Source organism: Pseudoalteromonas sp. L1, assembly GCF_021728095.1.
Taxonomy (GTDB): domain Bacteria; phylum Pseudomonadota; class Gammaproteobacteria; order Enterobacterales; family Alteromonadaceae; genus Pseudoalteromonas.
Genome location: NZ_JAKKCT010000004.1, coordinates 1 through 115,343, shown reverse-complemented (window position 1 = coordinate 115,343; position 115,343 = coordinate 1). Strand labels below are relative to the sequence as shown.

Annotated in this window: 106 protein-coding genes, 1 tRNA gene and 1 riboswitch (1 of these 108 running past the window's edge); of the genes, 58 read left to right on the top strand and 49 right to left on the bottom strand. The window is 41.0% G+C overall.

Going from position 1 to position 115,343, the window contains the following annotated elements; all coding sequences use genetic code 11:
• The 4 genes from L3V38_RS13460 to alr form a co-directional block, all read left to right on the top strand.
• Positions 1 to 61: the end of a hypothetical protein gene (locus L3V38_RS13460; protein ID WP_205989574.1), read on the top strand. It extends 428 nt beyond the left edge of the window; the window shows 61 of its 489 coding nt (coding positions 429–489); its start codon lies off the left edge, out of view; its stop codon occupies positions 59 to 61.
• A gap of 11 nt (positions 62 to 72) precedes the next feature.
• Positions 73 to 1,014, top strand: coding sequence for a DUF4097 family beta strand repeat-containing protein (locus tag L3V38_RS13455; protein WP_237119744.1), 942 nt, complete (start codon positions 73 to 75; stop codon positions 1,012 to 1,014).
• Positions 1,015 to 1,143: 129 nt separating this feature from the next.
• Positions 1,144 to 2,523, top strand: a complete 1,380-nt coding sequence (dnaB, locus tag L3V38_RS13450; protein ID WP_062567352.1) for a replicative DNA helicase — start codon at positions 1,144 to 1,146, stop codon at positions 2,521 to 2,523.
• Positions 2,523 to 3,602 carry an alanine racemase gene (gene alr, locus L3V38_RS13445; RefSeq protein WP_130151709.1) on the top strand — a complete coding sequence of 360 codons (1,080 nt, stop codon included), beginning with the start codon at positions 2,523 to 2,525 and terminating at the stop codon, positions 3,600 to 3,602. The genes dnaB and alr overlap by 1 nt, the downstream gene beginning before the upstream one ends.
• An 8-nt stretch (positions 3,603 to 3,610) precedes the next feature.
• Here the strand turns inward: alr and L3V38_RS13440 are convergent, their stop codons facing one another.
• Positions 3,611 to 3,850, bottom strand: a complete 240-nt coding sequence (locus tag L3V38_RS13440; protein ID WP_130151710.1) for a DUF2960 domain-containing protein — start codon at positions 3,848 to 3,850, stop codon at positions 3,611 to 3,613.
• 115 nt (positions 3,851 to 3,965) lie between these two features.
• Between L3V38_RS13440 and L3V38_RS13435 the strand changes: the two genes are divergently transcribed.
• From L3V38_RS13435 to L3V38_RS13425, 3 genes are read left to right on the top strand one after another with little or no spacing between them, the layout of a single operon-like run.
• Positions 3,966 to 4,223, top strand: coding sequence for a YkoF family thiamine/hydroxymethylpyrimidine-binding protein (locus L3V38_RS13435; RefSeq protein ID WP_130151711.1), 258 nt, complete (start codon positions 3,966 to 3,968; stop codon positions 4,221 to 4,223).
• A 22-nt stretch (positions 4,224 to 4,245) separates the two neighbouring features.
• Entirely contained in the window at positions 4,246 to 4,869 is a 624-nt protein-coding gene (pnuC, locus tag L3V38_RS13430) for a nicotinamide riboside transporter PnuC (protein WP_130151712.1), read from the top strand.
• The gene (locus tag L3V38_RS13425) at positions 4,869 to 5,675 is read left to right on the top strand and encodes a phosphotransferase (protein ID WP_237119743.1); all 807 of its coding nucleotides are present in this window, start codon (positions 4,869 to 4,871) and stop codon (positions 5,673 to 5,675) included. Before pnuC ends, L3V38_RS13425 begins: the two co-directional genes overlap by 1 nt.
• Here L3V38_RS13425 and L3V38_RS13420 read toward each other — a convergent pair.
• The gene (locus tag L3V38_RS13420) at positions 5,672 to 5,854 is read right to left on the bottom strand and encodes a hypothetical protein (protein WP_062567358.1); all 183 of its coding nucleotides are present in this window, start codon (positions 5,852 to 5,854) and stop codon (positions 5,672 to 5,674) included. The genes L3V38_RS13425 and L3V38_RS13420 overlap by 4 nt on opposite strands.
• Positions 5,855 to 6,073: 219 nt before the next feature.
• Here L3V38_RS13420 and L3V38_RS13415 point away from each other — a divergent pair.
• The 3 genes from L3V38_RS13415 (at position 6,074) to L3V38_RS13405 (ending at position 7,518) form a co-directional block, all read left to right on the top strand.
• Positions 6,074 to 6,148: transfer RNA gene (locus L3V38_RS13415), tRNA-Arg, on the top strand.
• Between the two features lie 330 nt (positions 6,149 to 6,478).
• Positions 6,479 to 7,138 carry a DUF4198 domain-containing protein gene (locus tag L3V38_RS13410; RefSeq protein ID WP_237119742.1) on the top strand — a complete coding sequence of 220 codons (660 nt, stop codon included), beginning with the start codon at positions 6,479 to 6,481 and terminating at the stop codon, positions 7,136 to 7,138.
• 158 nt (positions 7,139 to 7,296) lie between these two features.
• The gene (locus tag L3V38_RS13405) at positions 7,297 to 7,518 is read left to right on the top strand and encodes a Rho-binding antiterminator (RefSeq protein ID WP_237119741.1); all 222 of its coding nucleotides are present in this window, start codon (positions 7,297 to 7,299) and stop codon (positions 7,516 to 7,518) included.
• A 6-nt stretch (positions 7,519 to 7,524) separates the two neighbouring features.
• Here L3V38_RS13405 and zntB read toward each other — a convergent pair whose 3' ends face one another.
• Positions 7,525 to 8,496, bottom strand: a complete 972-nt coding sequence (gene zntB, locus L3V38_RS13400) for a zinc transporter ZntB (RefSeq protein WP_062567361.1) — start codon at positions 8,494 to 8,496, stop codon at positions 7,525 to 7,527.
• 148 nt (positions 8,497 to 8,644) lie between these two features.
• Here zntB and L3V38_RS13395 point away from each other — a divergent pair, with 148 nt between their 5' ends.
• From L3V38_RS13395 to L3V38_RS13370, 6 genes are all read left to right on the top strand, one after another.
• Complete coding sequence (locus L3V38_RS13395) at positions 8,645 to 9,067, top strand: ATP-dependent zinc protease (protein WP_062567362.1); 423 nt, start codon at positions 8,645 to 8,647, stop codon at positions 9,065 to 9,067.
• A gap of 57 nt (positions 9,068 to 9,124) precedes the next feature.
• On the top strand, positions 9,125 to 10,030 hold the full coding sequence (gene rimK, locus L3V38_RS13390; RefSeq protein WP_062567363.1) for a 30S ribosomal protein S6--L-glutamate ligase: 906 nt from the start codon (positions 9,125 to 9,127) through the stop codon (positions 10,028 to 10,030).
• A gap of 47 nt (positions 10,031 to 10,077) precedes the next feature.
• Positions 10,078 to 11,136: a succinylglutamate desuccinylase/aspartoacylase family protein gene (locus L3V38_RS13385; protein WP_062567364.1), complete on the top strand. Its 1,059-nt coding sequence runs from the start codon at positions 10,078 to 10,080 to the stop codon at positions 11,134 to 11,136.
• A 174-nt stretch (positions 11,137 to 11,310) separates the two neighbouring features.
• Positions 11,311 to 12,252 carry a hypothetical protein gene (locus L3V38_RS13380; protein ID WP_237119740.1) on the top strand — a complete coding sequence of 314 codons (942 nt, stop codon included), beginning with the start codon at positions 11,311 to 11,313 and terminating at the stop codon, positions 12,250 to 12,252.
• A gap of 2 nt (positions 12,253 to 12,254) precedes the next feature.
• Positions 12,255 to 12,845: a DUF1240 domain-containing protein gene (locus L3V38_RS13375; RefSeq protein ID WP_237119739.1), complete on the top strand. Its 591-nt coding sequence runs from the start codon at positions 12,255 to 12,257 to the stop codon at positions 12,843 to 12,845.
• Positions 12,846 to 12,881: 36 nt separating this feature from the next.
• Complete coding sequence (locus L3V38_RS13370) at positions 12,882 to 13,472, top strand: DUF1240 domain-containing protein (protein WP_237119738.1); 591 nt, start codon at positions 12,882 to 12,884, stop codon at positions 13,470 to 13,472.
• A gap of 62 nt (positions 13,473 to 13,534) precedes the next feature.
• Here the strand turns inward: L3V38_RS13370 and L3V38_RS13365 are convergent, their stop codons facing one another.
• From L3V38_RS13365 to recQ, 4 genes are all read right to left on the bottom strand, one after another.
• Complete coding sequence (locus L3V38_RS13365; RefSeq protein ID WP_062567371.1) at positions 13,535 to 14,095, bottom strand: mechanosensitive ion channel domain-containing protein; 561 nt, start codon at positions 14,093 to 14,095, stop codon at positions 13,535 to 13,537.
• A gap of 64 nt (positions 14,096 to 14,159) precedes the next feature.
• On the bottom strand, positions 14,160 to 15,818 hold the full coding sequence (locus tag L3V38_RS13360; protein WP_130151752.1) for a BamA/TamA family outer membrane protein: 1,659 nt from the start codon (positions 15,816 to 15,818) through the stop codon (positions 14,160 to 14,162).
• Between the two features lie 124 nt (positions 15,819 to 15,942).
• Positions 15,943 to 16,239, bottom strand: coding sequence for a DUF3630 family protein (locus tag L3V38_RS13355; protein ID WP_130151720.1), 297 nt, complete (start codon positions 16,237 to 16,239; stop codon positions 15,943 to 15,945).
• A gap of 7 nt (positions 16,240 to 16,246) precedes the next feature.
• Positions 16,247 to 18,070, bottom strand: a complete 1,824-nt coding sequence (gene recQ, locus L3V38_RS13350; protein ID WP_130151721.1) for a DNA helicase RecQ — start codon at positions 18,068 to 18,070, stop codon at positions 16,247 to 16,249.
• A 251-nt stretch (positions 18,071 to 18,321) separates the two neighbouring features.
• On the opposite strand from recQ, the gene rarD reads away from it, so the two are divergent.
• Positions 18,322 to 19,245, top strand: coding sequence for an EamA family transporter RarD (rarD, locus tag L3V38_RS13345; protein ID WP_130151722.1), 924 nt, complete (start codon positions 18,322 to 18,324; stop codon positions 19,243 to 19,245).
• 3 nt (positions 19,246 to 19,248) lie between these two features.
• On the opposite strand, the gene L3V38_RS13340 is transcribed toward rarD, so the two are convergent.
• Positions 19,249 to 20,484 carry a diguanylate cyclase gene (locus L3V38_RS13340; protein WP_130151723.1) on the bottom strand — a complete coding sequence of 412 codons (1,236 nt, stop codon included), beginning with the start codon at positions 20,482 to 20,484 and terminating at the stop codon, positions 19,249 to 19,251.
• A gap of 78 nt (positions 20,485 to 20,562) precedes the next feature.
• Positions 20,563 to 20,937, bottom strand: coding sequence for a DUF413 domain-containing protein (locus L3V38_RS13335; RefSeq protein ID WP_130151724.1), 375 nt, complete (start codon positions 20,935 to 20,937; stop codon positions 20,563 to 20,565).
• Positions 20,938 to 21,027: 90 nt separating this feature from the next.
• Between L3V38_RS13335 and L3V38_RS13330 the strand changes: the two genes are divergently transcribed.
• Positions 21,028 to 21,885 (top strand): LysR family transcriptional regulator, encoded by an 858-nt coding sequence (locus L3V38_RS13330; RefSeq protein ID WP_130151725.1) that lies wholly within the window; start codon positions 21,028 to 21,030, stop codon positions 21,883 to 21,885.
• Positions 21,886 to 21,928: 43 nt separating this feature from the next.
• Positions 21,929 to 22,837: a DUF1015 family protein gene (locus L3V38_RS13325; RefSeq protein ID WP_267136386.1), complete on the top strand. Its 909-nt coding sequence runs from the start codon at positions 21,929 to 21,931 to the stop codon at positions 22,835 to 22,837.
• Between the two features lie 21 nt (positions 22,838 to 22,858).
• Here the strand turns inward: L3V38_RS13325 and hisC are convergent, their stop codons facing one another.
• Genes hisC through L3V38_RS13280 form a run of 9 tightly spaced genes read right to left on the bottom strand, consistent with a single transcriptional unit; the run spans position 22,859 to position 34,449 of the window.
• Positions 22,859 to 23,971, bottom strand: a complete 1,113-nt coding sequence (gene hisC / locus L3V38_RS13320) for a histidinol-phosphate transaminase (protein WP_237119736.1) — start codon at positions 23,969 to 23,971, stop codon at positions 22,859 to 22,861.
• The gene (locus L3V38_RS13315) at positions 23,968 to 25,344 is read right to left on the bottom strand and encodes an MATE family efflux transporter (protein ID WP_237119735.1); all 1,377 of its coding nucleotides are present in this window, start codon (positions 25,342 to 25,344) and stop codon (positions 23,968 to 23,970) included. Before L3V38_RS13315 ends, hisC begins: the two co-directional genes overlap by 4 nt.
• Complete coding sequence (locus tag L3V38_RS13310; protein WP_237119734.1) at positions 25,338 to 26,321, bottom strand: ornithine cyclodeaminase; 984 nt, start codon at positions 26,319 to 26,321, stop codon at positions 25,338 to 25,340. Before L3V38_RS13310 ends, L3V38_RS13315 begins: the two co-directional genes overlap by 7 nt.
• 2 nt (positions 26,322 to 26,323) lie before the next feature.
• Positions 26,324 to 27,382, bottom strand: coding sequence for a cysteine synthase family protein (locus tag L3V38_RS13305; protein WP_237119733.1), 1,059 nt, complete (start codon positions 27,380 to 27,382; stop codon positions 26,324 to 26,326).
• A gap of 35 nt (positions 27,383 to 27,417) precedes the next feature.
• Positions 27,418 to 28,752 carry an alanine racemase gene (locus tag L3V38_RS13300; RefSeq protein WP_237119732.1) on the bottom strand — a complete coding sequence of 445 codons (1,335 nt, stop codon included), beginning with the start codon at positions 28,750 to 28,752 and terminating at the stop codon, positions 27,418 to 27,420.
• On the bottom strand, positions 28,749 to 30,218 hold the full coding sequence (locus L3V38_RS13295) for a DUF3526 domain-containing protein (RefSeq protein WP_237119731.1): 1,470 nt from the start codon (positions 30,216 to 30,218) through the stop codon (positions 28,749 to 28,751). The genes L3V38_RS13300 and L3V38_RS13295 overlap by 4 nt, the downstream gene beginning before the upstream one ends.
• On the bottom strand, positions 30,215 to 31,615 hold the full coding sequence (locus L3V38_RS13290; RefSeq protein ID WP_237119730.1) for a DUF3526 domain-containing protein: 1,401 nt from the start codon (positions 31,613 to 31,615) through the stop codon (positions 30,215 to 30,217). Before L3V38_RS13290 ends, L3V38_RS13295 begins: the two co-directional genes overlap by 4 nt.
• Positions 31,615 to 32,334, bottom strand: coding sequence for an ABC transporter ATP-binding protein (locus tag L3V38_RS13285; RefSeq protein WP_237119729.1), 720 nt, complete (start codon positions 32,332 to 32,334; stop codon positions 31,615 to 31,617). The genes L3V38_RS13290 and L3V38_RS13285 overlap by 1 nt, the downstream gene beginning before the upstream one ends.
• A 9-nt stretch (positions 32,335 to 32,343) precedes the next feature.
• Positions 32,344 to 34,449 (bottom strand): TonB-dependent siderophore receptor, encoded by a 2,106-nt coding sequence (locus tag L3V38_RS13280; protein ID WP_130151735.1) that lies wholly within the window; start codon positions 34,447 to 34,449, stop codon positions 32,344 to 32,346.
• A gap of 607 nt (positions 34,450 to 35,056) precedes the next feature.
• Here L3V38_RS13280 and L3V38_RS13275 point away from each other — a divergent pair.
• Positions 35,057 to 35,989 (top strand): porin, encoded by a 933-nt coding sequence (locus tag L3V38_RS13275; protein ID WP_237119728.1) that lies wholly within the window; start codon positions 35,057 to 35,059, stop codon positions 35,987 to 35,989.
• Between the two features lie 67 nt (positions 35,990 to 36,056).
• Here L3V38_RS13275 and recG read toward each other — a convergent pair whose 3' ends face one another.
• From recG to asnC, 3 genes are read right to left on the bottom strand one after another with little or no spacing between them, the layout of a single operon-like run.
• Positions 36,057 to 38,138 carry an ATP-dependent DNA helicase RecG gene (gene recG, locus L3V38_RS13270; RefSeq protein ID WP_237119727.1) on the bottom strand — a complete coding sequence of 694 codons (2,082 nt, stop codon included), beginning with the start codon at positions 38,136 to 38,138 and terminating at the stop codon, positions 36,057 to 36,059.
• A gap of 38 nt (positions 38,139 to 38,176) precedes the next feature.
• The gene (gene trmH, locus L3V38_RS13265) at positions 38,177 to 38,893 is read right to left on the bottom strand and encodes a tRNA (guanosine(18)-2'-O)-methyltransferase TrmH (protein ID WP_237119726.1); all 717 of its coding nucleotides are present in this window, start codon (positions 38,891 to 38,893) and stop codon (positions 38,177 to 38,179) included.
• A 54-nt stretch (positions 38,894 to 38,947) separates the two neighbouring features.
• Entirely contained in the window at positions 38,948 to 39,406 is a 459-nt protein-coding gene (gene asnC, locus L3V38_RS13260; protein WP_062567385.1) for a transcriptional regulator AsnC, read from the bottom strand.
• A 188-nt stretch (positions 39,407 to 39,594) separates the two neighbouring features.
• On the opposite strand from asnC, the gene asnA reads away from it, so the two are divergent.
• Positions 39,595 to 40,590 (top strand): aspartate--ammonia ligase, encoded by a 996-nt coding sequence (gene asnA / locus L3V38_RS13255; RefSeq protein ID WP_130151739.1) that lies wholly within the window; start codon positions 39,595 to 39,597, stop codon positions 40,588 to 40,590.
• A 39-nt stretch (positions 40,591 to 40,629) separates the two neighbouring features.
• Here the strand turns inward: asnA and L3V38_RS13250 are convergent, their stop codons facing one another.
• The 11 genes from L3V38_RS13250 to L3V38_RS13200 form a co-directional block, all read right to left on the bottom strand.
• The gene (locus L3V38_RS13250) at positions 40,630 to 42,234 is read right to left on the bottom strand and encodes a FapA family protein (protein WP_130151740.1); all 1,605 of its coding nucleotides are present in this window, start codon (positions 42,232 to 42,234) and stop codon (positions 40,630 to 40,632) included.
• A 180-nt stretch (positions 42,235 to 42,414) separates the two neighbouring features.
• On the bottom strand, positions 42,415 to 42,807 hold the full coding sequence (locus L3V38_RS13245) for a RidA family protein (protein ID WP_130151741.1): 393 nt from the start codon (positions 42,805 to 42,807) through the stop codon (positions 42,415 to 42,417).
• An 11-nt stretch (positions 42,808 to 42,818) separates the two neighbouring features.
• Positions 42,819 to 44,924: a bifunctional GTP diphosphokinase/guanosine-3',5'-bis pyrophosphate 3'-pyrophosphohydrolase gene (spoT, locus tag L3V38_RS13240; protein ID WP_062567389.1), complete on the bottom strand. Its 2,106-nt coding sequence runs from the start codon at positions 44,922 to 44,924 to the stop codon at positions 42,819 to 42,821.
• A gap of 130 nt (positions 44,925 to 45,054) precedes the next feature.
• Positions 45,055 to 45,330, bottom strand: a complete 276-nt coding sequence (gene rpoZ, locus L3V38_RS13235) for a DNA-directed RNA polymerase subunit omega (RefSeq protein ID WP_054554225.1) — start codon at positions 45,328 to 45,330, stop codon at positions 45,055 to 45,057.
• A gap of 105 nt (positions 45,331 to 45,435) precedes the next feature.
• Positions 45,436 to 46,056: a guanylate kinase gene (gene gmk / locus L3V38_RS13230; protein ID WP_130151742.1), complete on the bottom strand. Its 621-nt coding sequence runs from the start codon at positions 46,054 to 46,056 to the stop codon at positions 45,436 to 45,438.
• Between the two features lie 103 nt (positions 46,057 to 46,159).
• Positions 46,160 to 46,300, bottom strand: a complete 141-nt coding sequence (locus L3V38_RS13225; RefSeq protein ID WP_237119725.1) for a hypothetical protein — start codon at positions 46,298 to 46,300, stop codon at positions 46,160 to 46,162.
• A gap of 16 nt (positions 46,301 to 46,316) precedes the next feature.
• Positions 46,317 to 47,093 (bottom strand): peptidylprolyl isomerase, encoded by a 777-nt coding sequence (locus L3V38_RS13220; protein ID WP_237119724.1) that lies wholly within the window; start codon positions 47,091 to 47,093, stop codon positions 46,317 to 46,319.
• Between the two features lie 45 nt (positions 47,094 to 47,138).
• The gene (gene narI / locus L3V38_RS13215) at positions 47,139 to 47,822 is read right to left on the bottom strand and encodes a respiratory nitrate reductase subunit gamma (RefSeq protein WP_237119723.1); all 684 of its coding nucleotides are present in this window, start codon (positions 47,820 to 47,822) and stop codon (positions 47,139 to 47,141) included.
• Between the two features lie 10 nt (positions 47,823 to 47,832).
• Positions 47,833 to 48,546: a nitrate reductase molybdenum cofactor assembly chaperone gene (gene narJ / locus L3V38_RS13210; RefSeq protein WP_237119722.1), complete on the bottom strand. Its 714-nt coding sequence runs from the start codon at positions 48,544 to 48,546 to the stop codon at positions 47,833 to 47,835.
• Positions 48,547 to 48,549: 3 nt separating this feature from the next.
• Complete coding sequence (narH, locus tag L3V38_RS13205) at positions 48,550 to 50,085, bottom strand: nitrate reductase subunit beta (RefSeq protein WP_237119721.1); 1,536 nt, start codon at positions 50,083 to 50,085, stop codon at positions 48,550 to 48,552.
• A 14-nt stretch (positions 50,086 to 50,099) separates the two neighbouring features.
• A complete protein-coding gene (locus L3V38_RS13200) occupies positions 50,100 to 53,825 on the bottom strand; it encodes a nitrate reductase subunit alpha (RefSeq protein ID WP_237119720.1) in 3,726 nt (1,241 codons plus the stop codon).
• A gap of 210 nt (positions 53,826 to 54,035) precedes the next feature.
• Between L3V38_RS13200 and L3V38_RS13195 the strand changes: the two genes are divergently transcribed.
• The 10 genes from L3V38_RS13195 (at position 54,036) to L3V38_RS13150 (ending at position 62,068) form a co-directional block, all read left to right on the top strand.
• The gene (locus tag L3V38_RS13195) at positions 54,036 to 55,916 is read left to right on the top strand and encodes an ATP-binding protein (RefSeq protein WP_237119719.1); all 1,881 of its coding nucleotides are present in this window, start codon (positions 54,036 to 54,038) and stop codon (positions 55,914 to 55,916) included.
• 118 nt (positions 55,917 to 56,034) lie between these two features.
• Positions 56,035 to 56,166: riboswitch (molybdenum cofactor riboswitch) on the top strand.
• On the top strand, positions 56,154 to 57,125 hold the full coding sequence (gene moaA / locus L3V38_RS13190; RefSeq protein ID WP_237119718.1) for a GTP 3',8-cyclase MoaA: 972 nt from the start codon (positions 56,154 to 56,156) through the stop codon (positions 57,123 to 57,125). (Overlaps the previous riboswitch by 13 nt.)
• Before the next feature lies 1 nt (position 57,126).
• On the top strand, positions 57,127 to 57,699 hold the full coding sequence (locus L3V38_RS13185; protein WP_237119717.1) for a molybdenum cofactor guanylyltransferase: 573 nt from the start codon (positions 57,127 to 57,129) through the stop codon (positions 57,697 to 57,699).
• Positions 57,687 to 58,238: a molybdenum cofactor synthesis domain-containing protein gene (locus tag L3V38_RS13180; protein WP_237119716.1), complete on the top strand. Its 552-nt coding sequence runs from the start codon at positions 57,687 to 57,689 to the stop codon at positions 58,236 to 58,238. Before L3V38_RS13185 ends, L3V38_RS13180 begins: the two co-directional genes overlap by 13 nt.
• Positions 58,238 to 58,708: a cyclic pyranopterin monophosphate synthase MoaC gene (moaC, locus tag L3V38_RS13175; protein ID WP_237119715.1), complete on the top strand. Its 471-nt coding sequence runs from the start codon at positions 58,238 to 58,240 to the stop codon at positions 58,706 to 58,708. The genes L3V38_RS13180 and moaC overlap by 1 nt, the downstream gene beginning before the upstream one ends.
• 15 nt (positions 58,709 to 58,723) lie before the next feature.
• Positions 58,724 to 58,969, top strand: a complete 246-nt coding sequence (gene moaD / locus L3V38_RS13170; protein ID WP_237119714.1) for a molybdopterin synthase sulfur carrier subunit — start codon at positions 58,724 to 58,726, stop codon at positions 58,967 to 58,969.
• A 2-nt stretch (positions 58,970 to 58,971) separates the two neighbouring features.
• Positions 58,972 to 59,421: a molybdenum cofactor biosynthesis protein MoaE gene (locus L3V38_RS13165; protein ID WP_237119713.1), complete on the top strand. Its 450-nt coding sequence runs from the start codon at positions 58,972 to 58,974 to the stop codon at positions 59,419 to 59,421.
• 10 nt (positions 59,422 to 59,431) lie between these two features.
• Complete coding sequence (gene modA / locus L3V38_RS13160; RefSeq protein WP_237119712.1) at positions 59,432 to 60,184, top strand: molybdate ABC transporter substrate-binding protein; 753 nt, start codon at positions 59,432 to 59,434, stop codon at positions 60,182 to 60,184.
• A gap of 4 nt (positions 60,185 to 60,188) precedes the next feature.
• Entirely contained in the window at positions 60,189 to 60,881 is a 693-nt protein-coding gene (gene modB, locus L3V38_RS13155; RefSeq protein WP_237119711.1) for a molybdate ABC transporter permease subunit, read from the top strand.
• A 14-nt stretch (positions 60,882 to 60,895) separates the two neighbouring features.
• Positions 60,896 to 62,068 (top strand): ATP-binding cassette domain-containing protein, encoded by a 1,173-nt coding sequence (locus L3V38_RS13150; RefSeq protein WP_237119710.1) that lies wholly within the window; start codon positions 60,896 to 60,898, stop codon positions 62,066 to 62,068.
• On the opposite strand, the gene L3V38_RS13145 is transcribed toward L3V38_RS13150, so the two are convergent.
• Genes L3V38_RS13145 through narL form a run of 3 tightly spaced genes read right to left on the bottom strand, consistent with a single transcriptional unit; the run spans position 62,065 to position 64,259 of the window.
• The gene (locus tag L3V38_RS13145; RefSeq protein WP_237119709.1) at positions 62,065 to 62,349 is read right to left on the bottom strand and encodes a hypothetical protein; all 285 of its coding nucleotides are present in this window, start codon (positions 62,347 to 62,349) and stop codon (positions 62,065 to 62,067) included. The genes L3V38_RS13150 and L3V38_RS13145 overlap by 4 nt on opposite strands.
• Positions 62,350 to 62,364: 15 nt before the next feature.
• On the bottom strand, positions 62,365 to 63,606 hold the full coding sequence (gene glp, locus L3V38_RS13140; protein ID WP_237119708.1) for a gephyrin-like molybdotransferase Glp: 1,242 nt from the start codon (positions 63,604 to 63,606) through the stop codon (positions 62,365 to 62,367).
• Positions 63,606 to 64,259 carry a two-component system response regulator NarL gene (gene narL / locus L3V38_RS13135; protein WP_237119707.1) on the bottom strand — a complete coding sequence of 218 codons (654 nt, stop codon included), beginning with the start codon at positions 64,257 to 64,259 and terminating at the stop codon, positions 63,606 to 63,608. Before narL ends, glp begins: the two co-directional genes overlap by 1 nt.
• A 273-nt stretch (positions 64,260 to 64,532) precedes the next feature.
• Here narL and L3V38_RS13130 point away from each other — a divergent pair, with 273 nt between their 5' ends.
• Both L3V38_RS13130 and L3V38_RS13125 read left to right on the top strand, forming a co-directional pair.
• On the top strand, positions 64,533 to 66,146 hold the full coding sequence (locus L3V38_RS13130; RefSeq protein WP_237119706.1) for an MFS transporter: 1,614 nt from the start codon (positions 64,533 to 64,535) through the stop codon (positions 66,144 to 66,146).
• A gap of 71 nt (positions 66,147 to 66,217) precedes the next feature.
• Positions 66,218 to 66,589, top strand: coding sequence for a ribonucleotide reductase subunit alpha (locus L3V38_RS13125; protein WP_237119705.1), 372 nt, complete (start codon positions 66,218 to 66,220; stop codon positions 66,587 to 66,589).
• A gap of 39 nt (positions 66,590 to 66,628) precedes the next feature.
• On the opposite strand, the gene L3V38_RS13120 is transcribed toward L3V38_RS13125, so the two are convergent.
• The gene (locus L3V38_RS13120) at positions 66,629 to 67,147 is read right to left on the bottom strand and encodes an SCP2 sterol-binding domain-containing protein (protein WP_237119704.1); all 519 of its coding nucleotides are present in this window, start codon (positions 67,145 to 67,147) and stop codon (positions 66,629 to 66,631) included.
• An 80-nt stretch (positions 67,148 to 67,227) separates the two neighbouring features.
• On the opposite strand from L3V38_RS13120, the gene L3V38_RS13115 reads away from it, so the two are divergent.
• Both L3V38_RS13115 and L3V38_RS13110 read left to right on the top strand, forming a co-directional pair.
• Entirely contained in the window at positions 67,228 to 68,220 is a 993-nt protein-coding gene (locus tag L3V38_RS13115) for a peptidase U32 family protein (RefSeq protein ID WP_237119703.1), read from the top strand.
• 8 nt (positions 68,221 to 68,228) lie between these two features.
• Positions 68,229 to 69,098 (top strand): U32 family peptidase, encoded by an 870-nt coding sequence (locus tag L3V38_RS13110; protein WP_237119702.1) that lies wholly within the window; start codon positions 68,229 to 68,231, stop codon positions 69,096 to 69,098.
• Here the strand turns inward: L3V38_RS13110 and L3V38_RS13105 are convergent.
• A complete protein-coding gene (locus tag L3V38_RS13105) occupies positions 69,095 to 70,813 on the bottom strand; it encodes a bifunctional protein-serine/threonine kinase/phosphatase (RefSeq protein WP_237119701.1) in 1,719 nt (572 codons plus the stop codon). The two genes, L3V38_RS13110 and L3V38_RS13105, sit on opposite strands and share 4 nt — an antisense overlap.
• A gap of 324 nt (positions 70,814 to 71,137) precedes the next feature.
• Between L3V38_RS13105 and L3V38_RS13100 the strand changes: the two genes are divergently transcribed.
• The 3 genes from L3V38_RS13100 (at position 71,138) to L3V38_RS13090 (ending at position 74,199) form a co-directional block, all read left to right on the top strand.
• A complete protein-coding gene (locus tag L3V38_RS13100; protein WP_237119700.1) occupies positions 71,138 to 72,406 on the top strand; it encodes a nitrate/nitrite transporter in 1,269 nt (422 codons plus the stop codon).
• Positions 72,403 to 73,605 (top strand): NnrS family protein, encoded by a 1,203-nt coding sequence (locus L3V38_RS13095; RefSeq protein WP_237119699.1) that lies wholly within the window; start codon positions 72,403 to 72,405, stop codon positions 73,603 to 73,605. Before L3V38_RS13100 ends, L3V38_RS13095 begins: the two co-directional genes overlap by 4 nt.
• Positions 73,606 to 73,758: 153 nt before the next feature.
• Positions 73,759 to 74,199, top strand: coding sequence for a putative zinc-binding protein (locus L3V38_RS13090; protein WP_237119698.1), 441 nt, complete (start codon positions 73,759 to 73,761; stop codon positions 74,197 to 74,199).
• A 16-nt stretch (positions 74,200 to 74,215) separates the two neighbouring features.
• Here the strand turns inward: L3V38_RS13090 and moeB are convergent, their stop codons facing one another.
• Positions 74,216 to 74,959, bottom strand: coding sequence for a molybdopterin-synthase adenylyltransferase MoeB (gene moeB / locus L3V38_RS13085; RefSeq protein ID WP_237119697.1), 744 nt, complete (start codon positions 74,957 to 74,959; stop codon positions 74,216 to 74,218).
• Between the two features lie 183 nt (positions 74,960 to 75,142).
• Between moeB and L3V38_RS13080 the strand changes: the two genes are divergently transcribed.
• Complete coding sequence (locus L3V38_RS13080; RefSeq protein ID WP_237119696.1) at positions 75,143 to 76,333, top strand: alginate export family protein; 1,191 nt, start codon at positions 75,143 to 75,145, stop codon at positions 76,331 to 76,333.
• A 298-nt stretch (positions 76,334 to 76,631) separates the two neighbouring features.
• Positions 76,632 to 78,104: a NarK family nitrate/nitrite MFS transporter gene (locus tag L3V38_RS13075; RefSeq protein ID WP_237119695.1), complete on the top strand. Its 1,473-nt coding sequence runs from the start codon at positions 76,632 to 76,634 to the stop codon at positions 78,102 to 78,104.
• Between the two features lie 62 nt (positions 78,105 to 78,166).
• Here the strand turns inward: L3V38_RS13075 and mog are convergent, their stop codons facing one another.
• Positions 78,167 to 78,694, bottom strand: a complete 528-nt coding sequence (gene mog / locus L3V38_RS13070) for a molybdopterin adenylyltransferase (RefSeq protein WP_237119694.1) — start codon at positions 78,692 to 78,694, stop codon at positions 78,167 to 78,169.
• 244 nt (positions 78,695 to 78,938) lie between these two features.
• Between mog and nrdG the strand changes: the two genes are divergently transcribed.
• Positions 78,939 to 79,391, top strand: coding sequence for an anaerobic ribonucleoside-triphosphate reductase activating protein (nrdG, locus tag L3V38_RS13065; protein WP_237119693.1), 453 nt, complete (start codon positions 78,939 to 78,941; stop codon positions 79,389 to 79,391).
• Between the two features lie 4 nt (positions 79,392 to 79,395).
• Positions 79,396 to 81,201: an anaerobic ribonucleoside-triphosphate reductase gene (gene nrdD, locus L3V38_RS13060; RefSeq protein WP_237119692.1), complete on the top strand. Its 1,806-nt coding sequence runs from the start codon at positions 79,396 to 79,398 to the stop codon at positions 81,199 to 81,201.
• 40 nt (positions 81,202 to 81,241) lie between these two features.
• On the opposite strand, the gene L3V38_RS13055 is transcribed toward nrdD, so the two are convergent.
• From L3V38_RS13055 to L3V38_RS13040, 4 genes are all read right to left on the bottom strand, one after another.
• Complete coding sequence (locus L3V38_RS13055; protein WP_237119691.1) at positions 81,242 to 81,895, bottom strand: DUF542 domain-containing protein; 654 nt, start codon at positions 81,893 to 81,895, stop codon at positions 81,242 to 81,244.
• A gap of 181 nt (positions 81,896 to 82,076) precedes the next feature.
• Complete coding sequence (locus tag L3V38_RS13050) at positions 82,077 to 82,424, bottom strand: DUF3024 domain-containing protein (protein ID WP_237119690.1); 348 nt, start codon at positions 82,422 to 82,424, stop codon at positions 82,077 to 82,079.
• A gap of 234 nt (positions 82,425 to 82,658) precedes the next feature.
• Positions 82,659 to 83,738: a Fic family protein gene (locus L3V38_RS13045; protein WP_237119689.1), complete on the bottom strand. Its 1,080-nt coding sequence runs from the start codon at positions 83,736 to 83,738 to the stop codon at positions 82,659 to 82,661.
• A 555-nt stretch (positions 83,739 to 84,293) separates the two neighbouring features.
• Entirely contained in the window at positions 84,294 to 84,878 is a 585-nt protein-coding gene (locus L3V38_RS13040; RefSeq protein ID WP_237119688.1) for a hypothetical protein, read from the bottom strand.
• A 111-nt stretch (positions 84,879 to 84,989) separates the two neighbouring features.
• Between L3V38_RS13040 and L3V38_RS13035 the strand changes: the two genes are divergently transcribed.
• A complete protein-coding gene (locus L3V38_RS13035) occupies positions 84,990 to 86,309 on the top strand; it encodes a hypothetical protein (RefSeq protein WP_237119687.1) in 1,320 nt (439 codons plus the stop codon).
• Between the two features lie 98 nt (positions 86,310 to 86,407).
• Here L3V38_RS13035 and L3V38_RS13030 read toward each other — a convergent pair whose 3' ends face one another.
• From L3V38_RS13030 to radC, 4 genes are all read right to left on the bottom strand, one after another.
• A complete protein-coding gene (locus L3V38_RS13030; protein ID WP_237119686.1) occupies positions 86,408 to 87,778 on the bottom strand; it encodes a HEPN domain-containing protein in 1,371 nt (456 codons plus the stop codon).
• Positions 87,779 to 88,789: 1,011 nt separating this feature from the next.
• Positions 88,790 to 89,350 (bottom strand): tyrosine-type recombinase/integrase, encoded by a 561-nt coding sequence (locus L3V38_RS13025; protein ID WP_237119685.1) that lies wholly within the window; start codon positions 89,348 to 89,350, stop codon positions 88,790 to 88,792.
• Positions 89,351 to 89,401: 51 nt separating this feature from the next.
• On the bottom strand, positions 89,402 to 89,821 hold the full coding sequence (locus L3V38_RS13020) for a DUF2787 domain-containing protein (protein WP_237119684.1): 420 nt from the start codon (positions 89,819 to 89,821) through the stop codon (positions 89,402 to 89,404).
• A gap of 71 nt (positions 89,822 to 89,892) precedes the next feature.
• The gene (radC, locus tag L3V38_RS13015) at positions 89,893 to 90,369 is read right to left on the bottom strand and encodes a DNA repair protein RadC (RefSeq protein WP_237119683.1); all 477 of its coding nucleotides are present in this window, start codon (positions 90,367 to 90,369) and stop codon (positions 89,893 to 89,895) included.
• 186 nt (positions 90,370 to 90,555) lie between these two features.
• Here radC and L3V38_RS13010 point away from each other — a divergent pair, with 186 nt between their 5' ends.
• The 13 genes from L3V38_RS13010 to L3V38_RS12950 all read left to right on the top strand — a co-directional run bounded on the left by L3V38_RS13010 (position 90,556) and on the right by L3V38_RS12950 (position 110,862).
• Positions 90,556 to 90,777 carry an AlpA family transcriptional regulator gene (locus L3V38_RS13010; RefSeq protein WP_237119682.1) on the top strand — a complete coding sequence of 74 codons (222 nt, stop codon included), beginning with the start codon at positions 90,556 to 90,558 and terminating at the stop codon, positions 90,775 to 90,777.
• Positions 90,774 to 91,397, top strand: a complete 624-nt coding sequence (locus tag L3V38_RS13005) for a hypothetical protein (RefSeq protein ID WP_237119681.1) — start codon at positions 90,774 to 90,776, stop codon at positions 91,395 to 91,397. The genes L3V38_RS13010 and L3V38_RS13005 overlap by 4 nt, the downstream gene beginning before the upstream one ends.
• Before the next feature lie 76 nt (positions 91,398 to 91,473).
• Positions 91,474 to 91,689, top strand: coding sequence for an AlpA family phage regulatory protein (locus L3V38_RS13000; protein WP_237119680.1), 216 nt, complete (start codon positions 91,474 to 91,476; stop codon positions 91,687 to 91,689).
• Positions 91,690 to 91,706: 17 nt separating this feature from the next.
• Positions 91,707 to 92,192 carry a phage N-6-adenine-methyltransferase gene (locus L3V38_RS12995; protein ID WP_237119679.1) on the top strand — a complete coding sequence of 162 codons (486 nt, stop codon included), beginning with the start codon at positions 91,707 to 91,709 and terminating at the stop codon, positions 92,190 to 92,192.
• A gap of 163 nt (positions 92,193 to 92,355) precedes the next feature.
• Positions 92,356 to 92,529 carry a helix-turn-helix domain-containing protein gene (locus tag L3V38_RS12990; protein WP_237119678.1) on the top strand — a complete coding sequence of 58 codons (174 nt, stop codon included), beginning with the start codon at positions 92,356 to 92,358 and terminating at the stop codon, positions 92,527 to 92,529.
• Positions 92,529 to 94,193 (top strand): DUF262 domain-containing protein, encoded by a 1,665-nt coding sequence (locus tag L3V38_RS12985; protein ID WP_237119677.1) that lies wholly within the window; start codon positions 92,529 to 92,531, stop codon positions 94,191 to 94,193. Before L3V38_RS12990 ends, L3V38_RS12985 begins: the two co-directional genes overlap by 1 nt.
• Before the next feature lie 21 nt (positions 94,194 to 94,214).
• Positions 94,215 to 96,263, top strand: a complete 2,049-nt coding sequence (locus tag L3V38_RS12980; protein WP_237119676.1) for an N-6 DNA methylase — start codon at positions 94,215 to 94,217, stop codon at positions 96,261 to 96,263.
• Complete coding sequence (locus L3V38_RS12975; RefSeq protein WP_237119675.1) at positions 96,260 to 97,555, top strand: ATP-binding protein; 1,296 nt, start codon at positions 96,260 to 96,262, stop codon at positions 97,553 to 97,555. The genes L3V38_RS12980 and L3V38_RS12975 overlap by 4 nt, the downstream gene beginning before the upstream one ends.
• A 2-nt stretch (positions 97,556 to 97,557) precedes the next feature.
• Positions 97,558 to 98,220 (top strand): hypothetical protein, encoded by a 663-nt coding sequence (locus L3V38_RS12970; protein WP_237119674.1) that lies wholly within the window; start codon positions 97,558 to 97,560, stop codon positions 98,218 to 98,220.
• The gene (locus tag L3V38_RS12965; RefSeq protein WP_237119673.1) at positions 98,217 to 99,626 is read left to right on the top strand and encodes a restriction endonuclease subunit S; all 1,410 of its coding nucleotides are present in this window, start codon (positions 98,217 to 98,219) and stop codon (positions 99,624 to 99,626) included. Before L3V38_RS12970 ends, L3V38_RS12965 begins: the two co-directional genes overlap by 4 nt.
• Before the next feature lie 9 nt (positions 99,627 to 99,635).
• On the top strand, positions 99,636 to 103,775 hold the full coding sequence (locus tag L3V38_RS12960; RefSeq protein ID WP_237119672.1) for a protein kinase: 4,140 nt from the start codon (positions 99,636 to 99,638) through the stop codon (positions 103,773 to 103,775).
• Complete coding sequence (locus L3V38_RS12955) at positions 103,772 to 105,418, top strand: hypothetical protein (protein ID WP_237119671.1); 1,647 nt, start codon at positions 103,772 to 103,774, stop codon at positions 105,416 to 105,418. The genes L3V38_RS12960 and L3V38_RS12955 overlap by 4 nt, the downstream gene beginning before the upstream one ends.
• Positions 105,415 to 110,862, top strand: coding sequence for an ATP-binding protein (locus L3V38_RS12950; RefSeq protein WP_237119670.1), 5,448 nt, complete (start codon positions 105,415 to 105,417; stop codon positions 110,860 to 110,862). Before L3V38_RS12955 ends, L3V38_RS12950 begins: the two co-directional genes overlap by 4 nt.
• A 152-nt stretch (positions 110,863 to 111,014) precedes the next feature.
• Here L3V38_RS12950 and L3V38_RS12945 read toward each other — a convergent pair whose 3' ends face one another.
• Together L3V38_RS12945 and L3V38_RS12940 are read right to left on the bottom strand one after the other, a co-directional pair.
• Positions 111,015 to 112,118, bottom strand: coding sequence for an integrase arm-type DNA-binding domain-containing protein (locus tag L3V38_RS12945; protein ID WP_346729906.1), 1,104 nt, complete (start codon positions 112,116 to 112,118; stop codon positions 111,015 to 111,017).
• Between the two features lie 195 nt (positions 112,119 to 112,313).
• Entirely contained in the window at positions 112,314 to 113,174 is an 861-nt protein-coding gene (locus L3V38_RS12940; protein ID WP_062567428.1) for a YicC/YloC family endoribonuclease, read from the bottom strand.
• A 180-nt stretch (positions 113,175 to 113,354) separates the two neighbouring features.
• On the opposite strand from L3V38_RS12940, the gene rph reads away from it, so the two are divergent.
• Both rph and pyrE read left to right on the top strand, forming a co-directional pair.
• Entirely contained in the window at positions 113,355 to 114,068 is a 714-nt protein-coding gene (rph, locus tag L3V38_RS12935; protein WP_062567429.1) for a ribonuclease PH, read from the top strand.
• 22 nt (positions 114,069 to 114,090) lie between these two features.
• On the top strand, positions 114,091 to 114,735 hold the full coding sequence (gene pyrE, locus L3V38_RS12930) for an orotate phosphoribosyltransferase (RefSeq protein WP_237119669.1): 645 nt from the start codon (positions 114,091 to 114,093) through the stop codon (positions 114,733 to 114,735).
• Positions 114,736 to 115,343: the final 608 nt, after the last annotated feature.

The following is a 115,343-nucleotide window of genomic DNA, read 5'->3' as shown; positions in this document are numbered from 1 at the left end:
TTATCAGCAACAATTAGATTTAATTAACAAGGTGCATGCACCTAAGTGGCAAACGATTTAGGAGTAACAATTATGAAATTACTAGTCTTAACATTAGGATTACTGCCACTGATGGCAATGGCAGGACAAACCATTAATGAACAAATTGATGTCCCTGTAAATAAGCGTATTTTTATTGAAAACCAACGTGGTGATGTGCGCATTGAAGGGTGGGATAAACCACAACTTAAAATCGAAGGTGAGCTTGACGATAAAGCACAAGGTTATCGTTTAGAGGTTGAAGGCAGCCGTGTTGAATTTATCGTAAAAATGCCGCGTAACTTAGGTGGTTGGAATAATGGTGATGGTTCTCGTTTAACTATTTACATGCCAAAAAGCAGTGAGCTTGAGTTTGCTGGGGTGAATGTAACGGTCAGTGCCAAAGAGCTTGAAGCGGGCGCTGAGATCGATACCGTCAATGGCGATATTACAGTGCACAATATAAGTGGCAACATGAGCTTTGAAACGGTCAATGGGGATGTAAATGCTCATGACCTGAACGGAGATATTCGCTTTGAAACCGTCAATGGCGAAATTAACGATAAAAACTCGCAAGGTGCGTTACGCTTTACCGCGGTGAATGGCGATATTAAGTCAAAGACCAAAGCGCAAGATGTGCGTCTTGAAAACGTAAACGGTGATATCGACTTTGCTTTTGATGCAATTAAAAAGCTGCGTATCAATACCGTAAACGGTGAAGCAGAAGTTCACATCAATAAGCTGCTTGAAGATGCCAATATTCGTTTTGAATCAGTTAGTGGTGATGCGGAGTTTTACTTCCCAACTGATGTATCGGCAAAGTTTGAAATTGAAGCGCATGCTAACGGTAAAATTGTAAATGAGCTCAGTAGTGACAAAGCGACTAAAGCGAAATACGGCCCATCTAGCGACTTAGAATTTAGTATTAACGGTGGGGATGCTGATATCGAAATGGATACCATTAGCGGGCGTATTGAACTTCGTAAACAGAAATAACGATTACAGTTCACTCAATTACAATATTTCACTCAATTACAATAAAGCGGGAAGTTTTCCCGCTTTACTATTTGCACAGCCTTTGCAAGTCGATAGAATAGAGCCATTCAATTTTAGTTTTGTGATGTTATGGCCAAACCAGATAAGCAAGTCGATACCTTAAAAGTCCCTCCCCATTCAATAGAAGCTGAGCAATCTGTTTTAGGTGGTTTAATGCTTGATAATCAAGCGTTTGACCGTGTTGCTGAGTTAGTGGTTGCACAGGATTTTTATACCCGCACCCATAAGCTGATTTTTGAAGCTATGGTGAGCCTTGCTGAAGGTGGTGATCCAATTGACTTAATCACTATTTCTGAAAATTTAGAAAAAAACAATCAGTTAAGCAGTATAGGTGGTTTCGCCTACCTTGCTGAAATAGCGAAGAACACACCAAGTGCGGCAAACATTGATGCCTACGCGAATATCGTGCGTGAACGTGCTGTTATCCGTGAGATGATTGGTGTTGCAAACGAAATTGCCGAAGCCGGTTTTAGCCCTGAAGGGCGTACCAGCCATGACTTACTCGACTTCGCTGAAAGTAAAGTATTCAAAATTGCCGAGCAGCGTACAAAAAGCACTGAAGGCCCACAAAGCTTACACAGTATTCTAGAAAAAACTGTTGATAAGATTGAAGAACTTTACCAGTCGCCGCAAGATGGTGTAACAGGTGTTAGTACGGGGTATGCCGATCTAGATAAAATGACGGCGGGTATGCAGCCTTCAGACCTTATTATCGTGGCGGCACGTCCATCGATGGGTAAAACCACCTTTGCGATGAACTTAGCGGAACACGCTGCAATGACACAAGATAAGCCAGTACTTATTTACTCACTAGAGATGCCGTCAGAGCAAATCATGATGAGGATGCTGGCATCACTAGGCCGTATTAACCAAACTAAGGTTCGTACCGGTCAGCTTGATGACGACGACTGGGCGCGCCTGTCGTCAACCATGGGCTTGTTGATGGAAAAAGGTAAGATGTATGTTGATGATGCATCGGGTCTAACACCAACGGATGTGCGCTCGCGTGCGCGCCGTATTGCTCGTGACCATGGCGGTATTAGTATGATCATGGTCGATTACTTGCAGTTAATGCGTGTGCCAAGCTTGTCGGATAACCGTACCTTAGAGATTGCTGAAATCTCACGTTCACTAAAAGCACTGGCAAAAGAACTGCAATGTCCGGTTATTGCACTATCGCAGCTTAACCGTACCCTAGAGCAACGTGCCGATAAACGCCCAATCAACTCCGACTTACGTGAATCGGGCTCAATCGAGCAGGATGCCGACTTAATCATGTTTATTTACCGTGATGAAGTATATAACGAAGACAGTACAGAAAAAGGCGTGGCCGAAATCATCATAGGTAAGCAACGTAACGGCCCGATCGGTAAAGTACGTTTAACCTTCCAAGGTCAATTCTCGCGTTTTGATAACTACGCGGGTCCTGCAATGGATGATGAATATTAATGCGTTTAGCCATTGCTGAAATTAACCTAAAAGCGCTTGCTCACAATTTAGCACAGGTGAAGCGCTTTGCTCCTGATTGCAAAGTAATGGCTGTATTAAAAGCGAATGCTTATGGTCATGGCTTAGTTAAAATCGCCCAATACTTAAATGATGCGGATGCATTTGCGGTTGCACGTATTGACGAAGCGCTAGCGCTTCGTGCCGGTGGATTGACAAAACCTATAGTGTTGCTTGAAGGCTTTTTTCATAAAGATGATTTACCCATTCTTTTAGCGAATAACTTTCAAACCATTATTCATGATGAAAATCAGCTAAAAGTGCTTGAAGAAGCACAGTTAGATGCGCCTATTGCATGTTGGTTAAAAGTGAATACCGGCATGCATCGTTTAGGTATTTCACCGTCACAGTTTGAAGGGTTTTATAGCCGCCTAAAAGCCAGTAAAAATGCGCACAATAACATTAAGTTGATGACTCATTTTTCATGTGCTGATGATATTAACGATGATAAAACTGCGCAGCAGATTGCTTTGTTTGATGGCTTGGTTGCAGGAAAAGGTCAGCGTCATTGCTTGGCAAACTCCGCAGGCATTATCGCATGGCCTAACGGACATGGTGACTGGGTTCGACCAGGGCTGATGCTGTATGGGGTGTCGCCTATGCTAAATAGTATTGGTCAACAACATGGCTTAGAACCTGTGATGCGTTTAAAAACCCGTGTTATTGCGATTCGTGATGTTGACGCGAATCAGTGTGTTGGTTATGGCGGTCGTTGGCACAGCGATAAACCAACCAAGCTTGCTGTGGTCGCGATGGGGTATGGTGATGGTTATCCACGACACGCAGAGCAGGGCACACCGGTCGTTATTAAATCACAACGCTACGGCATTGTTGGCAGTGTGGCGATGGATATGATCACGGTTGATATTGGTGATAACCTCGACAACATCAAAGTGGGTGATGAAGTGATCATGTGGGGGCCTGAGCTTCCCGTTGAAGAAGTTGCCCAATGCGCGACAACCATTCCTTATGAGTTACTGTGTAATATTACCCCACGCGTAAGCTACGAGTATCAAGAGTAACCTTGTAGTTACTCTTTAATGAAATACACGTCGCTAAATCCCATTCGTGCAAACTCTTGATCACGAAAGTTACGCACTGCTGAGGAGCCTTTTGAAGTCATTTCGACTTGCTGCTCCATTTTTAAATAACTCGTTAAATCAATACCTTCAGCCGCTGCAATCGCATGGTACATATCGCGGTATTTATCTTTAGCAAAATTGATTTCGCGAGGTTGGTTTTTAAATTTGTAAGTGATGCGGCGTGCCATAATGAATCCTCAAAGTTTATCGGGGCTGATTTTACACTAAAAACTAGCCATAGCCATGACTTGTTAGTATAAGCGGGTTACAATGCCATACTTTTCAAAGACTCGGTAAATCATAATGAAACTTTCAGTAGAGATCAGTAAGTACCCACTACATCAAGACTACATTCCATTTATCAAAGGTTTTATTGACCGTGTAAACAGTTATGAAGGGCTTAAAGTAATCACCAATACCTTGTCTACTCAGATTTTTGGTGATTATGATTTAGTGATGTCTGTATTGAATACTGAAATCAAACGTTCTTATGAAGAGTTTGGCAAAGCGATTTTTGTGTGTAAGTTTTTACATGGCGATTTATCGCCTAGCGATGATTAATACCACAAGGTTACAGTAAAGCATGGATTTTTTGACAGACACGTTTGCAGGATTTACTGCGATGTCTCTTTGGGAATATATTGCAGTTGCACTGTCAATGGCGTATTTACTACTTGCGATTAAAGAAAGCCTATGGTGCTGGCCAGCCGCCTTTATAAGTACCTTTATTTATACCGTAATGTATTGGAATGGCGCACTTTTGATGGAGTCGCTACTTAATTTTTATTATATGTATATGGCGGTATATGGGTGGATGGTCTGGCGTCGAGGGATGAATAATAAAGATCATCTACCGATTATTTCATGGTCGTTAAAAAGACATGCTGTTATCTTGCTTTTAACCTCATTAATTTCTGTGATTATTGGCTTTGTAATGGCTAATTATACCCATGCTGATTTTGCCTACCTTGATAGTTTTACAACCTGTTTTGCTGTTGTTACGACTTATTTGGTTGCTAAAAAGGTGCTCGAAAATTGGTTATACTGGATTGTGATTGATGCTGCATCAATGTACCTGTACTTTGAAAAAGGGTATTACCCAACACTCGTTTTATTTGTTTTTTATACGGTTATGGCGGCGTGGGGCTTTAAAACTTGGTATGAAGAATACGAGCAACATCAAGCTAAGCCACTTGCACAGTTATAATGAAAACAGAGCAACAAATTCATGCGCTATTTACGCGCTTTAACTCTAGCTTAACGATTACCTCAATTAGCCCGTTGGTCGAGGGATTAAGCAATGATAACTACCTAGTAAAAACATCAACCAAGGCTTTCTTAGTTAAGCATTATCGCGACCACTGGCCGGCGATAGGGCTAGCTGCGCAAGCGCATTTTGCTAAACAAAGTTGCTGCCCAGCACCGCTTTGGTTAGAGCAGGCAACTGATACTGCCATTTTTGACTACGTGGCGGGTAGCATAGCAAGCGGTGAGTTTTGTAGCAGTTTATTACCTGATTTAGTTAATTTGCATCGCTACCCAGTGCTAACCGAGCCCATGGATATTGCCTATGAAATTAACTACTACCGGCAAACAGCACGGTATCAGCAGCATGCGAGTTTAATTGGACAATCGCTCGCGTACATTGCTGCTGCGCCAAAAGATATGGGCTTTTGCCATAACGATTTGGTAAAAGAAAATATCATAGTGAACGAATCGGGCATGTTTTTAATCGACTTTGAATATGCCAAAAGTAATGATGTTTATTTTGACTTGGCTGCGCTGGTGGTGAGTTTTGGACTCAATGATTCGCAGCAACTGCAGTTACTTAGAAACTACCAATCACTTGTGTGCGAACACCGTGAATTCAACTTATCGCTTGAAAAGCTCGCTGCGTTTCATGCTGTATTTTTACTATTGTGTATTTGTTGGTATGAACAACGCGGTGCAATGGATAAAGTGGCGCCACTGCTTACACAGCTTAACCACTTTATTAAGGAAGTAAAAAATTAAAGGCCGCCAATTCGTTCGGCGAGTTCTTTATACTTTTTTACATCTTCTGGTTCAAATAAAGGCTCACCTTTGTCATCTTGTGATTTCGAGATTAGTAAATGCTCGCGAGCAAGTCGTTTAACACGTTCGACTTTTACACCTAAAAATTCTGCAACTTGCTCTGTAGACATTAAACTCATATTCAAATTCCCCTTACACGGCAATGAGTGCCATTTGTTATTTAATTTATTAAGTATACGTTAATACCGTGGTTCTGCCCGAATGTGAAGTGTTTTAATGCAATTTGCTGAATTTATAAGCATATAGGGCTTTAGATGCTAGCATTTAAGGCAAGATGCCATTATCATTGCCGAGTTGTCATGCTGATATCGCGAGTCAGTATTGATGACGACAAATGTGCTCTCGTGGTGAAATGGATATCACGTGGCCCTCCGGAGGCTAAGTTGCAGGTTCGATCCCTGCCGAGAGCGCCATTTGCTCTGCTATTTATTTCCTTTTTAAACTTATCATTCCTCCATCAAACTACTTACTTACGATAGTAAAGCTGCATATTTAAGCCTGTTCAAACATCATCCCTTATAAGTAATTCATTAAACTTATTTGTATTTTATGTTCCTGCGTTTAAGTCTGTTACTTAAAATACTTTAAATTTCCTTTTTAATTGCAAATTTAATTGATAATCATTACTGTTAACTTTGTTTCGGCATAGCTATACGCAAGTGTACTTAGTTTCTCTTGTACTGTTGATTTCAAACTGCGTTTTATGTTGATAGACACACCATTAAAGCTTAAAAGGAAACTTAATGAACAGCTTAAAGAATTTACTTTTTATTACTGCACTTATCGGCAGTAGTTTTGCAAATGCACATGAAGTTTGGTTGGTAAAGTCTGCAAAAGGCGATGATATAAAACTGTATTTAGGAGAGCCTGGTGAACCTGAATCTGGCGATAGTATTGCAGGGCTAGAAAATGCACAGGTATTTGTTAATGATAGTCAGTCGACTTTAGCGCTTACTCAACACCAAAACTATTGGTTAGCTGAGGTAAAAGAGCAAGGTGATGTAAGAGCTTTTATAGATGATTTATGGGAACCTTGGAAAATGGAGAAAACCTCAGAACAAGAGGCGGATAAGCTCCAAGCGGCTAAGCTTTTTGCTAAGGCTGGCCGTCAAGATACCAAAGCTAAACAAGAGCTTGAGTTCGTGCCAAGCCAAGCAAACGGGAACACCTTTACACTTGTTTATAAAAATAACCCTGTTGTTGATCATGCTGTATTAGTGCAAACGCCTAGCCAGCAATTAAAAATAACAACCGATAAAAAAGGGCAATTAACTGTTACCAATAAAGAGAAAGGAACCTACATTATTTCCAGTGATTACCCTGTTGAAGGAAAGGCTGTCGTTGCCGGTAATCAGGTTGATAGCACGTATAATATTGTAACGATTAGTTTTCGAGTTGATTAACTTTAAAATGTGATACGCATTTTAAACTTACTAGTTAGCTCTTTAATTTTGGCTACCTAAGTCAAATAGTCGGCTAGCTTGTGAGTGAGAATGTGGTTTGCTGATACTGTTATTATTTTCTACACTAGTCGAACTTGTGTTCTTTTAAAGATAAAAATATGACTTATAGTCCAATACCTTGTACTGACTACGATCAATATGAGCTTTGGTGTATGCAAAACGCTGAGTTGTTGATCACATTACATTCTGGTGAGCAGCTTCAGGGCAAAGCAGTAAATTTGAAAATAATATACCCCGATGGTGAACACTTAATTATTACAACTGCAAAAGGCGAACATAACGTTCGCCTTGATTTAATTACTTCAGTAGTTGTTGTTTAACCTTAGTTAGAGCCACTTTTTATTTTTAAAGTAAATGCCAATACCGACAGTAAGCACGACTAAAAATATTAAAAATACGCTGAATGCATAGGGGTTTTCAGTACCTGGTATACCGCCAACATTCACACCTAATAAGCCTGTTAAAAAGCCCAGTGGCAAGAAAAGTGCCGCGACAACCGACATCACATACATACGTTGATTAAGTTGCTCAGACACTTGATTAGCAATAGTTTGTTGAATGATTTGCGCGCGCTCAATTGAGCTGTCTAGCTCTTCTAAAAAGCGAATTAACATGTTGGTTGTTTCGTTTAAACGTGCTTTATCATCTTCATCTAACCACTTGTACTTATTGTTTAATAAAGTGATAAGGGCTTCTTTTTGTGGCCTTAAATAGCGTTTTAGAGCAATGGTTTGGCGACGCATTTGCGCTAACGCTTGGTTATCAAAGCCTTTATTTGGTTCGTCAATTTCATCTTCAAAAATATCTAACGTGTCATCAAGACTATCAATCACACCTTGCATGCGTGATGTTAAATTTTGTGCCAAATCACACACTAATTCAGAGATTGAACAGGGGCCGTTACTATCATTAAATGACGCAACAACATCTTGTACAGAGAGCAAACGACGTTTGCGAGTTGTCACTATGATGTTTTCATTAATGAATAAACGTAAAGACACCATGTCTTCAGGGCTTTGCGCAGGATTTAGATTAACGCCACGCAAAAACAGCATAGTGCCATTGGTTACTTTAGTCAGGCGCGGGCGTGTCTCATCTGCTGTCAATGATGCTAATTCGTAATCAGTTAATAGATTACTGCTTTCAAGCCACTGAATCGCCTCAGGCTGACTATAATCCATATGAACCCAAAGTTTTCCGTGTTCGGGTTGCCAATTTTGCAGCTCAGTACTATTGTCAATAGCACGCGCACCGCCTTGCTCGTCTAAAATTAAGACATGAAGTAACCCATTGATCATATTGAACTCTCGTTTTACAAATAGTGCGATATAGTTGATTATAGTTTAGCCTACGTCAATTAAATCGATTTATCGAGGGGATAAATATATTTCGTTGGTGTTTCTAGCTCTGTAGCGTATAAGACACTTTTTTATAGAGGGCACATTAATGACTGCAAAAATTATTGTTGGCTGGCGCGAATGGTTGAGCTTACCTGAACTGGGAATTGATAAGATCAAAGCGAAAGTGGACACTGGTGCGCGTACTTCGTGTATTCATGCTTTTGATGTTGAAGAGTTTTCAGAAAATGGTGAGAACTGGGTGAAATTTTCAACCCACCCTTTACAAGACGATGAAGAAACAATAGTAGAGTGCCGCGCAAAAGTTGTTGAGCGTAAGTATGTGACCAGCTCAAGTGGTCAGCGCGAACTTCGCTACTTTATCGAAACAAAATTAGTCGCAGGAAACCAAAGCTGGCCTGTAAGGGTGACTTTAAGTAACCGTTCAACAATGAAGTTTAGAATGTTGTTAGGGCGTACAGCAATGGAAAACCGCATAGTCGTTGATCCGGCTTTATCTCATTTATTATAGAAAAGGACTTATCACACGTTTTTACGTGTATGAGTTTATCAGTTAAGGTTTTTAACTATGAAACTTGGTATTTTATCACGCAACCAAAATTTATATTCAACACGTCGCTTGATTGAAGCTGCTGAGCAGCGTGGTCATGAAGTAAAAGTGATTGATGCACTACGTTGTTATATGAACATCAATTCAGAGCAACCTGAAATACATTACCGCGGTGAAAATTTAAAAGATTTTGATGCAATTGTACCGCGCATTGGTTCATCAGTGACTTTTTATGGCTGCGCAGTATTACGCCAATTTGAAATGATGGGTGTATTCCCTGTGAACGAATCAGTCGCAATTACTCGCTCACGAGATAAGTTACGTTCATTACAACTATTGTCACGTAAAGGCGTAGGCATGCCAGTAACAGGGTTTGCGAGTAAACCTGATGATGTAAAAGACTTACTAAGCATGGTAGGTGGTACGCCTGTTGTAATCAAGTTACTTGAAGGTACACAAGGTATCGGCGTGGTATTAGCTGAAACACGTAAAGCGGCAGAAAGTGTAATCGAAGCGTTTATGGGTTTAAAAGCCAATATCATGGTGCAAGAGTACATCAAAGAAGCGGGCGGTGCGGATATTCGCTGTTTTGTATTAGGTGATAAAGTGATTGCGGCGATGAAACGTCAGGCGCAAGAAGGTGAATTCCGTTCTAACTTACACCGTGGTGGTAGCGCGACTTTGGTGCGTATTACCCCAGAAGAAAGAAAAACCGCTGTTGCAGCAGCTAAAGCAATGGGCTTGAATGTAGCGGGCGTTGATTTACTTCGCTCTGCACGTGGTCCATTGGTGATGGAAGTAAACTCGTCACCAGGCCTTGAAGGCATTGAAGTTGCAACAGGTAAAGACATTGCTGGCATGATTGTCGAGTTTATTGAAAAAACAGCGGCATCAAAAAGAACAGCAACGCGTGGTAAAGGCTAGGCCTTTACCCATAAATCATGTAAGCGCTCTATTAAAAGGAACAGTGCGTGGCAAAGGTTAAGAAAAATACACCGTTTTCAATTTTGGGTGATACTGTTGGGGTTGGAGAACGCAAAGCGTTTTCGATTGAGGCTGCAAAGCTTTATACCCACTCACCGTTGAATATTCCGATTGAAGTTGTAAATGGAGTGCAGCAAGGGCCTGTGCTAATGGTGTGTGCTGCAATTCATGGTGACGAGTTAAACGGGGTTGAAGTTGTAAGACAGTTACTTGCTAAAATCGACCCAGAGCAATTGCGTGGAACCATTATTGCTGTACCGATTGTGAATGTATTTGGCTTTATCCATAAGTCGCGTTACTTACCTGACCGCCGTGATATGAATCGTAGTTTTCCTGGTTCAACACGAGGCTCGTTAGCAGGGCGTATGGCGAATGCGTTTTTTACTCAAGTAGCAGTGCATTGTACGCATATCATTGATTTACATACTGGCGCAATCCATCGTACTAACTTGCCACAGATCAGAGCCAACTTAAGTGACCCCGAGACTGCAGCTATGGCTAAAGCATTTGGTACGCCGGCAGTGATTGACGCCTCACTGCGTAATGGCTCATTGCGTAGTGAAGCGGCCAATTTAGGCATTCCTGTTATCACTTATGAAGCGGGAGAGGCACTGCGCTTTGACCCAATTGCCATTGCCGCAGGCGTGCAAGGGGTTGATTATGTTATGCGCCATTTAAAAATGGTGCGTGGCAAGCGTGCTAAAAAGCTTCCTGAGCCAGTGATTGCAAGCTCGACGAGCTGGATACGTGCCGAAGTGGATGGTATTGTCCGTGCGCAAGTATCCCTTGGTGAGCGAGTGATGAAAGGGCAAGTGCTCGCTTATATCAGTAGTCCATTAGGTGATGCTGAGCTTGAGCTACTGGCCCCCCGCAGTGGTATTGTTATTGGCCAGCAAACGATGCCACTTGTAAACGAAGGGGATGCAGTGTTTCATTTAGCTTACTTTGCCCATGCTAATAGCCTTGTAGAGCAACAGCTCGAAACCTTTATTGATGAAATAAGCGATATTGAAGACGAGCTAAAAACGGCTGAACTCAATAACTAATAGCTGTTAATCTTTTACTTTAAAAGCCGCAATTTGCGGCTTTTATTATTTGAGATAAGCGTTAATTACAGACATTTCTGATTAATCAGGCATTGAATTAACTTCTTTAGTGTTTAAAATAGAGACCAATGGAATAGAGACCAATGGAATTAGTCAATTTATAAGGAAATTACGATGTCTGCACATGCTCGTCGCGCAATTGCTCAAAGGCAGCGCCAACAACAAATTCAAAACATACTCGCCAGTAATAATCATACAATGTTAATCATGAACTCAGCGGAGTTTGTTGACTACATTATTTCTGTAAAAATGAAACAAGGGTATTCTCGTGCACAAGCTGTTGATTGGATTGATGCGCAGTTAAAAGAATATAACTCTGTATCTAATAAATGGGAAAGAATTAAAGGTGATTTAAAGTTCGGTGTAGGCTTATATCCTTTGTTTGATGATGTAAGATCGCTTACTGTACTAGCTGCAGCACTTAAACAGCAGGGAAATGTGTTCGGCAAGTTTAAAATCAAAGTGTATAACGGCTCGCCAGCCATAATTATAGACTCATACCCACGTATTCGTGAACACTTAACAGGGACCCGATACTTAGCAAGTAATCCAAAGTTATTTACAGTTGGTGTGGGCAGGTTAGAAGCGGCAAAGTCAATGAAGGGCGGGTTTATTGTTACTTTGATTATATCAGTTACTTTTCATGCCTTAGATCAGGTTCTTAGGGACGAAAAAACATGGCATGATTTTGTTGCCGGTGTTGCTGTCGATATGGCAATTGTTGCGGCAACTATAGCTGTTACTGGGTTAGCATTGATGGGATTGCAAACATTAGGAGCTGTTGTTGCAGGGGTCACTGCGGCACCTTTAATAGTGGTAGTAATCGTTGGGGGTGGGGCTACTCTTTTGTCAATTGCTTTTAAAAGTGAAATAGATCAATTAGTAAATATTTTAACTCTTAGCTTGAGAGACATGGAAGAAAAGGTAATTGCAGGTTTAATTAAAATTAATCCTCAAAAGGTCAATTTTGATCGCAATAATAATAATAACTTATTTAAATATTTACATCAGTTATTCGGTGTACCTTTTATAGATATTAATTTGGATAGAGGATGAGAATGCTAATTTTAAAGTGGGAAAAATCAGATGAAAAGTTTCAAGAACTTACTTTAAAAGCTAAGTTTTTACATTTGTTTAGTTTCTTACTCTTTTCAATATTTACAGCCACTTTATTGTATTTATCATACATAGGTGTTTTTAAGCATTTACTTCTGGACTCAAGACGTTTTTATATTAGCGAGACTGGCCTGCTAGCACCCGCGATATTCTTTTTACCTTTTCCATTTTTTATGGTTGTCGCAATTATTCAGAAAGTTTTTAATTATAAAATCGATCAAACATTTAAATTTATGATAAAAACTTCAACTATTGGTATAGCCTTGTTTTTTGTTTCTATATTTGTTTGTAGTTTTTACATAGAAGCAAACTTAAAAAAGCATGGTTATACTTACTGCTCTTGGTATAAATTTTCCCCGACGCGCTCACCTGATGTGTGGTTAAAAGATAGCCGTTTTTGTTTGAAAGAGGGTGCAATTGTTGCTTTAGACGTTGAGAAATGGTTTGAATATCATGACAATAAAGGTATTGAACCTCAACTTGATGAACTTAAAGTATTCATTACTAAAGCGCGTAAAGAGCAAGGTCGTTAAAATATAAGAATATAATTCTATCTAAAAAGGAACTTCATGCTGTTTTTTAGGGGAAAAGAATCTGAAGGAAATTTTTCAGATTTTGAATTCAATAAAAAAGTAATTATATGTTTGACATTTATATTATTGCTGCTTTTGGCTTATGGATACATGTATGGTACTTACGTAGGTGTGAAAAATCATTTAATTATTAATGATGAGCTATATTACATTAGTGAGGTTGGTTACCTAGCTCCAGCTGTTTTTTTAGTACCATTTCCTATTATTGCTATTATAGGCGGTGTTCAAAAGTTGTTAGGGAAAGAAAATAATAAAACTGCTAAACATCTAATAAAGTCATTGCTTTATGGTGTTCCCTTGTATGTGGCTTTTTCAATTATTTGTAGCTTTTATATCGAAGCAAACTTAAAAAACCATGGTTACACTTACTGCTCTTGGTATAAGTATTCGCCAACACGCTCACCTGATGTATGGCTAAAGAATAGTGAACTTTGTTTGAAAGTGCATCATTATGTTGTGTCTGATGTTGAAGAGTGGTTTGAGTGGCATAATGAGCAAGGTATTGAACCGCAACTTGATGAACTAAAAGCCTTTATTGCTAAAGTAAATAAAGAGCAAGGTCGCTAAGTTAAATCGTGGCTGTTTGAAATTAGACAGTTTTAGTGTGATTCAAAGCCGCAGATGCGGCTTTATTTTTTGGGGCCTAGAATACGTTTTGTCGATGCTGTTTTCGTTGGGGCAGGGGCTTTGTTGAGCACCATCACAGGGCGGGTAACAAAGATGTTATTAGGGTAAATAACTTTATGCCCATCAACGTGTTCAAGCACAACATTCATTAATCCCATTTCAGTAATGCGACCTTCAAGAAAGTTTGCGCCATCAATCACTCTTACCCAATAGCCAACACGGCAGTCGTTTTGAATGAACATGAGTAAAAAGGCTGTTAAGTTACTAAGAAGTGACCATGCAGCAAACAGTGCAACGCCGAGCATGGCAAAAATTGAGGAGCCAAGCACTAACAAACCACGCAACTCGATCCCCCAAAAAACTAATACTAAGCACAGCATAACAATGGCTAGAATAATATTTAGTAGGAGCTCTGCGCGGTATTCACGATGAGGATCGGCTTTTCCTTTGATTGCTTTAAGCAACAGCTTTTTCGTGGTTTTACGAAGCAACGGGTAAAGCAAAATCGCGATGATTGTGACGATTAAATGGTATTGCTCATTAAAAAGTTCGACGAAGTCCAAACGGGTTCCTAAGTTAAAGATTTACGCACCAATTTTAGCGTTTTAGGCTGTGAAAAACAGTACTTTAAAAAGTATTTTTAACGGTGACGAGCCACTGCACTGAGTCAATATCATCATCTTGTTTGTTAATTGGCGCAGCAATATCGAGGTGAATAACCGTGCCTGCATTTGCGCGACTTGGGGCTAAGCGAAGCCCAACTCCGACGTTTTGTAATACGTTGCCGTTGGAGCCATTGTCTTTATCGTTATACCAAGCACGGCCTATATCGTAAAAGGCTGCACCGCCGACTTTAAATAATTGTAGTAAGTCATATTCCCAATAATAGCGTTTTTCTAATGTTACTAGAAAGCTGCGATCACCTACTTGGTAATCCAAAGGGTAACCGCGTAAACCATTCTCGCCCCCTAAGGTTAGTTGCTTATCTGCGGTCAGGTTTTTTGCATATTGCAGACGCACTTTTGCATACCAAGTTTGTTGTATGCTGGTGTTTAAGTAGTACTGAACTTGTGAACTGGTTATTAAGTTTTCAACATCGTCTTGCTCTTCATTCCAATAGCCATCAATGTCTGCTTTGAAACGCCATAGTTGATTATCACCAGTGTAATGCGCTTTAGATAAAGAGAGCGAGTAAATGGTGCGGCTGGCATCATCACTTATATCTTTACTTGAATAGCCCAGTAAGGCACTAATATTCCAGCCTAAATTAAGATCCTCGGTGCGGTAGATACTGTCAAAATTTCTCACTTTAACAAAATGGTCTTCAAACCACTGGCCACGAATATAGGGGTAACTTACGTTACGATCATTGGCGATCGGTAAATGTGTTTCAGGAATGGCTGCAAAGGTATCTTCCCGGTTTTCAAACCCGATGCTAAGGCGCTGAGTCCAATTATTTGCAAAATGACGTGAGTGGCCAAAGTAGGCCCTATTTAAAATCGTTTTTTGTTCAAATTCGCTAACAACATCACCGCGGTAATATAGCGACTCACGACGCTGGTCAGAGTAACTCGTAAAACCATAGCTGTAAGGAGTATCTATTGAGAAAAAGGGATAACTTAAATCTATGTAGTGGCGTTTACCATCATCGTTGTCTGAGTATTCAATACGCCCTCGATAACGGCTAGATAGAATATTAGGATCATCATATACGAATAAATAACCGGTACGATCAGCATCACGCGTGCGCGAGAAAGAAACGCGTTTACCCCATCCTAAAAAGTTAGATTCACGAAAACCAATACTCGATTCGTTTTCACCGCCACTGCGGCTAAAGCTTATTTCAGGAAGCAAAGTCCATAAATCACGCGTCACGACCTTCACACGAACATTACCATCGCAATCAAGGTTAGCGTGAATGCGTGCGTCATATAGGTAGCCTTGCTTACGTAGGAGCCGCTCTGATTCTAGTAGCTTACGAGGGTTATAAGTATCGCCTTCACTGAACAGTAAAACGCTATGAATAACCTCAGGCTCCGTTGTCATGTGCGCGCGGTTTGCAAAGCGAAATAAAAAGTTATCTTCTTCTTCAAGTTCAGTGTTGAAGACATTAAGTTGCTCAAGCTCAACAGCAACAATTTTACGATTTTCGGCGGCTTCAGGGAGTGGGTTGTCGGTATCAAGTTGGCGACGTAGGTTGTTATCTTGTGATTTAAGCGTACGTTGGTTTTGACAATAATTGTTATCATCACTAGGTAGCTGCTGCGCATATGCACTTGCTGCCATGCTTACTGTCAGTAATGTCGTTAACCGAGCAACAAAGTGCGACTGCTTAAATCCCATTTACACCCTTAGTTGTTTATGTCTTATACAGATACTACATACTAAGCGCAGAAAAAAGTCTAGCTTATTATTGTAACTGCATAACTAAATACTGATAAAGGTCAGCTAATAAGGCTGCTGCTTCAACGCCTTCGGCGTTAATCCAAATACTTTCACTGTAATGTTCAAAGTTTAGATTAAAACTATGATCTGTAAAGTGAAACCTTACTCTATGTCGATCAGCTCCTGCATCAAAGTCAGCGGTTTGAATAGCTGGAGCGTGCAGGAAAAGTGTAGCCCATAACGCAAAGTCTTCATCGGTGGGATGTTCGCTTGGCGTGATGATAATAACTTGATGTTCAGCATCGTATAAAAGTTCAGTCATACTTACCCTAGTTGGCTGCGAGGTAATCGCGAATGGTATTTAAAAACGGTGCCCCGTACTTGTTAAGCTTTGTAAAACCAACACCCGATACTTTCAAAAACTCACTGTCATTGGTTGGCATTAGCTGCGCCATTTCAGCAAGGGTTTTATCATTGAAAACTACATAAGGCGGCACATCGTCTGCATCTGCAAGCTCCTTACGTAGAGCACGCAGCCGCGCAAACAGCTTTTTATCGTAATTGAATTGAGCGAGTTTATCTTGGTATACGTGTTTCGCTTGAAGGCGGGGTTCTGCCAGCTGTAGGGCATATTCACTTTTAAGCACTGCGCGTGCAGCTTCGGTTAAACGAAGCGAAGAACCTTGCGTGATGTCTTGGCTCAATAAACCCTGATGAATAAGCTGCCTTAAAATACTCAGCCAAAACTCCACACTGTGATCTTTACCTATCCCATAGGTGCTTAGCTGGTGGTGATTATTATCACGGATACGACTGGTGTTAGCGCCGCGCAACAGCTCAACAATATAACCAATACCAAAGCGTTGCTCAGCACGGTAAACACAGGATAGTGCTTGCTGGGCAACCAGTGTACCGTCAAAGCTTTTTGGTGGATTTAGGCAGATATCGCAGTTGCCACACGTTTCGCGTTTGTATTCACTAAAGTAATTGAGCAAGATTTGTCTGCGACAGGTTTGTGCTTCGGCAAAGCTGGCCATAGCGTTAAAGCGCTGCTCTTCAACACGGCGACGTTGCTCGTCCTCAATATCTTCAAAAAAGCGGCGTACGCGGCCGATATCAGCCGGATCAAAATACATAATCGCTTCTGCTGCAAGGCCATCACGACCAGCACGGCCTGTTTCTTGGTAATAGGCTTCAATGCTTTTTGGAATATCGTAATGCACTACAAATCGCACGTTTGGTTTGTTGATACCCATTCCAAACGCAACGGTGGCGACCACAATTTGAATATCGTCACGAGCAAAGCCCGATTGTACAAATTGGCGTTGCTCGTTACTCATACCTGCATGATAAGCCGCGGCATTAAATCCTGCGTCAGCGAGCTTTTCAGCCACATCATCAACCCGTTTTCGGCTGGTGCAGTAAATTATACCGCTCTGATTTTGCTGTTCTTTTAAATAACGAAGTAGTTGCACCATCGGTTTGAACTTTTCTTCAATGGTGTAACGAATATTGGGTCTATCGAAACTGCCTGTATGCACGTATGGGTGATTAAGCTGGAGCTGTTCAATAATATCGTAGCGCGTTGCTTTGTCTGCTGTGGCAGTTAAGGCCATCATGGGCACATGCATAAAACGCTGTTTTAATTCATTGAGCCTACAGTAATGTGGCCTAAAATCGTGCCCCCAATGCGATACACAATGGGCTTCATCAATCGCAAATAAGGCTAGCTTGAGATGGCTCAAACGCTCTAAAAAATCAGGCTGTAAGACTTTTTCTGGTGCAACATATAAAAGCTTAATTTGACCATAATGCAGTTGCTGATACACCGCTTGTTGCTCTTCAAATGGCAAGCTGTTGTTAATATAAGCGGCTTGAACACCAAGGGCACGAAGTTGTGCAACCTGATCTTGCATGAGGGAAATTAGTGGCGAAATGACCACTGTGACGCCATCAAGGATCAAAGCAGGTACTTGATAGCACAATGACTTACCACCGCCAGTAGGAAGCAGCACGAGCGAATCTTGTCCGTCTAGCGCGGCGGCTATAATAGCGTGTTGGCCATCACGAAACTCACTGTAACCAAATACTTGTTTGAGTACGGCTTGTGGTGAGCGAATGGGTGTGTTGGTTGTTGCGGTATTGGTATTCATCGCGAGCATTTTAGTGTTTTTTTATAGCGATGTCTTTAGCAATATACCCAAACGACCTCAAGATGCAGAATTCAATGTTTCACAGGGGCTTAATATCAAGGCGTTACTTTGCAACAATTAGTCCCTTTTAAGAAGTAACAACGATGAGAGTAAGTGCCTGTGGAGCGCCCAAAAGGTTTATTTAACCCGTTTTAGTTGCGCAGTTAGAAAGGGGGCGTAAAATAGTGTTTTTAATCAATAAAGCCTAACTTATGCCTACCAATACCGAACAGCGAAAAGGGGTCATTTTTGCATGTTTAGCCTTTTTTATGTGGGGCTTAGCACCCATTTATTTTAAGCTTCTACAAGATATTTCTGCTTTTGAAATATTGATGCACCGTGTTATTTGGTCGGTGTTATTTTTACTTCTTATTATTGCTGTTCGTCATCAGTGGCAGCGAATTCGAGTTGCTTTAAGTCAGCCTAAACTGCTGTTTATGCTGGTGGTTACCGCTACCTTGTTGGGCTTTAATTGGGGGTTGTTTATTTGGGCGGTGAATAATAACCACATGCTGGATGCAAGCTTAGGTTATTACATAAACCCGCTTTTAAATGTATTACTAGGGATGCTTTTTTTAGGGGAGCGTTTACGTAAGTGGCAAGGTGTTGCAGTAGGTTTAGCCTTGTGCGGGGTACTGTTACAGTTAGTAAGTTTTGGCTCTTTCCCTGTGGTTGCGTTCTCATTGGCGGGCTCGTTTGCTATTTATGGTTTACTACGTAAAAAGCTGCCTATTGAGTCATTACCAGGTTTGTTGCTCGAAGCGCTAATTTTACTGCCTGTTGCATTGATTTACTGGTGGTTAATGGTGCCGACTACAAGTTCAGATTTTACGGCTAATGATTGGCATATTAACTTATTGCTGATCAGTGCTGGTGTTGTGACAACTTTACCTCTTTTATGCTTTACAGGTGCAGCTAAGCGCTTGCAATACAGTACCTTAGGTTTTTTCCAGTATATAGGTCCGAGTTTAATGTTTGTGCTTGCTGTGGCGTTTTATGGCGAAGTATTTGATGCTGAGCGGGTGGTCACATTTGCGTGTATTTGGAGTGCGTTGGCATTATTTAGTTGGGACTCTTATCGCCAAAGCCGTAAGCAGCGAAAAGCACAGCTAGCCGCCGTAACTAAGCCAGTATAAAGCTTAACTCACTAGTTTGTTACGGCCACTTTCTTTGGCTTGATAAAGTTTTAAGTCGGCCTGTTTTATAAGTTCATCAAGGCTATAAACAGGCCCATTATGAAAGCCTATCGATAAGGTGAAGGCGATTTTATCTTTACTAAATTCAGTACTGTGCTTTTGGACAAAGAGACGAAATTTTTCTAATCGTTGGTATGCTTTTTCAGCGTCTTGATCTGCAAAGTACACCGCAAACTCTTCACCACCAAAACGACCAACAAGGTTATCTTTGAAGTAGGTTTGCATACATTGCGCTAGCCCTTTTAAAACTTCATCCCCTGCATCGTGGCCGTATTTATCGTTAATTGCTTTAAAATGATCTATATCGATCATTCCTAAAGAGACTTGATTGTTGGCAAGTTTAGCGGCTTTTAAGTGGCTATTTGCTTCACCAAAAAAGTAGCGGCGGTTAGGGAGTTTTGTAAGATAGTCAGTGTTTGCCTGTAAACGAATCGTTTTAATATTCTCAAGCATGTCGACGTTCTGGCTAAGCCGACAATAAAACTCTTCGCTATTAAATGGTTTACGCAGGTAGTCATCTGCACCTGATTTTAAAAAGCGTGTTGAAAGATGCAATGTATCAAGTGCTGATATACCAATAATTGCTTTTTCATCGTTTGAGTATAAACGGCGAATCTCGACACAGAGCTCATCACCGTTCATATTCGGCATTTCGTTGTCGGTGATAATAACGGAAATGGTTGGATTCTCAGCGAGGACTTTTAATGCTTGCACACCATCTTCAGCCTCTAATACTTGGTATTTATGCCGTGTGAGCAGGTTACAAATATGGTGGCGAGTGGATGCAGAATCATCAACCACGAGTACTTGAATTTGCTCATTACGAGGTAGGCGAGCAAGTTGCTTTTCTAGGTATTGATATGCCTGTTTATTTTCTTTAGTGATGTAATCAATAATAGGGTGTTTTTCAACAATATTGCGTGTGGTTTCATCAAGGTTACCAGTCATCACAATGGTAGGAATGTCGGCTGCAATGGTACAAGGTACGGCTTCGCCAGTTGGCGCATCAGGAAGAATAAAATCAACAACAGCGCAAAAGTAACTGTGTTGGCTAATGAGCTCTTTTGCCTCTGCTAAAGAACTGGCAATATCCGCTTCATAGCCAACTTTTTGCGCGATATGCTTTTGCACTCGCGCAATGGTTGGCGTATCTTCAATTATTAATAGTCTTCGAGTCACAACTTGCCTTGTAATAACTTATTGGCGAAACAAAAGTTATTACAAGTTTTAACCCTAAAAGGGTAAAAAAGCAAATCGTTATAAGCTGTCTGACTCAGAATAATATTCAACACTCTGCGATGTTGGACTTGCAATTCGAGAACGACCAAATAAAGTGTGAAACTTAGTTTTGCAGGTTGTTTGTTTAAGGTATTTTATCCAAGCGCGCTCAATCGGATTAGTGGCTTCTAAATTACCTGTAACAACTTGTACAAATTGAGTTTGAAATTCATTTTGTGGTTCTAGGGTTTTGTTGTATAAACCCTTTAATATAACACCATGCTGTTCGAGAATGTCGGCTTCTAGCAAAGTGAAGTGACCACTACGACCAAAACCGCGTGGGAAATTTTGATCATCATAAAATTGACGTTGGCTTGCAAATGCCTGACGAAGTGATGAAATGTCAATGCTCATGGCTTTATCCTCATGCCCTAATTTCTTGCAGGAGTATGGATCAAGTTGTCGATTTTATTAAACAAGTTATTTTTATCGTAAGGGTAAAAAATGGATATCGATTTATTGAAGACTTTTGTTGAAGTCGTGCGCACGCGCCATTTCGGCAAAGCAGCTGAGAATTTATATATTACGCAGTCTGCGGTGAGTTTTCGGATCCGACAATTAGAGCAAGGTCTAGGTGTTAACTTATTTATTCGTCAGCGTAATAATATTCAATTAACAGCACCAGGCGAGCGATTATTGCCTCATGCACAAATGATCATAACTGGCATGCAAAGGGCAAAAGTCGACGTAGCTCTGGCGGATAATATGCACAAGCAAATTAGCCTAGCAGGCACCCCAAATGTTTGGGATGCATTTTTGCAGTTCGGTATTACTAATATAGTCTCTGCAATGCCTGGTGTGTCACTTGTAGCTGAAGTTAAGGCTCAGCAAGAAAGCACTCGTTTATTACTAGAACGTACATTAGATCTTGCTGTGCTGTTCGATCCTCCGAAGGTGGATGAACTTGTTGTTAAGCGAATATGTGAACTACCAATCATTCCTGTTAGTGCCTTTGAAGCTGCAAATAGTGAAAACTTTTTCGATAAGCAGTATGTGTATGTTGATTGGGGAACGTCCTTTTCGTTATGGCATGCACGTGAGTTTAATGGCCACGCACCTCCATACTTTAGAACCAGTACAGGACGTATAGCACTCGATTTAATTTTAAAATGCGGCGGCAGTGCATTTATTCCTCAACTACTGGTTGAGGAGCAATTAAAGGCGGGTGAACTTTATCATGTTGAAGATGTGGCCCACACGTCCCGTGATGTGTTTGTTGCGTATCATAAAGACAATGAACAAACCCCACTACTGGAAAAATTGGTCAACCTCTTGATGGAGTTAAAAATAAGTTATAAGTAGTTCCTGTTAGGCTAAATTTCTAATATGATATATTATATCAATATTGCTTAGGGATGAATGTCTAATGGGATTCGATAAACGGACGTTTTGTATTTATGAGGTGTCTCAAAAAAACTCTCTGCTTGCGGGTGTGTTGACTGAATTTGACTTGTCAGACTTGAATAGCCATGTGTTATTACCTCATGAGTCTGTTAGTGTTTCACATGCGATGAAACTAAAAAAATACGTTACCCAAAAGCAGTTTGTTTTGCCTCCTAGTCTCTTAATTGGCCCGCTTGATATAAATTTATTTGCTTGGCGCACTGCGAGTGAAAAAGTAGCTAGCTGGGAAAATGAGAGCGATAAAAGCGAACACAGTATTTATTTAATTAAATGTGATTCCATAAACCAGCAACTTTATAAATTATTATCTAACAAGCAAGATTGGTTGATTGCAGATGGCCATCATCGGGTATTTGCAGCCAAACAGTTACACTCATCTCAAAGAAAGTTAATGGTTTGGCTTACAGCAAAAGAAGATGTTGTCGTGAAAAGTTTTACGCTTCAAGTCAAAATTTCAACCCCTCTGCACATGCAAACCCTTGTAAAGCATCTAGCGCAATTTGGTATTGTTGAATGTGATAAAAAGCTAGCAGATTACGCGCTTGTGAATAAAGACAAGACGAGGTACTTTTCTTTACACGGAAATAATGCTGACTCTTATCGTATTCAAACTCAGCTGCGTCAGGCTTTGTGCAAGCTACCGCAGTTTGTGAGCCTTGTTCCGTCATCTATTAGTACGACTAGCGAGGACGCATTAACGATCACTGTGTCATGCCGAGATCCATACATTGAAGATATATTTGCTGCCGCCAAAGCGGGCAAATACTTTCCTGAAAAGTCGACCTTATTTACGCATAAGGCCGACAGTCGAGTGCTTGATTATTTAAATCAACAGGCAGTTTGTGCTTAAAGCCCTCGCAGAGGGCGATACTTATAATTGTTTAAATGCTTCAAGCACTCTAAGGTTTTGCTCTGGAAGCCCGATAGTTACTCTGACAAAATGATCAAAACCAGATTCTAGCCAAGGTTTTATCATTATTCCTTGTTGCAGAAACAAAGATGCAACATGCGCAGACGGCTGCTTTACATCAATAAATAAAAAGTTGGCTAGACTTGGCGCGACAAAATACCCAAGCTCAGTGAGTGCGGTGCTGAGTTTTTCTCTTTCGCGGTTTGTTTGCGTGACTGTGTCTGCCAAATAAGCGGGATCTTGCAGTACAGCAATCGCCGCCAGTTGTGCCAGTCGATTTACATTGTAAGGTGTACGTATGCGATGTAGATAATCTGCTAATTGTGCATTTGCTATTACGCCGTAACCCACTCTAAGTCCTGCAAGACCATAAGCTTTAGAAAAAGTCCGTAATACCGCATAGGGACGAGGTTGTAGTTGAAGTAGTGCTAAACTGTCGACAAACTCTTTATGGCCTTGGGCATATTCGCAATATGCTTCATCGATGACGATAACCGTATTGAGTGGACAGGCATCGATTATACGCTGTAGGTTTTTGGCATCAAACGTACAACCAACCGGGTTGGACGGATTGGCAAGCATCAGCATTTTTAAGTCTGGATGGTGTGCAATAGTATTGAGCCAATCATCAATTCGGTAGGATAGATCGCTTTGCATCGGCACTTCTAGGACCTTTGCCCCCATCATATTGGCGTAAATTCCATGCAGTGCAAAGGTAGGCTTGGCCACTAACACTTTATCGCCTTGATTAAGAAACGCCTTGCAGAGCATCGAGAGTACATCCTCAGAGCCATTACCGATCACAATTTGTTCTTTAGCAACGTTAAGTTTTGTAGCTAGGCGTTCGCTTAGCTCTGTGCATTGACTGTCTGGATAGCAGCTAGCGGTATGCAACTGTGCTTTAAATGCATTAAGTGCTGCTGGGCTCGGCCCTAAAGGGTTTTCATTGACCGACAGGTTTATCATATTGGGGTGCAGATTGTGCGCTGTTGCTTGCTCAATGGTTTGCCCTGCCCCGTAGGGAGGCAGCGCAATCACTTCTTTGCGGGCGGGGTTTAGCATTGTCCTTGTCATGCGTTTTGCTCCTTGAGTGATGCGGGATTAAGTAAGCGGTTAACCCTTTGATTAAAAAGCCAAATCTCAGATAGTGCTGTGACTGCAAGCCCTAATGCTAGGGCGTACCAAACGCCTAAAATACCCAAACCAAAAAATTGTTGAAATAACCAGGCTCCAGGAAGGCCAATGCACCAATAGCCGATTAAAGACAGCATGAGAGTGCTTTTAACATCGCCAAGTCCGCGCAAAATACCAAGCCCGATATTTTGCCACGCGTCAAAAAACTGCAAAAAGGCGGCAATAACAAGTAACTCTATGGCGATAACCACTACATCGGAGTTTTGTAGTTCTTCAGCACTTAAAAATGGTAGCAGCACAAGTTCGGGGACGAATAAATAGATTAAGGCGAAGACAGTCATGACTGCTGCACCGCAAACAATGCCCAAATTGCCGATGCGTTTGGCATGATGAAAGTCTCCCGCAGCATTGGCTTCGCTAATGTAGATAGAGCAAGCGGATGAAATCCCAGCAGACACCATAAATACGATGTACACCATTTGGCTTACCACGTTATGAGCGGCTAAGGCATTCACGCCGAGTGTTGCTACAAATAACGCAAGTACGGTGAAGAATCCGGCTTCAAGCCCATATGTTGCGCCAATTGGCACGCCCATTTTCCATGTTTTACTAAGTGCTTCGCGGTCGGTTTGCCAAAACTTCAAAGTGAGGTAAGGGCTTAGTACGTCATCACGTTTGGCAAATAGCACAAACAATAAAAATGATAAATACAGCACGATGCATGTGGCGGCCGCAACTCCCACAAAGCCAAGCTGTGGTAGACCAAACTTACCAAAAATAAGGCCGTAATTGAGCACAACCGTAAGAACAACAGACATGCCTGTTATTAACATCAGAGGTCCTGGTCTTTTTAGCCCCACACTAAAGTGGCGTATACTTTGAAACCAAAAACAGGGTAATAATCCCAACGCGACAACGGCTAAATATTGTGTCGTCAAATTGGCAATAGACTCGGATGTACCAATAAACCTTAAAAAAGGTCCCATGGCAAACATTATAGCGGCGAATACTAGGCCTAAAAATGTCCCGATAAGCATGCTGGCGTTAAAAAGAGAGGTGATCTGATCTTGCTTATCCTTGCCGATTGCATCAGACACCAAGTTGCCTGTTGCCGTGACCACGCCCGTCCCCATGGTTCTAAATTGATTAAAAATACCAATGGCGAGACCGCCAGCAGCCAGCTCTAGTGGGCTCAACATGCCGAGCATGATGAGATCAATCGTTGCAATTGCCACGTAGAGCAGGTTAGTCAGAATAAGCGGCCCTGCGAGTTGGCTTACTTTAAAAATATCGGCGCGGGCTGAAGCTACCATAGCGTTACTTCCTCCACGTTTTCTTGTGTGATAGCAAAGTCGGCTACGGCTCGTCCGAGTGCCACGTCAGTAATAATCATGCCGCTGTTATAGACAAAGATAATTTCATCAGGGTGAGTTCGTGCCGGCTTCTCACCATTGAGTATTTCAGTCAATGTTGCATCAACAGCGGGTAGTTTACCGTTCTCGTCTAATAAATCGTCTCCGGTGACCTTCATTTGTTCTGCATCTGTTGTGAGCAATCTATCCGCTCGATGTAGCACCGATTTTTCGATTCCATAGCCAACTAAAATCACCACCGCGCCGGGTTTTAACCATTCATATTTAATGTTCTCTTTGGCGGATAATCCAGTAACGGCAAGGATCACGTCGGCTTGTCTTACTGAAGCTTCTAAGTCTTGTGATACCGCAACGTGTCGCTGTGGGTGATGAGCTTTTAGTTTTTGTTGAACTGATTCTAAACCTGCTTGGTAGCTGCCATGAACGGTTAGGTGTGTGAGTTGTGGTAATGCAGTAACGAGCATAGGTAAAGCGATTTGCCCTTGAACACCTGTGCCCACAACTAATGCATGCTTAGCATCTGAATGAACGGCATATTTTGCAAACAAGGCGGAGGTGGCTGATGTGCGCATAGGGCCTAGTTCTTTTACATCCATTAAAGCCACAGGATGGCCTGTGGCATCATCGCAAAGAAAGATAAAAGAATAGAACTGGTATTGGTTACGGCTTCTATCTGGGTCATATTCGTAGACCACTTTAAATCCTACGGTATTACTGGCAGCATCGCGACCGGCCATACTATAGGCAATGGAGCGGCCATCTTGTGGTGTCATAATGACTTTAAGTGGGTTGGCAGAGTCGGGATGATGCAGTGAGCGAAAGGCGTTTTCCACTACCTCAATAACTTTGCTATAGGGGAAATTAAGTTGTGCTAGTCGGGCTTCATTCAGTATCGGCAGCGTTGTTTTTTGGGTCATGGTTAGGCTCTCGCGGCAGGTTTATATTGCGTTAATAGGTCATCGAGTTCTTGCTCGATGTTAATGTCGATAAGGTCGTGTTTTGCCATCCAATCATCATTGAAGAGCGTGTCGAGATACTTCTCACCACCATCACAAACGAGCACCACAAATACGCTATCGGCGGGAGCGGTTTTTAATGCTTGTAGTGCTTCATAAATAACACCACCAGCCGAGCCACCGACCATCAGGGCGTAGTGTTTAGCAAGGTATCTGGCGGTATTAAACGCTTGTTTGTCAGATACCTTTACGCCTTTGTCGATAAGCTCGTATTCAATGACAGGCCCTATCTCTGCACCTTCTGGCGTACCCGTTCCAGATTGATGATAATTCAGCCCAGGCCCGCCAAAAATCACAGAACCCACAGGTTCTACACCAATCGTTGTTAGTTGATGACAACCTAAGTCGCGCAGAGCCCTTGTTGTGCCGCATAGCGAACCACCCGTGCCAACTGCACCGACAAGGTGAGTAATGTGCTCACCTAGTTCATGAAACACTTCTTGTGCGAGCCCATTATAGCCGCGGCTATTGGCAAAATTATTGTGTTGTGCTGTCCAAAAAGCCCCTTGTTCTTTTGCTAGTGTGGCAGCCATTGCATCGCGAATATCGGTCGATAAGCTGTCATCTCCGGCTTCGCTAACGCAGATCACTTCTGCGCCAAAGGCTTTCATATTGCTAATTTTTTCTTTTGCCGCATGGTTATCTACAAGCGCGGTAAAGCGATAGCCGCGCTCTGCCGCAAGTAGTGCAAGACCAACACCGGTATTGCCTGAGGTTGACTCAACAACCCAGCCTCCAGGCTTTAGTTGGCCACTGGCTTCTGCTTCATCTAACATGGATTTCGCCATGCGAATTTTAGCACTGCCAGTAGGATTAAACTGCTCAAGCTTAAGATACAGCTTGCTGCCGTTCGGCAGGCTTAAAAACTGCATTAGCGGCGTGTTACCTATACTTTGCGATACCCTTAAATACGGGGTTGAATGCAATGTCGAGGCGAGCGGATGCTGCGCATTTATGTTCATAAATAGGCTCCTTTATGTTATTTCGTTGGGTATTTTTAGCTAAGTAGTTGCCAAGAAAGCATATTGCTCTCCCACGTTACGGCGATTTTTCGAGGTAATGGCATAGAGTGAAACTCGGATTCATTCGAGTCCATTTGATATCCTGCGGTGTTGAGATAAACCATAAGGTCATCGCGCTGTGGTAGTTGCGATAAGGGAATAAACCGCCAACTCAACATGTCACTATCTAGGCATGTTGCGCCGCCAAAGGCTACCCGATACTCTCCTAGTATGCCGTTTGAGTGTTGTGAGAGTAGTAATGGACTCGGTAAATATTCACTTTCAAACCATTGCTCTGACAATGATAAACTTGAGCCAGAAAGTGTCGCGATATAACAGTCGGATGTGCCAAGGTGGGGCTTAATCCCTTGTACTTTAAATAAGCTAATACCGGCTTGATCGAGCAGTGCGCGCCCAGGTTCAAGCATCAGTGTAAGGTCTTTTAGCTGTAATGCTTCTAATGCACTTTGTCCATGCTCGTTCTTCACCGCCAAAATAGCGAGCAAGGTATCCTCAAGTTTTTGCTTGGTATAATAGGGGTAAAACCCTGCAAAGGTTTTACCTGCAAAAAAGCATTCAAAGTCCAAGGCGTGTTGCCAGTGTTCGTCCTCTAAGTAGGAAATTGGGAGGCCGCCACCAATATTAATTTTTGATGGCGAGAGTCCCATTTGCTGGGCCTCATCTATTGCGCTGACTAAAGTATGAATGCTGTTGCCACGTGCATGTGGGCAATAACCACTTAGATGACAGCTAAATCCTTCTAAGCCCACCCATTCTTTGTATTCTCTGCATTGGGTTAATAATGACGAAAGCTGGCACAGTGAACTGCCAAATCGTGAGGTTTTAGTCGATTGTGTTTGCAAACGTAGCAGCACTCGAGCGGGGATTTTTCGCTGCTTGGCTATGGCAATGACACAGTCTAATTCAGCATATGAATCAATGGCGATAAGCGCTTGATGAACAAGTGCTAAGTTAATAAGTGTATCTGACTTATGTGGGCCAGATACGCCAATTTTTACACCTTTAATGCCCCCGCTTAAGGCAAGTTCAAACTCCTGTACACTCGCAACATCTACTCCAATATCGTATTCAGACGCAGCTTGGGTAAAGCACTGGGCTTTGTTAGCTTTTTTCGCGAAGTAAATCTCATGCTTGAGTCCCTGCTTAGTTAAAGCATCTTGCAGTGTTTCGATATTTTCAGAAAAGCGCTGTGGAAACACTAAGTGTAGCGGCGCGCCCAACGCCGCTATCCATTCAAATAGTTTAGCTTTACTTTCTATTAGTAAGCTTTGTGTTTGTGAATGAAGTTTTGCAGCGAGGGCGTTATTCATACTACTAACACCTCTTTGTTATTCGCACTGTCTAGTTTGTTAACGCGACGTTTTGCTATAAGGAGAAGGCCAACGGCTAGTAGCAGCAACCAGATTAATGGCGTGTAGCTGTTCACAGGTGTAGCAAATTCGCTGCTAAATTGAGGAATATCCGCAAGATTCGTGAGCGTTGGCTTTGCGCTACAACCATCACACGGTGCAAAATCTCCTCTTTGATTGGCTTTAGCAATCTCGTTGGCAAAGAAACGTTGTAGTGCTTGATGATGAGCTTCAACTTCGCTCATAAAAGCGTAGTGACGCGTTAAACCGTTTCCAGCTAAATCAACCAATAGTGTTTGGACAATGAGCGCAGGGGAAAGGTACTGTAGTTTTTGAGCGCTTTGTTGCTGTGCTTGCTGCGCGTTTAAAAAGCGTGCATCTTGAACTTCCATTGCGCGTTCAACAGAGTTTATTGTCGCAATTTTTTTTGTGGCGTAATCACTGGCGCCACTGCCATTTTTTGCAAGCTCTGGGTGGTCTTGAAAATACTGAGCTAAGGTTTTTTCACTCGCTTTTTGAGCGTCATCGCTGGCTGCTCGAAGACTATCTATATAGTGAATACGTGAAGGCGTTGGGTCGAGTAAAGCAATGCTTGTATTGACCAAAGCTGGAACAACAATCACCAAGGCGAGCCAACAGGTAACGAGAGTCGCAGCATTGTTTGCGGCACTTTTGGCCCGACTATTAACCCAAGCTGTTAAAGCAATCCAAAACCCAGAATAACACAGTACAATAAGGTTATAGCTAAGTAGTTCAGTAACACCCATCTGGTCTCTTATGATAACCAAAAGCAGGCTACTTATGAGTAAAAATGGCATTACAATCAACGCACTTCGTAGTAGTAATTGGTAGGTGAGTAGATGCGTGGCACTGCCACCTTGAAGCATTAGTAGCCTTAATTGCCCGTCTTGGCGCTCACTGGCCAAGGCATTAAAACAAATGCTAATAATGAGCAGTGGCAGTAAATAGATCACCACAAAGCTTAAGTCGAACTGCCCAAGTAACAGTGAAAGCGGGTGGACATAATCATATTGATGAACAATATGCTGCTTTTCTTTAATCAGCATTTTAAAGTAATACGGTAATACATCCGCTTGTCCCGTAGCGATAGGAGCCGTTGCGAGCGGAGTTTTAGTAGCGTAATTTTGCATCAAGTAAAAAGCTTGTCCGCGCAGGTCGTACGGGTCTTCCCACCATTTATGATTTTCGGTACTCGCGAGCCTTTCGGGTAATCCTGCTTTAGCATTTTGAATTGTTTGTTGCTGCATTTGTTGAGCAGCAAGTACTACGTCGCGTTGCTTATTGGCAAAATAATGGGCGTTAAAGAATGCCACGAGTGCAAGCACGCTGGTGGTAAGAAAAAGTGTGAGTACGAGTTTCTCTCGCCATAGGTTTTTAAGCTCAGTGGCTAATATTAGGCGCTTCATCTTTGTTCCTCTAAACGTAGCTTTTTAATTGCAAATAAACTAAGTAGCACCAGTACAATCAGCCAAAAGGCAAAGCTTATAAGGCTAATAACGTAGTGAGGCAGGTAGTGAGCAAAACGTGGATATTGGTATGAAAACTCAGGGATCTGCTGCCATAGCTCTTTTCCAGCGGTGTAATGTCCCTGGGCCTTATGACCATGATCTCTTTGATTAAAGTTAAGGACTTCTTGCATTAGGCGACGATGTTGCTCTGCTGCATTTTCAAAAGATTGCTGGTGGCTAAAATCAGTGGCTGCGGTCGCCATCGAAAGTGTTTGTACTGCGATAAAGGGGGTTAGCAATCCTGCCAACTGGTAGCTTTGTGACTGTGCTTCAAGCTGTTTTAAACGGGCTTCAAATAAGCGATCAAAGATTTTGTCGGCGTACTGTTCACCAAATTGGAGTTGTGCTCCGGCATAATCGAAGGGTAAGTCTGCTACTTGGCTGACGCCATACTGGGCGAGTGTTTGCTGCTTAAATTTTTCAATCGCATCGAGGCGTGCATCGGTATAAACCTCGCTTTCAAGTTTTGCTTGAAACGCTTGACCAGACCCTTGTGGATGCAAGGTAGTTGCAATATTCATTGCAAGTTTTGGCAGTAATAATGTTGCGAATGCCCAAATAGTAAGTAATGTAATTAATGCGCGTCGTGCCGTAGGAAGTAGGCTTGAGAGTGTCGTAGTGATTAATGCCCAAAGCAATAGGTAAATTAAATAAGAGAGTAAAAATAGAGCACTTCTTAGCGTATAAGGTGCCTCGTTCGCAGTTTGGCTATAAAGTAAAAAAAGTGCAACGGGTAGCAAGAACAGGCATGAAAGTGTGAAAAGCACAGCACATTTAGCAAAAAACAACTTTGCTGGGCTTGCACCTGCTGCAAGTAGTTGTTTTAAAGTGCCTTGCTCGCGTTCCCGTGCAAGTAATGGGTAGCCAATTAAAATGAGCAATAAGGGTAATAACACTTGCAACACGAAGGCGGGTGATAAGCTCCCAAAGCGCGACAACGGCACGTTATCTTGTGCGCTTCTAAATAAGCTATCGTTACGAATGTGCGCCTCTAACCTCAATACATTTCCTTGATAGGCTTGTAATCCATCATCGAGTGCTGCCAGCGGCGTGGTGGGCTTAACGACATAAATGCCGTAATGAGCTGCAGAGTGGGGGCCTTTCTCACCTTGGTTCAGCCAGCGTAATTGCTCTGATTGAGATACCTCGTTTACGGCTTGCTGATAGCTTTGATGGCTTTTAAAACCAGTCACACAGGCCAGTAATAATAACAAAATAGCAATGCCACTTAGCCAGAGTGCTTGACCTTGCCGCTTAGTATCGAGCCATTCTTTTTTAAAAGTACTTTGTAACATTAGGCGCCCACCTTGATATGCTTAAGGTATACAGATTCAAGTTGGACTTCTTTTAATTGTTCGAAAAGTAACGTGTCGACTAGTTGCCCTTGATTAATAATTGCAACACGATGCGCATCCTCTTGAGCACGGTATAAGTCGTGGGTTGCCATTAATATTGCGACCCCTTGTTTCGCTAGCGATTGTATGAGTTGGCTAAACTCATGGCTAGCTGATGGATCAAGGCCTGAAGTTGGTTCATCTAAAATCAATGCTTTAGCTTGTTTTGCAAGCGCTATAGCAATTCCTACTTTTTGTCTCATCCCTTTTGAATAGGTTGCAACGGGTTTATCTACAGCATGGCTTGGTAGTTTTACTTCAGCGAGTAGGGCACGAAATTCGTCATCGCTTTTGTCGATACTTGCCACTTTGCTGAAATAGGCGAGATTCTCAAGTCCAGTTAGACGAGGATAGAGAGCCACTTGCTCGGGAATATACGCTAAATGCTGCCTCGCTGTTACAACATCGAGTTGTGGGTTTACCCCTGCAATGGTGATTTCTCCTGCATCAGGTTGTAAAAAACCTAATAGGCAATTAATGGTGGTTGTTTTTCCTGCGCCGTTAGGACCAAGCAGCGCTAAAATCTCTCCTTGATGTACGGCCAAGCTTAAACCTTGAAGGGCTTGATATTCGCCAAAGCGCTTTTGTAAGTTATTAATTTGAATAATGGGTGTGGTCATGATTTATCCTTAAAAGCTGACGCTTAATGATGCAATAAGTGTCCGGCCGCGACCTGGCGCGACGCCCCAATCTATGCCTTTAGCACCGCCAGACAGCCAGTACTCTTTATCAAATAGGTTTTCGGCCTTAATTCGCAGTGTGGTGTTAAAATCACTAAAGTGATATTTGGCACCTAAATCAAAGCGTGTATAAGACGGAAGGTTCAAATTGTTATTAACATTTTGCTCCCGTTCACCCACATGAAACATGCCTGCATTTACACTTAGGTTTTCTAAGAAAGGGAGTTGATAATCTAAAAATAAATTTGCTTGGAATTTAGGAACATTTGCAGGACGGTTACCATTGAGTGCAGGTTCACCATCAAGCTCATCCAAACTAGGGTCCATAAATGTTATCGAAGCAACAGTTGATAGGCCCTCAATAAACGAGCCGCTGGCATTAAGTTCGATGCCTTTATGAGATTGGGTCCCGTCTTGTACAAAGTAATTGGTGATGTGGTTATGGTATTCCAGCATTTTTTCAATTTCGAATACTGCAACGGAATAGTTCATTGAGTCAGTTTGATATTTTATACCGGCTTCTATTTGTTCACTTTCTTGTGGCCCTAACGATTCGCCTTCGTTAATTGCTCCACTGCCAATTACTGCTACGCCACCTTCTCCAGCACCTTCAGAGTAACTGGCATAAAAAGCGAGTTGATCGTTCGGGTTATAATTTAAGCCAATAATAGGTGTGTTGAAGGTGCGATCATCTAATGTTGATTTAGCTTGGTTTGGTGCGGTTTGATCTTTTTTATATTGAATATGACGCAGCCCTAGAGTCGCATAAAATACATCATTAAAATGCAGGGTATCGGTAATGAAAAATGAACTTTCGGTTGTGTCGGTTGTTGTTGGGTCGGGGTATTCTGGGAAGACAGGTTTACTTACATGTATAGGGTCAAATATGTTACCAACAGGATTGTCTAACTCAAACCAGCGACCATCTTTAGATTGGTAGTCACGAATACTTACGCCAACAACGAGTTCATGTTCAATACCTGCAGTAACAAGTTGCCCTGTAAAGAAGCTGTGTGCAGAAACCGTATCATAGGTTTCATCTGGCGTTACTTGAATACTTGCTGATAGAACATTTCCTTCTAAATCAACTGAATATATATCAGGAAAAATAGTGAACCGGTCATTCCCAGAAAGTGCGACTTGGTTAACCCACTGCCAGTTATCATTGAGCCAAAAATCCACTCGCGCCGCTATATTGAAGGACTCGGTTTTATATTTTGCCCAAGGTTGGCCAAGTAGTACTTCACTGGTATCTACATAAGGTGGGAGCACGGAACGGCTATCATCATTTGGGTCACGCGCTAAGCCAATAAGAGGTTGTGATACAGTACTTTTGTCTTGATAGTCGCCATCTAAGCGAATAAAAATACGGTCAGACAGTTGCCAGTCTAGAGCTGCGCTGAAAAAGTACCTTTCTAGGTCGTCACCACCAGTAAAGTCGCCATTTTTTTCTGCTGCGGCGTTGATACGATAACCAAAAGTTTGCTCACTATCTAAAGGACCACCAAAATCTACATGAATATAACGGCCCGCACGACTACGAAATTCTGTCGTGATATCTAAAAAGGAGTCCATTGTGGGGCGCTTCGTTACATAGTTAATCGTGCCGCCGGGGTTGTTAAAACCTGAGACTAAGCTTGATGGACCTTTAATAATATCGATTCGTTGAATGTTCTCCAGTGGAACATCCTGATAAGGAGCAAGAGCAAGGCCATCTCGTCTTAGACCGTTTGTCCAATCGAGTTGAAAGCCCCTCAGGCTGACAAAATCAAATACTGTGCCGATAGCCGTATTTTGTACAGATGCATCATTGGCAAGCACTTCGCTCAACGTTTTTACTCTTTGATTTGTTATTAACTCTTCAGAAAAAGATTGAATAGAAATAGGTAAAAATTGAGGATCTTTAATTCCTAGTGCCGAGGCATTTACATCTCGGGTACTATAAAGTGGTGTACGCGTACCTTGAACTTCAAGTTTTTCAATAGATTGAGTTGCAAATGATTGCATTGAAAATAAACCAGTAAGAACACTTACTGTTAGAACAGACCTTTTCATTTTTTTCCAACCAGAATTTAAGTAGTGTAAGTAATTATTGTTTTGTTAAATGTTATAACGTAGCTAATAAAGCATGTTTAAATTTTAATTGGAAGTGATAATAGTTATCATTTTATTGTGTTTGTTTTTTTGTTTTGGGAATGGGGATAATAAAAAATGAGCGCTTATTGTGGCCCGTGGAGATCACCTTTACTAGCAAGTATTAAGTGAACAAAAGCATATTATTAGCAAGTTTATGCGTTGTTATATTATTACGTTTTTAGATATGAAGTTATTGTAAATGACTGTAAATGAATTTGTGATTGATATAGCAAAGCAATTGTCTTTGTTTAAATTACTTGTATTGCTTCTAACATGAACTGGGCTTGTGTTTAAAAGTTGTGATGGAGTAAAGTTTTTAAAAAAGTCCAACACATGCCACAGGCTCTCCCATTTTATAACCAACTGATGTTGTTAAAATATATTTTAATTACAAAAATAATTACCTTTTATGAATATAAATTGACGTTTTTATTTCAGCTGTCATCTTTCTGTCATTTTTCGCTGGCACACTGCGCTCAATCAAACACGAGTATGTGTTTTTTGTTGCGATTATTGAGGAAACGACATGAAATTTGCAAAGTCTAGCTTATTCCTAGCTTTATTTGGTGGTTTATCTTTTTCTGCATTAGCTGATGTAGATTTATATGGTAAAGCCAACGTGACTGTTCAATCATCAGATGATGGCGAAGGGTCTTTTACTGAAATTAAAAGCAATAACTCACGTTTTGGCTTAAAAGGTTCTGAGAAGCTAACAGAAGGCTTAGAAGCTGTATACAAATTTGAGTTTGGTGTTGATGTCTCTGATGCTGATTCGAAAGGCGATAGCGATGACAACATTACTGCACGTAACCAATATGTAGGTGTTAAAGGTGGCTTTGGTCAAGTTGTAATTGGTCGTAATGACACTGCAATGAAGCAATCTCAAGGTAAAATTGATTTATTTAATGACCTTGAAGGTGATATTAAAAACGTATTCAAAGGTGAGAATCGTTTAGGTGATTCTATCTCTTATGCATCAAATGATTTTAGCGGCTTCAAAGTATTAGCGACTTACATCGCGGAAGATGATGTAGATGCTGATGATGGATACTCAGTAGCACTGACGTATGGTGACGCTAAACTTAAAGAAAGCAAAATATACGCTTCTGTTGCAGCAGACAGTGAAGTGAAAGGCTACGATATTGTTCGTGCGACAGTGCAAGGCAAAGTTGGCGACTTCAAACTAGGCGCAATGTACCAAACACAAGAAAAAGTAGATGGCAGTGCAGAGGCAGACGGTTATTTAGTGAATGCGGCTTATCAAATGAATAGCAATACATTTAAAGTTCAATATCAAGTAATTGACTTTGATGAAGGCGACAAGAAAACAGCTATTTCAGCAGGTGTTGATCACAAGCTAAGCAAAAACACTAAAGTATTTGGTTTCTACTCAACATTTGATACTGACAACCAAGTTGATCAAGACTACTTAGGTGTTGGTATTGAGTACAAGTTTTAATCCTCTAAAGGAATAACTCCCTTACTTGTTAGCCCAGCATCTGCTGGGCTTTTTTGTATTATCTGTATTACGCTAAGGCGTAGTCGGACTTGCCAGCAAGCCAACGTTGAATAAGCTTTTCACTTTGTGTGGGGAATTGCTCAAGCATTTTAAATGCGATTGGGCGTACTTGTGTTAAGGTTTGTTTATCACGGCTCAAGTCAGCGATTTTAAAATCAGCTAAGCCTGTTTGTTTTGTGCCAAGTACTTCACCTGGACCGCGAATTTCGAGGTCTCTTTCGGCGATAACAAAGCCGTCATTGCTTTCACGTAGCACTCCTAAACGTTTTTGAGCAGTTGCAGAGAGCGGAGCATGATAAAGTAATACACAGTGTGATGCAGTTGCACCACGACCAACACGGCCACGTAATTGGTGTAACTGAGCAAGCCCTAATCGTTCTGGATTTTCAATTATAATCAGGCTCGCATTGGGCACATCAACCCCCACTTCAATCACTGTCGTTGCAACTAATACGTGAATATTTCCCGCTTTAAACTCGCTCATAATGGCTTGTTTTTCAGCGGCTTTCATACGGCCATGTACTAAGCCTACCTGCAATTCAGGAAGTGCATTCTTTAATTGTTCGGCGCTGTCTTCTGCTGCTTGGCATTGCAGTACTTCCGATTCATCGATTAAGGTGCAAACCCAATATACCTGACGGCCCTGCTCTTGGCAGGCTGTTTTGACCCGTTGAATAATTTCATCACGGCGAGTATCGGGGATCGCGACTGTCGTAATAGGCGTTCGGCCAGGGGGAAGTTCGTCTATGATAGAAGTTTCTAAGTCTGCATAAGCTGTCATCGCTAAAGTGCGGGGAATAGGTGTTGCGGTCATAACGAGTTGATGTGGGTAGCAATCACCAAAACGCCCTTTTTCACGCAGCGATAAGCGCTGATGCACACCAAAGCGGTGTTGCTCATCAATAATAATTAAAACAAGGTTATTAAACTCAACCTGATCTTGAAATAGCGCATGCGTACCCACAATCATTTGTGCTTCGCCAGAGGCTATTTTTTCGAGTGTGACGGTGCGCTCTTTACCTTTGCTTTTACCTCCAAGCCATGCGACTTCAATACCGAGTTCTTTAAACCATTGGCTAAAATTGATGCCATGTTGTTCTGACAAAATTTCGGTAGGTGCCATAAGTGCCACTTGGTAACCTTCACTAATCGCTGTTAAAGCGCTCAATGCTGCGACTAACGTTTTACCTGAACCAACATCTCCTTGCACTAACCTCATCATTGGGAAGGGATGTTGTAAGTCTCCTTTGATTTCTGCAACCACCCGACTCTGCGCATTAGTTGGGCTAAAAGGGAGTTGTGTTAAAAACTGTTGTTCTAGTTGATTATGCGGTGTTAAAGCGACCGCTTTGACACTTTGACCTTTTTGACGAAGTTTTAATAAGCTGATGTTTTGTGCCAGTAACTCTTCAAATACAAGCCGTTGCTGTGCAGGGTGAAAGCCTTGCTCCAGTGCCGTTAAATCAACATCATTTTGTGGGCGGTGCAGAGTTAAAAGTGCATCACTTAAACGCATGCCAGTTGGTTGAAATCGTTCTGGCAATAATTCTTCTACAGGGTATTTTGCAAGTAAGTTGAGCGCTTGATCACTTAAAGCACGAATAGACAGCTGCTTCAGCCCTTCTGTGACAGGATAAACCGGTGTCAGGGTTGTGTTTGTTGGTTGCTCTGACGGAGTGTCTGACAAACTATATTCAGGGTGAGTCATTTCAAAGCCAACCCGCCCACGGCGTATTTCGCCAAAGCAGCGTATGATTTTACCTGTACTCAGTGCATTTTTTTGTGCCGCATTAAAGTTAAAAAAACGCAGCGTTAAGCGACCCGTGCCATCATTCACTTGGCATACCAACATACGGCGCTTGCCAAATGTGATTTGGCTTGTTTCGACAGTGGCTTCAATGCTGACATGACTGTGGGGTTGTAAGTCACATATGGCATGTATACGAGTGCGGTCTTCGTAGCGATGAGGCAAATGAAACAGCATATCTTGCACTGTGTTTATTCCCAGCTTAGCAAGACGCTCGGCCATTTTAGGGCCAACGCCTTTTAATTCAGTAATGGGATAGTGTGCTAAGCTAGGGTGACTCAAAGGTGACTCAAATTATTAATTAGTAGACTTTTTTCAGTTTACTTGCACTCGTCAGTGGCTTCAAGCGTTTGCGTGTGCTTTAACGTGTGCCAAAAGATGTCATCAGCAACGATTTCGCCATTTTCATCAAGGGCAGGGTAGGGAAGCGCTTTTTCGCGGCATTGCTCAGCAATAATGGGATGGCAACCTTCAAACAAAATACGGTGCTTCACTTTTTCATCGAGCATATTACGGTTATACAAGCCAGCTTCTTCGCGTTGGCGTTGTGCTTCAAACAAAATAAGTGCCGCTGCGACAGAAACATTCAGCGATTGCACCATACCCTGCATAGGGATGATGATGTTCTTATCTGCATGTTCAAGCGCACGAGGTGAAATGCCATCACGTTCTTGCCCAACAATCACAGCGGTTGGTTTGGTGTAATCTATTTCACGAAAATCAACGGCATCATCAGTTAAATTGGTTGCCAAAATTTGCACATCGGGGTTGTGGGCTCTCATCATAGCAACAGCATCATCAATATTGCGGTGTAAGTGAGTTTCGAGCCAATTCTTACTCCCACCGGAGGTATTATTGGTGAGCCACTTTTGGTTATCAGGCCACACAGCATGTACGTGATGACAGCCAGTGGCGTCTGCTGTGCGGGCAATGGCCGACAAATTATGATGCTTGTGTACTTCTTCTAAGCAAACGGTTAGGTCTGTTTGACGGCGATCTAACACGCGCTTCACACGCTCAAAGCGAGTTGTATCCATAGTTATGTGCTCGTTGGCAGATTCTAATTGGTGCTGATTATACGCAGTATAGTGCTAAGGCACTACCGCTCTACTAATTGGATTTTGTAAGGAGATCAGTGTCTCGGTGGATTGAATAGCCTCGATTGCTTGAATCTTATTAATTAACACATCTTGTAGATGATCAATAGAGCGTGCCATCACTTTGATAAATATACTGTAGTTGCCTGTGGTGTAGTAGGCTTCAACCACTTCTTCTAACTCTTTTAAATGTAATAAAGTTTGCGGGTAATCGCGGGCATTATTCAAGTTAATACCTATAAAACAGCATACATCGTAACCGAGTTGCTTTGCATTAATGCTTACCTGGGTGCCCGTAATGATGCCAGCTTGTTTCATCTTTTCGACTCTGACATGAATAGTGCCAGCACTTACAGCAAAGCGTTTAGCTAATTCTGCATACGCTGTGCGCGCATTTTCCATTAAAGCATTAAGGATGTTTTTATCGAGATTGTCGATTTGATAATTTTCCATCGTATTTCTTAGTGTTAATTGTTGAATCAATAAATTTTATAGCATTATTTTTATGAAAATTTCAATGTTAAGTTCTTTTTATTAACGGTTATTGAAAATAACCTTTATTTAGTTGAGGATTGTTTTAACGAAGAGATTTCAGTTCTCTATTAAGCAAGTAACAATAACTGGGAATGAGGCCAATTATTATGAGTTCACACTACCTAAAGCAACAGCAGCAAATAAGCAAAGTAAAACAGTTCTTTTCAAGCCAACTAGAACAACAATTAGGGCTTGTTGAAGTGCAAGCGCCAATTTTGGCTAAAGTCGGTGATGGTATACAAGATAACTTAAGCGGTACTGAAAATGCTGTGTCGGTAGCGGTGAAAACGATTCCTAGCAGTCAATTTGAAGTGGTGCACTCACTTGCGAAGTGGAAAAGAAAAACACTTGCAGATCATGGCTTCTCTGTAGGTGAAGGCCTTTATACGCATATGAAAGCACTTCGTCCTGATGAAGAATCATTAAGCCCAATTCATTCAGTGTATGTAGATCAGTGGGATTGGGAGAAAGTTATCTGTGAGAGCACTGAGCGCACTTTAGATAAGCTCAAAGAAACCGTCACATCAATTTATCAAGCAATAAAATCAACAGAGCGCTTTGTTGCCAGTGAGTTTGGTTTAACGCCGTTCTTACCAGAGCAAATTACTTTTGTGCACAGTGAACAATTACGACAAATGTATCCCGATTTCACCGCAAAACAGCGTGAAAAGGCCGTCGCTCAAGAATATGGTGCAGTCTTTCTAATTGGTATCGGTGGCGCACTTGCCGATGGGAAAATTCATGATGTGCGTGCCCCTGATTATGACGACTGGTCTACTAAAACCTGTAGTAAATTTGCCGGTTTAAATGGCGACATTCTAGTTTGGAACCCAGTGCTTGAAGATGCATTTGAAATATCATCAATGGGTATTCGTGTAAGCCCTGATGCACTTGCCACACAGTTGGCAATTACAGGTGACCAAGCACGCCTTGAGTTTGATTGGCATAAAGCATTGTTAGCGAAAAAATTTCCACAAACAATTGGTGGTGGGATTGGTCAGTCACGTTTAGCGATGCTGTTGTTACAAAAACAGCATATTGGTCAGGTGCAAGTGGGTGTATGGCCAGAGCAATTGAAGCAGCAGGTTGACGGTATTCTTTAAGTTAACGCTTTTAGTTAAAAAGAGGCTTTAAACCTCTTTTTAACTTGTTTTGAACTCAACTTCGATTTTATTTTCTTCCAGCTTCACTTTACAAGGCGGGTATTGGCGGTTAGTTCGTAATACTTTGTCAAAAATATGAATTTCGACTCCTGAGTGAAGCGCTTTATTCACGACCAATTCGGCATCTTCGAGTAAGTCATGCAGATGATGTTCTAAGCTTGATAGCTTTTTCTCTAATTGTTCGGCTTGTTGACAATAATGGTTTTGTGTCGCGCCTATTTTTGCGAGTAGCAGCTTTTTCTTTTCAGCATCTTTGACTTGATCTGCTTTTTCAATGGCTTCTTGCAATGTATCAAGCTGAGAGTCTGTTTGTGCGAGGTCTTTTAAACATTGGTCGGTTTCTGCTGTCACATCGGCGCCTGATGCGGCAAGGTTTACAACCATTTTAGCCCCTGATTCGTTGCCGATTTCGCCTGCTATAATGATTTGCGCGTCGAGAATTTCTCCGCCAAATAACTTACCTTGCGGGTTATCTTCTTGGCCAACTTGCAACAGCTTTTTGGCTTTCATAATACAGTGGCTCGATTGACGCTCTATAATAATATTATTAGCTTCTAAGTAACTATATTGGCCGTGTGATAGGTGAATATCACCTTGGCTAATAATATTACATGATAGCGTTTTATCATCGAGCTGATGACCAATCACACCTTGCTTAATAGTTATATCGCCAATAGCAGATAGATGACCAGATTCAACTGTTCCCATCACTGTAATATCACCTTTGGCATTTATACGCATACCAGGCTCGACATTGTGAGTGACAATAACACTTCCTTCAAAATCAACATGGCCACTTTTAACGTTAACGTCAGCAATAGTGAAAATATCATCGACACGCATGCCGTTAGCAATATCCACTGGCACGCCTGAAATTGCCGAAACTAATTCTAGTGGATTATTTTTTGAAATCTCTGTGCCTTCGCCTGCAACAAGTGCGCTGCTTTCACCTGCTTTTGCGGGTAGCACATCGCCAGTGACGGTAAATCCCTCTTTACCTGGGGTCGCGGGAATTTGTTTTACCAATAATACACCCGGTTCAACACTGGCTAATTTACCAAAGTCGCGCATATCAACGGTGCCATCTTCGCGCAGTGTTGGCTTTTTCAATCGGTCTTTTAATGTTTCAACTTGTGGTACTAGCTTAGATGGCTGCCCATCAACAGGTAAACGGCCTTTTGCTACGACACCTTTTACCTTTTCTCCCGCGGGAAGCTCAAGTTGTTGTTGCAATAGCTTTTCTAAGTAGGCTTGTTTATAACCACGTGCGACACCTGCTTTGATTAGCTCTTTTTTGGCGTTTTCTAGGCTCATGATTGTGCCACCTTCGGCAAGGGTTAACTCGCCTGTAGCCAGCATTTTGTCATCACTGAGTGTTATTTCGAGGCTTGCATCATGCTTTGAAGCAACAACAAGCGTACGCTCTTTCATATCGGTTTTGAAAAAGTTGTTGATGGCATCATGATCCACTCTGCATTCACAGAAAGATGACTTCTCTAGTGCCTCAATGATAAAGGCAGCACTAGGTGGTGAGTGTTCATGAACATCCAATAAGATGTTTCCGTTATGAGCCAGCTTAAACACGTGGAGATCCTTTTATACTACGATAGCTAAAGGTATATATTTCTGATTAAAACTAGAATTATTAACACAGATTGCTAGAGAATTGCTTTTGAGTCAAGAGTTTCGGCTGAGAGATATGGGGATTTTTATAATAAAGTGCCAGCTATAAAAATAGCTGGCACGACAGATCAAAAGTGGCGATTAGTTTGTAGAAGGTAGCTCCATAATGCCATCAATCTCGACTTGTACACCTTTTGGTAATGCACGAACACCAATTGCTGCACGTGCTGGGTAAGGTTGTTTGAAGTATTGGCTCATCACGTCGTTAACAATCGCGAAATTAGATAGGTCAGTTAAGAAGATATTAACCTTAACCATGTCTTGAATTTGGCCGCCGGCAGCTTGACATACAGCCGTTAAATTTTTAAATACTTGATGAGTTTGCTCAGTAAAGTCTTCTGAAATCACTTCCATTGTTTCTGGTACAAGTGGAATTTGGCCTGATAAATAAACGGCCGTGCCTACTTTAACAGCTTGGCTGTAAGTGCCAATTGCAGCAGGTGCATTATCAGTAGAAATAAAAGATTTGTTCATGATTATCCTTGTTACTTTTTACGATAGACTCGCTGTACATCAGGCATCACACGAATGCGACGCATGATATTGGCAACGTGAACACGATTTTTCACTGTAATGCCTAAGTCTATCATGTATAAATTACTTTCTTTTTCGTCGGTTGCTATCTCGACAATGTTTGCTTGGGTTGAAGCCACAACATTGGTAAGTTTAGCGAGTGCACCCTGATGATTAATTATCTCAATCCGAAGGGCTGCAATGTATTCTTTTTCTGGGTTGTCATCCCATTTCACAACCAAGTATTTAGAGCGTTCTTTCTCCCAACCGCGAATGTTTTTACATTCTTGGCGGTGAACGGTAAGGCCCTTACCTTGACTGATATGAGCAGTGATAGCATCTCCTGGTACAGGGCGACAGCATTTAGAGTAGTTAACTAACATGCCTTCGGTACCGATGATGGTTGCTTTGGCTTTTTTCGCGATATCGTTTAAGTCGTCGGTTTCTTCTTGTACTAGACGTTTTGCGATAAGTACACTCATTAGATTGCCAGAACCAATTTCAACAAGTAACTCTAGAACAGTATTTAGCTCATGCTCTGTTAGGACGCGTTGAATGTTCTCGTCTGGAATATCATCCAGTTTATGTTCGCCAAGGGCTGAATCCAGTAATCGACGGCCAAGTAACATTGCTTCTTCGTGTTGCTGGCTCTTCAGGTAATTACGAATACCAAGGCGCGCTTTTCCAGTGACGACAAAGTTTAGCCATGTCGCATTAGGATGTGCGCCTGAGCTGGTTATCACTTCCACGGTTTGACCCGTATCAAGCGCTTTGCTCAGTGGGTGAGGCTTACGGTTTACGCGAGCTCCAACACAGGTATTACCAACATCAGTATGAACCGCATAGGCAAAGTCGACAGCCGTTGCGCCCATAGGCAGCTCTACAATTCGGCCATCAGGGGTAAATACATAAATTTCTTCAGGGAATAGCTCTGTTTTAACGTTTTCAACAAACTCAAAAGACGAGCCTGCACTTTGCTGAAGCTCCAGTAAGCTTTGCATCCATTGGCGTGCACGTTGCTGTGCGGTATGGCCTGCGCTATCACCGGCTTTTTTATACATCCAATGAGCGGCAACCCCTTTGTCGGCCATATGATCCATGTCGTGGGTACGAATTTGAATCTCAACAGGAATACCGTGTGGGCCAACTAATGAAGTATGAAGTGATTGATAACCATTGGTTTTTGGCACCGCAATGTAATCTTTAAAGCGGGTTTCGATTGGCTTGTAAAGGTTATGAGCAACACCTAACACGCGATAACAGGTATCCATGCTATCTACGTTAATGCGAAACGCATAAATATCCATCACTTCATTAAACGACAGCTCTTTATTAAGCATTTTTTTGTAAATGCTGTAGAGGTGTTTTTCGCGACCTGAAATAGTGGCGTCGATACCTGCTTCTTCTAAGCGTGCTTCAATTTCACTTTTAATGTTACTGATGACTTCTTTTCGATTACCGCGAGCTTTTACCACTTCAGATTTTAAAGCACGATGACGCATTGGGTAGAGTGCCTGAAAGCCTAAATCTTCCAGTTCATTTTTAATATCATGAATACCTAAACGGTTAGCGATTGGCGCATAAATTTCGAGTGTTTCGCGGGCAATACGACGGCGTTTGTCGGGACGAAGTGCGCCTAAAGTGCGCATATTATGTGTTCGGTCAGCAAGCTTGATCAAGATAACACGAATATCTTGAGTCATGGCCATAATCATTTTGCGATAATTTTCAGCTTGGAATTCTTTTTTATCTTTAAAGCTGAGCTTATCGAGCTTACTTACCCCTTCTACTAGTTCGGCGACAGTATCACCAAATATTTCGGCTAAATCTTGTTGACTAAAATCGGTATCTTCAATCACATCATGCATCAGGGCTGCCATGAGTGTTTCGTGATCTAAATGCATACCAGCAAGAATTTGTGTCACTTCGACGGGGTGGGTAATGTAGGGCTCGCCGCTTGAGCGAGTTTGCCCTTCGTGGGCTTCACGAGCTACCACGTAGGCTTTTTGTACCAGCTCTATATCAGCAGGCGACAAATATTCGGAAATTTTCTTTTTTAGACCTTCAAAAAGATACAAAGTCACACTCCAATGCGCTAATGAAGTAAATCGGTAACGGTATGAATAGAATATACGATGAAAAGAAGGGCTTGCCAACGGCTAGTGCAGAAATACTAGCCGTATAGCGAAATCAAAGCGGGGAGCTTGATTATTGGTTACCACCAACGATAGCAGCAACAGCAGCCATTTCAGCGGCTTCTTGGTGTTGTTGTTCTTCACGGTCAATTAAGTCCATTGAAGAGCTGTCAACTAACCCTTTTTCAATTTCACGTAAAGCAATGACTGTCGGTTTGTCATTTTCAGCATCAACAAGTGGATCTTTACCACCTACTGCGATTTGGCGGGCACGACGAGCCGCAACTAAAATTAAGTCAAAACGATTACCAATTGCATCTACTGCATCTTCAACAGTTACGCGAGCCATCTTAGCACTCCAAATAAATTTTTAAGCAAAGGCGTAGTTTACTGTACCAAGTTACATTCGCCAATAGCTTGTGGTTAATTTTTATCTTTATTACCTAAAATTGTATTATTTAAGTAAGGCGTTCAATAATTCTTGATGGCGAATAGTTTGGCTTTTGAGTGACAAACGTTTTGCCATTACAATTGTTTCGATTTCAGCAAGCGCAGTATCAAAGTCATCATTCACAACCACATAATCATATTCATTATAGTGTGATGTTTCAGATTGTGCCTTTGCCATTCTGCCAGCGATTACCTCAGCAGAGTCTTGACCACGGTTATTTAAACGTGATTCAAGCTCTTCTTTAGACGGCGGAAGAATGAAGATGGTTTCAACATCATCCACTAATTTACGGATTTGCTGAGCACCTTGCCAATCGATATCTAAAAATACATCAATGCCAGCGTCGAGCTGAGTTTCAATCGCTTTTTTAGAGGTGCCGTAATAATTATCGAAAACTTGCGCCCATTCAAAGAAATCATTCTTGTCAATCAGTGCTTTAAACTCCTCAACCGACACAAAATGATAATGCACACCGTTTTCTTCGCCAGGGCGAGGTGAACGCGTTGTGTGTGAAACCGATACCTTCATATCGCTGTGTTTGTTTAGTAATGCACTAATTAAGCTTGATTTACCTGCACCTGAAGGGGCCGATAAGATAAATAAATTTCCGCGAGTTTGCGCCATGATCTGTCTCTATTGAAAATAAATAGGCTCGGACTATCGCTAATCCAAGCCTTTAATTTATCTATTGTACTTTATTTCGCTAAAAGTGCTCAAGTTTCAGGAATTACTCGTCTTCATTTTCAGGGACTGCCTGCTCCTCACCTTTGTGCTTTGTGGTATCAGACGTAGCTTGCTCACTCGGGGTGTTGGTTTGTTCCGTTGGTTTAGTCGTGTCTTGCCCACCACAGGCTCCGCAACAACTCATATGTTTCTCCTTTATTTTATTGTACAAGCGGACTGCTGCTGACATTAAAGTCGAAGCCTTCAATATCGGCGTCAGCAATTAATAGTTGGATATATTGCGCTATGGCTTTGCGCTCTACTTTTTTATTCAGGTAGTCCTCAATACGTGACTTCACGGCTTCAAAAGGCAGCTGTAGCCCAGGCTCTTTATGGTCAACATAAACAAGGTGATAACCAAAGCGGGTTTCAATAGGGTGAGCAATTAAGCCAACCTCAGCACTGAATACTTGGCGTTCAAACTCACTGACGGTTTGTCCTTTTGTTATTTGACCAAGTTGGCCACCTAATTGAGCTGAATCACATTTTGAATATTGCTGTGCAAGCTCACTAAAAGAAGCGCCTTCAGAGAGTGCACTTAGTAGGCTTTCAGCTTGATTAAGCGCATTGCTGCGCGCCTTTTCATCACTACTTGGTGCTGCAAGTAAAATATGTTTTGCTGCAATCAGTGGGGGAGTGGTGAATTTTGTTTTATTTTGTTGATAATAATGTTCGCACTCAGTCGCACTGGCACGGGGTAATTGCACTTCTGCTGCGATGAGTTTTTCGAGCAATTTATTTTGGCGTTGCTCGTCGGTGTCTGAAGCGTGCGTATCTAGATTGATATTTAGCGCTTGTGCGCGTTGTTGTAACAATTCGCCAATGATCAAACTCTGTGCCGCCTCTACCATTGCAGCACGATGATCGTCGGCTGGGTGATACTGCATTTCATTAAGAATTTGTGTTTCGCTAATAGTATGTTGATTAACGTTAATCATATCGACCTCGCGGGGGATGCCCTGTCGAAACAGGGCATGATCTGGTTAAGATTTGCTACGAACCACTTGGTAGTTACGGCTTAAGTATTGTACTGGTACGCTGGCAATATGAACTAAGCGACTAAATGGGAATACCACAAATAATGTCATGCCGAGTGCAACATGCAGTTTATAAATCCAATGAACTTGTGTAATTGCTGTAGTGGCTTCGGTTAAATCAAAGGTCACAATGTTTTGTGCCCAGCTCATTAGTAGCAGCATTTCTGCACCGTCTAAATGGTTTGCTGAGACAAAAATTGATAATAAACCTAAAATTAATTGCACGTATAACAGCAGTAAAATTGCAATATCCATATTGCTGCTTGTGGCTCTAATACGCGGTTCAAATAGACGGCGTTTGATTAAAATGGTTAGGCCGTAAAAACAAATCAAACCAAACACACCGCCGAGTGTCATGGCAATGAGTTGCTTGTGACCTGCTTCAATACCAAACACATGCCAGATTTCTGCTGGTGTGAGTAAGCCTACAAAGTGGCCGAGCAATACCATAATGATACCAATATGAAATGCGCGGCTGCCTTGTTTGAGCTTTTTACTTTCAAGTAGTTGGCTTGAGCCTGTTTTCCATGTGTACTGTTCTCGGTCGTAACGTATTACCGAGCCAATAACAAACACGGCTAAGGCGATGTAGGGATAAATCCCAAAGAAAAAGGTGTTTAAATAACTCATGATGAACTCCTTAACTGGCTTCTTGATTAAAGTCAGTCCAGCTAACTGGAACATATTGATCTTTGCGCTGAGATTCGTCAGGGCGATTGACTGAGCTTGGGCAGTTGGTTGCATCTTGTGCACCAAAAGTTATGGCTTCTTCTTCCCACTCTTTATCAATGGCTTGTTTCGTATCGTCGCGTTTTTCACCGTTGATTTGCTTGCGTAATGCATCGAGATCTAAGTCACTCTGGGCAAGCTCTAACAGGCTTGAAAAGAGTAATGAGTAGTCACTTTCTCGTTTTTCAAGACGGCATAGTAGCAGGCCAAAAATATGGTCTACTTCGACCAGCCAAGACTGAGCATTTGCTTCGCCTTGGGTTGCTAAGAACTCTAAAAACAGGGGGATGTAGTCAGGTAGTTCATTTTGACTTAACTCTAAACCAGCCTGTTTGTATTGCTCTACTAAGTCGACCATGGCTTGACCACGGTCACGGCTTTCGCCGTGAACATGTTCAAAAAGCCACAGACCAAGCGCGCGCCCACGTTCAAACAATCCGTCATACTCAGCTTGCCAGTCGAGTATGTCTTTTTCACATTGTGAAGTGATAAAAGCACAGACAGCACGTTGATTTTGTTCTGTTAGTGAACTTTGTTTAAGGGTACTGATTAGCTCATCTTTCGCTTGTATAAGCTCAGGAGTTGGATAATCAAGTAAATGAGAAAATACACTTAAAACTTGCATAACTTACTCCTTGATCTCAACAGGGATGATCTGTTTCACAGTGGCTTTTTTCGCGCCAAATAAGTTCACCCCATTGTTACCATCGCTACAGCCATTACCAAAGCTAAAACCACAGCCATTTTTCATATCATAGGCATTCTCAGCATATGACTTATGACTGGTTGGTATCACAAAGCGGTCTTCGTAATTGGCAATCGCCATATAACGATACATTTGCTCAACTTGGTCAGCGCTTAGTCCAACTTGCTGAAGTACCTCGAGATCTTCAACACCATCGACTTGTTGCGAGCGTTTGAAAGCGCGCATTGCAATCATACGTTCAAGTGCTCGAACAACCGGTTTCTCATCACCTGCAGTTAGCAAGTTGGCGAGGTAGCGCATCGGGATACGTAATGATTTCAAGTCAGGAATAACGCCATTCATACCAACATGACCGGCCTCTGTTGCTGATTGAATCGGTGACAATGGTGGGATATACCAAACCATTGGCAAGGTTCTGTATTCAGGGTGCAGAGGCAGCGCTACTTTCCAGTCCATTGCCATTTTATAGACAGGGGATTGACGTGCTGACTCTAACCAATTTTCAGGGATCCCTTCTTTGCGTGCTGCTTCAATGACCTCTGGATCGTTCGGATCTAAGAACATACTGAGCTGTGCAGGGTATAGGTCTTGCTCATTCGCTACACTGGCAACTTCTTCTATGCGGTCTGCATCGTAGAGTAGGACGCCTAAGTAACGAATTCGACCTACACAGGTTTCAGCACACACTGTCGGTTGCCCCGCTTCGATTCGAGGGAAACAGAAAATACATTTTTCTGATTTACCCGATTTCCAGTTGTAGTAAATTTTCTTATACGGACAACCTGATACACACATCCGCCAGCCACGGCATTTGTCTTGGTCAATTAACACAATGCCATCTTCTTCGCGTTTATAAATTGCACCAGAAGGGCAGCTAGCAACACAGGCAGGATTGATGCAGTGCTCACACAGTCGTGGCAAATACATCATGAAGGTTTTTTCAAACTGCCCATAAATGTCTTTTTGTACCACGTCATCAAAGTTTTTATCTTTTTTACGCTCTGAGAACTCAGTACCGAGAATTTCTTCCCAGTTAGGTCCCCAATTGATTTTCTCCATACGCTGACCCGTAATTAACGAGCGAGGACGAGCAACCGGTTGGTGCTTGCTATCAGGTGCGTTATGCAGGTGTTGATAATCAAAATCAAACGGTTCGTAGTAATCATCAATTTCGGGCAAATCTGGATTAGCAAAAATATTGGCTAATAAACGACGCTTATTACCCTGTTTGGGCTCTAATACGCCTTTGCTATTGCGTTTCCAGCCACCATTCCATTTGCTTTGATTTTCCCACTCTTTTGGATAACCAATACCTGGTTTAGTCTCTACGTTGTTAAACCAAGCGTATTCAACTCCTTCTCGGCTAGTCCATACATTCTTACAAGTGATTGAACAGGTATGGCAACCGATGCATTTATCTAAATTTAGGACCATGCCAATTTGTGCACGTACTTTCATAATTTTATCCTCGGTTACTCATTATCTAGCCAATCAACCTTGTCCATTTTTCGGACAATTACAAACTCATCACGATTACAGCCCACAGTACCGTAGTAGTTAAAGCCGTAGGACTGCTGTGCATAACCCCCAATCATATGGGTTGGTTTCATAATGGCGCGGGTAACTGAGTTATGAATACCGCCTCGGGTTCCTGATACCTCAGAGCCTGGTGTGTTTACAATGCGCTCCTGTGCGTGGTACATCATGCTCATACCTTGTGGTACACGCTGTGATACGACGGCACGTGCGGCAATGGCACCATTAACATTGAAGATTTCGATCCAATCGTTATCTTTGATATCAGCCTCTTTTGCATCCGTTTCACTGATCCAAACAATTGGACCGCCACGGCTTAATGTCAGCATAAGTAGGTTGTCTGAATAGGTTGAGTGAATGCCCCATTTTTGGTGTGGCGTAATCCAGTTTAAAACTAACTCTTTATTACCGTTCGGTTTTTTATCCAATAATGGTTGAGTCGTTTTTAAGTTTACAGGCGGTTTGTACGACACCATAGTTTCACCGAAGTCACGCATCCACTGGTGATCTTGGTAAAATTGTTGACGGCCGGTAACGGTACGCCAAGGGATCAGTTCATGCACATTGGTATAGCCTGCGTTATATGACACATGCTCATCTTCAAGACCTGACCATGTTGGCGAACTAATGATCTTACGTGGCTGTGCTTGAATATCTCTGAAGCGAATTTTTTCCTCTTCTTTAGGGGTTGCTAAATGCGTGTGATCGCGACCCGTGAACTCTCCCAGTGCTTGCCATGCTTTAACAGCAACATGCCCATTGGTTTCAGGGGCAAGGCTCAATATGACTTCAGCGGCATCAATTGCGGTGTCTATTTTTGGACGACCTTTGTGTGGGCCTTCGCCGGTGTGTGTGTAATTCAACTCACCTAAAAACTTTACTTCTTGGTCAGTGTTCCAATTAATGCCTTTACCACCATTACCGAGTTTTTCGAGCAACGGTCCAAGTGAGGTAAAGCGGTTGTAGGTATTTGGATAGTCACGCTCAACTTCAATCATATTGGGTGCGGTGACACCTGGGATCAGGTCGCATTCATTCTTCCACCACATGTTTATGCCATCGGGTTGAGCTAATTCGTTTGGCGTGTCGTGCATGAGTGGCAATGTCACTAAGTCTTTTTCAACACCCAAGTGACCTTCGCATAACGCTGAGAATTTTTTCGCAATACCTTTAAAAATATCCCAATCCGAACGTGATTCCCACACTGGATCAACCGCTTTTGAAAGTGGATGAATGAATGGGTGCATGTCGGATGTGTTCATATCATCTTTTTCATACCACGTTGCGGTTGGTAACACGATATCGGAATACAAGCAGGTCGTTGACATACGAAAATCCAAGGTGACCCATAAATCAACTTTGCCCTCTGGTGCATCATCATGCCAGACAACGTCTTCAGGTTTTTTATCTCCGCTTTCGCCAAGATCTTTACCTTGCAAGCCATGTTTGGTACCAAGGAAATGGCGTAGCATATATTCATGGCCTTTACCTGATGAACCCAGTAAATTAGAGCGCCAAATAAACATGTTACGTGGGAAGTTTTTAGGGTTATCAGGGTCTTCACAGGCAAAGTCTAAATCGCCAGATTTAAGTTGCTGCACCGCATAATCTTTCGCTGACAATCCTGCTTTTTCTGCATCTTTACACAGTTGCAGTGGGTTCATGCCAAGTTGAGGGGCAGAAGGTAACCAGCCCATGCGTTCTGCACGTGTATTGTAATCAATGATTGAGCCAGTCCAATTCTCTTTATTTGCTAAAGGAGACAGTACTTCGGTCATTTCAAGTTTTTCGTAGCGCCATTGATCAGAATGGTTATAAAAGAAAGACGTACCATTCATTTGGCGCGGTGGGCGTTGCCAATCTAAACCAAATGCAAGCGGTAACCAACCACATTGTGGACGTAACTTTTCTTGTCCAACATAGTGAGCCCAGCCACCACCAGATTGACCTACACAGCCACACATCATCAACATGTTGATTAAACCACGGTAGTTCATATCCATGTTGTACCAGTGGTTAAGCCCTGCACCGACAATGACCATACTACGGCCACGGGTTTTGTCTGCGTTATCAGCAAACTCACGAGCCACTTGAATGACATGATCAGCTTTTACACCTGTGATTTGTTCTTGCCATGCTGGGGTATAAGGCACATTGTCATAAAGCGATGTTGCAACTGCAGGGTCGTTCAAGCCATTATCTACACCGTAATGCGCAACCATTAAATCAAATACGGTGGCAACCAGTGCTTCGCTACCATCTTTGAGGGTAATTGTTTTAACAGGGACTTTACGAACTTGAATATCGTCATGTTCAGTATGTTGGAAGTATCCCAGTTCATGGGCTTGGCTACCGAAGTAAGGGAATAAGACTGATTCAACTTTATCTGAGTGATCTTTTAAGCTGAGCGCTAACTTAATATCGCTGCCATTTTTACCATCACGCTGTTCAATATTCCATTTGCCTTTTTCACCCCAGCGATAACCAATTGCACCGGTCGGTGAAACAAGTTCATTGCTGGTTTCATCAAGACCAATGGTTTTCCATTTCGGGTTGTTGTCTTGGCCTAAGTTATCAGCCAAGTCAGCAGCACGTAAGAATGCCCCTTGTGTGTAGCCTTTGTCGGTTTTATCCAACACGACAAGCATAGGCATATCGGTGTAGCGGCGAACGTAGTCGGTAAAATAACTACTTGGTTTATCAATATGGAATTCTTTTAGAATGACATGTCCAAACGCCATTGCCAGAGCGGCATCGGTCCCTTGTTTTGGCGACAACCATATATCTGATAATTTAGAGCACTCAGAGTAGTCAGAAGTAATAACAACCGTTTTGGTGCCTTTGTAGCGTACTTCTGTGAAAAAGTGAGCGTCAGGAGTACGTGTTTGTGGAACATTGGAGCCCCAAGCAATAATATAATTTGAGTTATACCAATCAGCTGATTCTGGAACGTCTGTTTGTTCACCCCAGATTTGTGGCGATGCTGGTGGTAAATCACAATACCAGTCATAGAAGCTTAAGCAGTTACCACCAATCAATGATAAATAACGCGAACCTGCCGCGTAACTAACCATACTCATTGCCGGAATAGGTGAGAATCCCATGATACGGTCTGGACCGTAGGTTTTTGCGGTGTAAACATTAGACGCTGCGATGATCTCGTTTACTTCATCCCATTTAGCGCGGATCAAGCCCCCTAACCCGCGTTTTGATTTATAGCTCTTTGTTTTAACAGGGTCGGTGACGATTGATTCCCATGCTTTAACAGGATCACTATGGACTTGCTTAGCTTCGCGCCATAGTTTCAATAACGCCTGACGAACCTTAGGGTATTTTAATCGATTAGCACTGTATATATACCACGAATAGCTGGCACCGCGAGGACAGCCACGAGGTTCATGATTTGGTAAATCAGGACGAGTTCGAGGGTAGTCTGTTTGTTGAGTTTCCCAGGTAACGAGTCCGTCTTTTACATAAATTTTCCAACTGCATGAACCTGTACAGTTTACACCATGTGTAGAGCGTACAATTTTGTCATGCTGCCAGCGACGACGATAGCCGTCTTCCCAATCGCGATTTTCATCAGTTGTTACACCGTGACCACCCGCAAAGCTTTGCTTGTTAGTCTTGAAAAAGCGCATTTTATTCAACAAATGGCTCATTTACTTATTCTCCTATCCTGCTCAACTTTAGCGCTCAATCACTAGGCACCTTGAAGCGGCAGAAAGCTACATTGCAAATCAAATATAGTGTTTCAGCGCTACAGTAACTTGATGAGGATCAATATCTCAATGGTGTTTAAGTTGATGAAAAAGAAGGGAATACCCACAAGTAGGTAGTGTAATTTGACGTCTGTTTAGGTGAAAATACTGGTGTTGATAACATACAAGCGTTATGGTTTTGTAATTGATAAAAGGCAGGTAATCATTGTGGGTATTCGGCTAAATGAACTAAAAAATCGCTTTAATGGCTCTGTGATGGTGTATATCAAAGGGTCATTGGTTGGGATTATTAGTCTTGCTATTACGACCTTATTTGCATCGTATTGGATTACAGAATTAGCCGACTTAGATGCAAAAGCAATTAATTTAAGTGGCTCTTTACGAATGGAATCGTATCAGTTGGGTATGTTTGGTCTTGAGGGGAATAAGCAGGAAGTTGATAAACGTATTGCGATATTTGAAGAAAAACTCAGAGATCCCATTTTTCAAAAGCTGCAAAATGATGAGCAGTTAAATAAATTGTGGTTGCAAACCATTGAACAGTGGCAAATATTTTTAAAACCCGCCTTAGTTAATTTACCTATCGAAAACAAAACACAGTTTAATTTATACGTTAAAGCGTTGGCTGAGAGCGCAGATGATTTTGTCTATGCAGTACAAATAGATGCTGAAAGCAAAATTAGATTACTGCGTACTATTCAAGTCGGCGCCTTGTTTATCACGTTACTGGTGGGTATGTTTACGTTGCATTTAATCAGTTTGAGGGTTGAAAAGCCCTTGGCTGAGCTGACTCATGCAGCTTATGCTATCGGCAAAGGTAACTTCACTCATCATGTCGACTTACAAGGGGATGATGAACTTGCCTTAATGGGAGCGACCTTAAACCATACGTGTGAGGCAATAGCATCGATGTATGGACAACTTGAATTACGCGTAAAGCAGCAAACTGAAAAGTTAGAACTTAATAATCAAACACTCGCCTTTTTATTTAAGACAGCACGCGTTCTTTTGGAGACAAGAGAAAAAAAGCATGATTTACAACAAACCTTTGATGAGCTTGCACAGCTAATAGGTGTACCAGACATTGAACTTTGTTTGATGACCGCAAGCGGTGATAGACCTTATATGCAAATAAAACCCAGCCAAGATCAAATCGGTTTATGTGCTGCGAAAAATTGTGAAAGGTGTGAAGGTAGTGCGGCTTTTGTGTCGGTGGATGAACCAAGGGTTACACGCTTTCCATTAGTTTATGGAAGTGAGCATTATGGTGTTGTTGTCGTTCGAGGCGGGAGTGATTTTAATGAACAGTCTTGGCAGCTTCAGCTTGTCCAATCCGTAACCGATCAGGTGGCATTATCGCTTAACTTAGATGACCAGCAAAATAAAGACCGCCGAATAACGTTATTGCATGAGCGTACTGTGATTGCTAGAGAGTTACATGATTCATTAGCACAAGCACTTTCTTATTTAAAAATACAAGTTACCAGATTATCTAAAGCTCAAGAGAAGCAGCAATATGAACTACAGCAGCCGATTATTGACGAACTTAAAATGGGGTTAGAGTCAGCCTATCGACAACTTCGAGAGCTACTGACCACGTTTCGTTTAAAAATGGTAGAAGATGGGCTAGAAGCGTCTCTTAAAAAAACCATGGAGCAGCTAGCAGAGCAGAGTACTATTTCGTTTCATTTAGAGTTTGCAGTAAAACAAGTGCCTTTATCACCCATGGAGGAGATTCACCTATTACAGATCACACGTGAAGCAAGCCAAAACACCGTTCATCATTCGCATGCGCAAAACGTGTGGATTAGTCTGCAGCAATTAACCGACGGTCAAATTGAGTTATCAGTGTCTGATGATGGAGTAGGGATTAACCAAAGTTCTGAAAAGCTTAATCACTATGGGATGGCAATTATGCAAGAGCGTGCTAAGCAGTTAAGTGGTGAGTTAACCGTACAACCAAGAGAAAAAGGTGGCACACACGTTAAACTTACTTTTCACCCTGAAGGAGGCGAAGACACATATCAATAATTAGAAAGACCCAAGAATAAGGTTAATTAATCGCTTCTTTACAGTTGATATTTACTTATTTGTGGGTAGCTTGCCTGCCTACTCTTTTGTATGGTGATACATATGCAAACTCTCTAAGCTGTATCCAAGATGCTGAAGTACATCGACCTAAACTAGTTTTTAGCATGGTTAATGTACCGTGGGTGACCACCGGGTAAATAAAGAAATTTGTTTGCCTCCCGACTTGGAAAGGCTGTGATGTTGCAAGATAATTTTGATAGAAAATATAATTACTTACGCTTGTCAGTAACGGAAGTCTGTAATTTTAAATGTAATTACTGCTTACCGGATGGCTACGTGTGTGATTCTCGTCCGAAATCCCTCGGTGTTGATAAAATTAGCACCTTGGTAAACGCCTTTGCGATGGCGGGTACTAAAAAAATACGCCTAACTGGCGGTGAGCCTACTTTGCGCAAAGATCTTGCTGATATCGTAGCAGCATGCAGTGAAACTCAAGGTATTGATACCGTTGCAATGACCACTAATGGCTATCGCTTACTTGAAAAACTCCCTCGTTTAGTGGCCAGTGGTTTAACAAACCTAAATCTGAGCGCCGATAGCTTGAATCCTTATACATTTTCGCAAATCACCGGCAGTGACTCATTACATGAAGTGCTAGCTTGTGTTGATAAAGCCTTAGAGCTGGGTGTTAAAAAAGTTAAATTAAACGCGGTCTTACTCAAGCAATACAATGCCAACCAATTACAGCAATTTCTTGATTATATTAAAGATAAGCCTGTCACATTTCGTTTCATTGAACTGATGCAAACCGGTGATAATCAGGCTTATTTCAATGCCCAACATGTAAAAGGTCAGCAACTTAAACAACAGCTTTTACAGTCGGGTTGGCGAGCAGCTCCCAAAGCGGTGGATGCGGGCCCTGCTGAAGAGTTTTTTCACCCTCACTATGCGGGTCAAATTGGCTTGATCATGCCTTACAGCAAGGCGTTTTGTGTAAGCTGCAACCGCCTACGTGTTTCTGCAGAAGGCAAATTGCATTTGTGCTTATTTGGTGAAGCAAATGATGACTTAACGCCTTGGTTAGATAATCAGGATGTTCAAGGCTTAGCAACTCACCTTTTAAGTAGTGTTCAACATAAATGGCAAGGCCATCAATTACAAACGGGACGAACAGGGCTGACCAAACAACTGGCTATGTTAGGGGGTTAGTATGTTAGTGGGTATTGTTCTGGCTGGGGGCCTTTCTAGTCGCATGGGGCAAGATAAGGCGCTGCTTGAAATTAATGGTCAAACGCAATTAATACGTGCGACTAATTGCCTTAAAGACGCGGGCTGCGATGAGATCATCGTGAGTCGAAATAGCAGCGGTTTTATCGTTGATAAATTTATACAGCAAGGACCTGTTGCCGGTATTCATGCCTGTTTGAATCATGCCGCTTATGATGACGCGCTTGTTATTCCTATCGATATGCCGCTGCTATCTAAAACAAGTTTACGCACCCTTATCAACCAAGGGCGCAGACGAGATTGTGCCTGTTACTTTGCACACAGTGTATTGCCTTGTTACCTCAATCGGCTTGAACGCGTGAGTTTAATTGCCCAGCAACGTTTAGAGCATGGGCAGCGTTCTGTCAGGGGGTTACTTGAAGAGCTTGGAGCGGCCGTTATTGAATTGTTTGAGTCACATGGCGAGAGTCGTGAACTATATAACGTTAATACACCACAACAATGGGCGCATGCTTGTTGTTTGATTGATCAAAAGGATTACGCATGGCGCGAGTAAAAAGCAGCCGCTTTGTAGCATTAAACATAGCGATTTTAACGGTAAGTAATAGTCGAGGCCCAGCGCAAGACACCGCAGGTGATTTGTTGCAGCAAAAAGTCATAGACAGTGGTCACCATGTACTTAATCGGCAATTGCATAAAGCCAATATTTATAAAGTGCGCGCAGAAGTCGCTGCTTGGATAGCCAGTGACAATATTGATGTAGTACTGATTTCTGGGAGCACAGGCCTTACACCTGACGATATTACGCCATCGGCAATCGATGTGTTATTTGACGTGCCCGTGACTGGTTTTGGTGAGCTGTTCAGGCATTTGTCATATTCACAAATAGGCACATCATCACTGCAATCAAGAGCTTTAGCGGGGCTTGCCAATAGAACCTTAGTTGTTGCTATGCCGGGTAGTCCAAATGCGTGTGCTACCGCCTGGGATGAGCTTTTATGCCAGCAACTCGATTCGCACTGTGGACCGTGCAATTTTGTAGCCCAGCTTAAATCACATCGTGTTGAACAGTGCCACTCTCGGGAGATGAATTAATGCAGTTAACGCACATAGATAAAAGCGGCCAAGCAAGCATGGTTGATGTTGCAGATAAATCAGCAACGGTACGAGAAGCGCGTGCTTGCGCAACCGTTGTAATGCAACCAGAAACGTTGGCTCTTATTGAGCAAAATCAATTAAACAAAGGAGATGTATTGGCTGTGTCGCGTATTGCAGGTATTCAGGCTGCCAAAAAAACAGCTGATTTGATCCCTCTTTGTCATCCGTTGGCATTAAGTAAGGTGGCGGTCGAATTTTTTATTAACAGCCAAGACAGTGCCGTTGATATCCAAAGTTATTGTAAGGTAGTTGGGCAAACAGGAGTTGAAATGGAAGCGTTGGCTGCAGTATCAATTGCAGCACTTACGATAATTGATATGTGTAAAGCGGTTGATCAAGGCATGACAGTGCAGAACATGCGTGTCACTTATAAAAGTGGTGGCAGACGCGGCACCTATACCGGTTAATTGAGGGGAGCATATATGAATAAGGTACTTTTTTTTGCACAGTTACGTGAACGTTTAGGTTGTGACACGGTACAACTTAATGCACAAGGTATGTCGGTTAGGGAGTTACGCCAAGTATTAGCTAAACGAGATGAACGTTGGCGCACCTGGTTACTCGATAAAGATGTGTTAGTAGCGGTAAATCAAACCTTAGTTGATGATAATGCAGCGCTCAGCACTGGTGATGAGGTTGCTATGTTTCCGCCCGTTACTGGAGGTTAGTGATGATCCGTGTACAAGAGCATGATTTCGATATGAATGAAGAGTATCAATCTATGTTGGCTGACGACTCGGCATCGGGCGCGGTGGTCATGTTTGTGGGCCGTGTTCGTGACATTAACCAAGGCCACCAAGTTGATAGTTTATATCTAGAGCATTACCCAGCGATGACAGAGAAATACCTCACCCAGTTAGAGCAGCAAGCATTGTCATTATGGCCCTTGGAAAAAGTTACCCTAATTCACCGCGTTGGCAAATTAAGCTTAACAGACCAAATTGTGTTGGTGGCAGTGTCAAGTGTCCATCGCGAAGCAGCATTTGAAGCAGCACAGTATTTAATTGATTTACTTAAAGCCCGTGCGCCATTTTGGAAAAAAGAGCACGTTGCAGGAGAGCAGACACGTTGGGTGAGTGCCAATCATAAAGATCAAATAGCCGCAGCCCAGTGGCTATAGGGTTGAAACGATGCAGAGGCTAACAAATAAACTAATCATATACACGATAGCGACTGTGCTGATTTTATTGTGTTGTGTATTGCCAGCAAGCGCCAATGATAAAGACACATCCTCTTCGCTAACGATCGCTTGCTCGGCTAACTTTGTCGCTGTTATGGATAAGTTGCTGCCAGTATTCAAGGCACAGGTTAAAACTGATATACGGGTTAAAGTTGTGACAGGCTCGTCAGGCACACTCGCGACACAGCTTCGTTATGGAGCGCCTTATGACGTATTTTTTTCAGCCGATGCAATATTACCTACACAACTAAAAACCGATGGTTTTGGCATTGAAAGCACGGTGTATGCGCTTGGCGAATTGGTGTTTTATTCGTCCGAGGGCTATGACAGTTTGAATGACCTTGTGACACGTTTGCCCCATATCACTTTGGCTATTGCGAACCCTCGTTATGCTCCTTATGGACAGGCTGCGGTTGAGGTATTGGCTCATTTACAAATCAAGCCGAAAAAAATAGTCACAGGAGGGTCCATTTTGCATACTTTTCAATATGTTGAAAGTAAAAATGCACAGTTGGGCTTAATTGCAAAAAGTCTACTGCAACAGCCACATAATGGCACAGCCATCGCTATCCCCAGTGAGTGGTACCAGCCAATTGAGCAGTATGCTTTATTGGTGAATGACTCAGTATTTGCGCGTCAGTTTTATCATTTTGTTCAAACTGAAAAGGCACAACAGTTAATAAAATCAATGGGCTATAGGTAATGGTATGAACGAGGGGGACCTGCAAGCCATCTTTATTACGTTAAAACTCGCCGTGCTAACTACGCTGGCGTTGTTAGTTATAACGATTCCCTGCGCATATTGGCTTGCGCGAAGTAAACGAGCCATAAAACCTTTTCTCGAAACCTTAATTACCTTGCCTTTAGTTTTGCCTCCTACGGTACTTGGGTATTACTTTTTGGTGCTATTTTCGCCGCAGCAAGGTATTGGCTTATGGCTGCAACAGACACTGGGTGTGCAGTTGGTTTTTAGCTTTTCGGGAATTTTAGTGGCGTCGATGATCTATAGTTTACCCTTTACTTTTCGACCTCTACAAAGTGCCTTTGAGCAACTACCAGATGACTTATACAGCAGTGCAGCTTTGCTAGGTTTTAAGCCTTGGAGGCAGTTTGTATGGCTCGTTTTACCTATGATTAAACCTGCTATTTATACTGCTGCAACGCTAAGTTTTGCCCATACAGTGGGTGAGTTTGGTGTTATTTTAATGATTGGTGGCAATATTCCAGGAGAAACTCAAGTTGTGTCACTGGCGTTATTTGATCATGTTGAGAGTTTTAATCTTCAGGCTGCAAATACGCTTGCAGGGCTGATGTTGGTATTCTCATTTGCCGTTGTGTTTGCATGTCAATGGTGGCAAAGGCAAACGCAGCGTGTAAGTACACCAACTCGCTTGTTTTAAACAAGGTTAGACAGATGATGGCATTAAATAGCAACTGCATTGGTATTTCAGACCTACAGAGTGTGTCTAAGTCTGTGGTTGCGCATATTGAACTAAATTGTACGAAGCCTGTTTCTCAGCAACTTGATTGTCAACTTAAGACCTCGCAAATAACGGTGTTGTTAGCCCCAAGTGGCGCAGGCAAAAGCAGTTTGTTTAATGCAATTGCGGGTGTTGCTCCAGCTTCAGGCGGGTTAAAAGTAATAGGGCAACAGCAGTTAGGTATGCCAGCACATAAGCGCCGCATCGCCTACGTAACACAGTCTCCTTTGTTATTTGACCACCTAACCATTGCCGCTTTATTAAAGTTGGTGGCCAAGCAACAAGCGCAGCCATTTGATATAAGTTGGGCAATAGACCCCTTAGGGCTGACCGACAAACTATCGTGTCGAGCTCATCAATTAAGTGGCGGGCAGCGACAACGAGTAGCGCTTTTACTCGCGATGATCAAAGGAGCGCCTTTATTATTATTAGATGAAGCGCTTACAGGGCTGGATCAATTTAATAAGCAAGCTTGCATAGGGGTTATAAAAGACTACCTTTGTAAAGTACAAGGTGCTGCTTTGTTAGCATGCCACCAGCTTGATGATGTATTAGCATTGGCTGATAGTTGCTTATTGCAGCATACGAGAAACGATAGTACACATTGGCAAATGTTCCCTGTGGATGAAGGTATTGAGCGCTATCAGCAGCAGTTACTAAAGGATCAATCGAGGGAAAACATTCAGGGGAGTCAATTTACTTCTCTGTTTTACGGACAGGTTCATGCTCACTTTCCTGCACTGGGCTTAACAGAGTATCAGGTTGGCGGACAGCGCTGTTTTGCTGCGCATAATTCAGATCATCAAATAGGGCGTGTGCAGCCATTAATACTGAAAGCGAACCGCCTGGGTTTATCAAAAACAGCACTACCAGAGAGTAGTTTTGTGAACCAATTAAAAGTGCAGATCACTGCGTTTAACCCTGTTAATATGGGGCAAGAGCAAGGTATGTTGGTGAAAGTAAGGCTTGTGAATAGCGAACAAGAAGGTATGCATAAACTCGCATCATTGCATGTGTGGATCACGCGCTTATCATTTAATCAACTACAGCCCACGCTAAATGAAACGTGGTTTTTAATTGGTAAAGCAGACGCATTACACAGTTAATTATCAACTAAGTTATTTCGTACTAAACCGCGTTTTACATTTTTGCAGAGCTTCGCGAATCGAGAAATATCGTCAAAATTAGGAATTGTGCCTATTTGCAGCTGATGTTCCCAGTAGCATAGTTCGGTATCAACTAATTCCATTAGTTTTTTAGGGCAGCCGATACACGAGTTATCGATGCCACAAAAAAAGGTATCTGGTTCGTATAAGGGAAGCTCAACTTTTACCTGTTCAATTAATTGCTGCATTGCGGTAACGCGATTAGGTTTACGTGTTTGCATAGTAAGGCTTTGTTTCTAATTTAATACAGAATCAAACGGAATAAAAGGCACTAAATCACCCCTTTGCCACTGCGTTTTTTCAGCATCAAGCAAAAGGTAACCTTGGCTTTTTGCAAAAGTACTGAGTATGCCAGAACCTTGTCCTTTTAAAGGCTCAACATAGGTTCCTGTGTTATTGACAATTAGTGTGGCTCGAATAAATTCATCGCGACCTTGTTTTTTACTGATGCCACACGCTAAAGGCAATTGCATAGGGGGCTGTGTACATACTGTTTCACCAGCCATCTTACGAAGTGCAGGAATAGCGAGTTGGTGCAATGTCACAACACTTGAAACAGGGTTGCCGGGTAATCCCATAAAACGCTTGTTGTGGCCGTCTTGTGTTAAATACTTAAAATGACCATATGCGAAGGGTTTACCTGGCTTTATTGCGACTTTCCAAAACTGCATTTGGCCAAGTTCTGTGAGTACTGTTTTTGTGTGATCAGCATCACCGACCGAAACACCCCCTGAGGTAATAATGACATCGGTATTTGAAAGTGCCTCCTCGAAAGCCGATTTTAGCGCGTCAGGATCGTCAGCAATAATGCCAAAGTCCTGCACCGCAAAGCCTAAATTATTTAAAATAGCCTGAATCGTGTAACGGTTAGTATCGTAAATCCCCCCTTGTGGAAGTGGTGTGCCAGGCTCAAAAAGTTCATCTCCCGTAGAAATAACCCCCACTTTAAGCGGCTTATAAACGCTAACAGAGGCAATGCCAAGCGAGGCAAGCATACCGATATCGGTGGCTGTTAAACGTTGTCCTGACGCAAATAATTGGCTGCCGATACTGATATCTTCACCTTGTTTTCGTACATTTTGTGTAAAGATAGGCGTTGTATTTAACGTGATAGTTTGATCAGAAGATATCGTGACATGCTCTTGCATTATCACCGTATCAAAGCCAGCAGGAATGTGCGCACCGGTCATTATGCGTATGCAACAACCTGAGTGCCATTCGCCGTTGAATGGGTGCCCAGCATAGGCAGTGCCAATAATAGTTAAATGTGTGTGTTCATTTAAATCACTAAAACGAAATGCAAAACCATCCATAGCAGAGTTATCTGCAATAGGTACGTTAACGCTGGCGATAATTGGTTTGGCAAGAATGCGACGGTGCGCAGAAGATAGGGGTAATGTTTCAGTTCCAACCAATAAAGGACTATCTGATAAGAGTGTATCGCCTGCTTGCTGAAAAGAAAAGACGGCATTCATCATTACGATCCTTTTTGTTGGTTGATCATCCAAACTGCAGCCTCAACACGAGAGCGTAAGCTTAATTTTTTTAGTAAATGTTTAACATGAACTTTCACCGTACCATCAGAGATATCTAACTCACGGGCGATCAGTTTATTTGATAAACCTTTGGCAATTAACTTTAAAATTTCAAATTCACGGCTGGTTAACGAGTTTAGAATATTCGCTTTTTGTGATACATCAGGTTTACGAATAGCTTGTGCTAAAACACCTGTGAGCTTTTCGCTTAATACCATTTTACCTATGGCTGCTTGTTTTATTTTTTCAAGAATATCTTCAGGATCCATATCCTTGAGCAGGTACCCATCAGCGCCATAGCTAATTGCGGTGAGCACGTCTTCGTCGTTGTCAGATACTGTTAGCATAATAATACGAGAAGTGATGTCATTTGCTCTCATCGCTTTGAGGGTTTCAAGACCATCCATACCTTGCATATTGAGATCGAGAATAATTAAATCGGGGTCATGTTCAATCGCTAAGCGAAGTCCTTCTTTACCACTTGCGGCTTCACCTATCACGCTAAGTTCATCTTCTAAATCAATTAGCTGCTTTAAACCTTTGCGTAATAACGGATGATCATCCACTAATAATATTGAGTTGGTTAATGCATTCATACTCTGACTCTTTTACTGAAGCCTATCGGCTGACGGGATAATTTATATTAGCGTGGATCAATTTTTGATTCATCTAAAAGGCAGTGTGTTACTCCCAATAACCTATAAGTTAAGATGATTTGTCTAGTATAAACAATATGTTATTTACCTAGCTACCTACAAGTGGGTAGTTACTTTTTATTTTTAACGAGTTTTGGCTTACCCATCAATGTGAATTGTTGAGTTTAGTTTATGTGCGCATAGTGAATGTAATTCGATTGAGAGGAGCAGCACATGGCTGAACTACACAAATGGGAACCGGAAAATGAAGCTTTCTGGAATTCCCAAGGTAAAAAAATAGCACAACGGAACTTATGGATTTCAATCCCAAGTTTACTTTGTGGCTTCGCTGTTTGGCTCTACTGGGGAATTTTGACCGTGCAGATGATGAATGCAGGGTTTAACTTTAGCGCAGAAGAGCTATTCACATTAACAGCGATAGCGGGCTTGTCGGGAGCTACTTTACGTATCCCTAGTAGTTTCTTTATTCGATTTTGTGGTGGACGAAATACAATATTTTTCACTACTTCGTTGCTGATTATCCCAGCGATTTTTACAGGCCTTGCTTTACAAGACCCAACGACCCCGCTTTGGCAGTATCAGTTACTGGCGCTTCTTTCAGGTTTTGGTGGAGGAAACTTTGCTTCTTCCATGTCGAATATCAGCTTCTTTTTTCCTAAAAAACAACAGGGCTTAGCATTAGGTCTAAATGCAGGGTTAGGGAACTTTGGTGTAACTACCATGCAGATTTTAATTCCTCTTTTTATGACATATGGGGTCTTTGGCGCATTAGGTGGCGATCCTGTCACCTTGGTCAGTACATCGGGTAGCTTGATTGGTAAAATTCCAGCTGGTTCTGAGACATGGCCGCAAAATGGTGGCTTTTTATGGTTATTACTCTTGGTGCCATTATTTTTTGCAACTTGGTTTGGTATGAATAACATCCGCACACCAGAGGTTTCACCTAATGTAGGTAGCCCATTGAGTGCATTTATGATGATTTCAATCATGTTAATGATTGGTCTTGCTACTGCCGCTGCAGGGTTGTGGTTAATGTTGCCTGAGTCAGCAAATGGCTCAGGGTTTGGTGTGCCTAAAGAACTCGTGCTGGTGTTAGTTGTTGCCATCACTGTCTTTTTATTAAAAATGTTACCAGGTGCAATTGGTGAAAGTCTGACTAAGCAGTATCAAATCTTCAATAATAAACACACTTGGGTGATGAGTACTATTTATACTATGACATTTGGGTCATTCATTGGTTTTGCAGCAGCATTTCCTTTGGCTATTAAGGTTATATTTGGTTTTCAACATATTATGGTTGATGGGGTGATGACGCATAACACGCTTAATCCAAACGGCCCAAGCGCACTTATGTATGCATGGATGGCACCCTTTATCGGCGCCTTAATCCGTCCTTTAGGTGGTTGGATAGCAGATAAATGGGGTGGAGCGCTTGTAACGCAAATATGCTCAGTTGTAATGGTTGGTTCTTCATTAGGGGCAGCATATTATATGAAAGCAGCTTATCAGTCTGCGACACCTGAAGAGTTCTTTATGCCGTTCTTTGTACTGTTTTTATTACTTTTTGCAGCAACAGGTATTGGTAATGGCTCAACCTTTAGAACCATTGCTATGGTTTTTCCAAAGGAACAAGCAGGGCCTGTATTAGGTTGGACATCAGCTGTAGCAGCTTATGGGGCATTTTATATTCCTATGGTTTTTGGTCAGCAAATTAAGGCTACAACACCTGAAGTGGCACTTATCGGCTTTGCTGTTTTTTATGCACTATGTTTGATCATTAACTGGTGGTTTTATTTAAGAAAAGACGGCGAGTTTTACAATCCGTAACGATCTCCACTTGTCTAGAGCCATTAACTTCGGTTTTTGGCTCTTTTTTATTTTTACAGGAAAGAACAGATATGAGTAAGTTTCAAGAATTATTGTCTATGGCTCGTTACCAAGCGGAACCCGTTAAGCTATTACTATTATTTACCAAGGCGAATATTGAAAGTTCGAAGAATGAAGTTAACAAGGGCATTATTGAGCCTGTTATGTGTGTCGATAAATTACCCGCTGAATTAAACGACTATTCAACCTTATGCCTAGAAGCCGATAGTATTAACCATCAATGGGATCTATTATTTGTGACAAGTATCAATGCGGATGTTGATAAAAGCGTGATTGAAAGCAGTATGAAGTCAATGATAAATGATGTTCAAAGTGGCAAAAACACGGCAATGTATATCGTCCTAGATAGAGAAGATAACCTAGTTGAAATGGTCGGCAGTTAAAAGATTTCAATGTGTAGGGGCAGCAATTTGCTGCCTTTTTTATGGAAGCGTTTCGATATAGTGTGTTAGTTCGTTAAAAAGCCAAGTTGGTAAACTATTATGTGGCTCTTGAGTATCTAGCCAGTTTTTAACGGTAAGGCACAATTCAGTATCGCCTTGAATGGTTAACTTACGAGAAAAGAACAGTGTATCGGGATCATGCTTACCACTTATTAAGCATAAAAATGTGTCGCTACTACCAGTTAGTTTTCCATCGTACTTTATGCTTTTTACTGGGAGTTGATCCTGCTTTATCGTGTACACTTGCAATTTTTTGCTCGTCGGCTCTAAAGAAATCAATAAGGTTAGTGGGAGGTTACTTACCTCTATGCATAACTGTTTATCCGCTAAAAAGTCCAATTCTCCTTCTGCAGTGTGTTCTTCAAACACCTTATTTAAATGCTGAGTTACTAACCAATTTATACTTGTAGTTGGTGCTATATGAGTAACACGTGTTAGCCATTTGGGGGTAAAAAACAGCTGCGCTTTATGCTTCAAAATATCATGTAGACTAATCATATTAGTAGATTACCTTGTAAGGTTGGTTCACTTACCATTATTGATAATTTATTCACTAGTTTAAATAATCAGGAGTGGGTATGGAGCTGCTTTGCCCCGCAGGTAATTTACACTCATTAAAAAAAGCCATTAACAGTGGTGCTGATGCTGTTTATATTGGCTTAAATGATGATACAAATGCACGTCATTTTGCTGGCCTTAATTTTAATGAGCAGCAACTCAGGACTGCCGCTGAATATTGTCATCAACATCACAAAAAATTACACGTCGCAATTAATACCTTTGCCCATCCAAATCAATTTAATCGTTGGCAATATGCTATAGAGCAGGCTGTTTCTGTTGGCGTTGATGCCTTAATCGTTGCTGATATTGCTGCGCTTGATTTCATTGCGAATTACCATCCTAAGCAAGAGGTTCATGTTAGTGTTCAAGCGTCTGTAACAAATGCACTAGCGATTGATTTTTATAAACAGTTTGGTGTTAAGCGTGTTGTTTTACCTCGAGTATTGAGTATTCAGCAAGTAAGGCAGCTTGCGACAACCACGGATATTGAGCTTGAGTTATTTGCGTTTGGTAGTTTATGTATTATGGCTGAAGGGCGCTGTTATTTATCATCTTATTTAACAGGAGAGTCACCTAATACGACGGGGGCTTGTTCACCCGCTAAGTTTGTGCGTTGGCAGCAAGAAGGTGAGCGAATGCAGTCTCGCTTAAATGGGGTGCTAATCGATCAATTTTCTGAGCACGAACAAGCAGGCTATCCAACTTTATGCAAAGGACGCTTTGTTGTGAATAACGAGATGTACCATGCGTTGGAAGAGCCGACTAGTTTAAATACGTTGTCGTTATTACCAGAGCTGTTAGCGATGAACATTGCGTCAGTAAAAATAGAAGGAAGACAGCGTAGCCCTGCCTATGTAGAACAAGTTACTCAAGTATGGCGAGCGGCGATTGATCAAGCAAAAAAAGACAGTCAGCTTTTTTCTATTGAGCCGCAATGGCAGGCAACATTAGGTCATTTATCTGAGGGGCAACAAACAACATTAGGTGCTTACCACCGTAAGTGGAAGTAGAGGTCGCTATGAGTAAATTAAAAGTGGCCGTTGGGCCTGTATTATTTTTATGGCAAAAAACGTATCTAGAGCAGTTTTATAATAAGGTAATGCTCTCGGAAGCAGAATGTGTGTACTTGGGTGAAACGGTGTGTGGAAAACGTCGCTTGGCTCGCTTAAATGATTATCTGGTATGGGCAGAGGAATTAGCGAAAGCGGGAAAAGAAGTCGTGCTTTCAAGTTTAACCCTGCTGGAGTCAAGTGCACAGTTGCAAGATCTCAAACGATTAAGCAAGCATAAGCAGTACTTATTTGAAGCGAATGACTTGTCTGCAGTGCAGCTGCTTTATCAATTAGGGCTCCCTTTTGTGATTGGCCCTGCTATCAATGTTTATAATGGCTATACACTGGCTAAGTTTGCAAAAATGGGGGCTGTTCGTTGGGTAATGCCTGTCGAGCTATCAAAAGATTGGCTATTAGCACTTCAGCAAGAATATGCACAGCTATGTGATTTACCCATGCAGTATGAAGTGTTTAGCTATGGATATTTGCCATTGGCATATAGTGCACGTTGTTTTACGGCTCGTTATTACAACCTAGCAAAAGATCAGTGTGAACTTATTTGCCAAAAACACCCTTCAGGGTTAATAACTCAAAGCCAAGAAGGACAAGCTCTATTTAATTTAAATGGTATTCAAACCATGTCAGGACAAATTTATAATTTATGTGAAGATAAAGCTTCACTGAGTGATGTGGCACATGTTGCTAGGCTAAGTTTTCATAATATGGATGAGCTCAGTTGGATAGAACACTTTGTATCTGATGAGGTCTATCAGCGACCAAGCGAACATATAAATGGTTTTTGGCATCAAATTGCAGGAATTCAATGCCAACTTTAATGTTGGCTAAATAAATACAAAATAAGTGCAAGGGTAATAAACCAAAAGCCACTGACCATCTTCCAAAATAATAGACTACTGGCTTCTTTTGGTTCAGGTGTTGGTTTTAAAAATGCAGGGTTAGGTGTCGTTAAATCTTGTAGCAGTGCCTCAACGGTTTGATAGCGCTCAGTTAAGTCAAAGCTGACTCCTTTTTGAAGTGCCTTATCAAACCAAACAGGAATAATAGGGTTGTATTTACTCGCACTTTGGTAACGTAATTTATCGTAGTCGGCCATTGTGGTGCATTGTTCAATTTTATCTGTGTAGGGAAGTTGCTGAGTAAATAGTTCATAGCAAATAGTTGCTAAGCTATATACATCCCCTTGTATGGCTGCATTATGCCCGCGCAAATAGTTAGGATCTGAATAACTTGCTGTGCCCAATGCCCCTTGATGTTCTATTGGCTGATAAAGCTCTGCGACACCTGCAACAAAAACAGAGCCAAAATCGACGAGTTTTATCGTATCATCATTTAAGACCATGACATTACCAGGTTTTAAATCTTGATGAATAGCATCGTTTTGGTGAAATGCCTCTAATGCTTTAGCTATTTGCCTTACAATGGCAATTGCGTGCTTAGGTTTCAATGGATAGTGTTGATTAAGCCAGTCATCTAAGCTGATGCCATCAAGCCACTCCATTAAGTAATAAAGTGCGCTGCGAGGGCGTAAGTGCTGATAAACCTTAACAACATAGGGTGAATCTATTCGACTACCTATCCATTGCTCTTTTATGAAACGATCAATGTAGTGAGTGTCATCATCAAAGTTTGCTGATGGTGTTTTCATGGCATAACGCTGAGCAGTTAATTCATCTTCCACTAAATAGAGTTGGCTTCGAGAAGAGGCAAAGAGCTCTTCAATAATTAAGTAACCATCTAACTTCATACCTGCTTTGAGTGGTGGCGGAAAAGGCAGCTTGGTTAGTTCAGCGTTTAACTCATCTTCATTTTGATGAGCTAAACTTTTTATTTTAACCACAACACAACTTATATTGTCATCACTGCCTTGCTTTAGGGCTTCTTTGCATAGCTGCTCGGCAATGTATGCTGCTGATTGATTGCTATGTAAAGCCTGTATCAGAAAGTGTGTAGGTAGAAAGTCATGCACACCATCAGTTGTGAGTAAGTAAACATCGTCCTCTTGCAAATCACTACAGCTATAATCTATGTGTAAATTATTATCCATGCCCACCGCACGGGACAAGAAAGACTTGCCTTGTCCTAAATTGGTCGTGTGATCAGCGGTTAGTTGCTCAAAACAGGCTTTTCTTAAACGGAAAATACGACTATCACCAATATGGAAAATATGTCCATGATTTCCTTTTAAAATCATACTGCTTAGTGTTGTTAAATAGCCTTTGTTATCGTGAGAAAATTCATGACTTTTACGAAAAAGTCGTAAATTAATGGCCGAGAGAACTTGTTTACCACTGTGGCTAACAGACCACGTGTCGGGTGTTTTAAAGTACTCGCTAAAAAAGCGTGTAATGGCTGTTTCACTTGCTTCTTTTCCTGCTTCGGCTGAACTTACACCGTCAGCTACACAAAACGCACTTCCTTTCACATCCCTTAGGTATTGGTCATCGGGAATTAATACGCCTGCGTAATCTTCGTTAACTTCCTTAATACCCGATAAGCTTTGAAAGCCTGCGTCGACATGCGTGCTATACATAGTGTGTTTTAAATTTGTGAACAGTAACAAAATAGTGCAAGAAAAATAGCGAAGTGTTCAACCTGTTTTCAATTTAAGATGCTAGGAATAGAGCCAATATTCGCAATGCTTGATTTATTAATACCACTTTTTAGGTAGCTGAGTTTTTGCATAAGTTTTTGAAAATTATGATTATATTCTTATTGTTTTGAGCAAATAATAAAAAGCTAATTAAATTTATGGCATTGTAGGTAGTTTGGCTTAATTGCAGCTCTGTTTAGGTAGAATGGCAACATATACTAATCTAAATGATTTTCTATTAATAATCATAAATAGAGGAATCGCATGCCAACGCCAGATGCTAACCGTGGGTTATTATGTGCCACTTTTGCTTTTGCCGCTAATTTTTCAGTTTGGACTTTATATGCGGTGATTGTATTACCCTTATCATCGTTGTGGCAGTTAACAGTGACGGAGCTTGGTGCTTTACTGGCAGCTCCAATGTTAACTGGGGCGTTATCACGTATTCCCTTTGGTTCTTTAGTCGATCGCTACGCAGCTAAAAAGCTTTTTGTTATACAAATGCTAAGCTGTGTGCCCGCATTACTTTGCTTGTATATCGCAACAAATTATTACCAATTACTGTTTTTGGGCTTGTGGATTGGTGTCAGTGGGGCTTCCTTTACTATAGGTATTCGCTACGTGTGTGACTTCTTTCCACGTGGCCAACAAGGTACGGCTATGGGAGTATTTGGGGTTGGCAATGCAGGAGCTGCCATAACCTTAGTATTTGCACCTTGGATTATTGATAATTTTGGCTGGCACTGGGTGGGGCCTGTTTACGCGGTTGGGCTCGTTTTTGTTGCTCTCTTATTTTGGTTTTTTGCACCTTCCCAGCCAGTTCATGCTATGCAATTGGATACACAGCAAAGAACTTGGTATCAGTTATTGCATGATTCACAAATTTGGCGCTTGGGGCTTTATTATTATTTTGTTTTTGGTTCGTTCTTAGCGCTGCTTTTATGGCTTCCATACTATTATATTCAGGCTTATCAATTATCAATAACACAAGCGATGGCTTTTACCTTGTTTTTCGTTGCAACCTCATCTGTTGTTCGCGCGTTAGGAGGATGGTTTGCTGACAAATATGGCGGTCGAAGTGTGAATTGGAGTGTATTTTGGGTGTGTTTGGTTTGCTTATTTTTTCTAAGTTATCCACCTACAACAATGACTATTCACGGTATTAAGCAAGATGTTTACGTGTCTTTTTCAATAAATGTGTGGGTGTTCACATTTCTTTTGTTTGTGATTGGTTTAGCGCAGGGGTTTGGTCGGGCGAGCGTTTTTAAAATGCTCCATGAAAATTATCCTAATGAGATGGGGCATGCTGGAGGTTTCGTTGCCGCAATCGGTGCCTTAGGTGGGTTCACGTTACCTTTATTATTTGGTGCTGTTGTGGATGTTTTTGGTTTTTACAGTGCCACGTTTATGTTGCTTTATGCGGTATTAGCTGTGTGTATGATGCTGATGTATTTTGCTATTAAGGCTGAAAAATTTCGCCGCCGATTAAGTGAAGCTGCCCAATATAATTTTCTGGAAGATGAAAGCTTATGAGGAATCACGCTAATAAAGAACAGGTAAAAACAGAGTCCGTATTTTTTCAGCTTGCATTTCGGCCTTTATTTTTCGCTGGTGGCCTATTTAGTTGTATTGCATTAGTTGTATGGGGGCTTGTTTTACATGGGAAGTTGTTATTTTCTCCTTATGGTGGCGTACTGTTTTGGCATAGCCATGAAATGTTATTTGGTTTTGTGTGCGCTGTTATTGTGGGGTTCTTATTAACCGCCGTGCAAAATTGGACTGGAGTTCGTTCTATTCATGGAAAAAAGTTATTACTGTTAACAAGTCTTTGGCTTTTGGCGCGAATTGCAATGGTATTGCCTTTTGTACCGAAGTGGTGTGTATTTGTGATCGATATGTCTTTTTTACCTTTGGCCGGTTATTGGTTAGCCCAACCAATTATACTCAAAGGGCAAATGCGTAACCTCTTTTTTGTGCCTATTCTTTTAATGCTTAGTGCAACCAATTTGTTGATGCACTTAGGTGTCGTTTTAGGTGTATTTGAACTGTATCAACATGGTTATATGTCTGCAATTTTATTAATTACATTACTAATGAGTGTACTCGGCGGACGGGTTATTCCGTTTTTCACTGCAAATGCAACACAGACTAAAAAGGTGGTGGGAAAGGCTTGGTTAGAAATTGCTGCGCTAGGTAGTACATGGGGAATGTTCTTTTTATATTTTTGTGGACTCATTTATTACATTGCAGATGAAGTCGTGGGCGTACTGTTTGTTATTTGTGCTCTATTGCATTGTTTACGAGCTGCACGTTGGCATTTCTTTAAAACATTATCTATTCCTTTACTTTGGAGTTTGCATTTAGCGTATTGGTTTATCCCGTTAGGTATTCTGTTAATGGGGGCTGCTTATTTATTTGAGTTGTTATCAATTTCAACCGCTTTTCATGCTCTTACAGTTGGGGCTATGGGAAATATGATCTTAAGTATGATGTCGCGGGTGAGTTTAGGTCATACGGGTAGAAAATTAATTGTTAAACATGCCATTATTTTTGCATTTGGCGCCGTATTAGTTGCTGCATTACTGCGTGTTTTTGGAGTGCTAATTGATGCTGAGTTAACTTTATACTTCATTTCACTTTCAGTGATCACTTGGTGTATTGCTTATGGTCTATTTAGTTTGGTCTATTTTCCAGTCTTAACTCAACCAAGAGTTGATGAGCAGAGTAAGTAATGACTTTTACACAGTTGATTTAACGCTTTATAGGTAGCGTTCTATACCTCTTTTATGATGATGTGTTTTTTGCCCACATTGATGTGGATCAAGTTTACTTTGTGACGTTATTACTAAGCTGCTCTTTCCCGTTTCAATTGAGTAAGGAAAACGATGAAGCAGCAATTACCTGTTTTATTAACGTGTGCTGGTATGTGCCACGAAGCTGAGTTAGCAGAAGATATTGCACAGAGTTTATATCAGCAAGGAAAGGTCGATAAAGTGTCCGTTGTAGCAATTACTGCAGGCTCGTGTATACATCAGCAAAAAGTAAAGGAAGCATCCAGTATTGTGGTGTTTGATGGTTGCGCTCTTAATTGCGCGAAGTTAAGTTTAGAAAAGTTAGCGATTAGTGATGTGTATCATTTCGATATCTCAAAGCTCTTGCAAAAAGTATCATGTGTTGGAGAAAAGCCATCACTGCTTGAATCCTTACAAGTTACACAAATGATTAACCACACGCTTTTCTCTGTGTTACCTAAACAATATTCATTAGGTAAAGGCAAAGGTGCATCTGAAGATATTATTGCTATTTTCCCATGTGCAGACCGTTAAAGTTAATTCGTTTACTTTAACGGTCTGCACATACGTTGCACTGCGGATTTTTCTTAATTTTAAACGTTTGAAAAGCGAGTTGATGGGCATCATAAAGAAGCAGTGAAAGCGAGCAGGGCTCTATATTTAGTAAGCTTTTAATTGCTTCAGTTGCTTGCAATGAACCTATTGTTCCGACAACGGGTGAAAGTACGCCAGCTTCCATGCAGCTTAGTGAAGGCTCTTTAAAGAAGCTCGCCACACAGGCATAGCAAGGGTCATCGTCGCGCATAGGAAAATGAATAACCTGTCCTTCCATTCTAATCGCTGAGCCTGAAATTAGCGGTATTTTCTTTGACCAGCATAATGTGTTTAGTAAAAGTCGGGTTTGAAGGTTATCGCTACAATCAATGACAACATTAACTGAATTTAAAGTGGGCTCATCTGAGTGATCAAACTGCTTATTGAAGGTATTGATCTCTACTTGGCTATTTAATTTGGCTAATTGCTGTTTTGCGGTTTCTACTTTTGAATGACCCACGCTTAATTCGGGGTAGAGTATTTGTCTCTGAAGATTGGTTATATCAACGGTATCATGATCAAAAATAGTGATCTTACCTATTCCTGCGGCGACTAAATACTGCAAAACAGCACATCCTAAACCACCCGCTCCAACAATTAGGGCATGGCTATTCATTAAGGTTTCCTGACCTTCTTCCTGAACTTCTGGCAGTAAAATATGGCGGCAGTAACGCATCGTATTCGAGCTATCAAGTTGCATGTTTTCATCCTTCTTCTCAACGGTAGTACAAGCCTACATTAAACAGGGGAAGAGCTGTTATACCTCTTTGTGGGTGGTCATGGTTATGGTGGGTAAGGTTATGAAATTATTGATTTAAATCAAAATTTGCTAGAGGGGCAGATGTAAGCTAAGCGCAACTTAAATGCATAGCAAGGTAATGACATGAAAACACAATTATCAATTTTAGCATCGTTAGTAACAGTCGGTTTAAGTACGCACGTAAACGCCGTTGAGAGTGATGGTATTCAGAGCATGTTAAAGAATGGCCAAGTGCAGGGGATGTTGCGTTATAGATACGAAAATGTTGAGCAAGATGGATTAGCTGAACGAGCTCATGCTTCAACATTATTAACGCGTTTTAATTATAAAACAGCCACCTTAAAAGGGGTTTCAGCTCTGTTAGAGTTTGATAATGTCACGCAGCTAGGTAACGACAACTACAATAGCACTGTGAACGGAAAATTAGATCACCCTGTTGTGGCTGATCCAAAAGGAACCGAAGTAAATCAAGCAAGCTTACAATTTAAAAATGAACAGTGGCAAATTACTGCTGGCAGACAACGTATTAACTTAGATGACCAGCGATTTGTAGGGGGAGTTGCTTGGCGTCAAAACGAGCAAACATTTGATGGGTATCGAGTCATTTATAAGCCGACATCTTCAATAAAGTTTGATTATAGCTATATATATAATGTTAATCGTATTTTTGGTGAAGACAGTCCAAACAGTGATTTACATGGAAAGCTACATTTTGGTAATGCGTTATTTCAAGTCAGGCCAGAATTTAATATGAGTGTTTTTGCATATCTTTATGATTTTGATAATGCACTCACTATTTCAACACAAACAATTGGCTTACGCGCTACGGGACAGTTTTCAGAGTCACTTTCTTACACTTTGAGTTATGCCATGCAGCAAGACTATGCTGACAGCCCTCAGTCATTTGATGCAGACTACTTTTTAGCTGAGTTTAAAGGCAAGGTTAATCAGGTAGGTTGGAAGTTGGGTTATGAATTGCTGGGTTCTGATAATGGCATCAGTTTTACCACACCTTTGGCAACAGGGCATAAGTTTCAAGGTTTTGCAGATAAGTTCCTGAATACGCCTAATGTAGGTATTGCAGATCTTTATTTTGGGATTAATGGTGAATTAGCCAAAGTGAAACTATCAGCGACGTATCACCGTTTTGAAAGTGACGAACAAAATATTGACTTTGGTGATGAGCTTGATGTAACAGCACTGTACCCAGTATCGAAGGACTGCAATCTATTGTTTAAGTATGCGCACTACAATGCGGATGAGTTTGCAACAGATACTGATAAGTTATGGGTTATGTTAACTCATAAGTTCTAGCCTTTATTTTTAACTGACTACTGTACCCTGCAATTCAAAAGCCTCTTCGGAGGCTTTTTTTGATGATTAATAAAACCTATCTACTTTTATTCAGTTTTTTGCGCTGTAGGTATAAAGCTCCTCCTAAATGGGTAGTGAGTATAGGTGGGTAAAGAGATCGCGCTTCAAGGCAGAAAAAATAAGGGAGTAGGTCTGTTTTTGTTCACCTTAAAGTAACTGTTATTCATTGATTTGCATCAATTCTTTTTAATCTTGCCAACCGAAAATGATGTCAGTAACCCTATCTTTGGAGAAGACAATGGCAAGTGAAAAATTTAATATTTTTTCTTTTCGCGGAAAAATGAAAGTATTACATCTAAGCTGGCTCGCATTTTTTATTACCTTTTTTGTTTGGTTTAATTTTGCCCCCTTATTGCAAGCGGTAAAAACAACATTAGGCCTAACAACCGAACAAGTTAAAACCTTACTTATTTTGAATGTGGCGTTAACGATCCCTGCTCGGGTGATCATTGGCATGCTAACAGATAAATATGGTCCACGATTAGTTTATTCATGCTTGTTGGTTATCAGCTCGATACCTTGTTTTATGTTTGCTTTTGCAGATAGCTTTTTACAAGCTGCTATTGCACGCTTTCTACTTGGTTTTATTGGTGCTGGTTTTGTTATTGGCATTCGTATGGTATCTGAATGGTTCCCACATCATGAGTTAGGTACCGCAGAAGGCATTTATGGGGGATGGGGGAATTTTGGGTCAGCGGCTGCGGCTTTTTCACTTCCTACCCTTGCATTAATTTTTGGTGGTGATGATGGCTGGCGTTATGCAATAGGTGTGACGGGGCTTCTTAGCCTTATATTTGGATTTATTTATTATGCTAACGTGACTAATACACCTAAAGGCTCAACCTACTTTAGGCCAAAAAATTTGGGGGCAATGGAAGTCACATCAAAAGGTGATTTTTTTCTACTTTTAATCATGAAAATTCCAATGTATGCAGCGCTGGCTTTGTTAACTTGGAAGCTCTCACCGAGCGGTGTCGGTATGCTAGATGCGAACATTGTTAACTTTATTTATGGTGCATTGGTTGTACTCTATTTATTTGAAGTTAAAAAAGTATGGGCAGTGAATAAAAACGTATTCGAGCAAGAAGTGCCAGAACTACATCGTTATAGTTTTAAGCAGGTGGCCGTGTTAGATATTCTTTACTTTACTAATTTTGGTTCAGAATTAGCGGTTGTTTCAATGTTGCCACTCTTCTTTGCTGATACTTTTTCGCTGGACCCTGTTATGGCAGGGATGGTTGCTGGTGCTTACGCATTTATGAACTTAATGTCTCGCCCTGCGGGCGGTTTTATTTCTGATAAATTTGGTCGAAGAACAACATTGTTGATCTTAACAGCGGGCCTTGCTGCTGGTTATTTTCTAATGGGGATGGTTAATGCACAGTGGCCGTTATGGCTTGCCGTTGTTACAGCTATGGCATGCTCGTTCTTTGTTCAGTCGGGTGAAGGAGCTGTCTTTGCTGTTGTTCCCTTAATAAAACGTCGCTTAACAGGACAAATAGCGGGTATGACAGGAGCGTATGGTAATGTAGGAGCTGTAACGTTTTTAACCGTTTTATCATTAGTCGATTACGCAACCTTTTTCTATGTCATTGCAGGGACAGCTATGATTGGTTTTGTCACTTTGTTCTTTATGGATGAACCAAGAGGGCAAATAGCTGAAGTAAGAGAAGATGGCACCGTTGAATTAATTGATGTCTCACATAAATAAACATTAATCCATTTAAAAGCCAGCATAACATTATGCTGGCTTTTTGTTTATATAGTGTGGTTTTAGCCCTTAGGTCTAAAAACCTGAATGACAGAGTCATCACATTCCAAATAAGGCCCCTCAAGTAAATCAATACAATAGGGAATAGCTGGGAAAACGGCATCAAGGCATTGACGAATTGCTTTTGGCTTACCTGGTAAATTGATAATCAACGAACTGTCTCTGATCCCCGCTGTTTGTCGAGAGAGTATCGCCGTTGGCACGTATTTTAAGCTTTCTAGGCGCATTAACTCACCAAAACCTGGCATCATTTTGTCACATACAGCTTCTGTCGCTTCTGGGGTCACATCACGTTTTGCCGGACCTGTTCCACCTGTTGTAATGATCAGAGTGCATTTTTCGTTATCTGCAAGGTTACATAATGCACTTTCTATTAAAGGTTGCTCATCTTCTACAAGTTGATAGCAAGCTTGCCACGGCGAGCTTAGATAGCTATTTAATGCTTCAGCAATACTTGGCCCTGATAAATCATCATATTGCCCACGGCTAGCGCGATCACTCACGGTTAAAATACCAATTTTTGTTGTCATACCTGCCTCACTGTTCATTTATTTATGGGCACTTTAACAAAGCCATAGCTAAAGATAACTCCTCATTAGTAGGTAGTTCTTGCTCGAGTTAAACCAAGGCTTAGTAATAAATTATAACTACCTATTTTGTGCGTAAATTGACCGTGTGATTTATTGATTTAGATCAATAAACGAATTGGCATTAAACACCTCAAATACTATATATTGATTAAGATTTAATTTTCAACACAATATATGGTGTTTTATGTTTAAAGTGCTAAAGCCACAGATTTGTTTTCAAGAAGTGCCTAATGAGGTGGCTCTTGGTTTTATCTGTACGGGCTGTCCTCTTAAATGCCGTGGTTGCCACAGTGTTGATACATGGGATCCAAAACAAGGAGAAGACTTAACTAAGGCACGTTTTGAGGCTTGGATCGCACGCTATAGACAATTAATAACATGCATTGTTTTCTTCGGTGGTGAGTGGCAAGAGCGTTGTTTAATTAGTTACTTAAAAATAGCTAAACAACAGGGGCTAGCAACCTGCTTGTATACGGGGCTAGACGACGTATCTCATAGCTTGAAAGCCGAGCTTACTTACTTAAAAACAGGCCCTTATATTCCCGAGTATGGTGGGCTTGCAAGTCGTACTACTAACCAAAAGTATATTGAAGTTGCTAGCGGAAGATTACTTAACTCATTATTTTTAAAAGGATAACAAGATGTCTTTACTTACCTTAGAACAGTTAAAAGAAAAAATGCATTTCATACAAAACTATACGCAGGCAACAAATGCTGCTGATGGCTCTACAGTGGATGCAAACGCCAATGTGACATTAAAGAATGTAGCAACACTGGAGTCTGAAATTATGAAAGACTACTTTATTCAAGTTAATCGTTCACAAGTTGCTGGCAAAATAAAAGAGCTTTATGGCGAACAGTTGAGCCAAGAGTACATTAGGCAAATAGAAAACCATGAAATCTATGTTCACGATGAAACCAGCTTAAAGCCATATTGCACATCAATTACTATGTATCCTTTTTTGCTGGATGGCTTAACTAAACTAGGTGGAGAGTCAAAAGCTCCTAAGCATTTAGAATCATTCTGCGGTAGCTTTGTTAATTTGGTTTTTGCTATTAGTGCACAATTTGCAGGGGCAGTTGCCACGGTCGAGTTCTTAATGTATTTCGATTATTTTGCCCGAAAGGATTATGGCGATAATTACTTAACGACTCACCCACACGCTATTAAAAATCATCTTCAACATGTGGTTTATGCACTAAACCAACCTGCTGCAGCAAGAGGTTATCAAAGTGTATTTTGGAACATCTCTTTGTACGATGTTGAGTACTTTAATGCAATGTTTGGTCATTTTGTCTTTCCAGATGCAACGCCTGCTAACTGGCCGACCGTAAAAGGCTTACAACAGTTCTTCTTGGACTGGTTTAATGATGAGCGCAGTAAAGCTATTTTAACATTTCCCGTTGTTACAGCTGCAATGCTTGTAGAAAATGAAGCACCTAAAGATAAAGAGTTTGCGTTAATGTGTGCAAAAAATCTGAGTGAAGGTGGGTCGTTCTTTATATATCAATCTGAAAACCCTGACTCTTTAGCATCTTGCTGCAGACTCAGAAATGAAATTAATGATCACAGTTTTTCATATAGCCTTGGAGCGGGCGGGGTTGCTACAGGCTCAATCAATGTCATCACTTTAAATATGAATCGTTTAGTTCAGGATAATCGTGACTTAAAAGCAGAAGTCGAGAAAATTCATAAGTATCAAATAGCTTATAGAACTTTAATGGAAGAGTATTTTCAAGCAGGGATGTTGCCAGTTTATGATGCAGGATTTATCTCGTTCAAAAAACAGTTTTTAACAGTGGGCATTAATGGTTTAGTTGAAGCAGCCCAATATTTAGGATTACAAATAAATACAGGCGATGCATATAAAAGCTGGGTTAAGGAGCAACTTAAGGTTATTTATCAAGCTAATCGAGCTGCAACAAAGGAAACCGGATACTTATTTAATACAGAGTTTGTTCCTGCTGAGAACTTAGGTGTTAAAAATGCGAAGTGGGATTTAAAAGAGGGTTATGAAGTTCCACGTGATTGTTATAACAGTTATTTTTATATTGTAGAAGATGAAACGATTAATCATCTCGATAAGTTTATTCTACATGGTAGTGAAATGGTGGAGTATCTGGACGGTGGCTCAGCACTGCATTTAAACTTAGATGAGCACTTAGATGTGCATCAATACTTAAAGTTATTGAATATTGCCGCTAAAACGGGGTGTAATTATTTCTGCATTAACGTACGCATCACAATTTGTAATGACTGTGAACACATAGATAAGCGCTCGAATCAACGTTGTTCAAATTGTGGATCAATCGATATTGATTATGGGACACGAGTGATTGGTTATTTAAAAAGAGTATCGGCCTTTAGCCAAGGACGCCGTAAGGAGCATACTTTAAGGCATTATCATCGAACTAAAAATAGCGTCGCAAACAGAAAGTCGGCATAAATTAAAGCGCTTCAATTGAAGCGCTTATTGCTGAGGAGCTTTATTGTTCGATAAATAAAATATTGTTTTCTAAGTGTATATGCTCTTTTAAGTCATAATAAAGTTGCTCTACACCAACATACAACGCTTGCCACGAGCTACATACCCCATCAGGCGGTGTGAACTGATGTGTAATATCAGCGAGTTTCTCTAATGCTTTAGCATGCTCTAAATGTTCAGCCTCCATAACTGAAATAGGCCCCGCAGGATAAAAGCCGTTCATAAGCAGTGGGAATAGAATTTCTTCTTCTTTCATCATATGTTCTTGAAGCTCAAACTCCATCGAAACAAGGTGTGATTCCAGTTCTTTTGGAAGTTCTGGGTGATCAGAATGATTGAGCGTAATCTTCTTTATGAGCTGAATTAACTCTGGAAACTGTTGCCTATGTTTTTCGTGAAAATTGTCAATAATGTGCGTAATAAGTGAAGCTGTAGGTTGAGCACCCCACATTAAATGATTAGCCAACTCTTTTTGCAGATCTAATGCATCAAGCTGTGATAAAAATGAGTCATGGTTAATGTTGATACTCTTTAAAGTCTGCCTTAGAGTTTGTTGCCCGTTAAAGCAATAATCTAGCTTATTTTCATCAAATAAACGCGTGGCACCAGGAATAGTCGCTGCAAGTTCACCAATTGGTTTGTCTAAAAGTGACATAGTTAAAAGCCTTGAACCGTAAAATGGGTGCTTCTAATCTAAATAAGCAAACTTTGAAATGAAATTACCCTAAATGGATAGAAGTAGATAAGAAAGTGAGTATTTGGTAATCGTTTTTGAAGTGACTATCAAATACTCGCGACTGTAAGCTTTATAAATTTAAAAGAAAGTTGCCAGTGAGCTAACCCCAGAAGCAGCCATATTGGTCACTCATTACAACCTGCATAGCTGACTCTATATTTTTAGCTACTGGGGTAGGGTCGTAGCCGTGCCATTTTAAGTCGCGCTTCATCCAAAAAATTTTCCACTGCTTCTGAGTCTTCACCCACGTCAACTTGGCATTCTCAGTGTCGATATATTGAGTTTTATCACGCCAGTTTTGACGACGTTCATAGATATACACCGACTGATTGTCGATGCGAAAACCAATGTCAAATTCATTACGAACATTCACAGGTGGGCGGTGTTTCTCGAGTGCTTCGCCTACTACTTTCTCAATGTGTTTAATTTCAAATTCACTGATTGCCATTGTTATTTACCTGTTTTATTACCGCCACCCTAAATATAAGGTAGTTGGTTTTTTAGTTCTGTGTCTAAGACAAAAACTAAGTATCACCATAGTAAGTGCCTACTTTTACGACTTTACTATTTAACTTTTTTAGTTCGTGTTTTTTCTTTGTTTTTATTTCTCGCTCAGTATTGAACTTTGCTAATGTACGATGTTGTTATTAGGCATGATGCTCTCAAAATTAGTAATAGAGGCCTAACCGTGTGCGATTAGTAAGGTGCACAAGGGCTCGTTAATGTAGTAATTAGCACGGCCTACTTTTTGTTTGGTCAAAAAGCCATGATCTACCAACTGTTCTAAATACTTGGTGGCGGTAATACGAGTTACACCGAGTTCTTCAACAATAAAGTCTATTTTGGTGTAGGGGTGGTTAAATAGGTTGTTGAGTAAATCTTGGCTGTAAATTTTAGGAAGCTGCTCTCTAATACCGTGTTTTACTTCTGCCATAAGGGTTTTCATGGCGGTGATAAGTGAAATAGTGTTTTGTGCAGTATCAATGACACCATCAAGCATAAACTCTAACCAAGGCTCCCAATTGCCAGTGTCGCGCACGGCCTGTAAGTTAGCGTAGTAATCAGCCTTGTTCTGAATTACAAATCGGCTTAAGTAAAGCACGGGTAAATTCAGTAAATCTTTGGTGACTAAATATAAAATATTTAAAATACGCCCCGTACGGCCGTTGCCATCGTAAAACGGGTGAATGCTCTCAAACTGGTGATGAATAATGGCCATTTTCACCAATGGGTCAGCATCGCATAGTTCATCGTTATTGATAAACTGCACAAGGTTATCCATCAGCTTTGTAATTTCATCGGCGTGTTGTGGGGGGGTGTAAACCACTTCACCAGTACGTGCATTTTTTAGGTCAGTACCAGGTAGCTTTCGTAGACCCGCATTGTTATGTTCTAGGTTTTTTTGTATTGCGAGTATATCATCAAGACGAATAAGTTTGCTTTTACGCGCGGTTTCGAACCCTTGCTTTAAAGCGACGGCATAATCTTGTACTTCTTTTGTAGCGGGGTTAGTCACCGCTTCTTCAAAAAGGTTTGCTTTATAGAGTTCATCGTGTGTAGTTACGATGTTTTCTACTTCAGAGCTGTCTTTTGCTTCTTGTAAAGAGAGCGTATTAATCAATATAGCTTCGTTAGGTATGCTAGCTGCGATGCCTTTCAATTCAGCTAGATGTCGATGGGCGGTGGCGGCTTTTTTTAAAACAGCACGGGTTTCCCATTGCTCAATATTTACAAGCGGTAAAAGCTTAATATTAGTAGACATAGATAATTTTTATCCTTTTTTATACATGCCAGTGTTGTTATGTATAAATTATTCAGAAAATTATACATAACCTACATAACATGTATAGTAATTCCATTTATTTATATACGTTATCTTATGTATAGCTTCCCAAATATCTCTAGCTCTCGTTGAATAAAACAATGCCATTTTAAATTTGTTTTTACTGGCTCTAGTTTCTACTTCGGCTTATGAGCTTTCAGTACACCTGATAATGCGATGAATCGACGACGATTACTTAGTATAAAGCGAAGTTGTCAAACACGTTTCTTCTCCTTAACGTTCATATACCCATATTTTAAAGCTTAATAAGATGGTTTTGGAGAGCACTCAGGTCTACACTTGAATCGATGTAAATGGGTAATTGTTATGAAGGTTAAAAGCAAAAACCTAGCAAAAGCTAGGTTTTTAAACTGTTAAAAACGGGTTGTACCAAGCGGAAACTCTACTCTATATTCTGAATTTGAATATTTAAATTGCAGTAAGGTCTTTTAATTTAAGGGTTGTGTGTGAGAATGTAGAGTGGTACCCACCAATTTACCCACCGCCTGGGGGTTGCTTAATTCCAGAAGGCAGGTGATCTTCAATTACTCTTTTTATTGCAGAATGTTCTATTGCTGGCTTATTTTGTTTCGATTCCACCTTCTCACCTGTTTGGTTGTTATGTGCTCTCAATTGTTCTTTTAGTGAGTCGATTTCTGATCGTAGTTTACTGTTTTCTTCTAATACTTCTCTTTCATGTTCAGAGGTTTGTCGGTTCTGATAGTTTAAAAGTAACTCTTCCAAAAACTCTGCTTGTGTGAATCTATGAAACTTTGCTTGTTCAGCGAAATTCTGTTTGATATCCGGGTTCATTTGTATTGTAAGGGGTTTTGTTCCTCTTTTGGCTCTACCTTTTTCGACTTCCCATGCATTACGAATCTTTTTTAAAATGACGGCCCTTTCATATCTATCTGGCCACAAGCTATCAGACTTTGTTTTTAAATCTGAGCAAAATGAAGCTTCGCTCCAGAAATTGCTATTTAACAATTCAAATATCTTCGGGTACGTCCTTCTTACATGGTGGTAAACCCATTTAGCTTGTTTTTTATCTGTGGGTTTGAGCCAGGACATTGATGGCATTCGTTAAGCCTTGGTTTAAATAAGGAAACACTATGTATGCTTCAAACTTATGACAATGTCAACTGACATGTTAAGGTGGGTTATAAATACTACCTATTTTTAAAGGTGTTTATGCAAGCAGCTATCGCCGTATTGAGGTCAAAAAACTCGTTTCCTACACCAGAGATTAAATACTTTGTAGTTCATTTATGCTTTTTGATTAGTGAATCAGGAGGCAGCTATCAGTTCACCAGTGAAAGGGAACTAGCTCGAGATATGAATACTTCTCTGAGATCTGTGCAAGATAGTGTTCGGTATTTGAGCGAGGAAGGACTGATTGAACTTGACGAATATTTTAACAGAGAGATAGGAGTAACTACGAACATACAATTCACTCAAAAGTTCAATGAGCTATTCGCTGAGTACTTAGACCATATACCAAGCCGAAGTATTTATGCATTAGAAAATCTATTTTCATCGCAGCAGTTTTTAACTTTATCTAAACGTTCAGCTGTGAAATTGTACCTTTTGACGCTCATTGTGCATTCAGATGAATTTGGTGTAACTCAAAACCTCTCAATTACAGATCTCACTCAACTATTAGGGAGGTTTTCCAAGGACAGGCTTCACTCTCAATTGGCAATTCTGAAAAAGGCGGGATATATAATTGACTACTCACCCGGCCGCTCTTCGAAGATTTTGTTTGGAAAAGTAAAGAGTCAGTATTTATTAGAACAATCGCAATTCAGGAGGCGAAAGGAAAGCAACAGAGAGTCCAAAACCTCAGTGGTCTTAATTGTACAATTTAATCATCCCGCTCATGTTTTTAATAAACTGGCTAGATTAGCGTCGATTATTGCTAGAACTGAAAGCTTTGCAGATGTGGAAAGTAAAAAGTTAGCAAGTTTAGTAGAAGAGCTGTATGAATCTAGTAAGCGCAAATTTAGTAAGTGTACAATATTCCAAATACTGAAACTTACGGAAGAGCTTTGGAACACTGAAATGAAGGCTAATCAGCTGCAAGCCTATGCATCTCGAATCGCTTTAGACGTACTTACAGATTCTTGCTGGACACAACCGACGATTGAACAGGTTCAATCGAAGTTAATCATTGAAGAATTATTTTCAGAACAGTTTTTAAAACAACTAGTACATGAGACTTTTTGCTTTGAAGACAACGTTAAGTTAAAAACCTCTCCACTAAAAGAGCAACCAGAAATTTTTTGTAAGTTAAAAGCAAAAATGGAGTCAGTATTCAATGCCGGATTTACTGAGGATAAAGTAATAAGCCAAGATAAACTTAAACACGCGCGTGTCCTCATGCAGCTGATTTTAATTAGCTGTATGTATACTGCAAGCCGTTATCTTAAGCTACTTCCAGAGGCAAAGAAAAATGAAAAAGTTGCACGATTCTTCTTTGGGCAGGAGTACTTTACTATTCGCTTACAATGATGATTGGAGGTAAAAAAGCTTTTTAATAATGATATACGTTTCAAATACGTTTATTTTGAAAGTGAAAGCGGCGCAGTTGGGAACCGCTTTCAATGCAATTATTTTTCTAAAGGAGTGTTATCACCCCTGGCAGATCCATACTGATTTATTTTTATCCACTTCAAAAAGTCTTGATGTGACTTAAAGTTCTTTTTAGAAAAGCTAAGTATTATCTTCTTAGCCAATTTCTCTATTGAAAGTACTTCCGAGTTCTTTGCTTTAGCTCCTGTATGAACAATTTTACTACGAATGCCATAAAGCTCTTTGATTTCCTTCTCAATAGACAAGCAGCTATCTAAGTCATCACCAGCCAAAAATGCTGCACGTTCAGATATTTTTTGATTGATACTTCCTTGTGAAGCAAAGCCACCTGTAGGCTCGTCACCAACTAGTAACGACTCTATTGAGATTGCAAAAAATAAAAACTGCTCTTCATAAATATCTGAATTTATGGCCTTTCCAAACCAATTAACTGATTGAAAAAGCCTTTTGTCAATCTCTCCATTTTGATTTATACAACTCAGTAAACTTGAATAATCTGGGGATGAAATTAAATCAATCACATTATTGTCGATAAGATGATAGGTTGTTTTAGCTTTCTTTGGTCGAAGTACTTCCATAGCTTCGTTAATACTCTCACTAGCATCGTGACCAGACGTTAAGAAACTGTACTCCAGTAAATATTCAGATTCCCGGAAGGGGTCATCATTTTTATAGAACTCATAATAAACTTGGCTATCACCGGATTCTGCCCCATAAGTTGAGATCTTTCGCTTACGTAATACTTCAGTTTCTTTATTCCTTGAATGCCAATTATCAACGTAATGATTAGTTCTAAATTGAGTAGTACCAACAATAAAGCTCAATAAATTACAGGCATAAGAGGTGGCTAGTTTAGCGATCTCTAGCGACCTTTTGTGATCCGTAACCTCTTTAATTTGAAAGTAGCTGCTACACTTTTCTAAAGCATTAATACCATGTTGATAGCTATGCAGTGAATCATGATCACTTATTATTGACGCTAAAGTTCCCTGGTTGCTTTTATAGAGCTTTCCGAACCCAAAATCTATAGAATCAGCCCTAAGATCCAACCCCTGGATTGGGATGCATACTGTTCTCTCTTTAGTATTTCTTTTTACAGACTCAATTAGCTCTTCACACTTTATATTGATTGTTTCTTTAGCTTTTTTAGCTATCAAAATATCTGCTAAAGCAGATGAATAGTATCCTTCAAGAAGTTGACGGCTATTTTGGGGAAAAAGGCGATATAAAGAGTTTACACTCTCTTTATATTTCTTATCGTCCCACTTTGTAATTGAATATTCCTTTCCATATAATCGAACTTGCTTGATTGACATATCGTCAGTTCCCTGTACAAGTTCAAAAAAGGGCAATGCTTTATTAAAATTATTTATTAACTGCTTAACCATTATTACTCTCTGCAAGTTCCTTTTTTAAATTTAAATATGAGTTTTGTAACCCACAAATCCACCCTGATTAAATTCTTCTTATAAAACAATGAGTTCCTAGTTGACAAAAGAACAATATGTAACTTTGCTTTCCAGCTGATAACTCCAGAGCAGGCTTCATGAGAAAACTCATTGTTTTAAATAGGCGCTACCCGAATAGGTCATTTGTAACAGGGGATCTTCACGTCAAGGCGCAGGCTGTTAATAGTAATATACTGTATTACTAATCCAATACTAGATATCCCATTTACCCAATAATAAAAAATACTCATATCTCTCAGGTTATAGATTAACCATAGGAGGTATGAAATGAGAACTGTAAACACACCAACATTCAATGGGTACCCAGTCCAATCAAACAAAGGTGAGCTATATGAAGAAATTCTTTTGAAGAACGAATATGTTCTCACACAGGCGTTGCGTAGATACAGTCGAGTAGCTGCTCTCAGGTTTGATTTGAGGTTTCCTGCAGACTACCAGGGAGACTGTGAGGTGATTTCTAAATTTATAGATTCTTTACGATTTAGGATTAAGGTCGATGTAGCTGCGAAAAGCCAAGCTAGGAACAGGAACCTGTCGTGCGAATTAGGCTATGTATGGGTAAAAGAGAAAAATCGTTCGATGAATTGGCATTATCATTTAGTCATCTTTTTAAATCATGATGTATATAGCTGCCTAGGTAACATCAATAGTCACAATTCGAATATGTATAGCCGTATATTAGAATCATGGGCCAGTGCGCTTGGGATATCGATGGCAAGTGCTATGGGTTTAGTTCATGTCCCAATTAATCATAGGTACAAAATTGATACGAAATCGTCCACCTTCTATACTGATATCCAAGTTTTATTACATCGACTAAGTTACTTTGCCAAAAAAGCGACTAAGCCTTATAACCCAGCAAAAAAACAAAGGTTCTACGGTAGCAACGTTTTGCAAAAAAAAGAGTCAGTTCTAGCTGACTCTTTCTGGTTATAGCTCCAGCTCACTAAAATCCTTGTCAATCACATCCTGGGTAATACCGATATAACGAAGCGTTACTCCTTCGGAACTGTGCCTGAGCATTTTCATGACTCGGGCAATATCATTTGTTTTCTTGTACAAGTGATACCCCCTGGTTTTGCGCATCGAGTGAGTTCCGAGTCGAACACCTGCTTCTTCCCCTACCTGTTGAAAGGCTTTTGCGACAGCTTTTCTCGTTAGGGGCCTGGGCTCACGGTTTATCGATTGCTGGTTGCGGAAGGATTGAAAGATATATACATGCGATGGATGCCTATGTCTGATATCGTTAATCAAGATTTGCGTCTTAGTGTTTAACTTTATCTCGGCTTTCTTGCCTGTTTTACCCTCAATTAGAATTAAACGGTCATCCACAATATCGTTAAATTTGAGTGATAGTAAATCAGATATCCTTAGGGCAAGGTTAAGTCCAACATTCCAAATGTCAGCCATTTGCTTCGAACAACGAATTTCAAGCAAGTGACTTATTAGTTTTATTTTATCCAAGTCTTTTACAGCCTCAACTTCAGCCATATTAACCTCCTTAAATAAAAACGCCGGCTATATAGCCGGCGAATTATGCTTTCAATCAACACTTACGCTTACCTGATAACAGTCGTTCGCGTAATACGCAATAAAGTTAGAAATGAATAACGTCAGTAATTCCTTAGCATTTCGATTCTGCAGCCATCCGATAAATACATTGAATACTTGCTTAGAAATGAAACACACATCTATTTCTTTAACTAGCTCAGGAAAAGTACCCCCCTGATAAGAGAAGTCTGTTATGTAGACCAACTGCCACAGTTCATTTTGTTTCTCCAGGCGTATTTCAACTGGGTGATAGCCACCATTGTCTGAAGAGTAATTTGGATCGCGGAAGTTAAGAGTGACACTGTTAAAGTCACCTTTCGGTAGTGGGGTACCTGTAAGTGATTGATTGATAATTTCAAATAATTCAATGGGTACAGGAAGTCCCTGTACTTTATTAAAGTTCAGTTTCATAGTTTTAATCTCACTAAATTTTTTACCAGCAGAATGCTGAGTTAGTCTGATTTGAAAAGTGTAAAGGAAGACTAGAGGAGGCCTCGTTCGGCGAAGGAAGAAGCATTGCTCCCTACAACGATATGATCTAGCACTTGAACATCAATTAACGCTAAGGACTCCTTTAACCGGTTCGTTAGCTTTACATCAGATTGTGAAGGTTCTGATTCTCCTGAAGGGTGGTTATGAGCGAAGATCACAGCGGCACCATTGAGATGTAAAACCTCTTTTACCACCTCTCTGGGGTAGACGCTTGCTGAATTAATCGTACCGAAAAACAGCTCTTTGTATTCAATCAGTTTGTGTTGGCTATTCAGTATTAGAATTGCAAAAACCTCACGTTCATATTGGCCTAACTTGAATTGCAGAAAGTCTTTGGTTGATTGGCTGCTTGTAAGAGCCTTACCGACCAAATATTTTTTATGCAGAACCTCTGCTGCTTTTTCTAGTACCTGCTCTGCCGTCATTGGGTGTTCAGTGATGTATTTTCTTGATTGGACATTAGGCATAACACACTCCTTTTATTGATTCGTTGGTATATGCCCATTGGTAATATGTGTTTGTTTTTGTTTGGAATCGATAAATACAGCCTCGCCGACGTAGAGTGATACTCCATGGAAGACTACGAACAAAAATTACATCGAATTCTCATCGTTTGAGTGAATTCTACTCATTGAATTTTTGAGGATTTAAACATGCAAAGATTAATCAGATTAAAAGAGGTCATGAACTTAACAGGCCTAAGTCGTTCCGGTATCTACAAGTACATAAGGGAAGAGCGCTTTCCGCTAAGTGTTGAACTAGGAGGCAGAGCAGTCGCCTGGGTTGAATCGGAGGTACACAGCTGGATTGAAAGCTTGATAAGCCATAGGGATAGAAACACTCTCTACGGCTACGATATGGAGGAAAAGCTATGATTTTCACATCACTTTACAGAGGTACAAAAGGCGAAGTCTACAAAAGGAGAAGCTTTAAATCTTACTCATTAAATTCAGCCGAAGGTCCTTATCTATACCGCTCATTGAATTTAATACACAGCCTTTATGGCAACTGGCTCAAAAGAGAAAATGGCTTTTACATTGTTCCTTTTGAAATGTGTATCGACCGACTAAATCTTCACAAAAGTGAGGCAGCTATAGATTTATTTTTCTATAAGTTGCAAATGCAATTTTCAAGGTATTTGTCTTCTGATAATGACAGGCGTATCGGAATGGTTTTTACAACAGATTTTTGTAATAGAGAAATGGCTAGGATAATCCATAGTGGGTATTTTTTAACTGACGAGTGCGATGAAGAAAAGTTAGTCGGTGCACTTAATTATTGTACATCACATGTCACGGACTATTTTGGTGACTATATTGATGTGGAATTTAACGAGTTAGCGCCCGTTGCAATTCACGTTCTAGCAGATAGGTTTGATACCAGTCGAGATGAAGGTTTTCGTATCCTTTGTTCACAAGCAAGAGTATTGCCGAAAGATGTTGGCTACACGGGGAAACTGATGCGAGTCAGATACGGCTTTCATGGCCGGAGTTAACGTTAAAAAACATGCGCTTAAAAATACATAGCAAGCTCTTCTCATGAGTGAATGATATACAAATGAGAAGGCAGTTATGCAAGAGCAATACATTTCAATTAAAACCGTTATCCACTATACGGGCCTAAAGCGAACAAGCATCTACAAGCAAATGAACTTAGGTAAATTCCCACGGAGCGTATCGTTTGGAGCAAACCGTGTTGCCTGGAAAGAAAATGAAATTCAGGCTTGGATAAAGCAAAAAATTGTCATGAGAAACCAATCATCTCAAATCCACCAATCCTACCGCTAATGATTTAAAGGAAAACTATGAATACTAAATTGCACTTCTCCAGTGCTAACAAAGGGGAAAGCCACCGAGACAAATGGGAAACGCCACGTGAAATATTCCACCAGCTTGACGCTGAGTTTAATTTTACACTTGATGCAGCAGCAGAGGAGAGCACTGCACTTTGTGAAAAGTTTTTCTCAGAGAAATCAGACGCGCTAAAGCAAGACTGGGGAGGAGAAACAGTGTATTGCAACCCTCCATATTCAAAGCTTAAAGCGTTTTCCGAGAAAGCGAAGATGGAAGCAGATAAGGGAGCAACGGTGGTAATGCTTGTTCCTGCGCGAACCGATACCAAAGCATTTCACGAAAACTTAGCTGGTGGCGAAGTTCGATTTATTAAAGGAAGATTGAAGTTTATGCAAAACGGGAAATCCCAAGCGCCTGCTCCTTTTCCGAGTATGGTTTGCGTTCTGGGCCCAAACACAAAACCTAATATGAAAACAGTAACTAAAGATAATTTATAAAGATAGAGCATAGGGGCCTGGCTTTAATAGCCAGGTTTTTATGCCGCCTCCATTTTATAAAAAGCAAATAACGAAGCATTGAATCGCGTTGACAATTCCCCAATTTTCCCACATTCTCTCAAATAGTCTTTTTAAAACCACGTCTACTTGAACGTATATGAATATGCACGACAAAATCCTGACTCTTAAAGAAGTAGCGGCGTACCTTAAGCTCACTGAAAAAACAGCTTACAGGTTAGCAAGTGAAGGTAAATTACCTGGATTTAAAGTTGGAGGCTCATGGCGCTTTAAAGCAGAAGACTTAGAAAAATGGATTGAAGAGCAAAAGGAACAATAATGCATTTACCAGAACCGAAGAATTTACCTTACAAGGCTCTTTTAGCTGATATTGAAAAAGGGTTGATTAAGATCCCTCAATTTCAGCGTGACTACGTTTGGAGTAAAGATCGCGCGGCAGGTTTAATTGATAGTATTTTAAAAGGTTATCCAATTGGTACTTTCATCACTTGGAAAACCAAGGAAGCTCTTCGTGTTGTTAAAGATTTAGGTGGTGTTGAGTTACCGCCGGTGCCTGATGGTGATTTTGCTGAATACGTATTGGATGGCCAACAACGTATGACCAGTTTGTTTTGTGCGCTCAAAGGTGTCCAAATCAATCGTGGTAAAAAGGTTGATGATTTTTCAGAAATATACATCGATTTAAATGCAGACGAACATCAACAGATTGTCTTAACCGATATCAGTGAACTGGAAGAAGGCTCTTATATAAAGCTAAAAGATTTAATTAGCTTTGATCTGAATTTTTTACAGAAATACCAGCAGTTTTTCCCAAAAATAACAGAGTATTCCCAAACACTTCAGAGTTATAACTTTTCGCTGATTGAAGTGAAGGAAGCACCACTAGATGTAGCAACAGAAATATTCACTCGTATAAATGTCGGTGGTAAACCACTTTCGCTATTTGAAATCATGGTTGCCAAAACATTTGATGCTAATGAAGAATTTGATCTTTCAGAAAAATTTGAAGCACTGGTTGATAGATTACGCGAGGTCGGATACGACACTATTTCAGATGCTACCGTTTTACAAACAGTGTCACTGGTAATTGGCAAGGAATGCAAACGTCAAAACATCTTACGATTGGATAAAAAGCGATTTATCGAAGAATGGCCTAAGGTCGCTGATGCGATAGAAGCAGCGGTTGATTACTTTAGAGGTTATTACCGTATCCCCGTTTCCAGACTTCTACCATACAACTCGTTGTTAGCTCCATTTGCCTATTTCTTTTATCACCACAAAGATAAGCCACTCGAGAACAAACAACTCTTCTTAGAGGACTTTTTGTGGCGAGTTAGTTTAAGTGGTCGCTATTCGAGCTCCGTAGAAGGAAAGTTAGCGCAAGATGTAAAGCGTATCGATAAAATACTGCAAGAGCAGCAACCAGATTTTGATTGGAGCATAGATACATCGGCACAATTCATACAAGAAAATGGCTGGTTTAATGCAGGTAGGAGCTACATCAAAGCATTACTTTGTATTTTAGCTTACCAAGAACCCAAATCATTTATAGATGGTTCGATTGTCCATATTAGTAATGATTGGCTAAAACGTGCGAATAGCCGAAATTATCATCATTATTTCCCTAGGGCGTACTTACGTAAGCAAGGCTTAGGTGATGAACATAGTAATCATATTGCTAACATCACTATCGTAGATGACTTCTTAAATAAACGAAAAATAGGTGCTCAAGCTCCTTCTGCATATATGCGTAAATTTGCAGAGCAAAACTCGGAGTTAAAAGCCCATATGAAAACTCACCTAATTGAGCTGGAAGCTTGGGGCATTTGGGATGATGACTATGACACGTTTTTAACTAAGCGCTGTGAAGTCCTTTCTGAAGAAATTAGAAAACGTCTTGTATTACGTGAACAAGACAAGAATGCACATCAAAGTGTAAATATTGAAGATTTAGATGAGTTGGCTGCGGAAGCTGACTTATAACCACAGGTTATCGAGAAGAAAATGATAGTTAGTAAAGAAACAACAGATGTACTCGCCATCGAAGATGGCATGATGTTGGATTATTTGACCAATAATCCAATCAAACAAACGCCAAAAGAATTGGTTCGCCAAAAAACATTAAGAGCCTTATTTCATGAGTATGGTTTAAGTGCCGAAGATATGGCACTTGATGTCCCAATGAAGGTAGACGGTAAACGTAAAAAGATAGATATCGCTATCTACGAGCATGGTGCAGAGCATTTACCTGAAAACATTCGTCGTATTGTAATTTGTGATAAAGAACCAAAGAAAGGTAAAAAGTCAGCAGTTAAAATTCGGGACCATGATCAAGCGCAAAAAGATCTTCAATTGATGGAGGATATGATGCGTGAGCAGGTTGGTGATAAATACGTATTGGAAAAATGTCATTGGGGCTTATGGACAAACGGTATTGAATTCTTCTTTGTTGAAAAAGAAGAATCACGTTTTGATGCTAAGTTTAAAGCGGTAGGTGATTGGCCGTTAGCTGATGAAACGATGGGGAGCCGCGACGTTGCTTCAAATGCACAACTAAGAACGGCTGACCGTGAAATGCTACTTACTGCTTTCCGTCGTTGTCATAACTTCATTCATGGTAATGAAGGGATGCCAAAAGATGCGGCTTTCTGGCAGTTCCTATATTTGATTTTCTCAAAAATGTATGACGAGCGTATCGGCAACAGAGAGAGAGAGTTCTGGGCTTCTGCGACTGAACAGTTCGACGATGAAGGTCGCAAAGTAATCAGAGAGCGTATTGAGCCGTTATTTGAGAAAGTAAAAAAAGCCTATCCAGACATATTTGCAGGCAATGAAGAAATTACATTGTCTGACAGAGCGCTTGCTTTTATGGTATCTGAGCTTGCGAAATATGATTTTACGCGCACAGAAATGGACGCCAAAGGAGCTGCATATCAAGAAGTAGTTGGTGATAACTTGCGTGGTGACCGAGGTCAGTACTTTACGCCTCGTGGCGCAATCAAACTAATTGTTGAAATGATGGCACCACAACCACATGAGAAAGTGCTGGACCCATCATGTGGTACAGGGGGCTTCCTCGAGCAGACTTTGAGCTTCATCAATAAGCAATTACACGAAGAAGAAAAAGTAAAATTGGGTGCTGAAACCACTGAAGAATTCATTTCTATTCAGCAACAAATTAAAGAGTTTGCCGAAAAAAATCTGTTTGGTTGTGACTTTGACCCCTTCCTGTGCCGAGCATCGCAAATGAACGTGGTGATGGCAAGTAATGCCATGGCTAACATCTACCACATGAACTCATTAGAGTACCCGCATGGACATTTAAAAGGCGTAGACCCTGCCAAGAAAACGATTCCTGTCGGTGATTCCAGCGGTAAAGACGGCAGTGTTGATGTGATCTTGACCAACCCACCGTTTGGTTCCGACATCCCAGTTACCGACAAGCAAATTCTAGAGCAATACGACCTTGCCTATGTGTGGGAGCGCACTGACAACGGCGGCTTTAGAAAAACAGAACGCCGTAAAGATGCAGTTTCGCCCGAAATTTTGTTTATTGAGCGTTGCGTGCAATGGCTTAAGCAAGGAGGTCGTATGGGTATCGTGTTGCCTGACGGCATTCTAGGTAACCCAGGTGACGAGTATATTCGCTGGTGGTTAATGCAAGAGTGCTGGGTGCTTGGTTGTGTCGACTTACCTGTTGAGTCATTTATCGTTGAAGCTAACGTAAACATCTTAACTAGCCTGCTGTTCTTGAAAAAGAAAACCGATACTGAAAAAGATGCTATTGCCATCGGCGGAGAGCCCGAATACCCGGTATTTATGGCAGTTGCAGAAAAAGTAGGCTTTGATCGTCGTGGTAATACGCTGTATGAGCGTCACCCAGACGGCGAAGAGAAAGTTATCGAAGAGGAAGTTGAAGAGCGTATTCGCATCAACGGCCACAATGTGGTGCGTAAACTGAAGCGTCGTAGCAAAATTTTAGATGACGACTTGCCAAAAATTGCTAAAGCCTGGAAAGAGTTTCGTGCTAACAATCCGGAGCCATCGGTATGATCTCAAGAATAGAGGCCTACAAATACCGCTGCTTTAATACGCTGGATCTCGCCTTAGAGCAGCAGCATGTATTTGCAGGCTCTAATGGTTCAGGTAAAACAACGTTACTTGATATCCCAGCTTTGTTTGGTGATTTACTGAATGTGTCGGATATAAACGATGCGTTCTTTAAACCCACCAATGGCAGAGAACGTGCTCGCGCAGAAGCAGTTAAGGAAGTCGTTCATCAGCTTAGAGGCGAATACTTTATCTTGGCACTGGAAGTGCGCTTGCCTCCTTCGATTATTGAAGAATTATTAAGAGGCGCGAGCGATGCCTGGCAGAATAAGTTCCAGAAAAGTGAATTAAGACCCGATACTGCGCGATACGAAATATCGTTCAGAATAAACCAGGATAAATTTCAAGTTACAGAAGAGCACTTAACGCTTTTTCCAAATAATGAGTTGCGCCCAGAGCATGGCATGGGTCTTATTGGCGTAGATGATTTCAGGCGCAGTGCGCCTTGGTTTAAGGTGTTATCGCGCAGTTTAGGTACTAAGGTTAAATACCAGGCAGAGTATCAAGCTGGAAAATCATCCATCCTTGAATTTGGCTTACGAGATAACCAATTGGCTTTAGCCGCGCTACCTGCAGACCATGATTTATACCCCGCAGCGCTATGGCTTCAAGAGTTTCTTATACAAGGCTCACATTGCTACGAGCCACAATGGCCTGCAATGCGATTGGCTGCATCGCCAAGAGATAAAGAGACTTTTAAAGCGGACGGGAGTAGCTTACCTTGGCAAGTACATGCCTTGCAGCTGAGCGATCCCGAAGGCTTAAACGAATGGCTAGAGTTGGTGCAAATGGCACTGCCTTCTATTGCTAAAATTGAAGCCAAGCAGCGTATTGATGATAGCTTTTGTTACCTAGAAGTAACCTATAGCAACGGTATGGTGGTTCCTTCGAGCGGTTTGTCGCACGGTACTCTGCATATCTTAGCGTTGACCATTATTCCGTATTTGCAAAATGCACCTAAGATCATCACCTTGGAGGAGCCTGAGAACGGTATTCACCCTAAGGCAATCGATGCGGTGTTAGAAGCGTTAAAGCTCACCTCTGATACGCAACTGTGGCTATCAACGCACTCCCCCGTTGTGCTCGCCAATACCGAAGTCGATCAAATCATTACCATGCGCTTTAATCAAAACGGCGCAACAGAAGTATTAAAAGGCCATGAACACCCCCGCCTAAAAACATGGAAGGGCGAAGTGGATTTAGGAACCCTATTTGCGGCCGGAGTGTTGGAATAATCATGAGAGATATTGTTTTTTTAGTAGCCGACGGTGAAATGCAAGCCACCGTAGAAGGCTTTTTCGAAAATCCGGCGTTTGATACACGACTGCAATGCGCCAGATTTGAATTTGATACCAAGCAAGATTTAATCAAACACCCAAGAAAAGATCCGGGAGTTTATCAGGATGGTCATAACCTGCTGAAAAGCTATGTTGATACCCATAACTACGCGGTTGTTATGGTCGACTTTGCGTTTAATGACAACCTACAAACAATGGATTACCAGCAGTTCTGTGAAAAGATTAAAGCCAATATGCGTGCCGCAGGTTGGCCAGATGACCGCTTTTTTGTCATGGCGATAAACCCAGAGCTGGAAGTATTGATGTGGCAAGCAGATACCAGCCGCATCGAACATATTTTTGATTACCCAAGAGATAGAGGCGCAGGCACCCTAAGAGCTTGGCTGCAAGCTAAAAACCTTTGGGATGCGGATGACCTTAAACCTGCCGATCCTAAAGCAGCAATTGATGCGGTAAGAGGCCAAAACTGGGGGCGGAAAAAGACCCACTCGCAGCTGTTTAAGCGCATTGCCAAAGACGTTTCTTTCCGTGGTTGTGAAGATGAGTCGTTTAATGGCTTATTGCATCAGATTCAGGCTTGGTATCCGAGGATTTACGCATGATTATTAAAGAAATACCTTCTACCTGGATCCAGAGAGAAGGACTAAGGCTGGATGTAGGACCTTATAAAACAGGAGCTATCGAGGCGAAGTACAAACTTGAATCCTTGACGGTTATGAAAGACTCCGTTGTTGAGGTTACGCTTAACGGAATTAAGGGAATTATTCATGCTGGTCGCCTTAAAAGGATCTGGGTAAATGACCCGAATCACGGTTATCCGTTTCTTACAACGACCAATATCCATATCTCCAACTTGGAGAAAATCAGTTACATCGCTAGCTCAATAGTCGCTGGAAAAAGAAATCTTCTGGTTAAGAAAGATTGGATTCTAATAACTCGTTCAGGGACCATTGGCAGATTAGCCTTTTGTAGGCCGGATATGGACGACTTTGCTTGCACAGAAGATGTAATGAGGGTTGTTGCAGATGAATCAAAAATTGATGCTGGATACTTTTATGCGTTTTTATCATCAACTTTTGGTGTTCAACAGATCATTGCTGGCACATATGGTGCGATTATCCAACACATAGAACCAGAACATGTCAAAGACATTCCAGTACCAAGATTCGCAAAAGACTTAGAAGCGAATATAGGTAGTAAGATTAAGTCATCTGCACAAAAAAGAGCTGATGCCAATTCTTTGATGGTGAGCGCAGGCAAGCAAATAAACGAACACTTTAGTTTTCCCAATAAGCTCGCCTTATCTCATCGCATTTTTACTCATTCAGCAGCTTCATCGTCGTTAGTTCAAAAACGTATGGATGCAACTTACCACGACCAAATTGCTCAATTGAGTGATGAGCTGATTGAAATAGCTGGTGCTGAAAATAATCTTGCAGAGCTAGGTATCCAAGCACTTGAAAGTAATCGGATGAAGCAAATATTCACCGGTGAAGACTACGGCGTTCCTTTCTTTACAAGTGGAGAGATATTCAGAGCAGATGTTACACCAGAGCGCTTTTTGCTAAGAAAATCATTGAAAGGTGATGAGGTGTGGCAGACTCGAGAAGAAGATTTGTTAATCGCAAGAAGCGGGCAAGTTGGTGGGATTATTGGTACGGGAGTTTGGGCTGATTCCAGATTTGATGGTGCTTGTGTGTCCCCTCACGTACTTAAGTTAAGAGTTACAAACCAAAGCGTTGACGCTGGCTATCTTTATGCATTTTTATGTTGCACTGATGTTGGGTATCGCCAATTAATTCGTGGTGCAGCAGGTAGCTCAGTCCCATTCTTGTCTGTAAGTGACATTCTTGCAATAAAGTTACCGAGAATGAGCGAAGATGATGAAGCTAGAATCGGTGAAATGGTTCGTCAAGCCGGCCGACTGGCCGCTGAAGCTCAAAGGCTAGAAAAAGAAGCTGTAAAAATGGTCGAAGACGCAATAGAAGCAGCAGCACCAAAGCATTAAGGAGAGGTTATGGCACAGGTATTTGCAATTGGTGATGTGGTTAACGATGAAGAGCGTAAAGCTATTGCCTGGTTAAAAGAAAAATTACCCGACGATTACTTTATTATTCATAGCTTTGAAGTTGAACAGTATGACCAGCTGTTTGAAGTGGATATCTGTGTTGTAGCGCCCCATGCTATTTACTTGGTGGATGCCAAGGGCATCCACGGAAAAGTTGAGGTGGATGGCACCATGTGGCACACCGCCCACAACAGCTACCGTTCACCGCTACCTAAATTACGTGGCAATGCAAAGTCGTTATCGGGCCTCATTTGTAAGCAGAATCGCGCAAACAGAGATTTAAAAAACATCTATGTGGATACTGCAGTGGTGCTCACCATAGATGATTGCGAGTTCAAGGACCCAGAAGATCGCGAGCGCGGCCATGTAGTGGCACTAAAAAACAGCACCCGTTTCTTCACCGACAGTGCCCGTATTCCAGAGCGCTTTGAGCGCAATGTGATTAAGTACATTCAGATTATCGCAGAGGCCTTGGGTAAATCGGCCAAAAAGCGTAGCCATGGTGTACGTTTTGGTAACTGGGAAGTGGCTGAAACCTTGACCGATAATCAGTACTTTACGGAATACCGTGTATTTAACATTACCGCTGGCCGCAAAGGCGGCACTGTGCTGGCTAAAGCCTATAAAGCCGACCCTTACTTACCAGATGAAGCACGCAGCAAGCAAAAGCGCCTGTTGGAAAATGCTTATCGTGCGATTTCAAAAATGCCACCTCATTCTGCAATTGTTGGTGTAAAAGATTTCTTTTCAACAGAAGCGCAAGATAAATACATCTTACTTACGGATGATATACCTGGTAATAGCCTCACTTCAAAGTTAAAGGGAAGCTCGTCTTTAATAACGTTTGATCAAAAAAAACGTGTGGTGAAAGAGATGCTGTCTGCTTTGAACCATATGTACAGACATGGTGTTGTTCACAGAAACATCACGCCAGATAACATACTGATTGGTTTAGATGGGCAACCTAGACTGGTTGATTTTGATTATGCTCGCATAGGTGCAGAGAATACGACCACTATTGCTGATGAAGTCCAAGAACGAATTTCTAACCGGTATAAAGCCCCAGAATTATGGGCAGACAATAATGCTGCTAGTTGTGCCTCAGATATCTATAGCTTGGGGTTAGTTATATACGAGCTATTTAGTGGTGATGCGGCATTTGAGACCGTTACGCAAGCGATTGAAAAGTCATGTGTACTGACTAATAAACTTAGTACTTCAAATAAGCAGTTACCAAGAGAATTTGATAGTTGGCTTCAAGCTTTATGTCATAAAGAAGCTTCTGAGCGTTTAACTGCTGAACAGGCCTTAGAAAAATTTAATGAATTGTGGCGACCTAAACCAGACCCCCGAATGTCTGGTGAAGAAGTTGTTGAGCCTACAAAAATGAAACCTGAAAAAGTGACTTCGGCACTAACACCAGCAAACTACAAAAGGCTTAAAAACGGCTATCAATTATCCAATAAGTACGTTGTGCAACAGCCATTAGGAAAGCCTGGCGGCTTTGGGGTTGTTTATAAAGTTACTGATACTTTTGGAGATGTATCGCGCGCCGTTAAGCTTATTCTTCAAGATCGAGAATCTGTATTAGAACGCTTAAAACAAGAATATAGGACATTATTGAAGCTACCAGAGCACCCGTACGTTGTAAAAGTTTATGATGCCGATGTTTTACCCAATGATGGACCTCCATATATTGTCTTTGAATATTTAGAAGGCTTAGACGTTGGAGAGTTAATACAGCAAAGATCACTTACTGCACATGAAGTGTGGACGATGGCTAAGCAAGTAGCGGAAGGGCTTAAGCATTTACATGACCACAATATTTTTCATTGTGATATTAAGCCGCAAAACTTGATATGGAAAGATGGTAAAGTTCGTATCATTGACTTTAATGTTTCTGTTGATGCAGAGGATTTAAGTCTAGGTGGTGGCTCAAGAAAATATCTTCCGCCAGATTTAAACATTACTGAGACTCCACAATCATCAGACTTAGTTGATAGAGATCTATATGCCCTAGGTATCACCTTGTATCGAGCTATGACGGGTGAATACCCTTGGGCAAATACTCAATGTCCACCACTTGACGAATTGGCGCGTAATCCAAGTGAATTTACGCAAAGTTTTAACTTAACGGACGACGTGTCGTCGGTACTTCTAAAGCTTATTTCTCCTAAACGTGTAGATCGCTTTGAATCGGCAGACCAATTATTAGAAGCGTTAAATAAAGTACAACAACTTAAAAAAGCTCAAGTCCAGTCTGACGAGAGTACATCTCAATTTCATTTACCTCCGCTGGCTGATGGTTCAAATCCAAGCAAGTCAGCATTTCATGATTATATGCTGACTTTGTACAGTCAAAGCAGACATTCAAATAGTGGTACTCGTGGATTAGATGATTACGCGAAACTTATATATGTTGAAACATCATTAGATACTGAATTAGCTCCAGCGGTTTTAGCTGGTCAATTACGTCTAGTCCTGATCACAGGTAACGCTGGAGATGGTAAAACGGCATTTCTTCAACAGCTAGAATCTTTAGTTGAAAAACAAGGTACAACTTTAACTTTAAACCCGTTAGGTAATGGTTGCTCGTTTGAATTAGATGGTCACAAATATATTACCAATTACGATGGTAGCCAAGATGAAGGCGATAAAGACAATGAAGTCGTCCTCGACGAATTCTTTGATGCTTATCATGGTGATGATATTAGTAAATGGCCTCATAACGAAACTCGCTTGATTGCAATTAACGAAGGTCGACTGGTAGATTTCTTGACGCAAAATGCCAATGAGTTTTCTGCACTAAAAATGTTAGTCGAAGAAAGTTTGAAAGATGGTTCCGTGCAAAATGAGGTCGCTGTTGTAAACCTAAATATGCGCGATGTTTTGGCTTCTACTGAAACTCAGAAAAACTCGATATTTGAACGCCTTATAAAGAAAATGACTTCGGCGAAAGTATGGCAAGGTTGTGATTATTGTGCACTAAAGGAAAAGTGCTATGTGAAACACAATGTAGATACATTCCGAGATGAGCAAACCGGTCCTAAAGTAATTGAACGATTGGGATATCTATATAAGCTAACTAGTCTAAGAAACCAGTTGCACATCACAATGCGAGATTTACGCTCTGCATTAAGTTACATGCTAGTTGGAGAATACTCTTGTTCTGAAATTAAAGAGATTTATGCGAACGGTGAAGCTGACAAAATTTTAAGTGGGTATTACTTTAATTCTTGGTGTGGTTCAAAAACTACTCAGGACAGATTACTAAAATTACTTAGTGAAACTGACATTGCGCAAGGTTCTGATGTACGACTAGATCGCGGTTTAGATTTTCTAGGGCTAGAAGCCGTAGATTGGCTGCAGTTTGAACAACGAAGTGGGCATGAAACTCAATTGCTTGAAAATGCACATCAAGCGCTACCTAGTGGCACGGCATTAAGTGAGAGCAAAGAAAGGTACCTGTCTCATCGACATGTTGTCGGTATGCTAAGGCGAAAAGCTTACTTTGAACGCAGAGGTGAAAACTGGAAAGGACTATTACCTTATCGCTCCGCAAAGTTACTTGTCAGCTATCTAGAAGGAGAATACTCCTTAGCTGAGGCTAAATCGTTAGCAATCAACGCTATTAACCGAGGTGAAGGGTTACACAACCCGGCTTACTTTAACGGCCAACTTGCTATGCAGGTGCGAAAAGTAAATCAAGGGACTATTAAGAGCTACCGATTATTCCCAACGGATGTTTTTTCAATAGAAGTTAAAGACTCGGCCATGAAGTCTTCTTACATTGAACACAGTCCACAATCACTACTACTTAAATATCAAGATGAAACAGGTTTAACCGCCGAGCTAGATTTAGATTTGGACCTATTTGAAATGCTTCAACGTCTAAATCAGGGTTATATTCCATCTGCTCAAGCCGAACAAAGCTTCTATTTAAGTTTGACAGTATTTAAAAACGTGCTCGCTTCAGCCCCGTATCAAGAGGTACTTTTGACTACGAATGGCCAAAAATACGAAAAAATTACACGTGACAGCGGTGGTGTTTTACAGCTAGAGCATTTGATTGCGGAGGCACAGTCATGAAATTAGGAAAAAAAGATAAAGCTTTCCGCACTAATAAGGTCAGTTATTTAGATTATAAAATAGTTGAAATGGATCGCGTTTTAACCCACTTGTTCGCCAGGCTAAAACACAATGGTGCTTCTAGCAAATTAAGTGCTAAAGGAATGACGGTTGATCTGTTCAAAGATGAGTTCTTAGATTCACGTAATGAAAAATATTTTAAGGGCTTTTCACAAGCCCCAATTACCATCGAAAAATGGATAGAAACACATTTAGTCGATCTTATAAATCGAGGTAAAGCAAATGAGGCCGTAGCTGCGCCCAGACCCCTTCACGGTAACACTTACCTATTTAGAAATCCAAAAAACTGCCGGGATTACGGGGCTTCAAAACAAGTATACGAATTACTTTATCATGCTAAAAGTGGGCAAGCAGCAATCTCTAGGTTAAAGCAATTCTTTTTTGCCGGCGTTGATTCTTCTACCGGACAATATGATTGTCATTCTCAAGTTGATGTTGAAACACAAGCATTATTACGACTTTCCGATCAGGTTAAGTCAGATGCGCCTGATCATTCTGATTTACAAGATAGGTTTGCGCCACTTAATCAACAGGCGGCTGATACTTTGGCTGAAGACATTATTAAGTTGATGACTTATCGTCAGTATATTCCGCGCTCAGTGATGGTTGAATACATTAAGAACCTTTTAGCCTTTCACCTAGCCTTATACCAGTTAAAGCTATTTAAACTGTTACCTGCTCTAGCTAAGAGTAAGGGAAGAAACCTAGAAGAAGGTGAGAAACAACAAACGGCAATATTTGTTGATATGACAAATGGCACTAACAGTTTAACTCATCAAATGGCAGAGCAGAGCGCCACTTTACATTACAAGCGCATACCAGCGTTTATTAAAGCATATTTTGGTGTTAAGAAATTAGACGAGTTTGCTGAATATTTGTCGAAAAAAGGTAAGCTTCCCGGTTCGAAATCGGTTAAGCAGATGCCGGTTACTGAACTGTTTAAATTACTTGAAAGTCCTCTTGAGCAAGATCGAGAGCAATTCTTTGGACAACGAAATGCTGGAATATTAGATACATCAGCATCGTCGGCTAGTGAATCTGAAGAGATACCACCAGAGTTACATGCGATAACACAACTAGGCTTGCCGGAGTTTGAAACGTACATAGAAATTTTACTTTTCGTACAAGGCAATGCTATTCGCTCAGGGATGGTTAAAAACTTAGATAGTTTTATGCTGAAAAATAAACCTGGTGCTTTGTTGGAGCAAAATAGTGGTAACTATAGCGGGAGGCGTTTTTGTTTAGATGGAAGGCTGCTTGAAGTTATGTTGCAACTAGCAGTGTTATCAAAAGGGGGAGATTTGGGGTTCCACACAAAAGAGCTTCGCGTTGACGAGCTACTGAGTTTTCTAAAGACTCGCTATGGCATTTTTATCGAATCCCTTCCAAAGACAGATGTGTTTTGCGCTCAGTCGATTGATGTAAATAGTGCATTGAGAGACAACTTGGCAGGCTTTAAACGGCGCCTAAGGGAGATTGGCTTTTATCGTGATCTTTCAGATGCATTTGTTACACAAACGATTATCCCTAGATATCAAATTGACGGAAAACAAAATAAAAAAGTACAAGGAAGTAACGCATGATTAAGGGAATTAAAACGGTTGTAAGTGCAGATATTGAAAAAAGCTTAATCACTGTGCTTTTACCAAAATTTAAGTTGCTCCTTGAAACTCGTGGTGCAGGTCATTGCATGAAGGTTTCAGATTTAGATACCAGCTTGATGTATAAGCTTTGTGAAGAATTAGCTAAGTCAGTGGATAATAGTCAGGTAGTTGTTTTAGCTTATAATGCAAAGAAAAATTATTCTGTTACGAGTACAAAACTAGTTGAGCTGAGAAACCCTGATGAGCAAGGTAATTTAAGGCCTCCATTATTAGTTTTTGTGCCAAATGAATTAAAAACTTCTTCTGAGGATTCGTTCGGCGAGGCGACGTTTGAGCATGTCGATGTTACGGACGTATATTCATTAGCTTTTCAGTCGATTAAAGAACAGTGTCCAGCTTCCTTGTCACAATTGGTTGAAGAGATCGTTTTTATACTTAACGAAAAAGCATCGCTGAAAATAACCCCATATCAATGGCTTAGGTATATCTTAACAATTCAAGTAAACGACTTTGATCCTAGTGTTTTAGGAGCTGCTTTATATGAATTAGGACTGATACCTGATTTGGGATTGCACCAAGACCACTCAATGTTGGTGCGAAAATTAGTAAAGAACCATGAATCTATTCAATTAATCAATAAATCAGATAAATCCGCGATTGCTACGGTTTATGACCTGCAGCTTGAGGGAGAAGATTTTAATAGAAAATTGGCACTGTTTTTTAATGATCAGGAAAGCCTATTCAATAAAGCTTGGTGTAAACAGCTTGTTGTTAATAGTAATAATTGGCCTCTTACCTTTGATAAATGGCGATTTCAATACGAAGAAGAGGTAACTGACTCAGTATGTTTAACCGTAACTGAAATTGGATTGCCTGTAATTCCTGAAGATGAAAAAGATCCTAATTTACAGCAGTTAGTAGGTCAGCGAGTACTTACCGTTGGTCAGGGGGGGATAAAAAACTTTTCTGTGTCATTTTCGGTAGAGCCAAACCCTAAAGAAGTAAATGGCCTTGCGAAATACAAAGCTCAAGTATTTAGTCAACATGGCGATTTTGTTGGTTTAATTAAAGTTGCCAAGGCAACAGCTAAGTCAACAGTAACGATTAAATTTAATAAGTTAACAGGTATAGAGTGGGAAGAAGGTTGGCATTACGTAAGAGTTCAGGCATTTGACGAAAATGAAGAGTTATTATCTTTAGTGGATGACGATCAAAATCCTATTCCTTGGGGGACGTCTAGTGCCGATGACGCAGGTTCACGAGTCAATGAAAGTGAGTTGTTTTATGTGTTGCCTGCTGTTGAAGCAGAGGTAGAGCCAGTTCCTGGTAGAAAAGTCAGGGAAGCGTCGTTAGCTCATGCAAAAATTAAAGCAGAATTTACACAGGTTACAGAGACTAATAAATTCGTTAACGCTGAAGTAATTGAGTCAAATTGGCAGGAAACAAAGAGTAAATCCGAATCCTTGCTAAACATTAAGTTTAAAAAAGGCGGAAGCATACAGATCCCAGTAGCCACTTACTTGAAAGACTTTGAACAAAAGATACTTGCTAATCCTATGTCTGCAATTACCTGGCGGGTTGAGATTCGAAATGAACAAGCACAAGAACCGGGACCTGACATAGTTGATTGGCCTGTTAGTGATGTAGAGCAGCAATTTGAAAACTTTAAAAAAGCGCGTGAAAATTACTTTGCTTTAATTTCACAGGGTGAAAAAGCTCTAATTTCTGTTGCTCATAATCATGTATCTACTTCACATGAAGCATACGAATATTCTAAAGCTTATTTGGAATATTTAGCGGCAGTATTTCAAGCTACTGAAAATGGGAAAGACTATACAGCTGAGCTTTCTGCTTTGCTTCGATTAGATTCTATTTCTATCGTTATTTGGAATTACGATGGTAGTTATAAGCAAGCTCTGGTACTTGGGCCGACTCACCCTTTGAGGTGCTTGTGGTTAGGAGGCTGGTCTTCACTAGCTGAAACTTGGGCTAGACAAAGTGAAAAAGTAAGTAAAGAAATTGCAATAGGCAGTAAAAATAGTCTCCTAGAAGAGCTTTCTTTGACTAATTTTCCTTACGTTCTACCTGACGCCCAAGGGCAGCTGATGGTTGCGCTCGATAGTATTCATCCGTTTTGGAGTGTATTGGCATCAGCCCAAGAACGAGAGCCGCAGTCGCTCATCGACAAAATAAAAACTACGCTTGGAATTAAAAATGATTATCAACAGGTCGGTAAGCAAAGTAGCACTTACTTAGCAAATAAGGTAGAGCGCTATTTAGTTCAACATCCTTACGTATCTTGCTTATCAATTAATGTGTTCAATGCTGGTTCCGCAAGTGCGGTTGCGGGAATGCTGTTGACACTTAGAAAGAAGCAAGAATTAAAACACATTTGTTTTGATATAAGGTTATTTGTTGAGGACCCATACGCTTTAGAGGTGGGGGCTGAGCTGTTTAAACTGATTAACAGTAATGATGATTCCAATAGCGATAATGAACTATTTCAATCTTCTGACAACCATTTAGTACCAAGGTTAAGTGTTTCGCTAAGATCTACTTCTGAGTTTGAAGAAGCTCCGGAAGAGTTCAGTTCTCACTTGAGCATGCTATTTGACGTTTTCCCTGCTGAAGAGTTGTCGGTCATTAGGCCTCAAGCAGACGAACAAGTTGCTCCTGTTTACGGTTTGTATCAAGACTATTGTGTTGATTATTTTGATGAAAATGGTGTTATAGCTTGGGACCGGCACACTCGCCATGGTGCTGCTAAAATGCTATTCGGTGGACAAGTCTCCACAGCGTTGGCACAACTTCCAAAAATGATGTCGGCGATAACAGCTTCTCTTGCAACAGGAAGCTTTTCATTGGAGCAAGTTCCAGTTGTTAGGTTGTCGCTGGACTCAAAAGAAAGGGCATTGCTCAATCAGTTACACGAAGTTAGTGATTGGGTGTTCACAGTAGATCGAAACTTAGGAATAGAGTTCTTTGATCATGGTGGTAAAGATGGTCGACCTGATTACCTTATTGACCATAGCCCTGAAATGGCTGCTTCTAATACTCACAATTTTGTAATTACTTCGCGCTCGACGACAGAAATTGAGGCTTTGTTAAAAGGAACGTTAGAGCAACACCAAATAGTTCCTGATGTAAATAAAGCAACTAGAGTGCTAGATTCCTTGAGAGCTTTATCGGGAAGACTTGCACTAAAACTTGCCTCGAATAGCGCCTCAAAATCAGAAGCTTTGGGCTTGGCTTTATCTAAGTTATATCTGGAATACCAGGGCGTCTTTAAAGAACAGGTTGTAGTACCTTTAGATGCCCATATAGAACTTTACTCTGAGCTGCAAAAGGCTGATGGAGAGTTAGGTTCGGAGATCAGCTTTAAGCGTACAGACCTAGCATTGTTTGATTTAGATGCATCTACACGAACAATCAGGTGTAACCTTATTGAAGTAAAATGCTATTCAGAAGTCGGTGATTTATCGAAGTATGAAACACTGAAAAAAAGTATTGCGGAGCAAATATCTGAGTCAGAAAAAGTTTTACAACGCCATTTTGACTTAGCGAGAACTTCTCCTGACAGACCAGATAGATTAGTTAAAACACAGAAACTTTGCGTTTTATTAGAACACTACCTCAAGAGATCTGAGCGATTCGGTTTGCTTAGTGCTGATGTGATTGAAGAAGCTAAGTTTTTGCTGAGAACCCTAGAGCAAGGATACAAGCTAGCAATAACTCGTAGTGCTGTTATTTTTGATTTTGGTCAGGATAACAACGGTGTTGAAAATGAAGTTGGGATTGAGTTTCACCGAGTAGGTAGAAATCACATTGATGAATTGCTTTCAGCTACGGGGCCAGTTGAGGACGAAGAGTTGTCAGAAGTAACGCTGGACACCATAGAGCTGTCGTTACCAAAATTAACTTCTGCGGAATTTTTGCATAAAGAACGTGATAGAACTGTTTCGTGGAACGAGCTGGTGTCTCAAGCATCGATTGAGTTGGAGCCTGCGATTGATGATAAAGAACCTAAAACGAGTAACACTTCTTACCCTTTGAATGAAGCAGAAGCTTCAGCGGAAACAGTGAGTGAAATTTCGATAAAAGAAGAGAAAGTTACTAGTAATTTAAATTCTGTCGATAATAATTTTAACGAGCCTGAGCCTGAGCCTGAGCCTGAGCCTGAGCCTGAGCCTGAGCCTGAGCCTGAGCCGTCAACTACTGAAGTAGAAGTTGTTCCTCACGATATTGTACTAGGTGTTAACGGTGACTCACAGCAGTTTGGACTTCTTGGAGAAGTCCAAGGACGCAAGGTTGCACTAGATTTAAATCACACGCACACACTGAGCCTATTTGGCGTTCAAGGTGGAGGTAAGAGTTATACCTTGGGGTCTATTGTTGAAATGGCGACCAAATCAATTCCTGCGATTAATACTCTGCATAAAGAGCTTGCAAGCGTAATATTCCACTATAGCCAGACTCAGGAATATAAACCCGAATTTACATCAATGATTGCAGCGAATGATGATGCTTCTCAATTAGCTAAACTCAAGTCTACTTATGGAGCTGAGCCAACGTCTTTGGATGACGTAGTGCTATTGACGCCAGAAGATAAGTTATCGGAACGACAATCTGAATATCCGGGAATAGAAGTTTATCCTCTGAAGTTCTGCTCTTCAGAGCTTCAAGCGGGCCATTGGAAGTTTTTAATGGGCGCTGTTGGTAATCAGGCCGCCTACATTCGCCAGCTTGGCAATATAATGAGGCGAAACAGGAAAAACTTGACGATTGAAGCTATTAGAAATGGTATTCAAGACTCTAATTTGTCTGACACGCTGAAAGATTTGGCAGAGATGAGACTTGAATTTGCTGAACAATATATTGATGACAAATTAAGTGTAGCTTCCCTTATCCGCCCTGGGAGAATGATAGTCGTTGATATTAGAGATGAGTTTATAGAAAAAGATGAGGCTTTAGGTCTCTTTGTTGTTCTTCTACAAATTTTCTCTGAAGCAAAATATAAAAACGATACCTTTAATAAGCTAATAGTTTTTGATGAGTGTCATAAATACATCGATAGTCCTGACTTAGTGAAAGGGTTGGTTGAAACTGTCCGTGAAATGAGACACAAAGGAACAAGCGTGATGATCGCTAGTCAAGATCCGCCTTCAGTGCCAGTGGAACTTATTCAGCTGTCTTCACAGATTATTTTGCATAAGTTTAATGCTCCAGATTGGTTAAAGCATATTCAAAAGGCTTGTATTGGACTGAAATCATTAACACCTGAAAAGTTGGGCTCGCTGAAGCCAGGTGAAGCTTACATTTGGTCAAGCAAAGCAAGTGATAACGCGTTTGTTAGCGACGCAATGAAAATTCAATGTCGCCCAAGGGTAACTAAGCATGGTGGGGATACGTTAACTGCCGTTTAATAATTTCATATGGGGAATTTTTTCCCCATTAAATATCATGTTAATGAAATTATTTTTGAAGACAGGTTTTTAAGAGCTTCCTTTCGTTCAGCTAAATAATCATGTTTATTGTAGATGCCCTCAACACCTTTCAGCTTATGATTTAGACATCGCTAGGCAACATGGCCTGGTGTGCCTTGTTGGGCGAGAAGAGTACGGCAAGTCCGGCGAAGATCATGAACAGTGAAATGAGGCACATCACCCATTAGGTTGGGTGGTTGCTTTTTTTTGCCGGCTTCGTGGCCAAATAACTTTGAGATAGCTCTATTAAGCGTGTCAGCCCCCATATGTGGCTTTTTGCTGCTGCGACGGCTTGGAAAAACATATTCAGAGCTAAATCCTCTAACTTTTAATTCATTAAGCCATTCGAGTACTTCAGGCGCTAGAGGTATCGTAAAGCCAGTTCCTGTTTTACTTCTATTTGCTGGGAGCTCCCATATGCCCTCATCTAAATCAAATTCGTTCCATTTAGCTTCGCATAATTCCGATTTACGAACCCCTAAGCAAAGCAGTAATAAACAGGCAAGGTAATTGTCACGGGAAAAACTGTGATTGTTTTCCTTTGCAACTGAAAAGAACTGCCTAAGTTCATCCTTGCTTAAAGCCCTTTCTCGGCTTTTTTCTACACCTCCAGCATCACTAAACGAGAACGCTAATGCCGGATTGTTTGCTATGAGATCTAGTTTAATCCCGAAAGTGAACAGTTGCTTACAGTAGCCTAACGCATCATTTGCAATAGAAGGGCGACCAGAGTCTTTAATTGAAGTGATTACAGTCCTAATGTCTCTAGAGCTTATTTGTTCAATCTTAAACTCACCGATATGAGGTGCGATATCTTTGGTGTAGACCCTTTTAGGTATATTAGGGTGCTTAAGCCTTTTAGATAGCTCTTTGAACCACTCGTCAAAGAGATCATTTACAGTTTTTATGCTCTCTTGCTCAGCACGTTTTTTAGCGAGTAAAGGATCCAGGCCTTCCCTGAGTTGTTTCATTTTTGATGCCGCTTCAAATCGAGCACCTTTTAACGAAATATCTGCGTATTTTCCAAGAGTCATTTCTTTACGCTTTTTATTGGAGGTATAGCGGAGCATCCAGTAAGGAGTACCAGACTTTGGCATCACAAAGTACAAGCCACTACCATCTGCATAGCGACCTACTTCACCATTCTTTATTTTTGACTCAACTTCCTTAACTGTTAGCTTATTTGTTGCAGCCATACTCACCTCAAGTCCTATTTACTCGAGGTTTATATTACCCACCACTTTCGTCTTTGTAAATGCTACTCTGCCCACCGATTTGCCCACCAGCTGGTTGTGGATTTTGGTGGGCGTACATAGACTTTTACGAACGCTGTTTATGCTTATTTCTAATAATTACAAGTGGTTGCGGCCATTATAGGAAGTTGGCGAACGCTACTCAATATTCTGAATTTGCTCGCGCATTTGCTCAATCAATACTTTTAATTCTACCGCAGCGTTAGTGATGTCACTGTTGATAGACTTTGATGCTAAGGTGTTTGCTTCACGGTTAAACTCTTGCATCATAAAATCTAAGCGTCGGCCACATGCGCCGCCTTTAGTTAGGATTTTTTTGGTTTCTTTAACATGCGACTTTAAGCGGTCGAGTTCTTCGGCTACATCTTGTTTTTGTGCTAGGTAAATTAGCTCTTGTTCAAGGCGAGATTCGTCGATGTCGGTTTTTAGCTCTTCTAGCTTTTGGTTTAATTTTTCGCGCTGCCATTTAGCGATTTCTGGTAAGTGGCTTTCCACAATGGCTACTTGTTCTAAAATTGCATCAAGGCGAGTAGCTATCATTTCTTGCAAGTTTGCGCCTTCATCGCCGCGAGCTTGTTTGAAATCTTCAATTACATCATCGAACCCCGCAATTAAATCTTTATTTACGCTATCCATGTCGAGCTCTTCAGCTTCCATAACACCTGGCCAACGTAAAATATCAACAGGGTTGATGTCACCATTGCTTTGTTGCTGCACCCATTGTGCGCTTTTTATTAGCTGCTCAGCGAGTGATTCATTAATACTAAGCTCACCAACATGGGCAGGGTTTGCTGCAAATTTTAAGAAAACTTCAACTTTACCGCGTTGTAAGTGTTTGCGTAAACGCTCACGAATAACAGGCTCCATGCCACGGAATTGCTCAGGTGCGCGGATAAAAGTTTCAAGGTAACGTTGGTTTACTGAACGAATTTCCCAAGTGCCAGTGCCCCATTCGCCTTTAATTTCGCGGCGCGCATAAGCTGTCATGCTGTGGATCATGGATGATTTCCTAGTGTTATTTGTTTACAAAGTTGACTGATTATACCGCATCAGTTTTTAACCTCTAGCGTAAATTTTCTGAAATGTACTTTTCTGTTGCAGTTAATAGTGTAAATCAACATGGCATCTGTTCGTATATATACTTATAATGTGGCAAATTCTGAATTAAGGGGATCGTTAATGCGTCCAAGCGAAAGAACACCTAACCAAATTAGACCAGTTACATTTACACGCAATTACACTATGCATGCTGAAGGCTCAGTGTTAGTAGAGTTTGGAAATACTAAAGTTTTGTGTACAGCGACTGTTGAAGCTGGTGTACCGCGCTTTATGAAAGGCCAAGGTAAAGGTTGGGTTACGGCTGAGTACGGTATGTTACCTCGTTCAACACATACTCGTAATGGTCGTGAAGCATCGCGCGGTAAGCAGGGCGGTCGTACTATGGAAATTCAACGTTTAATCGCACGTGCACTCCGTGCCGCGGTTGACTTAAAAGCGTTAGGCGAAAACACCATTACTATCGATTGTGATGTTATTCAAGCTGATGGCGGTACGCGTACTGCGTCAATCAGTGGTGCATGTGTTGCTTTAGTTGATGCGCTTACTTATATGCGTAGTAAAGGTATGATCAATTCAAACCCACTTAAGCATATGATTGCGGCAATCTCAGTAGGTGTATATAAAGGTCAGCCAATTAGTGACCTTGAGTACCTAGAAGATTCTGAAGCAGAAACAGACATGAACGTGATTTTGACTGAAACTGGCAAAATTATCGAAATTCAAGGTACAGCTGAAGGTGAGCCTTTCTCATTCGATGAACTAGATGAGTTACTTACATTAGCTAAGCACTCAATCCGTGAGATTATCGACATTCAAAAGCAAGCATTAGCATAATAAAGAAGTAGGTTGATTCGTTATGAAAGATTATCAAAAAGAGTTTATTGAATTTGCACTCGAAAAGCAGGTGCTTAAGTTTGGTGAGTTTACTTTAAAGTCTGGCCGCACTAGCCCTTACTTTTTTAACGCTGGTTTATTTAATACAGGTCGTGACCTAGCACGTTTAGGTCGCTTTTATGCGGCAGCACTTGAAGATGCAGGTATTGATTACGATGTATTATTTGGCCCTGCTTATAAAGGTATCCCGATTGCAACGACGACAGCAGTTGCGTTAGCTGATCATCATGACAAAGATGTACCTTACTGTTTTAACCGTAAAGAGAAAAAAGCACACGGTGAAGGCGGTACATTAGTAGGTTCTGAACTTAAAGGTAAGATCATGTTAGTTGATGACGTGATCACTGCGGGTACAGCTATTCGTGAGTCAATGGAAATAATTGCTGATAACGGTGCAGATTTAAGTGGTGTTTTAATTGCACTTGACCGCCAAGAGAAAGGTAAAGCTGAGTTATCTGCTATTCAAGAAGTCGAGCGCGACTTTGGTACTAAAGTTATCTCTATTGTAAAACTAGCTGACTTAATTAGTTACCTAGAAGCCAAAGGCACAATGGATGAGCATTTAGCCGCAGTAAAAGGATACCGTGATCAATACGGCATTGCTTAACAGCTAAAAACGCGAACTTTTTAAAAGCCCAGCTATGTTGCTGGGCTTTGTTGTTTTTAGAGCATTATACTTTTATGGCCTTAAATACGGCTGAAAAGTTACTGAGGCGTTAATAAAGTTTCGCTTTTGTGGTGTTTAGATTAAAAAGGACTCAAAAGGCAGTTTTTTTAAAGTTTTCTTGAAAAAGTGCTTGCGTTAATTCGCTGCATCCCTATAATGCGACCCCACTGAGACGGCAGACAGCAACGCTTAGCGAGGCAAGAGCAACTCAGGGTGTCAAGTAAAACTGAATTTTGAAACGTTTCTTAAAAAAGTAACTTTTCTCAAAATTAAGTGTTGACAAGAATAACGGCTTGCGTAGAATGCACAGCCCTTGAGACGCAAAAGTCTCATAAACGTTCTTTAACAATATAAAGCAATCATCTGTGTGGGCACTCGTACAGATTGAGTTCTAACAGCGACGCTTAGTTTACTAAGTAACGCAAACAAATTTAGAGTCTCAATTGAACTGAGTGACCAACGGCAATAAATTTATTTATTGCAGCACAGTCAATTCGATATCGAAAGATATCAAAATTCAGAATTCATTGAGCATGTCCTTCGGGACA

Bases quoted from the DNA above. Each gene is read 5' to 3' on its own strand.
- L3V38_RS13040 (WP_237119688.1), bottom strand. From the start codon at position 84,878: ATGCCATCAATGTCCTGGCTCAAACCCACAGATAAAAAACAAGCTAAA.
- pnuC (WP_130151712.1), top strand. From the start codon at position 4,246: ATGGATTTTTTGACAGACACGTTTGCAGGATTTACTGCGATGTCTCTT.
- asnC (WP_062567385.1), bottom strand. From the start codon at position 39,406: ATGGAAAATTATCAAATCGACAATCTCGATAAAAACATCCTTAATGCT.
- rph (WP_062567429.1), top strand. From the start codon at position 113,355: ATGCGTCCAAGCGAAAGAACACCTAACCAAATTAGACCAGTTACATTT.
- L3V38_RS13165 (WP_237119713.1), top strand. From the start codon at position 58,972: ATGATCCGTGTACAAGAGCATGATTTCGATATGAATGAAGAGTATCAA.
- L3V38_RS13115 (WP_237119703.1), top strand. From the start codon at position 67,228: ATGGAGCTGCTTTGCCCCGCAGGTAATTTACACTCATTAAAAAAAGCC.
- L3V38_RS13145 (WP_237119709.1), bottom strand. From the start codon at position 62,349: ATGCAAACACGTAAACCTAATCGCGTTACCGCAATGCAGCAATTAATT.
- L3V38_RS13125 (WP_237119705.1), top strand. From the start codon at position 66,218: ATGAGTAAGTTTCAAGAATTATTGTCTATGGCTCGTTACCAAGCGGAA.
- L3V38_RS13405 (WP_237119741.1), top strand. From the start codon at position 7,297: ATGACTTATAGTCCAATACCTTGTACTGACTACGATCAATATGAGCTT.
- L3V38_RS13275 (WP_237119728.1), top strand. From the start codon at position 35,057: ATGAAATTTGCAAAGTCTAGCTTATTCCTAGCTTTATTTGGTGGTTTA.
- L3V38_RS12950 (WP_237119670.1), top strand. From the start codon at position 105,415: ATGATTAAGGGAATTAAAACGGTTGTAAGTGCAGATATTGAAAAAAGC.
- L3V38_RS13200 (WP_237119720.1), bottom strand. From the start codon at position 53,825: ATGAGCCATTTGTTGAATAAAATGCGCTTTTTCAAGACTAACAAGCAA.
- L3V38_RS13285 (WP_237119729.1), bottom strand. From the start codon at position 32,334: ATGACCACACCCATTATTCAAATTAATAACTTACAAAAGCGCTTTGGC.
- L3V38_RS13075 (WP_237119695.1), top strand. From the start codon at position 76,632: ATGGCAAGTGAAAAATTTAATATTTTTTCTTTTCGCGGAAAAATGAAA.
- L3V38_RS12945 (WP_346729906.1), bottom strand. From the start codon at position 112,118: ATGGCTGCAACAAATAAGCTAACAGTTAAGGAAGTTGAGTCAAAAATA.
- L3V38_RS13045 (WP_237119689.1), bottom strand. From the start codon at position 83,738: ATGTCTACTAATATTAAGCTTTTACCGCTTGTAAATATTGAGCAATGG.
- L3V38_RS13025 (WP_237119685.1), bottom strand. From the start codon at position 89,350: ATGGCTGAAGTTGAGGCTGTAAAAGACTTGGATAAAATAAAACTAATA.
- L3V38_RS12995 (WP_237119679.1), top strand. From the start codon at position 91,707: ATGAATACTAAATTGCACTTCTCCAGTGCTAACAAAGGGGAAAGCCAC.
- L3V38_RS13000 (WP_237119680.1), top strand. From the start codon at position 91,474: ATGCAAGAGCAATACATTTCAATTAAAACCGTTATCCACTATACGGGC.
- L3V38_RS13105 (WP_237119701.1), bottom strand. From the start codon at position 70,813: ATGTATAGCACGCATGTCGACGCAGGCTTTCAAAGCTTATCGGGTATT.
- L3V38_RS13370 (WP_237119738.1), top strand. From the start codon at position 12,882: ATGCTGTTTTTTAGGGGAAAAGAATCTGAAGGAAATTTTTCAGATTTT.
- L3V38_RS12960 (WP_237119672.1), top strand. From the start codon at position 99,636: ATGGCACAGGTATTTGCAATTGGTGATGTGGTTAACGATGAAGAGCGT.
- L3V38_RS13095 (WP_237119699.1), top strand. From the start codon at position 72,403: ATGAGGAATCACGCTAATAAAGAACAGGTAAAAACAGAGTCCGTATTT.
- dnaB (WP_062567352.1), top strand. From the start codon at position 1,144: ATGGCCAAACCAGATAAGCAAGTCGATACCTTAAAAGTCCCTCCCCAT.
- L3V38_RS13150 (WP_237119710.1), top strand. From the start codon at position 60,896: ATGATGGCATTAAATAGCAACTGCATTGGTATTTCAGACCTACAGAGT.
- L3V38_RS13050 (WP_237119690.1), bottom strand. From the start codon at position 82,424: ATGGCAATCAGTGAATTTGAAATTAAACACATTGAGAAAGTAGTAGGC.
- gmk (WP_130151742.1), bottom strand. From the start codon at position 46,056: ATGGCGCAAACTCGCGGAAATTTATTTATCTTATCGGCCCCTTCAGGT.
- L3V38_RS12965 (WP_237119673.1), top strand. From the start codon at position 98,217: ATGATTATTAAAGAAATACCTTCTACCTGGATCCAGAGAGAAGGACTA.
- narL (WP_237119707.1), bottom strand. From the start codon at position 64,259: ATGAATGCATTAACCAACTCAATATTATTAGTGGATGATCATCCGTTA.
- glp (WP_237119708.1), bottom strand. From the start codon at position 63,606: ATGATGAATGCCGTCTTTTCTTTTCAGCAAGCAGGCGATACACTCTTA.
- L3V38_RS12970 (WP_237119674.1), top strand. From the start codon at position 97,558: ATGAGAGATATTGTTTTTTTAGTAGCCGACGGTGAAATGCAAGCCACC.
- L3V38_RS13010 (WP_237119682.1), top strand. From the start codon at position 90,556: ATGCAAAGATTAATCAGATTAAAAGAGGTCATGAACTTAACAGGCCTA.
- L3V38_RS13360 (WP_130151752.1), bottom strand. From the start codon at position 15,818: ATGGCAGCAAGTGCATATGCGCAGCAGCTACCTAGTGATGATAACAAT.
- L3V38_RS12990 (WP_237119678.1), top strand. From the start codon at position 92,356: ATGCACGACAAAATCCTGACTCTTAAAGAAGTAGCGGCGTACCTTAAG.
- zntB (WP_062567361.1), bottom strand. From the start codon at position 8,496: ATGATCAATGGGTTACTTCATGTCTTAATTTTAGACGAGCAAGGCGGT.
- L3V38_RS13185 (WP_237119717.1), top strand. From the start codon at position 57,127: ATGTTAGTGGGTATTGTTCTGGCTGGGGGCCTTTCTAGTCGCATGGGG.
- alr (WP_130151709.1), top strand. From the start codon at position 2,523: ATGCGTTTAGCCATTGCTGAAATTAACCTAAAAGCGCTTGCTCACAAT.
- radC (WP_237119683.1), bottom strand. From the start codon at position 90,369: ATGCCTAATGTCCAATCAAGAAAATACATCACTGAACACCCAATGACG.
- L3V38_RS13055 (WP_237119691.1), bottom strand. From the start codon at position 81,895: ATGTCACTTTTAGACAAACCAATTGGTGAACTTGCAGCGACTATTCCT.
- L3V38_RS13295 (WP_237119731.1), bottom strand. From the start codon at position 30,218: ATGAAGCGCCTAATATTAGCCACTGAGCTTAAAAACCTATGGCGAGAG.
- L3V38_RS13110 (WP_237119702.1), top strand. From the start codon at position 68,229: ATGAGTAAATTAAAAGTGGCCGTTGGGCCTGTATTATTTTTATGGCAA.
- L3V38_RS13280 (WP_130151735.1), bottom strand. From the start codon at position 34,449: ATGAAAAGGTCTGTTCTAACAGTAAGTGTTCTTACTGGTTTATTTTCA.
- recQ (WP_130151721.1), bottom strand. From the start codon at position 18,070: ATGAATACCAATACCGCAACAACCAACACACCCATTCGCTCACCACAA.
- L3V38_RS13395 (WP_062567362.1), top strand. From the start codon at position 8,645: ATGACTGCAAAAATTATTGTTGGCTGGCGCGAATGGTTGAGCTTACCT.
- L3V38_RS13410 (WP_237119742.1), top strand. From the start codon at position 6,479: ATGAACAGCTTAAAGAATTTACTTTTTATTACTGCACTTATCGGCAGT.
- moaD (WP_237119714.1), top strand. From the start codon at position 58,724: ATGAATAAGGTACTTTTTTTTGCACAGTTACGTGAACGTTTAGGTTGT.
- trmH (WP_237119726.1), bottom strand. From the start codon at position 38,893: ATGGATACAACTCGCTTTGAGCGTGTGAAGCGCGTGTTAGATCGCCGT.
- L3V38_RS12940 (WP_062567428.1), bottom strand. From the start codon at position 113,174: ATGATCCACAGCATGACAGCTTATGCGCGCCGCGAAATTAAAGGCGAA.
- L3V38_RS13225 (WP_237119725.1), bottom strand. From the start codon at position 46,300: ATGAGTTGTTGCGGAGCCTGTGGTGGGCAAGACACGACTAAACCAACG.
- L3V38_RS13300 (WP_237119732.1), bottom strand. From the start codon at position 28,752: ATGAATAACGCCCTCGCTGCAAAACTTCATTCACAAACACAAAGCTTA.
- L3V38_RS12980 (WP_237119676.1), top strand. From the start codon at position 94,215: ATGATAGTTAGTAAAGAAACAACAGATGTACTCGCCATCGAAGATGGC.
- L3V38_RS13425 (WP_237119743.1), top strand. From the start codon at position 4,869: ATGAAAACAGAGCAACAAATTCATGCGCTATTTACGCGCTTTAACTCT.
- hisC (WP_237119736.1), bottom strand. From the start codon at position 23,971: ATGACAAGGACAATGCTAAACCCCGCCCGCAAAGAAGTGATTGCGCTG.
- L3V38_RS13245 (WP_130151741.1), bottom strand. From the start codon at position 42,807: ATGAACAAATCTTTTATTTCTACTGATAATGCACCTGCTGCAATTGGC.
- L3V38_RS13380 (WP_237119740.1), top strand. From the start codon at position 11,311: ATGTCTGCACATGCTCGTCGCGCAATTGCTCAAAGGCAGCGCCAACAA.
- moaC (WP_237119715.1), top strand. From the start codon at position 58,238: ATGCAGTTAACGCACATAGATAAAAGCGGCCAAGCAAGCATGGTTGAT.
- asnA (WP_130151739.1), top strand. From the start codon at position 39,595: ATGAGTTCACACTACCTAAAGCAACAGCAGCAAATAAGCAAAGTAAAA.
- L3V38_RS13130 (WP_237119706.1), top strand. From the start codon at position 64,533: ATGGCTGAACTACACAAATGGGAACCGGAAAATGAAGCTTTCTGGAAT.
- nrdD (WP_237119692.1), top strand. From the start codon at position 79,396: ATGTCTTTACTTACCTTAGAACAGTTAAAAGAAAAAATGCATTTCATA.
- L3V38_RS13375 (WP_237119739.1), top strand. From the start codon at position 12,255: ATGCTAATTTTAAAGTGGGAAAAATCAGATGAAAAGTTTCAAGAACTT.
- L3V38_RS13335 (WP_130151724.1), bottom strand. From the start codon at position 20,937: ATGAGCATTGACATTTCATCACTTCGTCAGGCATTTGCAAGCCAACGT.
- L3V38_RS13180 (WP_237119716.1), top strand. From the start codon at position 57,687: ATGGCGCGAGTAAAAAGCAGCCGCTTTGTAGCATTAAACATAGCGATT.
- nrdG (WP_237119693.1), top strand. From the start codon at position 78,939: ATGTTTAAAGTGCTAAAGCCACAGATTTGTTTTCAAGAAGTGCCTAAT.
- L3V38_RS13455 (WP_237119744.1), top strand. From the start codon at position 73: ATGAAATTACTAGTCTTAACATTAGGATTACTGCCACTGATGGCAATG.
- modA (WP_237119712.1), top strand. From the start codon at position 59,432: ATGCAGAGGCTAACAAATAAACTAATCATATACACGATAGCGACTGTG.
- modB (WP_237119711.1), top strand. From the start codon at position 60,189: ATGAACGAGGGGGACCTGCAAGCCATCTTTATTACGTTAAAACTCGCC.
- L3V38_RS13315 (WP_237119735.1), bottom strand. From the start codon at position 25,344: ATGGTAGCTTCAGCCCGCGCCGATATTTTTAAAGTAAGCCAACTCGCA.
- L3V38_RS13310 (WP_237119734.1), bottom strand. From the start codon at position 26,321: ATGACCCAAAAAACAACGCTGCCGATACTGAATGAAGCCCGACTAGCA.
- L3V38_RS13120 (WP_237119704.1), bottom strand. From the start codon at position 67,147: ATGATTAGTCTACATGATATTTTGAAGCATAAAGCGCAGCTGTTTTTT.
- pyrE (WP_237119669.1), top strand. From the start codon at position 114,091: ATGAAAGATTATCAAAAAGAGTTTATTGAATTTGCACTCGAAAAGCAG.
- L3V38_RS13305 (WP_237119733.1), bottom strand. From the start codon at position 27,382: ATGAACATAAATGCGCAGCATCCGCTCGCCTCGACATTGCATTCAACC.
- moeB (WP_237119697.1), bottom strand. From the start codon at position 74,959: ATGCAACTTGATAGCTCGAATACGATGCGTTACTGCCGCCATATTTTA.
- L3V38_RS13035 (WP_237119687.1), top strand. From the start codon at position 84,990: ATGCAAGCAGCTATCGCCGTATTGAGGTCAAAAAACTCGTTTCCTACA.
- L3V38_RS13020 (WP_237119684.1), bottom strand. From the start codon at position 89,821: ATGAAACTGAACTTTAATAAAGTACAGGGACTTCCTGTACCCATTGAA.
- L3V38_RS13005 (WP_237119681.1), top strand. From the start codon at position 90,774: ATGATTTTCACATCACTTTACAGAGGTACAAAAGGCGAAGTCTACAAA.
- narH (WP_237119721.1), bottom strand. From the start codon at position 50,085: ATGAAAGTACGTGCACAAATTGGCATGGTCCTAAATTTAGATAAATGC.
- narI (WP_237119723.1), bottom strand. From the start codon at position 47,822: ATGAGTTATTTAAACACCTTTTTCTTTGGGATTTATCCCTACATCGCC.
- rimK (WP_062567363.1), top strand. From the start codon at position 9,125: ATGAAACTTGGTATTTTATCACGCAACCAAAATTTATATTCAACACGT.
- L3V38_RS13290 (WP_237119730.1), bottom strand. From the start codon at position 31,615: ATGTTACAAAGTACTTTTAAAAAAGAATGGCTCGATACTAAGCGGCAA.
- L3V38_RS12985 (WP_237119677.1), top strand. From the start codon at position 92,529: ATGCATTTACCAGAACCGAAGAATTTACCTTACAAGGCTCTTTTAGCT.
- L3V38_RS13440 (WP_130151710.1), bottom strand. From the start codon at position 3,850: ATGGCACGCCGCATCACTTACAAATTTAAAAACCAACCTCGCGAAATC.
- moaA (WP_237119718.1), top strand. From the start codon at position 56,154: ATGTTGCAAGATAATTTTGATAGAAAATATAATTACTTACGCTTGTCA.
- narJ (WP_237119722.1), bottom strand. From the start codon at position 48,546: ATGCAAGTTTTAAGTGTATTTTCTCATTTACTTGATTATCCAACTCCT.
- rarD (WP_130151722.1), top strand. From the start codon at position 18,322: ATGCCTACCAATACCGAACAGCGAAAAGGGGTCATTTTTGCATGTTTA.
- L3V38_RS13100 (WP_237119700.1), top strand. From the start codon at position 71,138: ATGCCAACGCCAGATGCTAACCGTGGGTTATTATGTGCCACTTTTGCT.
- rpoZ (WP_054554225.1), bottom strand. From the start codon at position 45,330: ATGGCTCGCGTAACTGTTGAAGATGCAGTAGATGCAATTGGTAATCGT.
- L3V38_RS13435 (WP_130151711.1), top strand. From the start codon at position 3,966: ATGAAACTTTCAGTAGAGATCAGTAAGTACCCACTACATCAAGACTAC.
- L3V38_RS13220 (WP_237119724.1), bottom strand. From the start codon at position 47,093: ATGATTAACGTTAATCAACATACTATTAGCGAAACACAAATTCTTAAT.
- L3V38_RS13330 (WP_130151725.1), top strand. From the start codon at position 21,028: ATGGATATCGATTTATTGAAGACTTTTGTTGAAGTCGTGCGCACGCGC.
- mog (WP_237119694.1), bottom strand. From the start codon at position 78,694: ATGACAACAAAAATTGGTATTTTAACCGTGAGTGATCGCGCTAGCCGT.
- L3V38_RS13080 (WP_237119696.1), top strand. From the start codon at position 75,143: ATGAAAACACAATTATCAATTTTAGCATCGTTAGTAACAGTCGGTTTA.
- L3V38_RS13355 (WP_130151720.1), bottom strand. From the start codon at position 16,239: ATGACTGAACTTTTATACGATGCTGAACATCAAGTTATTATCATCACG.
- L3V38_RS12955 (WP_237119671.1), top strand. From the start codon at position 103,772: ATGAAATTAGGAAAAAAAGATAAAGCTTTCCGCACTAATAAGGTCAGT.
- L3V38_RS13030 (WP_237119686.1), bottom strand. From the start codon at position 87,778: ATGGTTAAGCAGTTAATAAATAATTTTAATAAAGCATTGCCCTTTTTT.
- L3V38_RS13090 (WP_237119698.1), top strand. From the start codon at position 73,759: ATGAAGCAGCAATTACCTGTTTTATTAACGTGTGCTGGTATGTGCCAC.
- L3V38_RS13420 (WP_062567358.1), bottom strand. From the start codon at position 5,854: ATGAGTTTAATGTCTACAGAGCAAGTTGCAGAATTTTTAGGTGTAAAA.
- L3V38_RS12975 (WP_237119675.1), top strand. From the start codon at position 96,260: ATGATCTCAAGAATAGAGGCCTACAAATACCGCTGCTTTAATACGCTG.